The following is a 115343-nucleotide window of genomic DNA, read 5'->3' on the forward strand; positions in this document are numbered from 1 at the left end:
GGCTCGTCAGCCAGCTCGACACCATCGACGAACCGCTGGTGCGCGACCTGATCGAGGAGCGTCTGCGGACCATCGCACAGGATATTGCCACATTGGATGCGGCAATCGACGATGTGCTGACGCAGACGCCGAGGCTGCGCAAAAGCCATGCCCGCCTTCGCCAGGTCACCGGCGTCGGGCCGGTCCTGGCAACGGCGTTGCTTGCCGACATGCCGGAGCTGGGAAAAGTCTCTGCAAAAGTCGCCGCCGCCCTTGTCGGGGTGGCGCCTTATGCTCGCCAGTCGGGCGCAACCGAACGAAACGGGCGATGTGCAGGGGGCAGAAAACATCTGCGCGACATCGCCTATATGGCCGTACTCAGCGCCATCAAGGTCAGAGACCCTGTTCTTGGCGGCTTCTATCAACGGCTCAGAATGCGCGGCAAGCCTTTCAAACTCGCCATCATCGCAACCGTGCGAAAGCTCATCACAATCCTCAACGCAATCGCTCGATCAGACCCGGCATTCGCACAGTAGATCCACGGTTGCTTGTCCCGAGCATCTGCGACGTATCTTTTAAACGAGGCTTGGTTGGATCCTCGGGACAAGCCCGAGGATGACATCGAGAATGGGTGACTTTCGGCCGTGATCTGGTTGCAGTAGCGATCCGGCCAATATTGTTCTCCCCCTCAAGCGGCCCGCCCATACTCCGCCTGCCGCCGGGTGGCCGTGGCGAGCTGGAACTGTGCGAGCAGCTCGTTGAGCGCCGCCGCTTCCGAGGCGAGCCCGTGGCTTGCGGCCGTCTGTTCCTCGACCATGGCGGCATTCTGCTGCGTGCCCTGATCGATGGTGTTGATGGCGGTGTTGATTTCCTGAAGGCCGGTGGACTGTTCACGCGACGACGTCACGATGGCGTCGATGTGGCGATTGATTTCCTGCACTTCGCGGACGATGGTTTCCAGCGCCTTGCCGGCATTGCCGACGAGATCGACGCCGGACTGCACCTGCGATGTCGAGGCGTTGATCAGCGTCTTGATCTCCTTCGCCGCACTGGCGGAGCGCTGGGCAAGCTCGCGCACCTCCTGTGCGACGACGGCGAACCCCTTGCCGGCCTCACCGGCGCGCGCGGCTTCCACGCCGGCATTCAGCGCCAGAAGGTTGGTCTGGAAGGCGATCTCGTCGATCACGCCGATGATGTTGCTGATCTCGGACGACGATTTTTCGATGCCCTCCATGGCGCGCACCGCATCTTCGACGATGATGCCGGACTGTTCAGCATTGTTGCGGGTGCGGTCGACCAGACGGCCCACTTCTTCCGCACGGCGAGCGGAATCCTTGACGGTGGTGGTGATCTCCTCAAGCGCCGCCGCGGTCTCTTCCACGGAGGCCGCCTGCTGCTCGGTGCGTCGCGCCAGATCGTCGGCGGACTGGCGGATTTCGCCGGCGCCGGCGTCGATGGCGCGAGCGTTCTGGCCGACGGTGCTGAGCGCTGCGTTCAGCTTGGCGACGGAATTGTTGAAATCATCGCGCAGACGGTCGATGCGGGTCACGAAGGGCGTGTCGATGCGGTAATTGAGGTCGCCATCGGAAAGATGCGCCAATCCACGGGCAAGCGAATCGACCGCGAACTGGATGTCGGCGGCGTCCTTTGCCGCCAGTCTTTCGCGCTCGTTGCGCTCCCGTTCGGAAAGCGTGCGGTTTTCTTCGGCATCGCCTTCGAGACGCAGGCGTTCCATGGCGTTCGACCGGAACACGGCGACGGCCGCGGCCATGGAGCCGATCTGGTCGGTGCGCTCCTGACCGGGAATCGCGACCTCGAGATTGCCGGATGCGAGGCCTTCCATGGCCGAGGTCATCTGCGTCACCGGGCGAACGATGAAGCGGGACAGCACGGTGGCCAAGAGACCGATCATGATCGCGGCGGCGAGAATTGTGGCGATGGTCGCCGCCAGGCGGAACTGGCCAATGGCGCCATAGGCAACATCGGAATCGACGACAAAGCCGAGATACCAGTCGACCGAGGGCAGGCCGGCGACTGGAATGAAGCTGGTGATCTTGCCCTTGCCGTCGATTTCGGTCTGCGAAATCGCCGAGGAAATCGCCGGCGTATTGACCTTGAAGAGATCGGCCAGCGGCTTGTCGACGAATTTCGGATCGGGGTGAATAAGGATCTTGCCGTCCTTGCTGACGAGGAACGCATATCCGTCCGTGCCGGCATCCACCGACTTGATCATGTTGACCAGCGAATTGAGCGAGAAGTCGCTGCCCGTAACGCCGGCCAGCTTGCCATCGATGGAAACGGGAATGGCGGCAGTGATGATGAGCCCGCCGGTCGAGGCGTCGCTATAGGGTTCGGTCAAAACCGTCTTGCCGGCCTTGACCGCATCCAGATACCACGGACGCTTGCGCGGGTCATATCCTTCCGGCAGCGGTGTTTTGGGGAAGGTGGTGAAGCTTCCTGTTTCGGCATTGCCGAAATAGGTCGACATGAACTGCGCGGTCAGAACGTCGTTTTCCAGAAACCGCAGCTTCGCCTCTTCATCCGGAAGCTTGGCAAGCGTCTTTGCCACTGTTTCCGTCAGCATGATGCGGCCATTCAGCCAGTTGGCGATGCTTTGCGCGGCCTGCTTGCCGGAAGAATCGATATTTTCCGCCACCGCTTCCGTCGTGACACGGTGCTGAAGGCTGTCGATGTAGAAGGAAAAACCGGCAAAGGCGGCGACGACAAGCGAAGACGCCGCAAAGAGGATGCGTGTCATGAGGTTGGTTTTTTTGGGCAAGCTACACGTCCTTGGAACAGGATGTACCGTTCGGCTCATCTTGTGAAATGGTGGGAAAGACATGCCAGAAAGGCGGGAATATTCTGCATCATGCAGCTTGTGATTTAAAAGAACTACGCGATGTTCTAATGAATAAAGCGGAATGGTAAAATTCAGCTAAATTTGTCTTATGTCATGTCGTTTGCGCCGAGGCCGGAGCGGCGCCGTTTGTTTGCGTAAATTTTGATCACTCATCCGCAAAGGTTGCGTGCAGGAAGGGAATATTTTATTCATCACCATGCTGCCGTTGCGCAATTCGCGGGCAACGGCCAAAGTTCAGGTGAATTACAATGTCTTCGTCGGTTGTTGCAGAAACCGTTCCGTCCGGATCGGGGTCGTGGTTTTCGCATTTTCAGGCTACGCTTGCGCTGGGAATTCCGCTCATCGGTGCGCAGCTCGCACAGCTTGGCATCCATACAACGGATATGGTCATCGTCGGACAGCTTGGCGCTGAAAAGCTGGCGGCCATGGTGCTGGCTGGGCAGTTCTTTTTCGTCGTCTTCATTTTCGGCTCGGGCTTTTCCGTGGCCGTGGTGCCGATGGTGGCGCAGGCCTACGGGCAGGGGGATGCGACGGCGGCCCGTCGTTCGCTGCGCATGGGCATGTGGGTGGCGATCGCCTATTGGCTGCTCGCCCTGCCGATCTTCTTCAACGCCGAGCGCATTCTCATTTCTCTCGGGCAGAACCCCAATGTGGCGGCGTTGACCGGTCATTATCTCGCCATCGCCAAATTCGGCCTTTTGCCGGCGCTGCTGTTTTATGTCCTGCGCGGGCTCGTCAGCGCCATCGGGCGCGCCGGCATCATTCTTTATGTCACCATCATCATGCTGGTGATGAACGGTGTGCTTGCCTATGCGCTGGTGTTCGGCCATTTCGGATTGCCCGCCATGGGCATGAACGGTGCTGCCGTCGTTGCCGTCATCGTCAATGCCTTCAGCTTCATCTTCATCGTCGCCTATGTGCAGACGCGGGAGGAAACCAGGAAATACGAGCTGTTCGTGCGTTTCTGGCGGCCGGACTGGCATGCGCTCTTCGAAGTGCTGCGCCTCGGTCTGCCGATCAGCATCACCATCCTTGCCGAAGTGACGCTGTTCGCCGCCGCTTCGATCCTGATGGGGCAGATCGGCACCGTGCAGCTTGCGGCGCACGGCATCGCCCTGCAGCTCGCCTCCATCGCCTTCATGATTCCGCTCGGCCTGTCGCAGGCGGCGACCGTGCGGGTGGGCATCGCCCGCGGTCAAGGGGACTTCAAGAACCTCATCCGCGCCTCCATCATGGTCTATGCGATTGCCTGCGGCATTGCCATTTGCGGCGGCATCCTGTTTGCGGCCGTGCCGGAATTTCTGGCGAAATGGTTCCTGGATGCGAAGTTGCCCGAGGCGGCGGAAGTGCTTGCCTATGCCAGCAGCCTGGTGGTGATTGCCGGCATCTTCCAGCTTGTCGACGGCATTCAGGCCGTGACGGCGGGCCTGCTGCGCGGATTGAAGGATGCGCGCATTCCGGCGATGCTGGCGCTGATTTCCTATTGGCCGATCGGGCTGGCGCTTGCCTGGACCATGGCTTTTCCGCTCGGCTTTGGCGGGCGCGGCGTCTGGTTCGGCTTCGTGATCGGCCTTTCGACGGCGGCCGTTCTGCTCACCGTCCGCTTCGTCCTTCTGGTGAAGCGTGAAATGCAAACGGCCCGCTGAAAAGCGGGCCGCACAATCTTTCCTGATTTTACGAGGTATCAGCGCTCGGCGAGCGCTGCCTCGCCTTGTCTTTCGCGCAGCAGGTTGACGAAGCGGCGGAAGAGATAGTGGCTGTCCTGCGGGCCGGGCGATGCTTCCGGGTGGTGCTGGACGGAGAAGACCGGCTTGCCGACGATGCGCAGGCCGCAATTGGTGCCATCGAACAGCGAGATATGGGTCTCTTCGACGCCTTCGGGCAGCGACTTGGTGTCGACTGCAAAGCCGTGGTTCATGGAGACGATTTCAACCTTGCCGGTGGTGAAGTCCTTGACCGGATGGTTGGCGCCGTGGTGGCCCTGGTGCATCTTTTCGGTCTTTGCACCGACGGCGAGACCGAGCATCTGGTGGCCGAGGCAGATGCCGAAGATCGGCAGCTCGCTCTTGATGAGGTTCTGGATAACCGGCACGGCATATTCGCCCGTCGCGGCCGGGTCTCCCGGACCGTTGGACAGGAACACGCCATCCGGCTTCAGCGCGAGAATGTCTTCGGCCGACGTCTGGGCCGGAACGACCGTGACCTTGCAATCCAGACCGGCAAAGAGGCGCAGGATGTTGCGCTTGACGCCAAAATCCACGCAGACGACGTGATACTTGGCATCGGCTTCGCCGAGCGTGCCATAACCCTTGTTCCAGACCCACGGCGTTTCCGTCCAGGTGGAGGACTGGCCGGAGGTGGCTTCGATGGCGAGATCGAGACCGACGAGGCCGCTCCAGGCCTTGGCTTCCGCCTTCAGCGCTTCGATGTCGAAGACGCCGTTCGGGTCATGGGCGATCACCGCGTTCGGCGCGCCGTTTTCGCGGATCCATGCGGTGAGCGCGCGGGTGTCGATGCCGCAAAGGCCGATGACGCCGCGGGCCTTCAGCCAGGCATCGAGATGCTTGGCGGCGCGGAAGTTCGACGGATCGGTGATATCGGCCTTGAAGATGACGCCGACGGCGCCGCGGCGGGCGGCGGGCGTCAGGTCTTCGATGTCTTCCTCATTGGTGCCGACATTGCCGATATGCGGGAAGGTGAAGGTAACGATCTGGCCGAGATAGGAAGGATCGGTCAGGATTTCCTCGTAACCCGTCAGCGCCGTGTTGAAGCAGACTTCGGCCTGAACCTTGCCGGTTGCGCCGATGCCCGTTCCTTCAATCACCGTGCCATCGGCAAGAACAAGCATTGCGGTCGGTTTGCGGGTAGTCCAGGGCGCTGTCTCGGTCATCTCGTTCCGTTTCTGCCGCTTCGCACCCCGCCTCTTGAAAGGCAGGGGGTAAGGGGCCATTTTTGTCGCAGGCTTCGTGACATAAAGGGGCGCGCGATAAAGCTCGCGTTCCGACCCTTCGTTAAAATCTCGTGCAGGTGCCGGAAAATAACGAAAGCAGCCCAAGCGGTCAACCGCAGGGCCAAGATTTACGTGGAATTAAACCACCGTATTTTCAAGGTCTTATGCATTTGATTTGCTTGAGCGTGTCTGCTCGTTTATGTCGTTTCGCAAAATGAGGTGGAAAGTTTCCGTATCGAGAAGCTGCGGAAAGCGCTTTCCCAAGGAGAAGAAAAATGATGCGCGACACGTTCGCAAACGCTTTGAAGGACGCATTGAAGGCTCGTGATGCACGCCGCACCTCGACCGTGCGCCTCATCCAGACCGCCATCAAGGATCGCGATATCGCCAATCGCGGCGTGGGCAAAGACCCCGTCAGCGATGAGGACATCATGCAGATCCTGACCAAGATGGTGAAGCAGCGGGAAGAATCCGCCAATATCTATGAAGGCGCCGGCCGCCCCGAGCTTGCCGCTCAGGAGCGCGAGGAAATCGTCATCATCAAGGAATTCATGCCGGAAGAAATCCCGGCCGAGAAGGTGCGCGAACTCTGCCAGGCCGTCATCACTGAGACCGGCGCGTCCGGCCTGCGCGACATGGGCAAGTGCATGAATGCGCTGAAGGAGCGTTATCCCGGCCAGATCGACTTCGCCAAGGCTTCCGGCGTCGTCAAGGATTTGCTGAAGTAAGTTCGGGCATTCTTAAAAAGTAAAGGCAGGGCAGATGTGGGCTGCCCTGCCTTTTTTCTGTCGACGAAAACGCATTCCGGCGGATCAAAATGCGGTCCTTCACAGGCTTTTTCGGGGGACGTGCCTGCGGGCGTCGGCAGATTATACGGAGGTCAATTGCTGCCTTCGTTTATGTTTTTACATCGCCGCCGCGGCCGGCTCAAATTACAAAAACATAATTTTTGGTGATGCTGCGGTGCCATAAATTTGCCCGAAGCGGGCGCAATGGCGATGTGATTTTGCCGTCGTGGCCTGTGAATATCGGGTATTCCTGTTCTTTAAGTTTTGTGCTGGCCTCTTTCCGCGCTTATATGAAAGACTGGCCTCGAATAGGTAACCCATGCGCTTTTCCAACTCTTTCCTCGATGAGATACGCGACCGCGTGCACATCTCCGATGTGATCGGCCGACGTGTGTCCTGGGACAAGAAGAAGACCAACACGTCGCGCGGGGATTATTGGGCCTGCTGCCCGTTTCATGGCGAGAAAAGCCCGAGCTTCCATTGTGAGGACCGCAAGGGGCGGTATCATTGTTTCGGTTGCGGCGTTTCCGGCGATCACTTCCGCTTTCTGACCGAGCTTGAGGGCCTGAGTTTTCCGGAGGCCGTGCAGCAGATTGCCGATATGGCCGGCATCTCCATGCCGCAGCCCGATCCGCAGGCGGAAAAGCGCGAGCGTGAGCGCACCTCGCTTCAGGACGTCATGGAAATGGCGACGCTGTTCTTTCAGGACCAGTTGCAGACGGCGCTCGGAGCGCGGGCGCGGGCTTACCTGCGCGATCGCGGGTTGACCGGGCGCACCATCGAGACTTTCCGGCTGGGTTATGCGCCCGATAGCCGCAATGCGCTGAAAGAGCATCTGGCGAGCAAGGGCGTGACGAAGGAACAGATGGAGGCCTGCGGGCTGGTGGTGCATGAGAATGTGCCGGTCTCCTACGACCGCTTCCGAGACCGCATCATGTTTCCGATCCTGTCTTCGCGGGAAAAGGTGATCGCTTTCGGCGGCCGCGCCATGGCCGCGGATGCGGTGGCGAAATATCTGAACTCCAACGAAACAGAGCTCTTTCACAAGGGCAATGTTCTCTACAATTTCGCTCGCGCCCGGCGCGCCTCGCAGGCGGCAGGCGGTTCGGTCATCGCCGTCGAAGGTTATATGGATGTTATCGCGCTCCATCAGGCGGGTGTGGAAAATGCCGTCGCCCCGCTCGGCACGGCGCTGACCGAAAGCCAGCTCGATCTCCTCTGGAAAATGTCGCCGCAGCCGATCCTCTGCTTCGATGGCGATGGCGCCGGCATTCGCGCCGCCAACCGTGCGGCCGATCTTGCCCTGCCGCATATCAAGCCGGATCGTTCCGTCAGCTTCGCGCTTCTGCCCGATGGCAAGGATCCGGACGATCTCGTGCGGCTTGAGGGGCGTGCGCCTTTCGACCGGGTGCTGTCTGAAGCCAAGCCGCTGGCCGCGATGATCTGGAGCCGCGAGACCTCCGGCGTCATTTTCGATACGCCGGAAAAACGTGCGCAGCTTGAAAGCCGGTTGCGGCAGATCGTGGCCGTTATCGGCGACGAGACGGTGCGCCGGTTTTACCAGCAGGATATGCGCGACAGGCTGAACGGTTTTTTCCAGCCGCGTTTTCAGCAAAGCGGGGCTCAGAACGGCAATTTTCGCCGCAATGGTGCGCAGTCGGCGGGACGCGGCTTCCAGCGCAATGCGCCGGGGCGGGGCGGGGCGATGGCTGCACCAACCAGCAGCATTTCAGACCGGCTGGCGCAGTCTGGCCTTGTCAGGGGCTATCAGACCAAGCCTTCGCTCCGGGAAAGCGTTCTTGCCATCACCATCGTCAACCATCCCGAATTGTTGCTCGAGGAATATGACGAGATCGCCGCCATTGACTACGAGAACCGCGATTTGCAGCGCCTGTGGTCGACGGTGCTGACCTATGCGGCGGAAAGTGCGGCGGAGATTTCGCGGGCGGGGCTGATCGAGCGCCTGTCGCAGCAGGGTTTCGAGGTGCTTTTGAAGGCCATGGATCAGCAGGTTCGCAATGCCCGCCTGTGGACGGCGACGGAGCAGGCGGCGATGGAGGATGCGCGCGAGGGTTATGTGCAGGCGCTTTCCCTGCATAAGAGGACGAAATCCCTGCTCTGGCAGAAAAAGGAACTGGAGCGGGAAATCGCCGAGGCGACGGATGACGAACGCGGTACATTGCTGGTGCGGGCGCTGGCCGAAGTGCAGCTTGAAATCGGCCGTATGGAAAATCAGGAGGCGATCATCGATGGTTTCGGGGTCATGTCCGGCCGGGTGAAGGGGCCGGCCGTCGGCCATGGCTGAGGGCGGTCGGCAGAATTGAAAGGTGTTTGGGGTTGCCTTTTGCGGCAGGCGTCCTAAATAGGGGATAGTCTGGTGATAACCCGCAAAATGCGGCTCTTTTTAAGAATTTCCTTGGCTGTCTCGCCCTCAAAGGCTTGACGGGGCGGGAAATAGCGGGAATCACCATTTCAGGAAAAGTAAGGTGGAATGAGCCTTGGCGGATAGAAATTGCATGAGCAAGCATTTCCGGGTGCACTGTCTTTGCATTCTGCCTGAGGCTGCCGTGGTTAATCGGCAATTAAAGATCACTCCGTTAGGTGTCTGACAGTGATTCGCGGCAATGCGCCGGATGCTCAAGGGGCGGACGGCGATGCGGCGGAACAGGTGTTAGCGTCAGGGAAAGCGACGAGATAGATGGCAACCAAAGTCAAAGAAAACGAAGAAGCAGAAAACGAACGCGACGGTGCGACGGACGGCCCGCTTCTCGACCTTTCGGATGACGCGGTCAAGAAAATGATCAAGGCCGCCAAGAAGCGCGGCTATGTGACGATGGACGAGCTGAATTCCGTCCTGCCGTCTGAAGAGGTGACCTCCGAGCAGATCGAGGACACGATGGCGATGCTGTCCGACATGGGCATCAACGTGATCGAGGACGAGGACGCCGAGGAAGCCGCCAGCAGCGACGACGACAGCGATTCCGATAGCGACGATTCCGAGGGTGGGGAACTTGCCCCTTCCAGCGGCACCGCGCTTGCGACCGCCAAGAAGAAAGAACCGACCGACCGTACCGACGACCCGGTGCGCATGTATCTGCGCGAAATGGGTTCCGTGGAGCTTCTGTCGCGCGAAGGCGAAATCGCCATCGCCAAGCGCATCGAGGCCGGCCGCGAAACGATGATTTCCGGCCTGTGCGAAAGCCCGCTGACGTTCCAGGCGCTGATCATCTGGCGCGACGAACTCAACGAAGGCACGACGCTGCTGCGCGAGATCATCGATCTCGAAACCACCTATTCCGGTCCGGAAGCCAAGGCGGCTCCGCAGTTCCAGAGCCCGGAAAAGATCGAAGCGGACCGCAAGGCCGCCGAGGAGAAGGAAAAGACCCGCAAGCTGCGCGCGCCGACCGGCGACGAGGATGTGACGGATGTTGGCGGCGATGGCCTGCCGCCGGAAGAGGAAGAAGAGGACGACGACGAGTCCAATCTTTCGCTTGCCGCGATGGAAGCCGAACTGCGCCCGCAGGTCATGGAAACGCTCGACACCATTGCTGACACCTACAAGAAGCTGCGCAAGCTTCAGGACCAGCAGGTTGAGGCGCGTCTTGCCTGCACCGGCACCCTGTCTTCCGGTCAGGAGCGTCGTTACAAGGAATTGAAGGATCAGCTGATCACGGCCGTCAAGTCGCTGTCGCTGAACCAGAACCGCATCGACAGCCTTGTCGAGCAGCTCTACGACATTTCCAAGCGTCTGATGCAGAATGAAGGCCGGCTGCTGCGCCTTGCCGAATCCTATGGCGTCAAGCGCGACAGCTTCCTTGAGCAGTATCACGGTGCGGAACTCGATCCGAACTGGATGAAGTCGATTGCCAATCTGGCCGCCCGCGGCTGGAAGGAATTCGCCCGCGAAGAAAGCAACACGATCCGCGAAATCCGTCAGGAAATCCAGAACCTCTCCACGGAAACCGGTATTTCCATCGCCGAATTCCGCCGCATCGTTTCGATGGTGCAGAAGGGCGAGCGCGAAGCGCGTATCGCCAAGAAGGAGATGGTCGAGGCCAACCTGCGTCTGGTGATCTCGATTGCGAAAAAATACACCAACCGTGGCCTGCAGTTCCTCGATCTCATTCAGGAAGGCAATATCGGCCTGATGAAGGCGGTCGACAAATTCGAGTATCGTCGCGGTTACAAGTTCTCGACCTATGCGACCTGGTGGATCAGGCAGGCGATCACCCGTTCGATCGCTGACCAGGCCCGCACGATCCGTATTCCGGTTCACATGATCGAGACGATCAACAAGATCGTTCGCACCTCGCGCCAGATGCTGCACGAGATCGGCCGCGAGCCGACCCCGGAAGAACTGGCCGAAAAGCTGGCCATGCCGCTTGAGAAGGTGCGCAAGGTTCTGAAGATCGCCAAGGAGCCGATTTCGCTCGAAACCCCCGTGGGCGACGAAGAGGATTCGCATCTCGGCGACTTCATCGAGGACAAGAACGCGCTGCTGCCGATCGACGCCGCCATTCAGGCGAACCTGCGCGAGACGACCACCCGCGTTCTGGCTTCGCTGACGCCGCGTGAAGAACGCGTTCTGCGTATGCGTTTCGGCATCGGCATGAACACGGACCATACGCTGGAAGAAGTCGGCCAGCAGTTCTCGGTCACGCGCGAACGTATCCGCCAGATCGAGGCGAAGGCGCTGCGCAAGCTGAAACATCCGAGCCGCTCCAGAAAGCTGCGCAGCTTCCTCGACAGCTAAGCGTTCCGCTTCCTTTAAAATTGAACCCGGTCAGTCAGCGCTGGCCGGGTTTTTTGTTTCCCGCACTGGCGAACTCTGCGACAAGCCTTATGTGGGAAAACAGGCATTCCGCTTTTATTGGAGATGCTCCGGTTCGATTTGGTTCGATGAGATGCAACAGATTTCGGCAAGCAAATGGCGGAGGGGAGGATGGGCTGTGCCCGTCTCCGTGCTGCTGCATCTTGCCGTCGTCGCGCTTTTCTTTTTCGAGCTGCCGGAGCGGATAGCCGAGCCGCAGGAGCCGGAGAGCATCAGCGTCGATCTGGTGTCTCCGCCCGAGGAGAAAAAGGCGGAAGAGGCCCCGCCGCCGGGTGAAGAGAAGGCGAAAAAGGAAAAGCCGCAACCCCCACCGCCACCCGCTCCTCCGGCAGAAGAGGCAAAACCTTTGCCGCCGCCGCAGGCGACGTTGCCGGCCATCGCCATGAGGCCCGAGGAAACGCAGGCGGACCCTGAGGACAAGCCAGGCAAGACGGAGGAAGCGGAAAAGACCGAGCCTTCCGAGGAGCCTGCAAGCCAGCCTGAAAAAACGGCCGAGGAAAAGCCCGCAGCTCCTGCCGCCAACAGCGATCTTCAGGCTTCCGCCGCACAGGGGGAGATTGCGGTTTCACCCGTGAAGGAAGAAGCGCAGCCCGATCAGCCGCCTGTGCCGCAGGCCAAGCCGGCTGAAGAAAAGCCGGCGGAAGTACCGGAAAAGAAGCCCGCGAAACTTCCGGCGGCCAAAAACCTCCTGTCTTCGTCCATGTTGTCACCGGCCCAGAGACGCCAGATGTTTGGCGATCTGCCACCGCGTCGCCGCGTCGTTCAGCTTTGCAGCACCGAAGCCCTGGCCCAGATTCAGGGTGCGGGATTTGCCGCCAGGGGCATGATCCCCTATTCGGACACGGGCGGCAGGATTTCCGGTAATTCGATCGATGCTTCCGGCGGCGCGTTTAACACGGGCAATGGCTGGCATGACGTCTCGTTCCAGTGCGAAGTCGATCTGGAAAATTACACGGTGACGGAATTCCGGTTTAAAATCGGAAATGAGGTCAGCCCGGAAGACGCGAAAAAGCGGGGCTTTACGAGATTTCAGTGAGGGCGGGTTTTCCCAATCAGGAAGCCTCGTTCACATAAGTCTCCTAAACCCGCTCCGCATCCCCCACCAGCAGCCCAATGCCCGCCATCAGCGCATCTTCATCATAGGGCTTCCTGATCACCGGCACGGTGCCGAATTCATCCGGCACCATGCTGCCATCCGCATAACCGGTGGCGAAGAGGAAGGGGACGCCGCGGCGGTGGAGTTCCCGGGCGACGGGGATCGATGTATCGGAGCCGAGATTGATGTCGAGAATGGCGACATCCGGCACATAGGTCTTCAGCTTTTCAATGGCCATTGCCGACGAGGTCGCCGTTTCGATTGCCTTGATGCCGTTGTCTTCCAGCATGTTCTCGACATCCATGGCGATCAGCATCTGGTCTTCGACGAGTAATACTTTCAACGGCTCCTCCCGGTTGTAGCGTCTGGGCTGCGGCGCGGTTTCATCTTCGGTTTGCGTGTCGGCGACTGCCGTAGCAGAGGAAACGTGACGGGAGGGCAGGAGAATTTCCGCCTCCAGTCCGTCAGGCAAATAGCGTATCGTGCTGCGTCCGCCGAGATCGTATGGGATGCTGCGGCTGATGAGCGCGGTGCCGAAGCCCGCGCGCGATGGCGGGGGCAGTTTGGTGGGCAGGATTTCGCGCCACTCAATCTCGCAATCGCGATTCTCGTCGATGGTCCAGCGCACATGCAATTGCCCGCCATTTTGCGAAAGCGCGCCGTATTTGGCGGCGTTCGTCGCCAGCTCATGCAGAACAAGAGCCATGACGGAGAAAGCGCGCGAATCGAGCGTCACCTGCGCGCCGGTCAGTTTCACAACGGTTTCCGGCGAGCGATGCGGTGACAGTTCGGCATCCAGAAGATCGCGAAGCGCGCCGCCGCCTTCACCGCGAATGATCTGGTCATGGGCAAAGGACAATGCCTGAATGCGGCCTTTCAGGGCGGTCACATATTCCTGCAGGGTCTTGCCTTCCTGCGAGGGATTGCCGACCAGCGATTTGATGATGGCCAGAACATTCTTGACGCGGTGGTTGAGTTCCTCGTTCAGCATGCGCTGGCGCACTTCCGCGCGTTCTCTTTCGCCCGCCATCAGCTCGCTGTGATGGAATGCGACCTCGACCAGCGCAATTCTCGCCGCTTCCGCGATCTCCCGGTCGGCTTCCGACCAGGGCTGCGCCTGCAGGCGGACCGTCTCTTTCCAGATCGCAAAGCTCTTGCGCGGGGTAAGGCGGTCGCCCATCGGGCCGGTCTCGTAGGATTTTTCCGGATTGCCGGCCCAGTTCAGGTTTTGCACGATCTCTTTGCGGAAAAACAACAGGTAGTCGTTTTTCACCTGCGACAGCGGAATGGCGAGCATTCCGGCTGCCGTGCCGGCATAGATTTCCGCCTCCGGTATGGCCTGCGACAGCGCATGCGTCGCCCAGACCTTGCCTTCCGACGCCGAGGCGACGAAGCGCGCCAGCCTTGGAATGGCGTCATGCGGCGGCGTTGCGCCATGGCCGTGCCAGTTGTTTCCCACCCACAGGCCGACGCCATCGCAGGGCATCAGATCGGCAAAATCCTGAAAGCTGTCGATCAGCAGTTCTTCGATGTTGGCGTGATGGGCGGCAAGCCGAAGGAAGCGGTCAAGCGCGGCATGGGCATGGTTGACGGTATCGAGCCTGCGCTTCTGTTTCAGAACCTGCAAATGCATGGAGAAAAACTCTCCGAACATTTCAGCGGCGATCCGGACCGGCATCGTCAACACGCGCGGGGAATAATGATGGCAGGCGATCAGGCCCCATAGCGCGCCGTCGACAATCACCGAAATCGACATGGAAGCCGCAACACCCATGTTGCGAAGATATTCGCAATGGATGGGCGAGACGCTGCGCAGATGGGCAAAGGACATATCGAGAGGTTCGCCCGATGCATCGAGCGCCGGCAGCACGGAAACCCGGGCGCCGCTGGCATCGGAGATGATGCGCAATGTGTTCTTGAGATAGAGCGCGCGGGCCTGCTGCGGTATGTCGCTGGCGGGGAAATATTGACCGAGAAAGCTTTCCAGCTCCGGCTGCTTGGCTTCCGACACGACCTTGCCGGCGCCGTCTTCCTCGAAACGGTAGATCATCACCCGGTCGTAACCGAGCGTCGCCTTTATCAGCCGCGTCGTTCTGGAGATCAGGCTTTCGACACTGTCCGCCTCGCGGATGCGGTCCACCATCTTGCGCGCGGTGCCCAGCGGCTGCGTTTCGCTGCGGGAGGGCTCGAATTCGATGATCGTGGTGGATTTGTAGCGGTGCAGGGAAATATCGAAGCTGCGGCCATCGCTCATTTCCATGGCGGGCAGCATGGCGGGGCGCGTGGTTCTGCCGGTGACGGTGAGCGCATTGCGAAGATCGTGGACGAGTTTTTTGCCGAGCACCTCCTCGGCGGTCCTGCCATTGATATCGCCTTCGACGCCCAGCAGTTCGCGGCAGTTTTCAGAATGCCGCAGCACCATGCGCATGGCGTTGTCGCAGGCGATGAGGCAGCCATGCGGTTGAATATAGCCTGGGATGTGGATGGGTTCGCGGTCGCAATTGGTCAGGTCGACATGATAGTCACTGGGGGCCATGAATAAGTCTTTCGCACCCTGTGCCTGTCTTGTACGGGGAATATTGTGTTCGTCGAGGAACGGGTAAGCTTGAATAATTCATTCTAATAGTGCCAACCCTTCCCCGTTTTTTGCAACTGTGACGCCGGTTTTCCGTTCTGCTCTTATAGGCCGTCGTCACGCACTTGTCGTATCCCTTACGTCATCGGATACAATTTGACATGCTGAAACGTTGGCAGCGCCGATTTTGTTCCAACCCGTTGAAGGAAAAAATGTGCCGCAGAGAAAAATGATCGTCGCCACACGGGGGCAGGGTCTTTACGAATTCACATCCGAGGCCAAGGCATTCGTCAGCCACGCCGGCTTGGAAGAAGGCCTGCTGACGATCTTCGTCCGGCACACATCCTGCTCGCTGCTTATCCAGGAAAATGCCGATCCCGATGTGCGACGCGATCTCACGGTGTTTTTCTCCCGTCTCGTGCCGCCCTCCGACGATCCATCCATGCGCTGGATCATCCACACGCTCGAAGGCCCGGATGATATGCCCGCCCATATCAAATCGGCGCTCACCACGGTTTCCATCGGCGTGCCGATCAGCGACGGCAGGCTCGTGCTCGGCACCTGGCAGGGCCTTTATCTTTTCGAACACCGCGATGAGCCGCATCGGCGCGAAATCGTGCTGCATATCTCGCCGTGATATTCGGATCCGGATCGAGGCGTTCCGCGTTAACTTCCCTGAACGCCTGCTGAACATTCGGTTCTGCTGATATTCAGGCGGGCGGGTCTAGGGTCTCGTCAATCGCCGGGGGATGTTCCCCTGTCGGCAAAGCAACAAACGGAGTGAGTTCATGTTCAGCACCTTCGCAAAAGCCGGCCTGGCTGCCCTCATCGCCCTCGGTGGAATTTCTTTTACTGCGCCAGCGGCTTCCGCAGGCTCGGATGTTCAGTTCAGAGTTCAGGTTCAGGATGGCTATGGCCATCGTCCCGGCTGGGGTCGTCCGGATCGCCCGGGCCGTGGCTGCTCGCCGTGGCTTGCGGAAGAAAAAGCGAGCCGCATGGGCCTTCGCCGCGCCCGTGTCGTCGATGTATCGCCGCGCCGTGTCGTGGTTGCAGGCTTCGACCGTCGCGGCCGTGACCGCGTCGTCTTCGCCAATGAGCGCGGCTGCCCCGTCATCCGCCGCTAACAGCAGCGACCTTATCGATCTGCCGATATCCCCGTACGGCAGATGGATCAAAAATGCCCCTCGCTTGTCCGGAAAGGCAGGCGAGGGGCATTTTATTTCGGTTTATGTGAGTGGCTGAACGCAAGACGGCACACGAGCGGCGCCGAGGCGCCGCCCGCCGCCGATCTTATTGCTCGAGAGCGAAGGTGACGTTGACAACCACGCTATAGCTGTTCTCGCCAGAAGCGATCGGAACGCTGTCGGCTTCCTTCGCCATCGAAGCGCGCATCATGCCCGCCGGCATTGGCATCGGGCGCTGCGAGTTTTCGCTGATCTGAATGACCCGGCCAAGCTTTACGCCTGCCGCTTCCGTCAGCGTCTTCGCCTTGGCCAGCGCATCGGCAACGGCCAGCTTGCGGGCCTCGGTCACCGTCGCTTCGGGCTTGTCATTGGTGAAGGTGATGTCGCCGCCCTGGTTGATGCCGAGCTTGACGGAGGTATCGAGGATCGTGCCGAGCTTTTTCAGGTCGCGCACCCGCACGGTCAGGCCGTTGGACACCTGATAACCGGTGATCTCGGGCGCGACATAGACGCCATCCTTGGGTTCATAGTGCTTATAGAGCGGCTGCACCGAGAAATTGCTGGTCTGCAAGTCGCGGTCTTCTATGGCGGCCTCTTTTAGCGCCTTCAGAACATCGGCAAGCGCCTTGGAGTTTTCGGTCAGCGCCGCAGCCGCGGTCTCCGCCTGCTTGACGACGCTGAAGGACAGGATCGCCATATCGGGGGCAATGGCCGACTGGCCTTCACCGGAAACACTGATGGTGGCTTCGCGAGGAGTAGCCTCCTGCGCAGACACCTGGGCGGCGAGCGGCATCATGGCTGCTGCGGTCATTGCGGTGAGTGCGAAAAGGCGGGCCGTTTTTGTCTTCATGGTGTTTCCTCGTTGATTGAGTCCCTTTGAAGGGTATTGCCTTAGATTGTGTAGCTAATACGGCGGCACTGCTTTGCGAAAGCATCATTGGCTTGTCGGGCTCAAAAAATTACGTTAGAGCGTGACCCACCGGATTCGAGCCATTGCGAAACCGGTGTTTCGGACGGGTTTTTCCGAAAAGGGCCTGTAGCTCAATGGTTAGAGCCGGCGGCTCATAACCGCTTGGTTGGGGGTTCGAGTCCCTCCGGGCCCACCATTTTCTTTCAAGATCAATTGCTTGGGATGTTTTGCGACTCTTCGCGAGCGCGCTTCTGTCACGTCTGGCGTGATCTCTGCTATGCCGATGGCAAAGTCCGGCTGCGGAATGAATGCATCGGCGCCGATCCGGCGTGCCGATGGGGCAAGCCGGATCGAGAAAGCTTTAATGTCAGTTGCAGACCCGCATACTTTCCGTATGCCAGCCGCCGTCATAGGAATTGGGAACGCGGCGGTCTTCGAACCAGCAGCGGGGGCGGGGCGGCGGTGGCGGTTCGTAGTAGCGCGGGCCGTTGTTGCTGTTGGCGATGGCGCCGCCGATCAGGCCGCCGATGACGCCTGCGGCGAGGCCGCCGGCAATCGCTGCGCCGTCATTGTGGCGGCGGTGTTCGCGATAGGGCGGCGGGGGTGGGCCGCCGCGGTCGTAGCCACGGTCATAGCGCGGGCGATAGGGATAGTCCTGCGCGGCAGCGGTGCCATAGGATGCAAAAATGCTGCCGGTGGCGACCAGCGCGGCAATAGTGGAAAGAATTATCTTTTTCATCGGGGCTACTCCATAAGCCTGCTTCGGGAGATAGAGGCTCATTATGCCCGGATCATGGCACGGGACGGGTGAACGGCCTGTGAATATTCCATTTCTGCACAGTTCATATTTTTCTGAATTCAGAATGTAAGAATTTGAGCCGGTTCAGCCTTTCAGTAACGGAAAAGCCCGGCGGGTGGCCGGGCTTTTTGTCGAAATCGATTGGTCGCGATCAGAACTTCACGCCGAGACCGACCTTCACAGTGTGCTGGTCGACATCGGTGTTGATGCCGAAGATGTCCTTGTCGCTATAATCGTTGTAGCGATATTCCAGCCTGCCGAACACATTGTCGGTGAAGGCATAGTCCAGACCCGCGCCAACGGTGTAGCCGTTGAAGGTGGTGCTGTCCTTGCCGGCGCCGGGCGTTTCGATAAAGCCGCGTGTCGCGGTCCAGCCGGCGGTGGCATAGAGCAGGGCATGGTCGAAGGCATAACCGACACGGCCGCGAACGGAGCCCTGCCAGTCGGTGCCGATTTCGGTGCCCGCATAGTCATTGTCGTTCCAGTTATAATCGACATCGCCTTCGATGCCGAGGACCAGATTATTGTCGAACTGGTAATTGTAACCCACGAAGGCGCCCAGAATGCCGCCGTCGAAATTATCCGAGGCGACCGGGCCGCCCGCCGAAAAATCGCCATTCGCCCAGCCCGCGCCGCCTTGAATACCAAGATAGGGGCCAGACCAGGTAAAGACTGGCAGGGTTTCCTGCGCGACCGGAGGTGCGGGCGTTTCGTAGACGGCATCCGCGGCCATTGCGGTGCTGGCCGACAGGGCCAGGAGTGACGTTACGATCAGCGTTTTCATCGTTTTTCTCCCTGAGCTGACTGACATCCATAGCATAGATTAGCTGCTTTTAATATGGGTCGGGGTTCGGCGGTTCCAAGAGGCGCTCGTGTCCTCCCGGCTTTGCTGGCCGTCTTGCCCCGGATCGCGGCTTTTTATCGCCCCGCCATGCTGTTCTGATGCGGCGAACGTCTTTGGCCGTGTTTGGTTCCCTTCGCCATTTCGTCAAAAGTCCGGCAGGGCGGCTGGCCGACGTCACGCTTGGTTGTCTTGACAGCGCAGGGCGCGACCATAGAGTTGTGGTAGACTATGGCGGTGCCGATGCTTTTCGCCGCATCGCCGGCGGCATAAGCTGCGGTTGAGACTACACCGTTGCGACCTCCCGGCGAGGAGGGCGTTGCGGGCGGAAAGGGCATGGGAGGATGAGATCGCATGAGGCTTTATTTTAGCGGAGGAGGGGCGACGTGATTGTCGGAGCCGTTCTCAGCGCCGTTCTTCTTCTCACCCTCATTGCATTTCCGCGGCATCTCAAATCCGTCGTCATCTGCCTGTTGCTGATCTGGACGGCCACCGCCGCCTTTGTGATTTATGACTGGTGGCGCGGCAACCAGCGGCTCGACCATATTGTCGCCAGCGCCGGATTCGATGCGGCCTGCCCGGATGCGGCATTGCCGATCCGCGTCAGCTTCCGCAACGACAATAATGTCGCCGTACAGCGGCTGACCTATACGCTCGAAGGGTTCGAACCGGCCTTCCGTGCCTCCGTTTCCTTCGATCCCTATCAGGTGAGCGAAAGACGGATCGAGGCCGGGGAGACTTTCTCGGCCTGCCGGGCGTTCCGGATGCGCAACAATGAAAGGGTGGAGCCGCAACGGCTGGAATGGCGCGTCACCGTCATTTCTGCGGAATTCGACTGAGCGGTTCGTGCGGCTGCCGGTTATCACGGCATTTTGAAAATTTTCGTGCCGGTGAGCGGCGGCCGGAAAATCCCTGCATCACAGCGCTTTCGGGCGGATGGGTGAATTCCTATCGTCCGCACGGGAACCGGCTGGGGCAGTCGCTGACTTGTTTTCGTCCATTTGCGATGCCATCTCCCCCTCCATTCGATGAATGTCGCGGGTTGATGTTTTGCGTATTGTTCTAAAGTTTCTGAAAATAACCGCCATCGGCCTTGTCGCCCTGCCGGTTCTGGCGGGTGCGCATATGGGCATCGGCCAGCTCACCGGAAATTTTCACGAAGTCATTCCCGGAGAGCTTTATCGTTCGGCCCAGCCGAGCGGCAAGGACATCGCGGCCTACGCCAAGGCTTATGGCATCAAGACGATCATCAACCTGCGCGATGAAAAGCGCGAAGGCTGGTACGATGCCGAAAGTCTTGCGGCCAAGAACAACGGTATCCGGCTTGTCGATTATCCGCTGAGTTCAAGCGAAAAGGTCTCGGTGGAAGATTCGGAAACGCTGGCGGCCGTGCTGCGCAATGCGGAAAAACCGATCCTCATCCATTGCGAACATGGCGCCAACCGCACCGGGCTCGCCTCCGCCATCTATGTGGCGGCTGTGGCCGGCAAGAGCGAGGCGGCCGCAGAGTTTCAGCTTTCGCCCTATTACGGGCATGTGCCGATCCCGGGTATCGGGCGTTATGAAATGTACCAGTCTTGGGACGATTTCGAGGAAACCATCGGGTTTTGAGGATTGCTTTATACGCGGCGTCATCCTCGGCCCTGTGCCGAGGATCCAACCACGTTGCGTTCAGCGGATAGGTTGCAGATGCTCGGGACAAGCCCGAGCATGACGGCAGAGGGGCTATTGGCCGCAACGCGCCTCAATAGTCCCCGCCGCTTTCCCTGATCACCTTCGTCAGGCTTCCCGTCGCCGGGAAAAGCGGGATGAGGCACGCCTGCAGCGCGTGGTAGATATCGCCCTTGCCGGGGAACAGCGTGTGGGCGGGAACCAGATCTTCCGTCAATTCCTCGTGCCAGCCGCCATTCTCATGGTCGATGAAATTGTTGGCGATGGTGCTCCAGATGCGGCGATAGCTGTCTTCATAGAAGTTGTCCGCCGGCAGGTTCTCGTTGAGGAAGTGGGCAGCGCCCGCCGCCTCGGACATGGGCCACCAGAGCTTTGCCCGCTTGTCGGGATTGTCGTTCCAGTCGAGCGTATAAAAGAAGCCGCCCTTTTCCCGGTCCCAGCCGAGCGCCATGGATTGCACGAAGAGCGATTTTGCGGCCACCGGCATCCAGTCATGGCGGCGCTCGCCCAGCACCCATAATTGCAGGATGAGGCGCGCCCATTCCAGCCAGTGGCCGGGGGTGGAGCCGGAAGGGCGGAACATTTCGTTGCCGCGATACTCTTTATCGAGCGTCCAGTTCTCGTCGAAATGCTCCGGCACGCGGAAGTCCAGCTCGCCGGCGCGGCGGCGAATGACGAGGTCGGCGATGCGCTCCGCCTTGCTGAGGTAACTATTGTCGCCGGTGACCTCATAGGCCGCCATTAGCGCCTCGGTCAGGTGCATGTTGGAGTTCTGGCCGCGATAATTCTCGATAGGCGACCAGTCGCGATGGAATTCCTCGGCGATGGCGCCGTGTTTTTCTTCCCAGAAGCGGGTTTCCAGAACCTCGGTAATATCGGCCAGCATCTTGTCGGCCAGCGGGTGGCCGACGGTCTTGGCGGAAGAGGCGGCCAGAAGCACAAAGGCATGGCCGTAACCCTGCTTGGTGGCGTCCACTGGGCCGGCATCGTTCACCTGCCAGAAATAACCGCCATGCTCGCCATCGCGGTGCCTGTTCCAGAGATAGGTCACGCCGTGGTCGACGATATCGCCGCAGCCCGGACGCCCGAGCAGGTGGCCGATGGAGAAGCAATGGACCATGCGGGCGGATGCGTGAATGCCGCGCACGGGGTCGTTTGGCTGCAACGGCGCGCCTTTGGCATCGAGATCGAAGAAGCCGCCGGCGGTATTGACGGCACGATACTGGAAGAAATCGAAAAGTCCCTCGGCCTGTTTTACCAGCCATTGGCGATGCCAGGGCAGGGTGTTCCAGTTGCGGCTGTTGTGATCGTCCTCGGGCATTCTCGTCCTCCATGCGGTTTGCTGCTTCGGCTTATATCCTTGCCGTATAAACCTGTCATCTGTCAGCGATATTTCGTAACGTGCTGCAACTGCGCAAAGCCATGCCTGTCCCTTGAAGATATATTGACATAAACATATCTTTATGTGACTTGACGGCTTGCGATCTTGCAAATCGAAATGAGGAGTGTGCCCGTGTTTGACGATCTGTTCGGCCCTGAAGGGGCAAAGCGTGACGGCGCGGAAATTTTCAAGGCGTTGCGCTTTGCCGCCAGCGAACGCATCCTCATTCTCGATGGCGCCATGGGCACGCAGATCCAGGGGCTGGGTTTTGACGAAGACCATTTTCGTGGCGATCGTTTTATCGGCTGTGCCTGTCACCAGAAGGGCAATAACGACCTTCTGATCCTGACCCAGCCGGACGCTATCGAGGATATCCATTACCGCTACGCCATGGCGGGTGCGGATATTCTCGAAACCAACACGTTTTCGTCGACGCGCATCGCACAGGCCGATTACGAGATGGAAAACGCCGTCTACGACCTCAACCGCGAGGGCGCAGCGATTGTCCGCCGCGCTGCCCAGCGCGCCGAGCGGGAAGATGGCCGCCGCCGTTTCGTGGCGGGCGCCATCGGCCCGACCAATCGGACGGCCTCGATTTCGCCTGACGTCAACAACCCCGGTTATCGCGCCGTCAGCTTCGACGACCTGCGTATCGCCTATGGCGAGCAGATCGACGGCCTGATCGACGGTGGGGCCGATATCATCCTGATCGAGACGATCTTCGATACGCTGAACGCCAAGGCGGCGATCTTCGCCTGCGAGGAGCGTTTCGAGGTTAAGGGCATCCGCCTGCCGGTGATGATCTCCGGCACGATTACCGACCTTTCCGGCCGCACGCTTTCCGGCCAGACGCCTTCGGCCTTCTGGAACTCGGTGCGCCACGCCAATCCCTTCACCATCGGCCTGAACTGCGCGCTGGGTGCCGACGCCATGCGTCCGCATCTTCAGGAACTGTCTGACGTGGCCGATACCTTCGTCTGCGCCTATCCGAATGCCGGCCTGCCGAATGAATTCGGGCAATATGACGAAACGCCGGAGATGATGGCGCGTCAGGTTCAGGGCTTCGTTCGCGACGGTCTCGTCAACATCGTCGGCGGCTGCTGCGGTTCCACGCCGGAGCACATCCGGGCGATTGCGGAGGCTGTCAAAGGTTACAAGCCGCGCGAAATTCCCGAGCACAAGCCTTTCATGTCGCTTTCGGGCCTCGAGCCTTTCGTGCTGACCAAGGACATTCCCTTCGTCAATGTCGGCGAACGCACCAACGTCACCGGCTCGGCTCGCTTCCGCAAGCTCATTACCGCCGGTGATTATACGGCGGCGCTGGCTGTCGCCCGCGACCAGGTGGAAAACGGCGCGCAGATCATCGACATCAACATGGATGAGGGTCTCATCGATTCCGAAAAGGCGATGGTGGAGTTCCTGAACCTCATCGCCGCCGAGCCGGATATTGCCCGCGTGCCTGTCATGATCGACTCATCCAAGTTCGAGATCATCGAGGCCGGCCTGAAATGCGTTCAGGGCAAATCGATCGTCAATTCGATTTCACTGAAGGAAGGCGAGGAGAAGTTTCTCCAGCAGGCGCGGCTCGTCCATAATTACGGTGCGGCGGTCGTGGTCATGGCCTTTGACGAGGTCGGGCAGGCCGATACTTACGAGCGCAAGGTCGAGATCTGCTCGCGCGCCTACAAGCTCTTGACCGAGAAGGCGGGCCTGTCGCCGGAAGACATCATCTTCGACCCCAACGTCTTTGCCGTTGCGACGGGTATCGAGGAACACAATAATTACGGTGTGGATTTCATCGAAGCCACTAAGACCATCCGCGAAACCATGCCGCTGACGCATATTTCCGGCGGCGTTTCCAACCTGTCCTTCTCCTTCCGCGGCAATGAGCCGGTGCGTGAGGCGATGCATGCCGTGTTCCTCTACCATGCCATTCAGGTCGGTATGGATATGGGCATCGTCAATGCCGGGCAGCTTGCGGTTTACGACAATATCGATCCGGAACTGCGTGAGGCCTGCGAGGACGTGGTGCTGAACCGCCGCGACGACGCGACCGAGCGTTTGCTGGAGGTCGCGGAGCGCTTCCGTGGCACGGGCGCCAAAGATACCAAGGTTCAGGATCTTTCCTGGCGCGAACTGCCCGTCGAGAAGCGGTTGGAACATGCGCTGGTCAACGGCATTACCGATTATATCGAGGCCGATACGGAAGAGGCGCGCCAGCAGGCTGCCCGTCCGCTGCACGTCATCGAAGGGCCGCTGATGGCGGGCATGAATGTGGTCGGCGACTTGTTCGGTTCCGGCAAGATGTTCCTGCCGCAGGTGGTGAAATCCGCCCGCGTGATGAAGCAGGCGGTTGCCGTGCTGCTTCCTTACATGGAAGAGGAAAAGCGCCTGAATGGCGGGGCAGAGCGCAGTGCCGCCGGCAAGGTGCTGATGGCCACCGTGAAGGGCGATGTGCACGATATCGGCAAGAACATTGTCGGTGTCGTTCTCGCCTGCAACAATTACGAGATCATCGATCTCGGCGTCATGGTGCCGACGACGAAAATCCTCGAAACGGCGATTGCCGAAAAGGTGGATGTGATCGGCCTTTCCGGCCTCATCACCCCGTCGCTGGACGAGATGGTGCATGTGGCGGCCGAAATGGAGCGGCAGGGTTTCGACATTCCGCTGTTGATCGGCGGCGCGACGACGAGCCGTGTGCATACGGCGGTGAAAATCCATCCGCGTTACGAGGCGGGGCAGGCGATTTATGTGACCGACGCTTCGCGTGCGGTAGGCGTCGTGTCGGCGCTTCTCTCTGCCGAGCAGAAGCCCGCTTATATCGATGGCATTCGCAGCGAATATGCCAAGGTGGCGGAGGCGCATGCCCGCAATGAGCGCGAAAAGCAGCGCCTGCCGCTTTCCCGCGCCCGCGAGAATGCGCATAAGATCGACTGGTCGAGCTATAGCGCCGTCAAGCCGCAATTCTTCGGCACCAGGGTGTTCGAGACTTACGATCTTGAAGAGCTTTCCCGTTACATCGACTGGACGCCGTTCTTCCAGACCTGGGAATTGAAGGGTCGTTTCCCGGCCATTCTCGATGACGAAAAGCAGGGCGAGGCGGCGCGGCAGCTTTACAGCGATGCGCAGGCGATGCTGAAGAAGATCATCGAGGAAAACTGGTTCCGGCCGCGGGCGGTGATCGGCTTCTGGCCGGCCAACGCCGTGGGTGACGATATCCGGCTGTTCACGGATGAAAGCCGCGGCGAAGAGCTGGCGACTTTCTTCACGCTGCGCCAGCAGCTTTCCAAGCGCGACGGTCGCCCCAATGTGGCGCTGTCGGATTTCGTCGCGCCTGTCGATAGCGGCGTTGCCGATTATGTCGGCGGTTTCGTGGTGACGGCGGGTATCGAGGAAGTGGCGATTGCCGAGCGCTTCGAGCGGGCGAATGACGATTATTCGTCAATCCTCGTCAAGGCGCTGGCCGACCGTTTCGCGGAAGCCTTCGCCGAGCGCATGCATGAGCGGGTGCGCAAGGAGTTCTGGGGTTATGCACCGGACGAGGCTTTTGCCGGCGAGGAGTTGATTGGCGAGGCCTATGCCGGTATTCGCCCGGCCCCCGGCTATCCCGCCCAGCCCGATCATACCGAAAAGAAGACGCTGTTCGCCCTGCTCGACGCCACCAATGCGGCGGGTGTGGAGCTGACGGAAAGCTATGCCATGTGGCCGGGCTCCTCCGTCTCCGGCATCTATATCGGCCATCCCGAGAGCTATTATTTCGGTGTCGCCAAGGTGGAGCGCGATCAGGTTCTCGATTATGCGCGCCGCAAGGACATGCCGGTGGAAGAGGTGGAGCGCTGGCTAGGGCCTGTCCTCAACTATGTGCCGACGAACGGCGCGGAGGAAATCGACAGCGCTGCCTGATGTTCGGTGTGCTGCCATTCAATAAAAAAGCGCGGGTTTTGCCCGCGCTTTTTGCATTTAGTCGGTGTTTAAGACCGCAACGCCGCCAGTTCCTCGATGCCGACATGGCTCTCCACCTCGCTGCCGCGCAGATAGAGATAGAGGCCGATCGCGAAGGCGAGGACGGCGATGAAGACCAGATACCAGGCATGGGCCATGGGGTTGATGGCAAGTGCGGTCGTCACGCCAATCGGCGTCAGCCCGCCGAAGACGGCATAGGAGACGTTATAGGCGAAGGAGAGGCCGGAGAAGCGCACCGAGGCCGGGAAGGCGCGGACCATGACATAGGGCACCGCACCCGCCATGCCGACCGACAAGCCCATGACGCCGTAAAGCACGAACATGGTTTCGAGCGATGCGCCCGCATAGCTGTAGAAGGTGAAGGTGGCGATGCCGAAGAAGATGCTTGCCCCCATGAAGAAGATGCCGGAGCCGACGCGGTCGATCAGCGCACCGGCGATGATGACGCCGAAGATCAGGAACAGCGTGCCGAAGCTGGTGCCGGCCAGCGCCTGTGTCGGGGTATAACCGTAAAGCTTCTGCAGGAAGGTGGCCGTCATCAGCGTCGTGACGACAATGGCGGCCGAGAGAACCCAGGTCAGCAGGGCGGAAATGACCACGCCGCGCATATGGTGTTTCAGCACCAGCCCGAGCGGCAGCTTGTCCGTCAGCGATTTCGACTTCTTCATCTCGGTGAAGATCGGTGTTTCTTCCAGCCAGCGGCGCAGATAGACAGCGATGAGGCCGAAAATGCCGCCGAGCAGGAAGGGAATGCGCCAGGCGTAACCGGCCACGTCTTCTGGTGTGAAGAGCGAGTTGATGGCGAAAGCGATCAGCGATCCCAGCATGATGCCGAAGGAAAGGCCCGATGTGAGGAACCCGCAGGCGAGCCCGACGCGGCGGAAGGGCACATGTTCGGCAACGAAGGTCCATGCGCCCGGCACTTCACCACCGATGGCCGCGCCCTGCAGCATGCGCAGGACGATGAGCAGGATGGGGGCAGCGACGCCGATGGTGGCATAGGTCGGCATCAGCGCCATGCCCAGCGTGGAAAGCGCCATCAGCAGGATGGAGAAGGCGAAAACCCGTTTGCGGCCGTAACGGTCGCCATAATGCGCCAGCACGATGCCGCCCAGCGGCCGCACCAGATAACCGGCGGCGAAGATGCCGAAGGTCTGGATCATCACCAGCCAGTCCGGCATTTCCGGCGGGAAGAACAGATGGCCGATGACGGTGGCGAAAAATACGAAAATGATGAAATCGTAAAATTCCAGCGCGCCGCCGAGGGCCGAAAGGCCAAGAGTTCTGTAATCCTGACCGTTGAGGGGCCGGGCTGCCGCCGGTGTGGTGGGGGGAGACATGAGGCTGCTTCTTTTCTAAATTACGTATTACTTATGGGCATGCGGCAAGCGCGGCGCGATTTCAAGCCTAATCGACGTTCAATCGCTCAGGTATTTCGAGGGACGATCAAGAAAGCGGCGCAGGAAACTGATGTTTTCCAGCTCGTCATAGAGGCGCTCGGTGATGCCGTCCGCGTCGAAATGATAGATGGTCGCCTCGGGAATGGCCAAAAGCACCGGCGAATGGGTGGCGATAATCAATTGCCCGCCGCTATCGGCGGCGTCACGGATAAGGGCTGCCAGCTCGAGCTGCTTTTGCGGCGAAAGCGGGCTTTCCGGTTCGTCGAGAAAATAGAGGCCGGCGCCATGCAGCCGCTGTTGCATGATATCGAGAAATCCTTCGCCATGCGAACGCCGGTCGATGACATTGTTCCTGACGATCCTGCGAAACGTATCCGGGGTTTCTTCCGGAAAGTCTTCACCCTTCTTGAGCGCCTTTTCCCGCTCCCAGCGAAAAGCGTCCAGCGCATCCTCGTTCTGCCGGCGAATATAACCAAGCACGTCTTCCGCGCGCATGAACATGCGGATTTTCGGATATTTCTTGCGGGCGAAATAGAAGGACTTCGCCACGGTCTCGGCATGCTGAAGGTAAAGATCGCCGGCAACCTGGCCGTGATTGCCGATGGCATAGGCCGTCATTCCCGCCGCCAGCCCCTCCAGCAGCGTCGATTTGCCGGAGCCGTTGTTGCCGGCAAAAAAGGTGATCGGCGTCTTGAATTCGAGGCGTTCCAGATGGCGCAGCGCCGGAACGGAGAAGGGATATCCATTCTCTCCATCCGGGGTTTCCTTCATGGTTACGCTATCGAGAAACAGCATGTCGCGTTCCTTGCATCTAATCCGTCATGTTCGCCGACGTTGCGCTCTGTCGCATCATCGCGGCACTATGCTCAAAGCAATTGCGTGTGATTGCGGCTTAACGTGGGGCGCTGTTCGCGCCAATGGTTTGCAGCGTCGGCGGAGATACGTCATGCCGCATCGTTCGAAGTTCATTTTATTATAAATTAGCACAGTTCATTCTTGTAATAAATCGATAAATATTAGATATATGCAATATTTATCTTAAATTTAAGATGTTATCCTAAGTATAAACTTCAAATTAATTCAGTAATGCCAGTTGTCGTCATTCTCGTTGTTGTTGGAGAGAGTGAATGAAGCATATTGCGCTTTTTTCGGTCGGGTTTCTATTTTCCGCGATATTCGTGAGCGAAGCTGAGGCGCGGAAGTCCCGGTTTTTTGCCATCCCCGGATTCGGCGGCGGCGAGACAATCGATCTCGTTTATGATCTGCCGGATAACGAGCCTTTTCTTCGCGACGGGGAAGCATTCGACATTGGTTATCTCAACAGCGGGGATAGGAGCGGTTATGTGCTGTATCGTGGCGAGCGGTACAGCAGGCTCAGCGATGCGGATATCGCCAGGCTGAAGGTGACGCTTGGTTTTGATCCGACGACAAAAGACCGCATGGAGCGGGCGGCGAGGGGCAGCGACGCGCCCTGGAACCTCGTGATTATTATAGCGGTCGCAATTGCTGGTATCTTTGTGCTTGTTCACAAGGGCATGCAGCTAGTGCGATGGATTTCTCGACTGGCGACGATATCCGCAGTTGCGGGAAGTAAGCGGCAGGAGGAGGACATCCCCGACCCGCTGGAGGTCCGCAAGAAACAGCTGGTAAACCGCCAATGGAGCGATAGCCAGACGGATCACGCGGCGCGTATCCCGGCAGCATCGCCGCCCCATGCGTCTGCCCGAGGAACCACTGCGGTCCGGACATTCGGACGCAGGAGCGCCTGAGCGGTGCGAAATCCCTAAACCTCAGACGGTCTCAGGAGCCTGCATTACTCGAACCGGTCGATGATGCTGATGCCGCTTTCCTTAAAGCTGTCCATGGCGGGCAGGGCGGTTGCTGCCTCGGAAAGCGTGATGTGGCGGCCGATCAGCTTTTCCGGCGCGAGCCTGCCGCTTTCGATCATCGCCAGCATGTCCTCGTAACGCCACGCCTGCATGCCGTGGCTGCCGTAAATCTCCAGTTCATGCGCGATCACCCGCGCCATGGGAATGGCGGGCATGGCGTGATCGGCCAGCATCAGCCCGACCTGCACATGGCGGCCGCGCCGACGCAGGTTGCTGATGGAGTTGCAGCAGGTCTGCGGGTGGCCGAGCGCATCGACAGAGACATGCGCGCCGCCACCCGTCACCTCGCGAACCGCCTCGGCAACATCGGCAACCGCGCGGCTGTTGATGGTGGCGGTTGCTCCGAGTTGCCGCGCAAGTTCGAGTTTGTCTTCGGCAATGTCGATGGCGACGACCTGCGCGCCGAGGCCAGCGCCGATCATGATGGCGGAGAGGCCGACGCCACCGCAGCCATGCACCGCCAGCCATTCGCCGCCCTTCAACCGTCCCTGATCGGTTACGGCCCGGAAGGAGGTGGCGAAACGGCAGCCGAGGCCGGCGGCGGTGGCGTAGCTCATCGTCTCAGGCAGATGCACGAGGTTCTGATCGGCATAGTCGATGGCGACATATTCGGCGAAGGAACCCCAATGGGTGAAGCCGGGCTGGAACTGCGCCTCGCAGACCTGCTGGTTGCCGGAGCGGCATTCATGGCAATGGCCGCAGCCGGAAACGAAGGGCACGGTGACGCGGTCGCCGGTCTTGAAGCGGGTGACGTTTTTGCCGACAGCGGCGATCACGCCTGCGAATTCATGGCCGGGAACATGCGGCAGGCGAATATCCGGGTCATGCCCCATCCAGCCGTGCCAGTCGCTGCGGCAGAGACCTGTCGCCTTGACCTCGATGACCACGCCGCCATCGGTTGGTTCCGGATCTGGCAGGGACGCAACAACCGGGGTTTCGCCGAACAGTTCGTAAAAAAGCGCGCGCATCATGGCCTCACATGGTTGGTATGCAGGTTCGAAGTCATACCTGCTCTACCATGTCCCGCAAATGGGCGAAGCGGTTTTGCGTCTGGAAAAGCGCTTCAGTCCTTGATGACCATCAGGTCGCCGGCTGCGAATTTCAGCGTCACCTGCTCACCGACGGCGGGCGGTGCTGTGCCGGGATCGTTGAACATGTCGAAAGACAGGGTCGAGCCGCCGAGATCGAGACGGGTGCGGATGACGGAGCCGAGGAACTGGCTGGAGGTGACGAGGCCGGAAATGGCGACATCGCCTTTCGCATCGCTGCCGAGCGAGCCCGCTTCCGGTCGCAGGGCAAGGGTGATTTTTTCGCCATTCGCCGCATCGACCGGCTTGTGCAGGGTGATCTGCTGCTCTCCGACACGGATGGTATTGGATGAGGAATCGACCACGGTGGCGTCGATGAGGTTCAGCGTGCCGACGAAGGAGGCGACGAAGCGGGTCGCGGGCTTGTTGTAGATATCGAAGGGGGAGCCGATCTGGTCGGCGCGACCGCCATTCATGACGACGATGCGGTCGGAAATCGACAGGGCCTCTTCCTGATCGTGGGTCACGAAAATGGTGGTGATGCCGAGTTTCTGCTGGATCTGGCGGATTTCCTCGCGCAGCGACACGCGGATTTTGGCGTCGAGCGCGGAGAGCGGCTCGTCCAGCAGAAGCACTTCCGGCTTCGGTGCGAGCGCGCGGGCGAGCGCCACGCGCTGCTGCTGGCCGCCCGACATCTGGTAGGGGTAACGGTCCGCCAGATGTTCCAGATGGATGAGCTGGAGCATTTCCTTCACGCGGGCGTCGATTTCGGCTTTCGGCTTGCCGGCGACTTTGAGCCCGAAGGCGACGTTTTCATAGACATTCATGTTGGGGAACAGCGCATAGGCCTGGAACACCATGCCGATATTGCGCTGGTTCGGCCTGAGCGCCGTCTGGTCCTTGCCATTGATGACGATGGATCCGCCGCTCGGGGTCTCGAAGCCGGCGATCATGCGCAGGACGGTGGTCTTGCCGCAGCCCGATGGCCCGAGGAAGGAGACGAACTCGCCCTTTTCGATGGCCATGTTGAAATCATGCACGACCTGCACGGAGCCGAAGGATTTCTTGATGTTGCTAAGTGTCAAAAAGCTCATGAAATATTGTCCTCAGGCCTTGGGAGGCGCGCCCTTCTGGTAGCGTGAAACGAGTTGGATCAGACCCAGGCAACCCCAGGTGATGCCGAAGGAAATCACGGCAAGTGCGGCCGGTTCATAGGCGCGGTTGGCACCGAGCAGCTGCATGTAGGGGCCGAAGGCCGGGCGGTTCAAAAGGGCCGCCATGGTGAATTCACCGATGACGATGGCGAAGGTCAAGAACGCACCTGACAGCACGGCGACCAGAACATTCGGCAGGATGATGCGCGAGAGGATGGTCGTCCAGCCCGCGCCGAGGCTCTGCGCCGCTTCTGTCAGTGTTGCCACATCGATGGTTCGGAGGCCGGTATCGACGGCGCGGTACATATAGGGCAAGGCCAGTGTGGCATAACCGAACATCAAAAGCAGGTTGGTGCCGAAGCTCGTGCCGGTCAGCGGCAGCCAGCTCGAGGTGTTATAGAGCCGGATATAGCCGAAGACGATGACGATAGCCGGGATGACCAGCGGCAAAAGCGTGATGAATTCGATATAGGGGCGCAGGCCCGGCAGTTTCAGGCGCACCCAATAGGCGGTCGGCACCACCAGCAGAACCCCGAAGACGATGGTGAACAGCGCCATCACCACCGAATAGCTGAAGGTTTCCTGAAAACGCGGGTCGGTGAGCACCTTGCCATAGGCGTCGAAGGAATATTCGCCGCGCCGCATTTTCAGCGAGAAGTTGGTCATGCCGATCAGCGGCAGGGCGAAATAGAGCAGGCCGAAGATCAGCGCGCCCCAGGCGAAGAAACGCTTCATTTCAGCCACCTTTCACTGCGGGCGCGCAGCCAGATGTAAAGTGCATTGGCAATGCCGGTGACGACGATCATGCCGAAGGCAAGGGCGTAACCGAGATGCGGATTACCGAGAACGTCGCCGCGAATCTGCGCGAAAAGCAGGATCGGCACGATGTTGAGCGAGGAGCCGGTGAGCGCGATTGCGGTGGCCACCGCGCCGAAGGCGTTGGCGAAGAGCAGCGACATGGTGCCAAGCAGCGACGGCAACAGGATGGGGAAGGCCACCATGCGCCAATATTGCAGGCCGGTCGCGCCAAGGATTTCCGCCGCTTCGCGCCATTCGCGCTTCAGCCCGTCCAGCGCAGGCGTGATGATGAGAATCATCAGCGGTATCTGGAAGAACAGATAGGTGACGGTCAGGCCCCAGAAGGACAGGATGTTGAAACCGAGCAACCTCAGATCAATGCCGATCTGTGTCTTCAGGAAGACGGTGAGAAGGCCGACCGGGCCGAGCGTCGCGATAAAGGCGAAGGCGAGCGGCACGCCGGCGAATTGCGAGGCGACGCCCGAAAAGGTCAGAAGCGGCCCGCGAATGCGCTGCGGCAATCCGCCCAGCACCACGGCGGCGGCGACGGCAAAGCCGATCAGGCAGCCGAGAGCTGCCGAGGCGAGGCTGATCTTGATCGAAATCCAGTAGGCCGCAAGGATGGAGGAGGTGAAAAGCCCGGCGATATTTTCCAGCGTAAAGCTGCCATCGGCATGCTGGAATGCGCCGATGACGATCTTCATCGTCGGCATAATCAGAAACAGTAAAACAAAAACGGCAAAAGGTACGACACCAATCCAGTGCAGCGGCAGTTTCCTGCCCGCGTCGGATGGTCCGCCGGTGTTGGTTGATGGCATCCTTGTCCCCAAACGCCGTTTTCAAACGGTCTGTATATAAAGGTCTACATCATAAAAGAAGCACCCCGGCTTTTGATCGGCCGGGGTGCATTTTCAACAGTTTACTTCACGTTCGCGCCGACGACGCTGTCCCAGCCACCGGTGACGGCAGCCTTGTTGGCGTCGACTTCCTCGAGTGTCGGGAAGATCGCCTTTTCATAGGCTGCTGCCGGCGGCAGGCTGTCGATCAGTTCCTGCGGAACCTTGCCGGCCTTGACCATGGCGTTGAAGCGGATCGGGTGGCAATAGCCCTTCAGCCAGCCGAGCTGACCGTCGTCGGAGTACAGGTGCTCCATCCACAGCTTGGCAGCGTTCGGATGCGGGGCGTAAGCGGAGATGCCCTGAACGTAGACGCCGGCCAGAACGCCCTTCTCAGGAACGATGACTTCCGTCGGCGGGTTGTCGTTCAGCGTCTTCTTCCAGGAAAGGGCGTTATAGTCCCAGGCGACGATGATCGGGGTCGCGCCCTGCGCCAGCGTGCCAGCCTTGCCGATGACCGGCAGGAAGTTGCCAGCCTTGTTGAGATCGGCAAAATATTTCAGGCCGGCTTCACCGGCTTCCTTGCCGGACTTCGCACCGGTGGCAAGACCGGCGGCGAGAACGCCGAGGATGGCCTGGTTGGAAGCGCGCGGATCGCCGGCGAGCGCCACCTGACCGGAATATTCCGGCTTCAGCAGGTCGGCCCAGTCCTTCGGTGCGTTGTTGACGAGGTCCTTGTTCACGAAGAAGGACATCACGCCGTAATAGTCGCCGTACCAGTAACCTTCCGGATCCTTGACGTTGTCAGGAATTTCGTCCCAGGTGGAGACCTTGTAGGGCTGCAGCAGGCCTTCGGCCTTCATCTGCGGACCGAAGGCGAGACCGACGTCGACAACGTCAGGAGCCTGCGGGCCCTTATTGTCCTTGTTTGCCTTCACCGCTTCCACTTCGTCGGCGGAGCCGGCGTCGGGGTTCAGTTCGTTGACGGTGATTTCCGGATATTTCGCCTTGAAGGCGGCAATCACGTCGCCGTAACCGCACCAGTCGTGCGGCAGCGCGACGGTGGTCAGCATACCTTCCTTCTTGGCGGCGGCGATCAGCTCGGCGCTCGGTTCAGCGGCGGCAATTGCGGTGGAGGCGATGACCAGTGCAGTGGTCGTAGCGAGCAGTCGGCGGCAGTGAGAGATCACTTTTTTCTCCTCTTCGTGTTCTCATATTGCGGACGCTGATACGGATTCTCGATGAAGCTAATGTGACGGCTGGATTGCAATTTATTTATCCGGATTCCGTCACTTTACGCCCGTTTTCCGCCATCACCCGGCTTTTTGCCTGCAATTGCGGGAGATTCCCCTCATGATCCGTGGTGGCCAGATATGTTCCCCAGCTTGGTTTCTTATCCTGTTTTATCGTGCTGGTAGCGATGACAGGTATCCAATCAGCGTGCGGCATCCGCGTCAAGCAAGTTGCCCGGCTATGTAGTTTCATGTTCTGTCCGGCCTGCGGAACAGCCGCGTCTGTTCGAACAGGCCTTCCAGTGCATTCATGCGTTCCCTGGTTTCATCCCAAGTGCCGTTCTGCACCGCTTCGATCAGCGCTTCGACCACGAACAGCGTGACGACCGAGGAATCCCATGCCGAGGGAGCTTCGATCCTGACGCGGAAAGTGTGCAGCGCGTGGCGCGCCACCGGCGATGTCCATTGATCGGTGAAGAGAATGATCTGCACGCCGTTTGCCTTGGCTACTTCGGCCAGCGTCGTCATGTCATGCTCGTAACGGCGGATATCGAAGATAACCAGTATGTCGCCGGCGTTCATGTTCAACATATATTGCGGCCAGGCGCTGGAATTCGACGACATCAGCGTCGTCTTCGGCCGGATCACCTGCATATGTGTGAAGAAATATTCGGCAATCGCGCCGGTGATGCGCCCGCCGACGAAATAGATGCTGCGCTTGCGGTCGGAAAGCAGTGCCGCAGCATTGTCGAAGACGGCGGTGTCGAGATCGCTCAGCGTATCGCGCAGATTGCCGGTGATGGCATCTGCGAAGCGGTTGAGAATATGCAGGCCGGGCGCATTGGTTGCCCAGCGGTCATGTTTGGCGATGGGGCCGGAAATCGTCGCTTCCAGTTCCTGGTGCAGATGCGCCTGAAATTCCGGATAGCCCTTGTAGCCGAGCTTCTGCACCATGCGCGCCACCGTCGGCGTCGAAACGCCGGCATTTTCCGCAATGGTGGTGATGCTGCCGAGGCCGGAGACGGGGTAGTTGCCGAGCAGGCTCTCCGCCAGCCGTTTTTCCGAACGGGTCAGTGCGTCGTAATGGGCATGAATGACATCCGACACGGTCGCCGTCGTGCTGCGCAAATTTTTCCCCTTCCGGTCTTCTGCCGGTGCATGGCTAAAATAAACATCTGTGCCAGCTATCGAGTCAATGGGAAAATGAAGAGAAAATTTCAAAATTCCATTTGACACTCGCAATAATGTGAAGAATTCTTTTCGGCGTTGACGGAGCGACGGGGTTTCCGGGCGGGGTTCGTGCATGACGGTGCGGTCACGGTTTTTCACAGAAGCGGAAGGGCAGGCCGTTGGCATTGAGAATGCTGCGGCGAAGGGCGACGTCCTTCTCGTCTGCGAACATGCCTCCGCCACCATTCCGCAGAAATTCGGCACATTGGGTCTTTCGCCGGAGGTACTTTCGAGCCATGCGGCCTGGGATCCGGGCGCTCTGGCCGTTGCCCGGCTGCTTTCGGAAAAGCTTGACGCCACGCTCGTCTATCAGCGGTTTTCGCGTCTCGTCTATGATTGCAACCGACCGCCCGAATCGCCTTCCGCCATGCCGGTGAAAAGCGAGATTTACGATATTCCCGGCAATTTCGATCTCAGCGAAGCGGAGCGGTTCGCCCGCACCTCAGCACTTTATGTGCCGTTTCATGACCGGGTGAGCGAGATCATCGCCGCGCGGCAGGCGGATGGCCGTAACGTGGTGGTGGTGACCATCCACAGTTTCACGCCGGTCTATCACGGCCGGTTCCGAAAAGTTGAGATCGGCATTCTGCACGATACCGACAGCCGTCTCGCGGATGCGATGCTGGCGGGCGCCGAAGGGGCCTCGCTTACGGTCAATCGCAACGATCCCTATGGCCCGGAAGACGGCGTGACGCATACGCTGCGGCTGCATGCACTGCCGGACGGGCTTTTGAACGTCATGATCGAGATCCGCAACGATCTCATCACCAATGAAGGAGAGCAGGCGGCAATCGCCGGTTTTCTTTACGAGCTTATGGGGAAGGCGCTCTCATCGATCGATGAGTGAGGGAGCTATGGCCGGCCGATGGCGAAAACACCGGGGTCGGCTGCCAGATGAGACTGCCGCCATTTTATAAAAACCGGCCATGCAGCCGGAAAAACACGAAGCGGCAAGGGAACAGCAAGTGCGTGCGGCCAATCGCGGGAAACTCCCGGGTGAAGCCGGAAACTGGGGCACAATCGGCCAATAACGGCTGACTGGCTTGTTTTTTTCTTATTCAGGAGAGAAGGGCATGGACAGTTCATCATCAGGCGTCAGCTACAAGAAGGCTGATGCATCCTATTTCGAAAAACGCGGACTATCCCGTTATGCGGGCGTGTGGTCGCTCTGGTCGCTCGGCGTCGGCGCGGTCATTTCCGGGCATTTTTCCGGATGGAATTTCGGCTTTTCCACCGGCGGCTGGGGCGGCATGCTGGTGGCCGGCATCATCATCGCCATCATGTATCTCGGGCTGACATTTTCGATTGCGGAAATGAGCCCGGCCTTGCCGCATACCGGTGCGGCCTATTCCTTTGCCCGCACGGCCATGGGCCCATGGGGCGGCTTCATCACCGGGCTTTGCGAGAATGTCGAATATGTGCTGACGCCGGCGGTCGTCGTCACCTTCATCACGGCCTATGTGAACTCCATTCTCGGCCTCGACCCGGCCTATTCACCCTTCGTGTGGATAGCATTTTATGCGATATTCCTTGCGCTCAATGTCTTCGGGCTTGAGCTTTCCTTCAAGGTGACGCTGGTCATCACGCTGATTTCGCTTGCCGTTCTGGTGTTCTTCTGGATCAGCGCCATTCCCAACATCGATTTTTCGCGTTTCGCGCTCAATATCGGTGTCGGCCCTGACGGCAAGGCGGTGGAGCTGCCTGAGGGCGGCGGGTCCTTCTTCCCCTTCGGGTTCTCGGGCGTTCTCGCCACGCTGCCTTTCGCGGTCTGGCTGTTCCTCGCCATCGAGCAATTGCCGCTGGCGGCGGAAGAATCGGTCGATCCCAAGCGCGACATGCCGAAGGGCATCATTCTCGGCATGGTGACGCTGATGGTTTCGGCCTTCATGATCGTATTGCTCAACCCATCCCTGCCGGGCGTCGGCGCCTTCCATCTCAGCTCCTCGCTTGAGCCGCTGCTCGATGGCTTCAAGGCGATCTATGGCGATGGCGGAGTGGTGGTGCTGGGTCTCGTTGCCTTGACCGGCCTGATCGCCAGCTTCCACACGATCCTCTATGCACAGGGCCGGCAGATCTATTCGCTGTCGCGTGCGGGTTACTTCCCGACCGTGCTGTCGATCACCCATTCCAAGTACCGCACGCCATATGTTGCCAACATCACCGGCGCGATTGTCGGCTTGGCGGTCATGCTCGTCATCTGGTTCGCGCTGGGTGCGGAACAGGGCGGCAGCATCATCGGCAGCGTGCTTTTGAACATGGCCGTATTCGGTGCGATGTTCTCCTACATCATGCAGGCGATTTCCTTCATCCTGCTCCGGAAGAACCTGCCGCATATCGAGCGGCCGTTCCGTTCGCCCTTCGGCATTCCGGGCGCGGTGCTGACGGTCATCATCGCCATCGTGACATTGCTTTACCAGATCCAGGATCCGAACTTCACCAAGGGCGTGCTCTGGGTCGCCGTCTGGTTCGCCGTGGCGATCGCCTATTTCGCCTTTGTCGGACGCCACCGCCTCATCCTGTCGCCGGAAGAGGAATTCGCGCTGGAGCACAAGCAGGCTGCGGTTGCCGCAGCGGCTGCAAAGGCCTGATTTTCAAACAAACGGGCGGCCGCATTCCGGCCGCCCGGTCACGACAATAAAGGGAACGGACAAAATGACGAGCTACACATTCGACGCGCTTAAAATGGACGTCGCCGAGGGGCGCATCGACACGGTTCTGGCCTGCCTTGTCGACATGCAGGGGCGTCTGATGGGCAAACGGTTCCAGGCGGAGTTCTTCGTTGAAAGCGCCTTTGAGGAAACCCATAGCTGCAACTACGTGCTTGCCACCGACATGGAGATGGAAACCGTTCCCGGTTACAAATCCTCCAGCTGGGAAAAGGGTTATGGCGACTATGTGCTGAAGCCCGATCTTTCGACGCTGCGGCGCGTGCCGTGGCTGGAAGGCACGGCGCTGGTGTTGTGCGATGTGCTCGATCATCACACCCATGAAGAAGTGCCGCATTCGCCGCGCGCGCTCTTGAAAAAGCAGGTGGCGCGGCTGGAGGCCATGGGGCTGAAGGCCTATATGGCGACCGAACTGGAATTCTTCCTGTTCGACCAGACTTTCGATGCGGCGCGCGCCAACGGCTACAAGGGCCTGAACCTCGCCAGCGGTTATAATGAGGATTACCATATCTTCCAGACGACCAAGGAAGAGGATGTCATGCGGGCGCTGCGCAAGGGCCTGCAGGGCGCCGGCATTCCGGTCGAAAACTCCAAGGGCGAAGCATCCGCAGGTCAGGCGGAAATCAACGTGCGTTATGCCGATGCGCTGACCATGGCCGACCGGCACGCCATCATCAAGAACGCCACCAAGGAGATTGCGTGGTCCAAGGGCAAGGCGGTGACCTTCCTCGCCAAGTGGAATTACAACGCCGCCGGCAGCTCCTCGCATATTCACCAGTCTCTCTGGAGCGCCGACGGCAAGACGCCTGCTTTCCTCGACAAGGACGCCAAGCACGGCATGTCGGAGCTGATGCGGCACTATGTTGCCGGGCTTCTCGCCCATGCCAGCGAGATCACCTATTTCCTCGCGCCCTATATCAATTCCTACAAGCGGTTCATGGCGGGCACCTTTGCACCCACCAAGGCGATCTGGAGCCTCGACAACCGCACGGCGGGATATCGCCTCTGCGGCGAAGGCACCAAGGGTATCCGCATCGAATGCCGCGTCGGCGGCTCGGACCTCAATCCCTATCTCGCCATGGCGGCTTTGCTTGCTGCAGGCATTGACGGCATCGAAAATAAACTCGAACTTGAGCCCGCTTTTGTCGGCGATGCCTATGGCGGCAAGGACGTGCGCGAGATACCCAAGACATTACGTGACGCCACTGCCTTTCTGGACGGATCGAAAATGCTGCGCAACGCCTTTGGCGACGATGTGATCGATCATTACGTCCACGCCGGACGATGGGAGCAGGAAGAATACGACCGCCGCGTGACCGACTGGGAAGTGGCGCGCGGTTTCGAACGAGCCTAATCATTACGGGAAAACATCATGACCATGATCCAGAATATCTCGCCCATCGACGGCTCGGTTTATGCCGAGCGGGAGGCGATGTCGCTGGAGGCGGCGCGCGCCGCCGTTTCGAAAGCGCGCAAGGCGCAAAAGGACTGGGCGCGGCGTCCGCTTGAGGACCGCGTTCAGCTGGTTCTGAAGGGCGTCGCCCGCCTCAATGAAATGGTGGCGGAGGTCGTGCCGGAACTGGCGCACATGATGGGCCGGCCGGTGCGCTATGGCGGCGAATTCAAGGGCTTCAACGAACGCTCCAACTATGTCGCCTCCATCGCCGCCGATGCGCTGGCGCCGCTCGTCATCGAGGAAAGCGGTAATTTCGAACGCCGCATCGAGCGCGAAGCGCATGGCGTGGTCTTCGTCATTGCGCCTTGGAATTATCCTTACATGACGGCGATCAACACCGTCGCACCCGCCTTGATGGCCGGCAATACGGTCGTCATCAAACATGCGGCGCAGACGCTTCTCGTCGGTGAGCGCATGGTGCGGGCTTTTGTCGAGGCTGGCGTGCCTGACGATGTCTTCATCAACGTCTTCCTCGACCATGGCACGACGTCGGCGCTGATCTCCGAGGGTCTGTTCAATTTCGTCAATTTCACCGGTTCGGTGGAAGGCGGCCGCGCCATCGAGCGCGCCGCTGCCGGCACCTTCACCGGTCTCGGGCTTGAACTCGGCGGCAAGGACCCGGGCTACGTGATGGAGGATGCCGATCTCGACGCCGCCGTCGATACGCTGATGGATGGCGCCACCTATAATTCCGGGCAATGCTGCTGCGGCATCGAGCGCATCTACGTCAATGAAAACCTCTATGACGAATTCGTCGAGAAGTCCGTGGCGTGGGTTTCGAACTACAAGCTCGGCAATCCGCTCGAGCAGGAAACCACGCTCGGGCCGATGGCCAACAAGCGGTTTGCCAAGGTGGTGCGGGCGCAGATTGCCGACGCCGTTGCCAAGGGCGCCAAGGCGCTGGTCAATCAGAAGCTTTTCCCCGCCGATGACGGTGAGAGCGCTTATGTCGCGCCGCAAGTGCTCGTCAATGTCGATCATTCGATGGAGTTCATGACCGAAGAAACCTTCGGCCCGGCCGTCGGCATCATGAAAGTGAAGAATGACGATGAAGCCATCGCGCTGATGAATGACAGCAAATATGGTCTCACCGCCTCGCTGTGGACGCAGGATGCCGCCCGGGCCGGGCGCATCGGCCGCGAGATCGAAACCGGAACCGTGTTCATGAACCGCGCGGATTATCTCGATCCCGCCCTTTGCTGGACCGGCGTGAAGGAAACCGGTCGTGGCGGCTCGCTCTCCGTCCTCGGTTTCCAGAACCTGACCCGACCGAAATCCTACCATCTGAAGAAAGTCACGAAATGAATATCGTCGCCAACTGGAGCTATCCCACCGCCGTCAAGCTTGGCCGTGGCCGGATCAAGGAACTGGCGGAAGCCTGCAAGACGCTTGGCATCAGGAAGCCGCTTCTCGTGACGGATCGCGGCCTTGCCAATATGGCGATCACCGCGCATGCGCTCGATGTGCTGGAAGAGGCGGGTCTTGGCCGGGCGATCTTCGCCGACGTCGATCCGAACCCCAACGAGATCAACATGGAAGCCGGCGTGAAAGCCTATCGCGATGGCGGCCATGACGGTGTCGTCGCCTTCGGCGGTGGTTCGGGCCTTGATCTCGGCAAGACCATCGCCTTCATGGCCGGGCAGACGCGTCCGGTCTGGGATTTCGAGGATATCGGCGACTGGTGGACACGCGCGGATGCCGCCAAGATTGCGCCCATCGTCGCCGTGCCGACGACGGCGGGCACGGGTTCGGAAGTCGGCCGCGCCAGTGTCATTACCAATTCGCAGACCCATGTGAAGAAGATCATCTTCCATCCGAAGCTCTTGCCCGGCGTCGTCATCTGCGATCCGGAACTGACGGTCGGCATGCCGAAGGTCATCACGGCGGGCACGGGCATGGATGCCTTTGCCCATTGCCTCGAGGCCTATTCGTCGCCCTTCTATCACCCGATGAGCGCTGGCGTGGCGCTGGAGGGCCTGCGGCTCGTCAAGGAATTCCTGCCGCGCGCCTATAAGGATGGCACGGATATCGAGGCACGCACCAATATGATGGCGGCGGCGGCGATGGGGGCGGTTGCCTTCCAGAAGGGTCTCGGCGCCATTCACTCGCTCTCGCACCCGATCGGTGCGGTCTACAACACCCATCACGGCATGACCAATGCCGTCGTCATGCCGGCGGTGCTGCGCTTCAATCGCCCCGCCATCGAAGACAAGATTGCCCGCGCGGCCGCCTATCTCGGCATTTCCGGCGGTTTCGACGGCTTCTACGATTATGTGCTGGAGCTTCGCAGGGAACTCGGCGTGCCGGAAAACCTGACCGCCATGGGCATCAAGCCGGATCGGATCGACGAGCTGACGGCGGAGGCGATCAAGGATCCGAGCTGTGGTGGTAATCCGGTGCCGATGACGCTCGAGAATACGAAGAAGTTGTTCGAGGACTGCTTTTAAGGGGGCGTTGTGGCAACCATGAGATTTTCAGCATTTTCGCCATTGCTGGCAGTGGCGTTCTTAAGTCTGCCTTTTGTGGCGCAGGCCGCTTCTTTTAAGGAGCTTTCCGGTCAGGGTTACAAAGTCGGAGCCCTATCGAGCAACAAGGCGGGAATCCGGGGATGGAACTTGTCCAAGGGCTCTGACCGCTATTTCTGTGAAATGCGCGCGACTATGGCGTATTCCGGTAAGAATGGCATGGTATCCTTCACCAGCGCCGGACGCATGATCACGCTTGATCGTGCAACAGTTGAGAAAAGGCTGGGCAGTTCCCTGAATTTGCCAAAGTACGAAGATCTCAAAGCCGGCCGCCTGCGCGCGGACGATGTCGGGTCCTGCCGAAAGCTGGCGTGATCAATCGGATGACAGAAGCCCGCGATTTATCGCGGGCTTTTTGTTGTCCCCAAAAACGATCTTAGTCTTTTATTAACCCTGTTCGTTAAGGTTATGGAAAGCACCATGAATTGCTTCGGTGCGTGAATGAGCATGAAACGGCTCTGACCAACAGGGGGTGTCATGTCAGTCATCACTTTCGCCAATACCAAGGGCGGTGCCGGAAAAACGACCGCCGTGCTGCTTCTGGCGACCGAACTCGCCCGCAGCGGCCACCGTGTGATGGTTCTGGATGCCGATCCGCAATTGTGGATTTCCCGCTGGCACGACTTGTCCGGCGAGATCGAAAATCTCTCGGTGATTTCGCATGTGACGATGGCTTCGCTTGAAGGCCATATTCGCGAGAATAAAACCAATACCGACTGTTTCATCATCGACCTGCCTGGGTCGAAAAGCCCTCTGCTGACCATGGCACTCGGTATTTCCGATCACGTGCTGATCCCGGTGCAGGGCTCAGCCATGGATGCGCGCGGCGCTGCCGAGGTTCTGGATCACATCGAATTCCTGAACCGCAAGATGGGCAAGGCTATCGCCCATTCCATCGTCCTGACACGGGTCAACGCCATGGTGGCGACGCGCTCCCTGCTGCTCGTCAAAATGCTGTTGGCGGAAAAGAACGTCTCGGTGCTCAATACGCCGATTGTCGAGAGAGCGGCCTATCGCGATATTTTCGACTATGGCGGCACGCTTCTCTGTCTCGATAAGGACAAGGTCAGCAATATCGACAAGGCGGTGGAGAACGCGAAAGCCTTCGCCACCGAAGTCGTCGGCCTGCTGCCGAAACGTCTTTTGCGGCTCGGCACGCAACCCGCGCGCCTTTTCACCCGCAAGGCTGCCTGAAACATTGATTTCGGCGTTCTATCCGTCTGCGGTCTTCATCACCGCAGACGGATGGTAATGCCTTGGACCATTGGCCGCCGTTGAGCTTGTCCGGGCATCAGTCGATGCTTTTCTGGGACGGTTTCATTATTCGCTTGATTTGGAAATGATCGTTTCCTATATTCCGGCCATGAGCGATATCAACCAGACCCATTCACCGGAACAGCGCCATCGCGGCAGGCCGCGCGAGTTTGACGTCGACCGTGCGCTCGATGGGGCGATCCGCGTTTTTTCGCGACGCGGTTATCATGCCACCTCCGTCGGTGATCTCACCGATGCGATGGAACTGGCGCAGGGCAGTCTTTACAAGGCTTTCAAGGACAAAAAGGCCATCTTCATCGCCACGATGGAACGCTACAGGATCGTGCAGACCGAGCGTTTCGAGGCGGCGGTGGCCGGTTTCGATACCGGTTATGAGCGCGTTAGGGCGGGCCTGATGTTCTATGCGGAACGGTCATATGGCGGTGTCGGCTCTGACGGATGTCTGGTGGTTGGTGCTGCTGCCGATCTGGCGGCTCTGGATGACGATATTGCAATCGTGGTCGAGCGGGCCGTGAAGGCGAGGGAGCGAATTGTCGCCCGCCTCGTTGCCGAAGGGCAGAAGGATGGTTCCGTGCGTTCGAAGGCCGATCCCGACGATCTCGCCCGGGCGATGCTGTGCATGATGTACGGCATGCGCGTGGTGGGAAAGACGGGGCGCAGCCTCAAAGACATGGTGGCCGTGGTGGATATCGCCATGAAGCTTGCCGATTGATTTTGTGACTATTTAGGAAGCGATTGTTTCCATATTGGAGAAAATGATGACGACGCGTGTAATTGAAGGGGATGATGTCGAGGCAACATCCATTTCCCCGGCCTTGACGTTCCTCTTGGCGACAGCCTGCGGACTGATTGCCGCCAATCTTTATTATGGCCAGCCGCTGGCCGGCATCATTGGGGCGGAACTCGGTCTTTCTGCCGGTGCGACGGGGCTGATCGTGACCCTGACCCAGATCGGTTACGGTATCGGTCTGCTGTTTGTCGTGCCGCTCGGCGATCTCGTTGAAAACCGCAAGCTGGTGGTCAGCGCTGTCGCTATGGCGGTGCTTTCCCTTGTGGCAGCGGCATTCGCGCCGCATGCGGCCCCGTTTCTGATTGCGGCCTTTCTGGTCGGCGTCAGTTCCGTGGCGGTGCAGGTCATCGTTCCCTATGCCGCCCATATGGCGCCGCACGCCATTCGCGGCCGGGTGGTCGGCAATGTCATGAGCGGGCTGATGGCCGGCATCATGCTGGCGCGGCCGGTTTCCAGCCTGCTGTCGGAAGTGGTCTCCTGGCGGGGTGTGTTTCTGACCTCGGCGGCCGTCATGGCGCTTCTTGCCGTGGTGCTTTTCCGGCTTCTGCCCGCCCGTATGCCCGATGCGCGGCTGAGCTATGGGGCCTTGATGGCTTCGATGGGCCGGCTGGCGCTGCACACGCCGATCCTGCGGCGGCGGGCGATCTATCACGCCTTCCTGTTTGCGGCCTTCAGCCTGTTCTGGACCACGACGCCGCTTTATCTGAGCGGACCGCATTTCAATCTGAGCCAGGGTGAAATCGCGCTTTTCGCACTGGCCGGTGCGGCCGGCACCGTGGCCGCGCCGATTGCCGGGCGCATGGCGGATCGTGGCTGGACGCGTGCGGCCACCTTCTTTGCCCTGGTGGCGGTGGCGCTCTCCTTCGCCGTTACGCATCTTGCACCCGAAGGCTCGCATCTGGCGCTCGCCATTCTGGTCGTCGCAGCCATCGTTCTGGATTTCGGCGTCACCACCAATCTGGTGCTTGGCCAGCGTGCCATCTTCACGCTTGGAGCGGAATTCCGCAGCCGCCTGAACGGCATCTATATGGCGACGTTCTTCATGGGCGGCGCAATCGGTTCTGCCGTCGGAGGCTGGGCCTATGCCGTCGGCGAATGGCAAGCCGCCTCGTGGATCGGCTTCGCCTTGCCGGTGGCAGCCCTGCTTTATTTCCTCACGGAAAAACGCGACTGAAACACCACCAAATGAAAAAAAAAGCCCGGCGGACCAAACCGCCGGGCTTTTTCTTTTTTCTTTCGGTCGATCCTATTCCGCGAATTCGACCACGACACCGGGGCGGACCATTTTTGCCAGTTCGGTCGCATCCCAGTTGGTCAGGCGGATACAGCCGTGGCTGTTGGTCTTGCCGATCTTCGAGGGTTCCGGCGTGCCGTGAATGCCATAGGTCGGTTTCGACAGCGCAATCCAGACCGTGCCGACCGGGCCGTTCGGACCCGGCGGAATCTGCAGGATTTTGTCGTTCTGGCCCTGCTTGAAGTTGATCTTCGGATTATAGGTGTAGCCGGGATTGAGCGCGATACGCTCCACCGTGTGCGTGCCGCTTGGCGAGGGCGTGTCCGTGGAACCGATGGTGGCGGGATAGGCGGCGATCAGATTGCCGTCCTGACCATAGGCGAAGACCTGCTTGATGCCCTTATGCGCGACGATGCGGGCGACCTGTCCCTTTTTCGTCTCGCCCGGATTGACGACCTTGATGATGGTGCCGGGAACGGAAAAATCGATGCCGGGGTTCAGTTCCTTCAGATAGTTCTCATCCATGTGGAAGCGTTCGGCGAGCGCTTCCGAAGTCGAGGTGAAGGACAGGGCAGGCAGCTGCGATTTCTCGGCATAGTCGTCCGGGATGGAGGCGACATAGGGGCCGGCGGCGTCGGCGGCGGTGATGGTATAGTCGACGATCGGCATGCCGCCGGAAGCGCGCAGCCGCTCCAGAATGTCATCGGAATTGTTGGGGTCGAGCTTTTCGCCGGTCATGTCCTGCCAGGCGGCAATCGCCTTGTTGACGTTGTCGCCCATCTTGCCGTCGATCACGCCGGGCGAGATGCCTTCACGGTCGAGGAATGTCTGGAGCGCAACGATTTCCTGGCGCGAGCGATTGACCGGCGTTGTCACCGGAGTATGGCGCTCGATCAGGTGGTCCGGCTGCGGAACGGCGGCCGTGGTGCTTTCGCCCGGCATCGGCTGGCCGAGCGGGCCGCTTTCCACCGCACCGGGTGCGGGAACGGAGCCGGTATAGAAATTCTCGTCGGAACCGTCGCCGCGATATTCGCGGTAATCGCGCACGCTGCCATTGTCCTGATAGCCGTAATCGCGTTGCGGTTCACGATACTGGCCGCCGGGGGCGGGCGGATAATAGGTGGTGTCGCGCTGGCGCGCCTGCTGCCGCTGCTGGTAGCCGGAGGGCATTTCGGTGGCGAGGAGATTGCCGTACTGGTCGTAAAACACCGTGCGTCCCATGGAATCGCGGCTGATGACGATATCGCCGCGCTCCGGCATGAAGTCGAGCACGCGACCGTCCGGGGTCACCAGCATCGTCTGCTGATCGCCATAACGCTGCTGCGCGCCAGCCTGTAGCGGGGCGATAGCTGCCGCCAGCGCGACTGTCAGACCCAGAGCTGCGTTAAGAAACTGTTTCACGATTCTGCTATCCCTTGCTTGTTCACCGATAAACACACCGCAATCTTGACCCTATTGTGAAAAAGGTGAATTCGCGGTTAATGCAATCTTAATTTCCGTCACGGTTAGTAGCGTTTCCGTGAAGCATGCGTTTTTAGGGCCACAGGGAGGTTATCTTGCGTTCGTTTCAGGCTGGCAGATCGCCACGCATTTTCCTCGATGAAACCTCCGTTTTCGATATCGGCGCCTGTGTCGTCAATGGCATTGACATCGCGCCCGGCCGCGCCATTCCCGACGATGGCGATGCACGCATCGACCATTCGCTGGAAGGCTTTCTGTTCACCTGCGGCCCCGACCATATCCGCCATCCCGAGCCGATCCATGGCGACGGCGAAGGGCGTCGATATCCGCTGCATGGGTCCTTTTCCTCGCATCCCGCGACGGTCATCGCGTTCGACGTTCATGAGTCCAATGCACTGGCGCGCGTCGAGGTTCCCGTAAAGCTTGCGGATGGCGGCACTGCACTTCTGGAACGGACATGGCGCATCGACGGGGAAAGCGGCGAAGTCAGCCTCGATGACAAGATCGTCAACACCTCGGCGCGGCCGATCCCGGTGTTTCTGATGTATCACATGAATATCGGCGCACGCCTCTTCGACGATGCCGTGCGGCTTGAAGGCGCGATGTTGGAAGGCGGCGGCCACGGCTGGCGTTTCGGCGAAGAGCCGGGCACCGTTTTCTGCGTTCCCGCCGGTGATGACGAGTGGGCGTCGCTCGCGCTCGGACCGATTGCGGCCATCGGCGGGAAGACGCTGACCGTGCGTTTTCGCACGGAAACGCTGCCCTATCTGCAGATGTGGCGCAACCAGCAGGCGCCGGCCAATGTGCTCGGCATCGAGCCGGTTTCGCATCGCTGGGTGGAGCGCGGCGAGCTTGAGGCGGCCGGCGAGTTCAATATTCTCAAGCCGGGCGAAAGCCGTTCCTTCGGCCTGCGCTTTTCCATCCTCTGAACTGTAGCGAATGACGGTGCGCCATCATTGACGCACGGGGTTTGACCGCTTACATCGGATGCGGATTTCAAGGGTGACAGCCAGCGGCGCGGACGCCGGTTTCAGCGGAGGCATGACATGGATATCAGGCGCATAGACGACGAATATTCGGTAACGGGACAGATCAGCGTCGCCGATCTCGACGAGATCAAGGCGCTCGGCTTCAAGTCGATCGTCTGCCACCGCCCTGACGGCGAAGAAGACGGCCAGCCGCTTTTCGCCGATATTGCCGAGCGTGCCGAGCAGCTTGGCCTCACCATCATGCATGTGCCGGTTGGCCGTTATGGCGTCGATGCCGATGCCGTTACCGGTATGGTGGATGCACTGGACGAATTGCAGCGCCCGATGCTCGGCTATTGCCGTTCCGGCGCGCGCTCGACGGCGATTTACGAAAAGACCCACCACCTGCGCGGCTGATTTTCCGCGCATTATTCTATTTTAAATGCCAATCAACAGGAGTTTTCCATGACCATCAAGCGTATCGAGCCGGGCAAGCGCATGAGCGGCGCCGTCGTTCACGGCAACACCGTTTATCTGGCCGGCCAGGTTGGCGAAGGCACGAGCGTTACGGAACAGAGCAAGTCCGCTCTCGCTGAAGTCGACCGCCTGCTGGCCGCTGCCGGTTCGGACAAGTCGAAGATCCTGCAGACCATCATCTACCTCTCCGACATGTCCACCTTCGGCGAAATGAACGCCGTTTGGGAAGGCTGGATCGACCCGGCAAACCCGCCGGCCCGCGCCACCAGCGGTGCACCATTGGCGACGCCGGACTACAAGGTTGAGTTCATCGTGACCGCTGCTCTTTGAGCATCCGTCTGAGTTTTTAAGAAAAGGCCGGGTCGCGGAAAGCGGCCCGGCCTTTTTTGATGGGAAATTCGAAACGTTCGTCTCGTCATCCTCGGGCTTGTCCCGAGGATCCAATCACCTATCGCAAATTGATAGGTAGCGGATGCTCGGGACAGGCCCGAGCATGACGGAGGAGAGGGGATTGTCCCAGATTTGTGAATCGCTTGGAAACTTCACTTCAAAAGCTAAGCAAGCGCCTTCTCAAATTGCTTCAACGTCGTAACCCGCTCCGCAAACCACAGCCTGGCCAGATCGCTGGCCGAGGCGAGATCGATGCCATCCGGGTCGATGGAGGTGATCGTCCAGCGGCCATTCTTTGCGCCGGCCAGAACAGCGAGCCGGGACGCTTCGCCCTTGATGGTGTTGAGGCGGATCGCTTCGCTTTCCGCCGCCGCCATCAGTTCGTCTGCGCCTGACAGATCGGTGCGCAGATCGGCCGGGGTGATGTTGCTGGCATTGCGGGCCGGGCCGCCATTGATCTGCACACCTTCCGTCCGCAGCCGGTAAAGCCGCGTGTCGGGAAGGGAGAGATAAAGTTTCGCTTTGGGGTAACGGGCAATGTAGCGCGCGATGGCGAGCGGCACTTCATCCGGGCCGATTTGTTCCGCCTTGCCCACCAGTGTCAGGCGCGGCAGCGTCAGCGCGTCTCCCCTGCCGAAGGGGGCGAGCGTCAGCGAGATGCGCGCATCCGCCTCCATGTTGCGGGCATGCAGCGTCAGCCCGGCCGCGAAGAAGAAGGGCGTGCCGTCCGGCTCGATGCCGATATTGGTGGCGGTCGTATAGGGATAGCCGCTGACGGGATCGAGGGTTGCAAGCGCCGCCGTGCGGGAAGTGTGCAGGACATCCCGGGCCACGCGCACGGCCTCGAAAGGCGCGCCGGCCGAGGGTTCGATTTTTGCGCCGCGCGGGGTGATGACGGGAGGGGCTGCATCCGGCATGTCGTTTCCTGATCCAAAGGGCTGCTGAAGAAGTGTGAGACCCATCCTTCGTCATGCTCGGGCCTGTCCCGAGCATCTGCAACCGATGAACTTTACGATACGTGATTGGCTCCTCGGGACAGGCCCGAGGATGACGTCGTGCGAGCGTCAGGATTTACACCATGCCGGAGCCGTGTCCATGCGTAATATCAGCTTCCGGTCCTGATCTGCGTCAGGGTACGCGTCGGCGTGATGGCTTCGGCATCCAGCTTTACCTCGATGATGGCGGGCTTGCCGCTGGCCCGCGCCCGTTCGAAGGCGGCGGCGAAGTCTTCGGTCTTTTCCACCGTTTCGCCGTGGCCGCCATAAGCTTTGGCAAAGGCGTTGAAATCCGGATTGACAAGATCGGTGCCGCTGACACGGCCGGGATATTCCCGTTCCTGATGCATTCGGATCGTGCCGTAGGTGCCGTTATTGACCAGCACGGTGATGATCGGCAGGCCGTACCGCACGGCGGTGATGAATTCCTGCCCATGCATCATGAAACAGCCGTCACCGGCAAAGCAGATCACCTCGCGTTCCGGGAACAGATGCTTGGCCGCGACCGCCGCAGGCAGGCCGTAACCCATCGAGCCCGATGTCGGAGCCGATTGCGTGTTGAAGCGACGGAAGCGGTGGAAGCGATGGACCCAGGTGGCATAGTTGCCCGCGCCATTGGTGAAGATCGCATCCTCGGGCACATTGGCCTCGATCCAGTCCATGATCGGACCCATCTGCACAGCGCCGGGGCCGGTCTTCGGTGGGGTGGACCAGGTGAGATAGGCCGCATGCATGGCGGCGGTGCGATCCGCCCATTCGGCGCTGCCGGAAAGTGCGATGGAGGAGAGGGCGGCGATAAAATCATCCGGTGCGGCGCAGATTGCCAGATCGGGACGGTAAACGCGGCCAAGCTCTTCGGCTTCCGGATAGATATGGATGAGTTTCTGCGACGGGTAGGGGATGTCGAGCAGCGTATAGCCGGAAGACGGCATTTCGGAGAGGCGGCCGCCGAGCAGCACCACGAGATCGGCCTCCTTGATCTCCTTGGCCAGCGCCGGGTTGATGCCGATGCCGACATCGCCCGCATAGGAGGGGCTCAGATGATCGAACAGCATCTGGCGGCGGAAGGAACAGCCGACAGGCAGCTTGTTGTTTTCCGCAAAAGCCTTGAAGCCTGCGACGCTTTCCTCGGACCAGCGTGTGCCGCCGATGATGAAGACCGGGCGCTTCGCCTCATCAAGCATTTTTGCGAAGGCGGCCATCTGTGACGGACCGGGATGCGCCTCGACAGGGGTATAGGGCTTTGCCTTGGGCGCTTCGACCTCTTCCACCAGCATGTCTTCGGGCAGCGTCAGCACCACCGGGCCGGGGCGGCCGGAGGTGGCGACGGCGAAGGCGCGGGTGACGAATTCGGGAATGCGGCGGGCATCGTCGATCTCACCCACCCATTTGGCGAATTCGGTGAAGGCGCGGCGATATTCCACTTCCTGAAACGCCTCGCGCTCACGCGCTTCGCGCTGAACCTGACCGATGAAGAGGATCATCGGAATGGAATCCTGTCTTGCGATGTGCAGGCCGGCCGAGGCGTTGGTGGCGCCCGGTCCGCGCGTCACCATGCAGATGCCGGGTTCGCCGGTCAGCCGACCCCAGGTGTCGGCCATCATGGCGGCGCCGCCTTCCTGGCGGCAGACCACGGTTTCGATGCCGCTTTCATAAAGCGCATCCAGCACGGCGAGATAGCTTTCGCCCGGAACGCAGGAAACGCGGGAGACGCCATTGGCCTTCAGCGCTTCGACGATCAACTGTCCGCCTGTTCTCTTCATGGCGTCGTGGTCCTTTCGATGTTTTCCAGTTCGGCCAGCACCTGCGCCTGATGTTCGCCGAGCTTGGGGCTCGGGCGTTCATAACGCAGCGGCGTTTGCGACATGATAATGGGTGTGCGGACACCGGGGATGACGGTGCCGTCTTCCGCCTCCAGATCAACGCGGAGGCCGCGCGCCTTCACCTGCGGATCGGCGAACATTTCCTCAATGGAATTGATCGGCCCGGCCGGAACGGCGTTCTTTTCGCAGGCGGTCAGAAGATCGCGCTTCTGCCATTTCAGCGTTTCGGTGGAAACGATCCGCCGGACTTCCGCTTTGTGGGCCACGCGGGCCTTGTTCGTCGCGTAACGTTCGTCATCGGCAATCGCGCCGATGCCGAGGATGGTGCAGAGGCGGCGGAACTGACCGTCATTGCCGACCGCGAGGATCAGGAAGCCGTCGGCCGTCGGCACCACCTCATAGGGGGAAATATTCGGGTGGGCGTTGCCGAGCCGAACGGGCGGCTTGCCGGAAATCAGGTAATTCATGTTCTGGTTGGCGAGCACGGCCGATTGCACATCGAGAAGCGCCATGTCGATATGCTGGCCTTCGCCGGTGCGGATGGCGTGGATCAGCGCCGCCTGAATGGCCGATACGGAATAGATGCCGGTGAAAATATCGGCCACCGCCACGCCCGCCTTCATCGGCTGGCCGTCGGCTTCGCCCGTGATCGACATGAAGCCGGACATGCCCTGCACGATGTAGTCGTATCCGGCGAGATCGGCATAAGGCCCGGTCTGGCCGAAGCCGGTGATGGAGCAATAGATCAGCTTCGGATTGAGCGCCTTCAGGCTCTCGTAGTCGAGGCCATATTTGGCAAGCCCGCCGCGCTTGAAATTCTCGATGACGACATCGGCGGTGCGCACCAGCCGGCGCACCAGCTCGCAGCCCTCGGGCGTCTTCAGATCGGCGACGATGGAGCGTTTGCCGCGATTGGTGGCGTGATAATAGGCGGCGGAGAGGTTTTCCCCATCGTCGCTTTCGACGAAAGGCGGTCCCCATGCGCGGGTATCGTCGCCGCCCTCGGGGTTTTCCACCTTGATGACGTCGGCACCCATGTCGGCCAGCATCTGCCCCGCCCAGGGACCGGCCAGAACACGCGCCAGCTCGATGACGCGAATGCCTGATAGCGGCGGTTTCCTGTTCGGCATGTCGGTCATCGGTCCCCCGGTATCTTGTGTCTGCCGGTTTATAGACCGCTGCTTGCCGCGTCGCATGTGATTTTATCTCATGGACTTATTCCGTTTCGGCAAAGGCCGCCTCAATCGCCGACGACGCGGCCGCACCAGGCGGCGAAATCCGCCGCGACGGGCTGCCAGCCGATTTCGTTGAGCGTCTCGTGCCGCATGCCCTTGTAGATCGTGTGCTCGACATGGCTGAAACCCGCTGCGCGGAAACGTTCGGCAAGCCAGACGATCTCTTTGCCGTCATTGGTGGCTTTGTCCTGATCGCCGCTGACAAGCAGAAGCGGCAAAGTCTTCGGCAGACGCTCGATGAGCTTCGGGGCGCGATAGGAGAGTTCGAAGACATCCTGCCACAGGGAAACGCTGGCCTCGAACTGGCAGAGCGGGTCTTGCACATAAGCATCCACCGCCAACCTGTCATGGCTCAGCCAGTCGGCGTGGGTGCGCCTTTCCGGCATTTTTGCATTCCAGGCGCGGAAGGTCGCTTTCGGCAGGATGGCGCTCGGCACGTCCGAGCCCTTCAGCATCTTTTCAAGCCGCAGCACCACCTGCGCGATGCGGCCCATGAAACCGGGATTGAGATTGGAATTCCAGATCGACAGGCCATCGAAGGCATCCGGATGGCTGACGGCGGTGTTGAGCGCCACGAGGCCGCCCATGGAATGGCCGAACAGGATTACCGGCAGGCCGGGATGCCTTTCGCCGACCATCCGGCGCATCGCCATGACATCGGCAACGACCTTGCTGGCTCCGTCTTTCCAGGCGAAGCGACCGAGAGGTGCATCCGCCGCTCTCGTGCGGCCATGGCCGCGATGGTCGTGGGCATAGACTTCGAAACCCTGCTTCGACATCACATCCGCGAGCCGGCGATAACGGCCCGCATGGTCAACCAGCCCGTGGCAGATCATCAGCACGCCGCGCGCCGTGGCAAGAGCGGAGGGCTGGTGGCGAAAGGCGATGGATGCGCCGGAGGGGGCTTTCAGCCTCTCAATACGGCTGAAGGCCAAGTCGTCGGTCGTTTCATTCATGATCGCGCCTGTCCCTGCCATCACATCCCTTGTCATAATCATGGGGTCATAATCGTGCCAGAGGTTGCCCCAAGGTCCTATTTACCCTACATAGCGGCAAATTTCCCGATACGTACTCTTAAAAATCCGATGTGGAGCATTCGCTACAATGGCACGTCAATTCATCTATCACATGGCCGGGCTGAACAAGGCCTATGGCGCGAAGAAGGTTCTGGAGAATGTTCATCTCTCCTTCTACCCCGACGCCAAGATCGGTATCCTCGGCCCCAACGGCGCCGGTAAGTCGACTGTTCTGAAAATCATGGCCGGTCTCGACAAGGAATATACCGGCGAGGCCTGGCTGGCCGAAGGCGCGACCCTCGGTTATCTCGAGCAGGAGCCGAAGCTCGACGAAAACAAGACCGTGATGGAAAACGTCATGGAAGGTGTGGCGAGCAAGACGGCCATCGTCGACCGCTACAACGAATTGATGATGAACTATTCCGACGAAACGGCGGATGAGGGCGCGAAGCTTCAGGACATCATCGACAGCCAGAATCTCTGGGACCTCGAAAACCAGGTTGAGATGGCCATGGACGCGCTGCGTTGCCCACCCGGCGACTCGGCCGTAACAGGTCTCTCAGGTGGTGAACGCCGCCGTGTTGCGCTCTGCCGTCTGCTGCTGTCGCAGCCGGACCTGCTGCTGCTCGACGAACCGACCAACCACCTCGACGCGGAAACCATTGCGTGGCTTGAAAAGCACCTGCGCGACTATCCCGGCGCCGTGATGATGATCACCCACGACCGCTACTTCCTCGACAACGTCACGGGCTGGATTCTCGAGCTCGACCGTGGCCGCGGCATTCCTTACGAAGGCAACTACTCCGCTTACCTGCAGGCGAAAGCCAAGCGCATGCAGCAGGAAGCCCGTGAAGACGCCTCGCGCCAGAAGGCTATCAGCCGCGAAAGCGAGTGGATCGCCTCCAGTCCGAAGGCACGCCAGACGAAATCCAAGGCGCGTATCAAGGCCTATGACGAGCTGGTGGAAGCAGCGGAAAACCGCCGTCCCGGCGATGCGCAGATCGTCATTCCGGTTGCCGAGCGCCTTGGCCGCGTCGTCATCGAAGCCGACAATCTGACGAAGTCCTATGGCGACCGTGTGCTGATCGAAAACCTGTCCTTCAAGCTGCCGCCCGGCGGCATTGTCGGCGTCATCGGTCCGAACGGTGCGGGTAAGTCCACGCTGTTCAAGATGATCACGGGTCAGGAAAAGCCAGATAGCGGTTCGGTGACTGTCGGTGAGACGGTTCAGCTCGGTTATGTCGACCAGAGCCGCGATACGCTGGCGGGTGACAAGACCGTCTGGGAGGAAATCTCCGGCGGCAACGACATCATCAAGCTCGGCAAGTTCGAAGTGAACTCGCGCGCCTATTGCGGCGCCTTCAACTTCAAGGGCGGCGATCAGCAGCAGAAGGTCGGCAATCTCTCCGGCGGTCAGCGTAACCGCGTTCACCTCGCCAAGATGCTGAAGGCCGGCGGCAACGTTCTACTGCTCGACGAACCGACCAACGACCTTGATACGGAAACGCTCGCCGCGCTCGAAGAAGCGCTGGAAGCCTTCGCCGGTTGCGCCGTTATCATCAGCCACGACCGCATGTTCCTCGACCGCCTGGCCACCCACATCCTCGCTTTCGAGGGTGACAGCCATGTGGAATGGTTCGAAGGCAACTTCGAAGACTACGAAAAGGACAAGGTCCGCCGCCTCGGCCCGGAAAGCATCAAGCCCGGCCGGGTGAGCTACAAGCGCCTGACGCGCTGATCCCTTTCCAATCTCTCAAAAAGGCCCGCCGCAAAGCGGGCCTTTTTCCGTGTAATAAATTGACATGATCGTCTCACCGAACACTTTGCGCTTGCATCGAATGTCACATCGACATAAAGATATCTTTATATCTTGATTAGCTTGCGAGGCGCGGCAGAGTGGCGTTCGGTCTGGACAAATTGGTGGATCTTCTGAAGGCGGCGGGTGAGCCCACGCGCTTTCGCTTGCTGGCGCTTCTTTCGGCCGGCGATCTGACGGTTACCGATCTTACCGAAATTCTCGGCCAGTCGCAGCCGCGCATTTCCCGTCACCTCAAGCTTTTGACGGAAGAGGGGCTGATCGAGCGTTATCAGGAAGGCGCATGGGCCTATTTCCGCTTGCGGCAGGATGGTGAGCCCGCCATTGTTGTCCGGCAGCTGCTTGGCGCCGCATCGCCCTCCGACGCCGTTCTCCAGCGCGACAGCGAGCGGCTTGCCACCGTCAAGCGGGTTCGGGCGGAGCGGGCGCAGGATTATTTCAGCCGCAACGCCTCTGCCTGGGACGAGTTGCGCCGCCTGCATGTCAGCGACGAGGCCGTGGAAGGCGCGCTCCTGAAGCTGGTGGGCACCACGCCGGTCGATTCGCTGCTCGACCTCGGCACGGGTACCGGCCGCATCCTGCAGCTGCTGAGCGGTATCTATCGCCGCGCGATCGGTGTGGATGCCAGCCGTGACATGCTCTCGGTGGCGCGCGCCAATCTCGACAAGGCGGGCGTGGTCAACGCGTCCGTGCGCCATGGCGATATTCTCAACCTGCCGCTTGAAGGGCAGGATTTCGATCTGATCGTCATCCATCAGGTTCTGCATTTCCTCGACCAGCCGGAGATTGCGCTTTCCGAAGCCGCGCGCATGCTGCGTCCCGGCGGGCGGCTGATCGTTATCGATCTTGCGCCGCATTCCTTCGAATATCTGCGCGACGAGCATGCGCATGTGCGGCTCGGTTTCTCGCATCCGCTGATGGAAGAATGGCTGAAGAAGGCCGGGCTTTCTCTGGAGCGCGCCGTCGATCTTCATTCTGAAAAAGCGTCCGACGAAGCTCTGGATGTTACGATTTGGGTTGCCCGAGACCAGCGGCTGCTGATGGCAGACGATGTGGTGCAAGAGGCCGTTTTACTTGCTGCCGGGAGGGCATGATATGTTGAGGTCGGAAACCGCGCGCCAAAATGGCGATATCCGGTTGTCTTTCGAGTTTTTCCCGCCCAAGAATCCCGAGATGGAAACCCAGCTCTGGGAAACGGTTGCCGAACTGAAGAAATGGAACCCGGATTTCGTGTCCGTCACCTATGGCGCCGGCGGTTCCACCAAGGCGCCGACGCTGGATGCGGTGCGCCGCATGATCGGCGACAGCCATCTGGCAACCGCCGCGCATCTGACCTGCGTGGATGCCAGCCGTGAGGACGTGCATCAGGTTATCGAAGAGTTTCGCAATGCCGGCGTTCGTCATTTCGTGGCGCTGCGTGGCGATCCCTCCACTGGCATCGGCACGGCCTATAAGCCGCATCCCGAAGGGTATGAGAACGCCGCCGCTCTGGTGAAGGGACTGCGTGAAATTGCCGATTTCGAGATTTCCGTGTCGGCCTATCCGGAAAAGCACCCGGAAAGCGCAAGCGAAGCGGTCGATATCGATATGCTGAAGCGCAAGGCGGATAATGGCGCGACGCGGGCGCTGACGCAGTTCTTCTTCGATAATGACGTGTTCGAGCGCTATATGGAGCGGGTGACGGCGGCAGGCATCACCATTCCGGTGGTTCCGGGCATTATGCCGATCCAGAACCTCACCCAGCTCAAGCGTTTCGCCGGCCGTTGCGGCACCAGCATTCCCGGTTTTCTGGATGAGCGTTTCGAAGGTTATGACGACGATCTGGAAGGTCGCGCCCGCGTGGCCGCGGAGGTTGCCGCCGAGCAGATCGCCGATCTGCAGCGGCGTGGCGTCAATGAGTTCCATCTCTACACTATGAACCGCGCGCCGCTGGTTGATGCGGTGCTTGAAAATCTCGGGCTGGAGCGTCTGCGCCGCAGCGCCGCCTGATTTTACCAGAGCGGATTACCGACATGAAAAAAGCGCAGGTCCCTTAGGGCCTGCGCTTTTTAAACTCGTGTCATCTACGGTTCTTATCTGCGTTTGGTCTTCACGTCTCGTCAGATGAAAAGCATCATCGCTACGAACAAAAACGCCAAACCGACTGCCAAGGCATTGAGAGATTTTGTAAGTCCCATGGGTGCCTCCTCTTGTTGACAGGTTCGATAATATGACCGTTTTGTGGCGGTTGAAAAGCGGTTTTTGTGATGCAGTGCAGCACGTCTCCAGACGACATAAAAAAGAAATTTCTGTAATTATTTGAAAATAAAAGATTATTTTCTTATCACGCAGTGCTTCATATGTTTAAAAAAAGTAAATGACCGGGGTGTTATCCCCAGTCATCAGGTCGAGATTAACACTTTATGCCTTGATTCCGTCCGACAGATTAAGGGCCGGAAGGCGCCGTTAAGATTGCTTAAAGCGCCTGCAGAAGTGCGGTCGAAGGCCAGCCATCGGCGGGCAGCCCGAGACGCTGCTGCTCCTTCTGGATGGCGACGCGGGTGCCGGAACCGAGAATGCCATCCACCTTGCCGACATTGTGTCCGCGCGCTTCGAGCTTGGTCTGAAGCTCCTTCATGGTCGCATCATCGAAACCGGGCTCCGGGTTGCCCTTGTTGTAGACCGGAGAGCCCATGAGGCGGGTGGCGAAATAGGCGGCCGAGGTCGTGTAGATGAACGACTGGTTCCATTCCAGATAGATGTTGAAGTTCGGATAGGTGATGAAGGTCGGTCCCTTGCGTCCCTGCGGCATGATGAGGGCTGCGGGCAGGGTGGCGAAGTTTCTGTTGCCGTCGCGCGGGGTGACGCCCAGCGCGAACCAGTCACCCGCGGTCAGCGGGCCGCCGAGGCCGGATTTTTCCCAGGGCAGGTTTTCCGGCAGCGAGACTTCCTGAATCCAGGGTTCGCCCTTCTTGAAACCGAGATGCTGGATGAACTTCGCAGCCGTCAGGATCGCATCCGGTGCGCTGCTCTTGACGTTGATGTGGCCGTCGCCATCGCCGTCGACGCCGAAGGCGATGATGTCCTTGGGCAGCATCTGCACCTGACCGATTTCACCGGCCCATGCGCCGGTATTGGCGGCGGGATCGAGATCGCCGTGCTGGACCATTTCGATCAGCGCCAGCAGCTGCGGGCGGAAGAGTTCCGGGCGGCGGCAATCATGCGAGAGGGTCACCAGCGCGTTGCGGGTGTTGAAATCGCCCTGAACGGCGCCGAAATCCGTCTCCATGGCCCAGAAGGCGGCGATGACGCCGGCCGGTACACCGAATTCGTTTTCGGCGCGGGCGAAGGTGGAGGACAGTTCCTGAAGTTTCTTGCGGCCGATATCCAGACGGGCCTGGCTGACGGTGCGCTGGGAGAATTCCAGGAAGGTCTGGCGGAAGACGCCCTGGGCGCGGTCACGCGAAAGCACCTTCGGGTCGATCTGCGCGCCGGCAAGCGCCTTCTGGATCGCATCGGCCGGAATGCCCTTGGCAAGCGCATCGGCTTTCACGCCTTCGAGAAATGCACCGAGATCGCCGCCGCAGGCAACCTGCTTGGGATCATCGGGCGCGGCCACTGGCGGTGTGGCGAGGGCGGAGCCGGTGGAAAGAAGCGACAAAGCGGCGGCAAAAACGATGCTGCGCGACCGGAACGTGGGCATGGGAATTTCCTCGATAGGTTGTTAGCCCGCTTTACCCATATGTTTGCGACAAAAAAACGGACCGAATGATCTGACGCTGCAGAACAACGCCGATTTTTCAAAAGTGTTGCTTCTTGGCCGTGTTATTTGGCGGAAGCAATCCATTTCCGCCAGTTTTTCTCCGTGCCGGCAAAGACATTGATGTCGGTCGGACCGTTCACGCCGGGCACGACGCCGGTTGCAGTATATTGCCAGAAGGCCCATTTGCGATCTTCGTAGATCTTGGCCGGATGGGCGGCGACGGAGCGGACCCAGAAATGGTAATCCTTGAACTGACCGACGAGATTGTCGCGGTGGAAGTCGACCGAGGTATAGATGATCGGACGCTTGCCATAGTGGGCTTCGATGCGGTCGAGGAAACGCTGCATCTCGGCGCGAACGATGCCGGGCGCCGGGCGCGTCTTGCAGGTGGGTGAGGCCGGGTTCCACTCCACGTCGAGAACCGGGGGCAGGGTGACGGCTTCCTTCGGCACGTTGCGAATGAACCAGTCGGCCTGGGCGTCTGCTGTCGAACAGAAATAATAGAAGTGGTAGGGCGCGTGCAGAACATCTGCCGCCGCCGCGCTGCGCCAATGGTCGCCGAATTTCGGATCGATGCGGTCCGATCCCTCCGTCGCCTTGATGAAGACGAAGGACACGCCTGATTTGCGAACGGTCGGCCAGTCGACATCGCCATTCCATTTGGACACGTCGATGCCGTGCACCTCATGGCGGTGCGGGTTGTTCGTACCGAAATCCTGCGGATCGGTATCGGAAAATTTCGGCCTGGAAACGGATGCGGTTTCCAGCAGGTCATAGCTGGTGGAGGTGCAGCCGCCGATCAACAGCAAAGCCGACAAAAGTGCCGATAAACGCAGCCGCATTGAAACCCTGATGAAAGTGTTGCCCATCCCGCGGCCGCAAAACGGCGCGCCGTATCTCCCGATTTACGCATAACATGGTAAACAAGCAGTTATGGCAAGGGGTAAGGTGCTTTTTTGCATCTCGCAAGCCGCTGGATTTGAAGCGATTTGCGATTTTTACTGCTGAAACCTCGCCGGGCGGAGCCTTGAAGGCTACGCCACAGGCGTGCAGACGGGTTTCGCAATCCGCCGGGAATCAGGCGTCGGCCAGGATGCGGTGGATTTTCGGCTGCTGTGCTTCGGCAACCGGAAGCGTGATGACAGCCCGCCAGGCATAACCCCGGGCGATTTCCTCGAATTCGAGATTACCGTCAAAACGGCCGGCCATATTGGCCAGAACATAGCGGAGATTGGCGCGGGGCGTGACGTGGAAACGGGCGAGCCAGGCTTGCAGAAGGGTGCGGAACCACTTCGGCAATTGCTCCTGCTGGCCGAAATCGACGATATGCAGCGAGCCGCCGGGTTTCAGCGCCGTGAGCGCCTGTTCGATCGCCTTTTCCCAGTCCGGTATCATCGACAGGGCATAGGGGATCATGACGCGGTCGAAGCCGTCGGGCTGGCCGAATTCGGAGGCGCGAAAAGCAGTGGCGTCGGCCACGCGCAGAATGGGGCGTTCCGCCTTGCCGGCGAAATTTTCGGCTGCGGTCAGCAGCATTTCGGCGGAAATGTCGAGGCCGAACAGTCTTGCCTGCGGAAATTTGCGGCTGGCCAGCAGCAGGTTGCGGCCGGTGCCGCAGCCGACTTCCAACAGCGTGCCGCCCTTCGGCACATCGAGGCCGGAAATGGTCCGGTCACGGCCGAGAAGGTAATATTTGCGGGTGATATCGTAGATATGCCGCTGGTGGCGATACATGCGGTCCATCAGGCTCGCATGCGCGCTGTCTGCAAGGCCCACATTCTCGCCGATGGTTTTCATGCCATAGCCCTCTGGTAGATATGGAAACCGCCGTAGATGGCCGAGCGGTCCATGGCGTTGAGCTCATTGGAGCGCTCTTCGAGGTAGACCCACTGGTTGCGGATATCGGGCGAAAGGCGGCCTTCGATGACGCTCTTTTCGGCCGCGGTGCGGAAGATGACGCGCGCGCCGGATGCGGCGGTGCGGCTGATCTGCGACCACAATTCGTTGAGCTGCGTGTCCGTCATCCAGTCCTGCGCATCGAGGAGGATATAACGGTCGACGGCGCTTGCCGGCTTTCTGGAGAGAAGCTCGGTATAGGTGGCGTGGTGCACGGCGACGCGGGCGGTGTTGTTGCGGATCGTCTCGTAATATTCCGGCTTGAGATAGGCGGGCAACGCGCCCTCATGCGGCTCGGGATAACGGCGCGCAAAGGCCTGCCAGGCGAAATAATTGTCGCTGAGCGGGAAGTTGCAGGCGAGCTTTTCCAGCCGCTCCTTCAGCACGGATGCAACCGTGCCATTGGCGGAAAGGCTGGCCAGCTCGTCATATTGCCGAGGCGGAATGCCGAGGCCGAACAGCGAGCTTTTGCGCTTCGTCAGCCAGCGCACCACCGGCTTGTCGAACAGCGGCGCCACCTTGCTGTCGAAAAACTGGCGCTGTTCGTCCAGCGTGCGGGTCTTGGCCATTTCGGTGAGCTTCACGCCGTGCAGCCGGGCCATGAGATGGCCGGCGCCGATGAAGCGGCCGAGCAGGCCGGTGCGATAGATGTTCCTGTCGAAGACAGAGATGCGGCGGCGGCCGGAAAGGGTGCGCTTCGACCAGTAAGCCTTGGTCGTGGCGTCGAGATGCTCGGCGATGAAGAGGTCGTAACCGTGGCTGTTGCTGCGCGTATTGGCGCGGCCGAAGTGGCGCACCACGTCCTGATGGGCGGGCAGATGGCGGAAGGCGGCGAGCTTGAGCTTGTTCAGCGCGATGTGGTGCGGGTTGAGGTCCACGACATCGATGCTGGCCGGATTGCGGGAGAGATAGGCCAGCATGTTGCAGCCGCCCGAGCCGATGGTGACGATGCGATGACCTTCGCCAAGCTCCATCGCTTCCATGTCGATTTCCGGGTCTTCCCATATCTGCGGATAGACGAGGCCGGAAAAGAGGACGCCGAAGAAGCGCTCGGACAGACCGCTTTTGGAGAGTGCCTTGTGCTGGAGCAATGCGGACTTCAGTTTTGTGTTCTTGCTGAAGCCGGTCTTGGGTGCCGCACTCGTCATATGTTCACCTCTCAGTCGATTGAGAGGCGTCTACAGCCGTGACACTACAATTTGATGACAGGGGCTGTGGGCAAAGGCGGGGAATAGGGGTGTCGGTGGAAAACCAGCCCGCGCCGCCCAATCAGGATGACGAAATGAAAACACCCGGCGGCTTAAGAAAAACCACGCGGTTGCATTCGCATAACAGAGCCGGAGGCCATCACTTGCGCAGAACGTGCAGCATGCCCTTGCGCTTGGCGTCGTAATAATAACCGCGCGCGTAAAGCCTGACCGCGTTGTCGCGGTCGTTGCCCGCCACAACCCATGCGCCGCGCAGATATTTGACGGCGTATTTGAGGTTGGTTTCGGCATCGAACAGGCCGGAGGCGGGGCCATCGAAGCCCATGGAGCGGGCCGTGGCGTGCCTGATCTGCATCAGGCCGAAATTGCCGCTGCTATAGGCGCCGGGATTATACATGCTTTCGCGCCGCACCACGCGGTGAACCAGATCTTCCGGCACATCATACATGGTGGCGTATTTGGTAATAAGGCCGCTCAGCTTTTCGCGTCCGGCCGGGGCCGAATTGAGCGGCGTCGTCATCGATTCGTTCTGACGAATGGCGGCCAGCGCGGCGTTGGTCGGGCCGGCGGCATAGGCCAGAACCGTGCTGTCCGGCTTCGGCAGCGGAATGACTTTGCGTTCGGCCGTCAGCTCGGTGCCGATGGAGGGCGAGCCGGGCGGCGGCGGTGCGGGCGGGAAGCTGCCCTTGACGGCAACAACCTGCGGCAGATCGGCGGCGGCATTGTGGGCAGCCGGCTTGGCCGCCACGTCAGCCGTTTCGATGGCTGCGGCCGCCGGAGTGGCGCTTGTCGGTGCGAGCGCCGTGGCCGTCGTCGGCGCAGATGTCGTCACACTCGCTTGGGCGACTTCGTTCTGCTGCGGCTGCATCTGGGCGGCGATGGCTGCGGCTGCAGCAATTTCAGAAGCCGGCGGCAGCGCCACGCGTCCGCCCTTGACGGCGACGGCGGCGGGAAGTGCTGCAGGCTGGGAAGAGGTTGCGGTTTCGGCGGTCTGCACCGTTGCTGCTGCCGGCGTCGCGCCCGCTGCTGCTTCGGCCGTTGCCGGCTGCGCCGATGTCTGCGCAGGAGTGGTCGCGGGATTGACTGTTGCGATATTCGGGCCGTTCGGCCCTTCCTTGGCGGTATATTCGACGCTGGTGCATGCGCTCAATGCCAGTGCCAGACCCACGGTGGAAGACAGAAGAAGTGCACTTCTTCCGCGGAATTTTCCCGAATTTCGCATGTTGCCGCCTTCGTTATGCCTGTCTTTCGATACCCCCGCGTCGAGCGAAGCAGGCAGTGTCCCGTCGAGCCTTCATTAACCTATTGTAAGGATAGCGGCAAGCCGGGACGTTTCTCCCCGGCTTTCGGGCGGTTTTTCAGGCGGCGATGCGCCTGTATCCGGCGCTGACGGCGCGGCCGGAAATGAAGTGGGTGCGGTATTTCGGCCGGATTTTTTTATCGCCCGACATGCGGCGCACCATCGCCAGAGTTGGGCCGGCAAACAGCGCCTGCGCGGTCAGAATCACCAGCGCCAGAAGCAGGATGGCGGCCTGCGCCATGGCAAGCGTTTCAATTGCATTGCCGGAGGTGGACACGAATTGCGGCAGCAACGCCAGAAAGAAAGCGAAGTAGCGCGGGCGCAGGGCGGCAATGGCGTAACAATCGCGGAAAATACCGCTCCAGGATTTGCCCGGCAGGTTGTCATTATCGGCATTGGCGGCCTGGGCGGCAGGCGTGGCGAAGGTCCACAGGAGGAACAGCATCAGCCAGCCGATGCCGGCCCATTGCACGATTTCCACGAAGGATTGCGGCAGCCAAGCGAGACCGGCCACCGGAATGGCGGAAATCGTCATGGCCGTGACAATGCCGAGCGCGCCGCCGATGACGGAGGCGAAGACCGTCTTTTTGCCGCGAATGGCGGCATAGGAGGCGACAGAGAATACAAGGGGAGAGGGGAGTGCGAACACAACGGCACATGCTGCACAAAAAATCAGCCAGGCCTGTCCAGACATTCTCTTCCTCCTTGCCCTCCCTGTCGCCGTATTATTTTAGCCTATCGTAAAATCAGGCCGCTGTGAACGGCTGACCGACGTGTTCCATCACTTCGGTAAACCATTTTGCAGAGAGGTCGAAATGCTTTCCGCCCTTGATACGCGGAAACTCGATGGTCCGCAATTTGCCATTCTGGTCTTCGTCATGGCCGGTGACGCCGGAGACCTTGTTGAGCGCGCTTTCGACGGCGAGATCGACCATGCCCTGAATGAGGCGCAGGTCGTCGCCATTGGCGGCGGCGGAGCGGGCGAAATAGCCAGATTTCTGCACCATCGAGCGTTCCGCACCGATGAGGCTGGCGAACTGCTTCTGGAACCAGCCGCCGACATTGATGGTGTCGATCTTCACATGGCCGAAAGCGTCGCGCTTGACGGCCTCGCCGGAGGCTTCGCGTTCGGCGACGATGGAATCGAGGCCCGCACCTTCGGAAACGAACAGCGTGACATAACCGTTCCTGTCCATGATTTCCTTCAGGCGCTCGGCTTCCGCCTCGATGTCGAAGGCCATTTCCGGCAGGTAGATGCCGTCGATGTTCTTCATCTGCGTGTTCATCATCAGGCCTTCGACATAGTCGTTGCCGCTGGTCTTCTGGATATAGGCGCGGGCGGTGGCGGCGGTCAGCCAGCCGCAATGGCGGCCCATGACTTCGTGGATGACGAAGGTCTTGGGTGCTGCGCTCTGCTCGTTGCTGACATTGTCGAAGAAGGACGCGCCGACTTCGGCGGCCGTCCAGGCGCCGAGCGACTGCTTGATCGGCACAACGTCGTTATCCACCGTCTTCGGCAGGCCGACAACGGTGAGATTGTAGCCGTTGGCGCCGAGATAGGCGGCAAGGTCCGCAGCGGTCGTGTTGGTGTCGTCGCCGCCGATGGTGTGGAGAATGGTGATGCCGTCAGCCGCCAGCCGGTCAGCCGCGACGCGAAGCGGATTGTCGCCTTCCTTGACCAGACCGCGCTTGGCGCAATCGGCTGCGTTGGTCAGCTTGACGCGGCTGTTGCCGATTGGCGAGCCGCCGTAACGGTGCAGCAGATGCGCCTTTTCCCGCATATCCCTGGTGATCTCGATACGGTCACCCAGAAGCACGCCCTGATAACCGGAGCGATAGGCCACGATGTCGATATCAGGCGCAATGTCGCTATAACGCTCGATCAGGCCGCCCACGGCCGAAGAGAGACAGGGCGCAAGGCCACCCGCGGTCAGCATTGCGACTTTCTGTTTGGCCATCATGGCTCTCCTTTTCACATATACCCAAAGACATGTCTGGCAAATGGATGCGACAGCCGCGTGTAGGTGTAAAGTGAATTTATGAAGAAAAACGCCGATTTCTCGCGGTTTTTCAGCGGCTTGAGCAAAGTGGTGGAATATAATCGTTTCAATCGGCATAGCCGGTGGCCGGCTCCCCGTCGTCTGTGGAAAACCATGGCCCCATCGTCTGCGGCTCTCTTGTTCCTGAAGCAAAACTGTCGCAAAGATGAATAAAAGTTAATGCCGCTGGTCCGCTGGACATATTGCATTCGCGGCAATATCCCGTCATGCTTGTCGCATGATGTTCGATTTCGCCTGTCTGCAAATTTCATCCCTGTGGGAACGTCTGCTCGGCGCAATCGGCGACGCGGCAGGCGGTGCGCTCGGGCGCGTGGTGGAAGCCATCCGCACCCTTTTCGAGGGTGATCCGGAGACGCGCCGCAAGGTTTCCTTTTCCGTGGCCATCATCGCGCTCTCCGCCAAGATGGCGAAGGCAGACGGTGTCGTCAACGATGCCGAAGTGCGCGCCTTCCGGCAAATCTTCGATTTTCCGGAAGAAGAAGCCAAGAACGTCGCCCGTCTTTATAATCTCGCCCGTCAGGACGTTGCCGGTTACGAGGCCTATGCCGAGCGGCTTGCCGGTTTGTGCGGTTCCGGACATGCCAATTGCGAGATGCTGGAAAGCGTCATCGACGGCCTGTTCCACATCGCCAAGGCCGATGGGCTGATCCATGAGCGGGAACTGGCCTTCCTCGGCCGGATCGCGGAAATCTTCCGTATCACCGAAGATCACTTCGAAACGATCATGGCGCGGCATGTCCATATGGACGGGCGCGACCCCTATCGCGTGCTCGGCGTTTCGCCTTCCGACGATTTTTCCGATATTCGCCGGCGTTATCGTTCGCTGGTTGCCGAACACCATCCTGACAAGCTCATTGCACGCGGCGTTCCCATGGAATTGCATGCGGCCGCGAATGAGCGTATGGCGGCTCTCAACGCCGCCTATGCGGCCATCGAGAAAGAACGCCGCGTCGCATGAGTGAATGTCTGCCGGATTTTACCCCGGATTTCGGGGGCGCAGCCGTTGCGCCTTCGCCTAACCATGGCGAAAGGCTGGGTGTGGCCGGCCCCGATATTATCCTGCTGCATTATACCGGCATGACGACGGCCGACGGCGCGCTGTCGTGGCTCTGCAATCCGGAAAGTCAGGTTTCCAGCCATTATTTCGTCTTCGAGGACGGGCGCGTCATTCAGATGGTTCCTGAAACCCGCCGTGCCTGGCACGCGGGCAAAAGCATCTGGGCGGGGGATGAGGACATCAATTCCCGCTCCATCGGCATCGAGATCGCCAATCAGGGCCATCCCGGCGGCCTGCCGGAATTTCCGAAGAAACAGGTGGAAGCCGTCATCGAATTGTGTCGCGATTGCGGCCAGCGCTGGTCTATCGCCCCTGAAAGGGTGCTGGCGCACTCGGATGTCGCGCCAATCCGCAAGGTCGATCCGGGTGAAAAATTCCCGTGGGACATCCTGTCGCAGCACGGTGTCGGCCATTGGGTGGAGCCTGCGCCGATCCGTGGCGGCCGCTTTTTTCAGCGCGGCGATCATGGCCAGCCGGTCGAAGCGCTGCAGTCGATGCTGTCCATCTATGGTTATGGCGTTGAAATTACAGGCGCTTATTGCGAGAAAACCGAAGGCGCCGTGGCTGCCTTCCAGCGGCATTTCCGTCCCGCTCTGGTGGATGGCATCGCGGATTTCTCCACCATCGACACGTTGCATCGGCTGATCGCCAGCCTGCCGAGATTTTCGGCCGGCTGAACGCGAATCCTGGAAAATCGTTCCCGGTTTTCTTGCCGTTCAAGTCGCTTTTTTTACCGTGCCACAGTTAATCCGCATTGAGGAAGTTTAAGAACGTCACTGCATGCGGTGTCGTTCTTCAGGGGAACCTGCCGTCAATATCAATCAAGGAGACCGGACAGCGGAAGGTCGTGATCGACTTTCCGGGCGCAGATTATTTGTGTCGCTTCATTGTTTCTGTCATCCGATCTGGAGACTTTTTCTACATATGAACAGGGTTGTTGTTGCTGTCGTCGCGGGCGTTGTTATGCTCGCTTCGCAGGCGGGGATTGCTTTTGCCAAAGACGAGGACGTCAAGACCAAAACCGTGACGCTGGAGACCTTCTTCCGCAAGCCCGGTTATCCCATTCCCGAAAAGAGCCTGCCTTCCTCGCTCAGGAACGACTATTCCGATCTGATCGTCAAATATGCCAAGCGTTACGGCGTTCCCACCAATCTGGCGCATGCCGTGGTTTCGGTGGAAAGCAAGTTCAATCCGAAAGCCCGCGGCAGCGCAGGCGAGGTTGGGCTGATGCAGATCAAGCCGGCGACGGCGCGGATGATGGGCTATCGCGGTACGACCAAGGCGCTCTACGATCCCGAGACCAATATTCGCTGGGGCATGCAATATCTGGCGACGGCGCATCAGCTTGGCGGCGGCCAGGTGTGCAGCACGATCCTGCGTTACAATGCAGGCCATGGCGCCACCCGGATGAACCCGGTGTCCAAGCGCTATTGCGGCAAGGTGCAGGCGCTGCTGGCCGGTTGAGGCCGCCATCGATCGTCTGCGGAATTGTGAAAAGCGATTCCGGTTCGGCCCGGCATGCTGTAGTCAGAAGCAAATCTGATACGGAGCATGGCATGCCGGATTTCAAATATATCGTCGTCGGGGCCGGAATGATGGGAGCGGCTGCGGCGCGGCATCTCTCAGTGCAAACGGATGGCGTGGCGCTGATCGGCCCGGACGAACCCGCCGATCGCAAGACCCATCATGGTGTGTTTTCGAGCCATTACGACGAAGCGCGTATTACCCGCGGTTTTGATGGCGATCCGGTCTGGGCGGAACTGGCGCAGCGCTCCATCCGCCGTTATGCGGAGATCGAGGCCAAAAGCGGCATCCGCTTTTTTACGGAAGCGGGCTGCCTGTTCACCGGAAACGGCAAGGGGCTTGCGGGTGACTATGTCTCGCGCGCGCTTGCCTCGGCCGACCGTCTCGGTCTCGGTCTCGGTCTCGGTGTCGAGACACTCGGCACTGATGCGCTGGCTGATCGGTTTCCGATGTTCTCCCTGCCGGCCGATCACAGCGGTTATTTCGAGGCGCAATATGCCGGCCACGTCAATCCGCGCGCCTTGGTGAAGGCGCAATGCACGATTGCCGTTGCGCAGGGCGCGCGGCTTGTGCGCCAGACGGCGGCGCATATTCGCGATACTTCCCATGGCGTCGAGGTTTCCACTCGAGAAGGGGCGGTTCATACGGCTGAAAAGGTCGTCGTAGCGGCCGGCGGTTTCACCAACATGGCCGAGCTTCTGCCTTCTCCGGTCGATATGGCGGCCACGGGCCGCACCATCGTCTTTTTTGAGCTGGATGAGGCGCGGCAGGCGCTGTTCGGTGCGATGCCTTCCACCATCGTACTGGCGGAGACCGAGGACGACATCGTCTATATCCTGCCGCCGGTGCCTTATCCCGATGGCAAGGTCTATCTGAAGATCGGCGGTGAGAGCGAAAAGGGCAGGCTTGAAACGCTCACTGACGCGGTTGACTGGTTCCATTCAGATGGCACGCCGGGTGAGGTGGAGTTTCTGAAAAAGCGGGCGCTCTCCTTGATGCCGGAGCTTGCCGGCTGCCCGGTCACTTCCGGTTCCTGTGTCGCTTCCATCACCCGCAGCGGCTATCCCTATATCGGCTATACGCAATCCTCCAATATCGCGGTTCTCACCGGCGGCAATTTCGTCTCTGCCAAGTCTTCGGACGAAATCGGCCGGCTGGGCGCCATGCTGCTTTTGAACGGCCAGTTGACCGAGGATGAATTCGCCGCCGAAATGTCGCCGGTTTTCGTCTGACATTCAGGGGCGAAGCAGCTACAAGGTTGCGATGGAAGTGAGCGGGTGAAGAGGGCGGCATGTCGGGACATTTCAGCTACATCGTTGTGGGTCGCGGCATGATGGGTGCCGCCGCCGCCCGCCATCTGGCCGAAACGGTGGGTGGCGTCGCGCTGATCGGCCCCGGCGAACCGGCCGACATCAAATCGCATCGGGGCGTCTTCGCCAGTCACTATGACGAGGCGCGGATTACCCGCACCATCGATGGCGATGCCGACTGGGCGCTGCTCGCCAACCGCTCCATCGCGCGTTACGCCGATATTGCCGCACGAAGCGGCGTTGAATTCTATGCGCCGGTCGGCTGCCTGATGGTGGGGCCCGAACGGGGCGGCGATAATCCTTTTGTCGACGATGTCCGCAAGGCGGCGGCGCGGCTCGGGGTTTCGACGGAACTGCTGGACGGGGAAAACCTCGAAAGCCGCTTTCCCTATTTCTCCTTCGAGCCGGGTTGCGAGGGGGTATTCGAGAGAAACAATGCCGGATACGTCAATCCGCGTGCGCTGGTGAAGGCGCAGGCTGTTCTCGCTGAAAAGGCGGGTGTCACGCTTGTCGACGATATCGTCGTCTCGACTCGGGAAGAGGATGGTCGCGCACGGGTGGAGACGGCCTCGGGTGCGGTTTATACCGCAGACCGGGTGCTGGTGGCGGCCGGCGGTTTCTCGATCACGAAAGATCTGCTGCCGCAGCCGGTGGCCCTCGATGTCTATGCGCGCACCGTCGCGTTCTTCGAAGTAGATGAGGGCGATCTGGATCAATATGCGGACATGCCGTCGCTGATCTATGAGCCGCGCGACACGACGAAACATATCTATCTTCTGCCGCCGGTGCGTTATCCCGATGGCAAATTCTATCTGAAGATCGGCGGCGATCCCGACGACAAGAGGCTCGGCAGCGACCCGGAAATCCGGGAATGGTTCCGCTCCGGCGGACGCGAAAGCGTGCGCGATCATCTCTCGGAGATCGTCGGATCGCTGGTGCCTTCCATCGATCTCTCGCGTGTCTCAATGGCCGCCTGCGTCGTCTCCAAAACGCAAAGCGGTTATCCGGCCATCGGCTTCACCGCCTCGCCGAAGATTGCGGTTCTGACCGGCGGCAACGGTACCGCGGCCAAGAGTTCCGATGAGATCGGACGGCTCGGCGCTGTGCTGCTGCGGGACGGAAAAATCGCCGACGGCGCCTTTGCGACCGATTTCAAGCCGGCATTTCTTTGATCCTTGCCTGCGCTTTTCGGTGGCTTTCGCCTCGGAACATGGTTATGCAGCCCATGCCAGTTGGCCGGGCAGCCGCGCTTTACCAATGTCGAAAGACGGTAAGGTGAGGAAAGTCCGGGCTCCACGGAAATACGGTGCCGGATAACGTCCGGCGGGGGCGACCCCAGGGAAAGTGCCACAGAGAGCAAACCGCCATGCATCGCATGGTAAGGGTGAAAGGGTGGGGTAAGAGCCCACCGCGCTTCTGGTAACAGCGGCGGCAAGGTAAACCCCACCGGGAGCAAGACCGAATAGGGATGACACGGGATGGGCGAAAGCCCGTTCACAGCCGGTTTCCAGGCCCGTCATCCGGGTGGGTTGCGCGAGGCGGCATGCAAATGCCGTCCCAGATGAATGGCTGCCACGTTCCGGGTCAAACCGGGGCCATACAGAACCCGGCTTACAGGCCAACTGGCGAATTTTCCTGCCTGTGTGCGATGCCTCGCTGTTAATCCGGCGCACTTGCGGTGAAGGTGCTCATTCGGGTTTAGCGATACGAATGGGACGGGTTCCGATTGGAGCGCCGGTCACGCGGTCTATGGTGACGGGATCGATTTCCGTTCCGGTCTCAGCGTCGAAAAAACGGGTTACCTCACCGCCGCCGCGATGCTTGTTTCCCCATGCGCCTATTGCAAATAGGACCGGTAGAAAATCGCGGCTGGCTTCCGTCAACATATATTCGTAGCGTGGCGGACGATCGGAATAACGGCGTTTCACCAGTAATCCCTCTTCGGTCAGCGATGACAGCCGCGCCGTCAGCATCGTCGGTGCGATGCCGAGGCTCTTGCGAAAATCATCGAAGCGGGTGAGGCCCGCATGGGCATCGCGCATGATCAGCATGCTCCAGGCGTCGCCGACAAGGGCGAGGCTGCGGGCGATGAGGCAGGGCTGGTCCGAGAGATTTTTCATGTTGATATCTTTTTAGTAGTGACTTTGTATCGATTTGATAGTAACTCAATGCTCATTGTTGTTCCATAGCAAAATGAAAGTGGACGCAGATGAGCAAGACAGAACGCGGCATTGCCCTGGTGACGGGTGCATCCTCCGGCATCGGGCTGGTGACGGCGCAGGCGCTCCGGCGCGACGGTTACCGTGTGTTCGGCACCAGCCGAAAGCCGATGCCCGACATCGAGGATGGGATCACGATGCTGATCTGCGACGTTACCGACGATGCGTCCGTGCGGCGCGTGGTGGACGAGGTTTTGAGCCGCGCAGGAAGGATCGATCTTCTCGTCAACAATGCCGGGATCGGTTTGCTGGGCGGGGCGGAAGAATCGACGGCGGAGCAGGCGAAGGCCGTATTCGACGTCAACGTGTTCGGCGTGATGCGCGTGACAAATGCGGTTCTGCCCGTCATGAGACGGCAGCGTCGCGGCCGTATCGTCAACCTCAGTTCCATACTCGGGCTGATCCCAGCCCCCTATAATGCGCTTTACGCATCGACCAAGCACGCCATTGAAGGCTATTCGGAATCTCTTGATCATGAAGTGCGAACGCAGGGCATCCGCATCGTGCTTGTCGAGCCGGGTGTGACCCGCACCTCCTTCGAAGAAAACATCACACGGCCAGACCGGCCGCTTGCCCTCTACGATACGGTTCGGGCGGACGCCGAGAAACTGATGCGTGACGTCATCGAAAAGGGCGATGCCCCGGAGGTGGTCGCAAAAGTTGTCGTAGAGGCCGCCAATACGGCATCGCCCAAACGACGCTATACTGCCGGAAAAGCTGCGGGGCAGGCCCGCTTCATCCGCCGCTTCCTGCCAGAGTCCTTCGTCGACAGGAGCTTTCGGAAATTCAGCAGGCTTCCCGATTGAGCTTTTATTGCCGGTGCCGTGTGCCAGCCACAGAAACGAAAGTTAGTCCGATGAAATCATTTCTGATCGATCGCTACAAGAAAGGCGGCGCATTGCGGCTCGGCGAGATCCCCGACCCGGGGTTGCGCGCAAACGACGTTCTGGTCGAAATCCGCGCCGCCAGCGTCAACCTTCTTGACAACAAGATCAGGGACGGAGAGTTCAAGCTCATCCTGCCGTACCGCCTTCCGCTGGTGCTGGGCAACGATGTGGCGGGTGTCGTGGTCCGCGTCGGTGCCAATGTCCGCAAATTCAAGCCCGGTGACGAGGTCTATGCCCGACCGGACCAGGCACGTATCGGGACATTTGCCGAGTACATCGCCATCGATGAGGCCGATGTGGCGATGAAGCCGGACAATCTGACCATGGAAGAGGCCGCATCCATACCGCTTGTCGCCCTGACGGCATGGCAGGTGCTTGTCGAGCGGGCCAATGTGCAGAAGGGACAGAAGGTGCTGATCCATGCCGGTTCGGGCGGCGTAGGCACTATCGCGATCCAGCTTGCCAAACATCTCGGGGCATATGTGGCCACGACCACGAGTACAGGCAACATGGATCTGGTAAGAAGTCTCGGTGCGGACGTCGTGGTCGACTACAAAAAGGAAGACTTCGCTGAAGTGTTGCAGGGCTATGACGTCGTGCTGAACAGCCTCGGAAAAGACACGCTGGAAAAATCCATCGCAGTGCTGAAACCGGGCGGGAAGCTGATTTCGATTTCCGGGCCGCCCGATCCGGATTTCGCCCGGCAGAATGGCTTCGGCTGGCTGCTTCGCCAGGTCATGCGCCTGCTCAGTTTCGACATCAGGAGGAAATCGAAACGCCGGGGGATCGGTTATTCTTTCCTATTCATGACCGCGAATGGCGGGCAACTCGAAAAGATTACCGCTCTGATCGAGGCGGACCACATACGTCCGGTGATGGATCGGATATTCCCGTTCGAAAAGACCAATGAGGCATTGGACTATATCCAGACCGGTCGTGCGAAGGGCAAGGTCGTCATCGCGGTGAAATAATGTTTGCGGTCCATAGGGCCGAAAGCAATTTACAGTTCAATTGCCGGGCGAATATGGGGCCGATCCTCGACGTGTCGGGCGGCCCCGTACGCCGTCACGCTTTTAGCTGGAATGCTCCCGATGAAAAACGACATCGTACTGCCGTCACCTGTGGCGCGGAGCGCCATCGTGCGCCGCCTTCCGTGCATTGTGGCTGAGACCATGGGCTGGATGAAGAGGCGCATTCGCCCCAACCGCGATCAAAAGCGGTGCGGCTGAAATCATTTCCTTGTTTCAAAACAGAAAAACGGCGGTTTCACCGCGCCTTTGTGTGCCGTGAAAAAGCGTCTTTGCGGCTGAAGTAAACCATTCGTTAAACTTAACGGCTTATGAATTTCCGATGCGAAGTCGGTATCGTGCCGGCTTCTCCCATTGACGCCCATAGTGTCCCATGATATCCCAAATGCACACCACATTGGGTCGTGTTTTTGACCCGCAATCGCTGAAACGAGTGAGGAGCCTGCGAGGGGCTGCTGCAGGGCACGTCGCCCTGGCGCTTGGCGATGTGTCGTGCGTACCGGTGTCGTCTGCAAAGTGGATGGTTCTCTTTGCGGAATGCGGTTTTGGCGAGTTGAGTAATGGACCGCTTTTTATCGAACGTGACGAACAGGATCGACGCCAAGGGGCGCGTTTCGGTTCCGTCTCCGTTTCGTTCGGTGCTGGTCAGGCGCGGCATTCAGGAGCTTTATTGTCTTCAGGATTTCGCCTTTCCGGCAATCAGTGTCGGCGGTCCGGATTTGCTGGAGCGCTACGAGCGGCAGATCGCGTCGATGGATGCCTTCTCGCCCGAGGCGAACGCGATGTCGCTGCTGGTTCACGGCGGCGGCGTTTTCATGAAGCTCGACCAGGAAGGTCGATTGATGGTGACGGATTTCGTGCGGGAATTCACCGGCATATCCACCGAGGTCACCTTCGTCGGACGGGCGGATCATTTTCAGCTTTGGCAACCGAATGCGTTTTTGGCGGCGCAGGCGGAAGCAAGAGCGGGGCGCGGTTTTTCGGCTGCTCGCCCCGCCTAGGACGGGGACACGGAATGGCGGCGAATTCTGGCGGACGATCTTCTGATGCCGATGGCGGACCTCAGCGTCACATACCGGTCCTGCTTCGCGAAGTCATTGCCGCGCTTGAGCCATCATCCGGCAAGATCATTCTCGACGGCACGTTCGGCGCCGGCGGCTACACCCAGGCCATTCTCGATCAGGGCGCTGATGTCATCGCGCTCGACCGCGATCCGACCGCGATCGCCGGCGGTCAGGCAATGGTTGCCGCCAATGGCGGCCGGTTGAGCCTCATCCAGTCGCAATTCTCCGATCTCGCGAAGCATGCCCCGCAAGGCGGGCTCGATGGCGTCGTTCTGGATATCGGCGTTTCCTCCATGCAGATCGACGAGGCCGAGCGCGGTTTTTCCTTCCAGAAAAACGGTCCCCTCGACATGCGCATGTCGGGTTCCGGCGTTTCGGCGGCCGATGTCGTCAATCGTGCGAAGGTCAGCGATCTGATCCGCATCTTCGGTTTTCTCGGTGAAGAAAAGCAGCCGGGCCGCATCGCCCGCGCCATCGAGAAGAAGAGGGCGGAAGAGCCGTTCCGCACCACCCGCGATCTGGCGGGCCTCATCGAAATCGTCACGCCGCGTAAAGCCAAAGACAAGATTCATCCCGCAACGCGGGTGTTTCAGGCGCTGCGCGTTTTCGTCAATGACGAGTTGGGCGAGCTGGCGCAGGCGCTTTTTGCCGCCGAGCAGGTTTTGAAACCCGGCGGCCGGCTGGTCGTCGTCACCTTCCATTCGCTGGAAGACCGTATCGTCAAGAAATTCTTCTCCGACCGCTCGGGCAAGGCCGCCGGTTCCCGGCACCTGCCGATGGTGGAGGACAAGCCTGCCATTTTCGATAATATCGGCAAGCCGATGATCGCCGCCAGCGATGAGGAGGCGGAGCTCAATCCGCGTGCCCGATCCGCCAAACTGCGGGCCGGTCTGCGCACGACCGCACCGGCGCGCGCGGCGGACTATTCGATCTTCGAGCTTCCCGATCTCGCCAGCCTTGAAAAGATGGGAGGCTGATATGCTGCGCACTTTCGATGTCATATTGATGGGTGTGATGGTCGCCGCGGCCGTCGTCACCTATTCGATCAAGCACAAGGCCGATCTGAAGCTTGAGGAGGTCCGCAAGCTGGAGGCCGAGATCAAGCTTGAGAAGGATACGATTGATCTTTTGAGGGCCGACTGGGCGCTCTTGACGCAGCCGAACCGTCTGCACCGGCTCGTGAATGCCTATCAGGATGAGCTTGGCCTTTCGCCGACGCTGCCGACGCAACTGGCGCAGCCGCGCGAGCTGCCCATGCTGCGCTCGCAACTGCCGCAGCCGCCCGAGCCGGAAGGCATGAGCGTCGAGGATGTCATTGCCGCCGCCGTCAACGGTTCCAAGCCGGGTGCGACGCTTGGTGCGGCCACCAAAAAGAAATCACCGCCGGCGGGCCAGATTGCCGTCAACGGCACTCCGGTTCCGACACCTCGGGCGCGTGTTTCCCGTCCCACAGCGGCTCCGGCCGTCTCCGCCGTCGCGGGCGATGAAACCGACGACATGGATGACACGATAACAGGATCGGTGAACCGCTGATGTCTTTTCTCTCCCGCGTCATGGTTTTGAAGAGCAAGGCTCATTTTTCCGCCAGCACCACCGGCGTCTATACCGATCATGCGGCCTTTGAAGGCGCGCGCAAGAAGCGCGCCGCCCAGGCGAAAAGCCGCGTCGGCCTGATCATTTTCGGTTTCGTGGCCTTTTACGCCGTCGTTGGCGGGCGTCTCGTGCAATATGGCATGGCGGAGCAGGAAACGGTGTCGAGCATCGCACCCGCCGACCGCTTGATGGCGTCGCGCCCCGATCTTCTCGACCGCAATGGCGAGGTTCTGGCCACCGATATTCGCACTGTCTCGCTGTTTGCCGAACCGCATCGCATCGTCGATATCGATGAGGCTATCGAGAAGCTGCGGACGGTTCTGCCGGATCTCGACCAGCGCAGCACCTATCAGAAACTCTCCTCCAATTCGCGCTTCCAGTGGCTGCGCCGCCAGCTGACGCCGAAGCAGCAGAGCCAGATTCTGGCGCTCGGCATTCCAGGCGTCGGCTTCCGCCCGGAAAAGCGCCGCTTTTATCCCGGCGGGCCGACCGCCGCGCATGTCGTCGGTCACGTCAACATCGACAATCGCGGCGTTGCCGGCATGGAACGTTACGTCGACAGCCAGGGCCTTGCCGATCTGACCGCGCTTGGCATGACCAGCGACCAGCCGCTGGAGCCCGTGAAGCTTTCCATCGATTTGCGCGTGCAGTCCATTGTCCGCGAAGTCGTGACCTCGGCCATCACCAAGTTCCAGGCGATCGGCGCCGGCGCGGTGGTTCTGGATGTGCATACCGGCGAAGTCCTCGCCATGGCCTCCGTGCCGGATTACGATCCGAACAACCCGGCAGAAGGCGCCAAGGAAGGCTGGCTCAACCGCATGTCGAACGGCACGTTCGAAATGGGGTCCACCTTCAAGTCCTTCACCATCGCCATGGGCCTCGATTCGGGCCGCGTCCGTCTCGGCGATACCTTCGATGCGCGTTATCCGATCCGCATCGGCGGTTTCACCATCAAGGACTTCCACGGCAAGGGCCGGATGCTTTCGGTGCCGGAAATCTTCCAGTATTCCTCCAACATCGGTACGGCCAAGATCGCCGACACGGTGGGAACGGAAGGCCACAAGGAATTCCTCACCCGGCTTGGCCTTTTGACCCGCATGCAGACCGAACTGCCGGAAGTGGCTCTGCCGTCGCAGCCGCGCGAATGGAAGAAGATCAACTCGATTACCATTTCCTTCGGCCACGGCGTTTCCACGACACCGCTGCAGACGGCGGTTGCCGGTGCTGCACTGGTCAATGGCGGCAAACTGATCGAGCCGACTTTCCTGCCGCGCACCCGCGAACAGGCGGATCAGGTGGCGAAGCAGGTTCTGAAACCGGGCGCCAGCAAGGACATGCGTTTCCTGTTCGAATGGAACGGGGTCAACGGTTCGGGCCGCAACGCGCGCGTCGATGGTTTCAACGTCGGCGGCAAGACCGGCACGGCCGACAAGGTCGTCAACGGACGTTACGTGCACGACAAGAACTTCAACGCCTTCCTCTCGGCCTTCCCAATGGACGATCCGCAATATGTCGTGCTGTCCTTCATCGACGAGCCGAAGACGGACAAGGGCAATGGCGCGGCACTCGCCGGCACATCCGCAGCGCCGATGGTGCGCGATATCATCACCCGCACGGCGGCGGTGCTGGGCGTGAAGCCGAAGTTCGGCAAGGATGGCTCGGCCTTGCTCGTGTCTTATTGATTGTTAGCTTATGATGTTCCGGCGATTCGCGCCGGGGGGACAAGACGGACACAGTCGATGAATTTGCGAGATATATCCGGAAATGCGTTTCCGGAATTGAAAGAATTGCTCCTGTCTGAGATCGGGGCGATCGAAATCGGGGGGATCACCGCAGACAGCCGCAAGGCTGCGCCCGGCAGCCTGTTCGTGGCGGTTGCGGGCACCAGGGCGGATGGCGCCGCCTATGTGAAGGACGCGGTTGCCAAGGGCGCGGTCGCTGTCGTTTCCGGACACGCGCTGGATGCCGATGTGCCGGTGCTTTCGGTCACCGATCCACGCCTTTATCTCTCCCTTGCCGCTTCCCGTTTTTACGGAAAACAGCCGGAAACCATGGTCGCCGTCACCGGCACTGCGGGAAAGACGTCCGTTGCATCCTTCGTGCGGCAGATCTGGGCTTTCGCCGGCCATGCCGCAGCGCAGATCGGCACGACAGGTGTGATTGCACCCGGCCGCGAGGATTACGGCGCGCTCACCACGCCCGATCCGGTGACGCTGCATGCGCTTCTGGCCGAACTTGCCGCCGAAGGCGTGACGCATGCGGCGATGGAGGCGTCCAGCCATGGTCTCGACCAGCGCCGTCTCGATGGAGTGAGGCTGGCAGCCGCCGGTTTCACCAATCTCGGCCGCGACCACATGGATTATCACCCCACCGTCGAGGACTATATGGCCGCGAAGATGCGGCTCTTCGATACGCTGATGGAAAAGGGCGCTCCCGCCGTGATCTTCGCCGACGATCCATGGTCGCAACAGGCGATCCGCGCGGCGCGCGAAGCCGGTCTCGATGTGCGCACGGTCGGTCGCAAGGGCGAATATCTGGCCCTGAAGCGTGTCGAGCACTTCCGTCACAAGCAGATGATCGAAGTGCATCATGCCGGTGAGATTTATGAAGTCGACATCCCATTGGCGGGTGATTTTCAGGTTGCGAACGCTCTCGTCGCAGCCGGTCTTGCCATGTCCACCGGCGTTCCCGCGATAACCGCGCTGAAGGCGCTCGAAAAGCTGATCGGCGCCGCCGGCCGTCTGGAACTGGTAGGCCAGACGAAGAACGGTGCGCTTGCCTATGTGGATTATGCCCACAAGCCGGATGCGCTGGAAAATGTGCTCACCTCGGTCCGGCCCTTCACCTCGGGCCGCATCATCACCGTCTTCGGCTGCGGTGGCGACCGCGACAAGGGCAAGCGCCCGATCATGGGCGAGGTTGCGACGCGGCTTTCCGACATCGTCATCGTCACCGACGACAATCCGCGTTCGGAAGATGCTGCAACGATCCGTTCCGAAGTCATGGCGGCGGCACCCGGCGCATTGGAAATCGGCGACAGGGCGGACGCTATCCGCCATGCGGTGTCGCTGCTTTCGCATGGTGATACGCTGATCGTCGCAGGCAAGGGGCATGAAGAGGGGCAGATCGTCGGTTCGGTAACGCTGCCGTTTTCCGATCATGAACAGGTACGCGCTGCACTGGCAGGGCTGGAAGGATCGAAGATTTGAGCTGGTTATGGACAGTCGCCGACATGATCGCCATCACGGCAGGACGCCCCGTGGGCAACCTGCCGACCGGAATCACCGGCATTTCCATCGACAGCCGAACGGTCAAGCCGGGCGAAGCCTTCTTCGCCATCAAGGGCGACCGGGTGGACGGTCATGATTACACCAGCTTCGCCGTTGCGAACGGGGCGGGACTTCTGGTCGTTGCCGAGGCCAAGCTGCCGGCGCTCGGCCGCCTGACCGTGCCGATGATCGTGGTGGAAGACGTGCTTGCCGCACTCGGCAAGCTCGCCATCGCGGCGCGTGAAAGAACGTCGGCGCGCATCATTGCGGTGACCGGTTCGGTCGGCAAGACCACGACCAAGGAAATGCTGCGGCAGGCGCTCGCCCCTTCAGGCCGGGTGCATGCGGCGGTGGCCTCCTTCAACAACCATTGGGGCGTGCCGCTGACGCTGGCGCGCATGCCGGCGGACACGGAATTCGGTGTGTTCGAAATCGGCATGAACCATTCCGGCGAAATCCGGCCGCTGGTGAAGCTGGTGCGCCCGCATGTGGCGATCATCACGACCATCGCGCCGGCCCATCTCGGCAATTTCAAGAACATCGAAGAGATCGCCGCCGCCAAGGCGGAGATTTTCGAGGGTCTGGAGGAGGGCGGTTCCGTCATTCTCAACCGCGATAACGCCCAGTTCGAACAGCTTGAAGAAGCGGCGCAGGAACAGGGTATCGAGCATATCCTCACCTTCGGGCAGCACGCCAAGGCGGATTTCCGCCTCGCGGATTTCGAGAGCACGACGACGGGCTCGACGATCTGGGCGATCCTGAACGGCGAAACCAGCGAATTGCACATCAATATTCCCGGCCGGCACATTGCCGATAACGCCATGGCCGTGCTGGGCGCCGTTGCCGTCACCGGCGCCAATCTCGACCGCGCCTTCGAGGCGCTGGGAACGCTCGAGGCGGTAAAGGGGCGCGGCCGGCGCCATCAGCTGGCAATCAACGGCGGCACCTTCCTGCTGATCGATGAAAGCTACAATGCCAATCCTGCTTCCATGCGCGCGGCGATTGCCGTGCTGGCGGAAACGGAAACGCAGGGTCACGGTCGGCGCGTCGCCGTTCTCGGCGACATGCTGGAGATGGGCGAGTTTTCCGCGCAATTGCATGAAGAGTTGGCCGGGCCGCTGCTTGCGGCCGGTATCGAACATGTCTGGCTGGCGGGTGAGGCGATGGCGGCGCTGCGCGACGCGTTGCCGGACAGTGTCACCGTCATCTGGTTCCCGACGACGGCGGAACTGACCGATTTCGCCCTGCAATGGGTGCAACCGGGAGACGCGCTGATGGTAAAATCGTCACTTGGCCTCGGTTTCGGCAAGATTGTCGCCGCCCTGCTTGACAAGTATCCGGCATTCCCCGAGACGGAACGCCAAGTCTGAAATAGCCTTTTGAAAGGGCAATTATGCTGATCTGGCTCGTCGAACTGTCGGATAAAATTCAAATCTTCAACCTGTTCCGGTACATCACCTTCCGGGCGGGTGCTGCGATGTTCACCTCTGCGTTGATCGTCTTCCTGTTCGGACCGGCGATCATCAATTCGCTGCGCGTGCGCCAGGGCAAGGGCCAGCCCATCCGCGCCGATGGGCCGCAGACGCATTTCAAGAAGGCCGGCACGCCGACCATGGGCGGGCTGATGATCCTTGCCGGCATTCTCGGCGGTTCGCTGCTGTGGGGCGATCTGTCGAACGTCTATGTCGTCGCCGTTTTGATGGTGACGCTCGGTTTCGGAGCCATCGGCTTCTACGACGATTATCTGAAAGTGACGAAGCAGAGCGACAAGGGCTTTTCCGGCAAGGCCCGTCTCGGCATCGAATTCCTGATTGCGGCGATTGCCGTGTTCTTCATGATGAAGATGGCGCTCGCTTCCGCCCCGCATGGCGGCACGCTCGGCAGCTCCATCGCCTTTCCCTTCTTCAAGGAATTCGTGATCAATCTCGGCTACTTCTTCGTGCTGTTCGGTGCTTTTGTCATCGTCGGTGCGGGCAATGCCGTGAACCTGACGGATGGCCTCGATGGTCTCGCCATCGTGCCGGTCATGATCGCGGCCGCCACCTTCGGCGTGATCGCCTATCTCGCCGGCAACGCGGTTTTCGCCAATTACCTGCAGATCAACTTCGTGCCCGGCACGGGTGAACTCGCCGTCATTGTCGGCGCGGTCATCGGCGCGGGCCTCGGCTTCCTCTGGTTCAACGCGCCGCCCGCCGCCATCTTCATGGGCGATACGGGTTCGCTGGCGCTTGGCGGCCTCATCGGCTCCATAGCGGTTGCCACCAAGCACGAGATCGTCATGGTCATCGTCGGCGGTCTCTTCGTCATGGAAACCCTGTCGGTCATCATCCAGGTCTTCTGGTTCAAGCGCACCGGCAGGCGCGTCTTCCTGATGGCGCCGATCCATCACCATTTCGAGAAAAAGGGCTGGACGGAAAGCCAGGTGGTGATCCGTTTCTGGATCATCTCCGTTGGCCTCGCGCTGCTTGGCCTCGCCACCCTGAAGCTGAGGTGAGCGATGATCCCGGTCACGTCGTTCAAAGGTAAGAAGGTCGCGCTTTTCGGGCTTGGCGGTTCGGGTCTCGTCACGGCCCGCGCGCTGGTCGCGGGTGGGGCGGATGTCGTTGCTTTCGACGACAATCCCGACAGTGTCGCGAAGGCCGAGGCCGAAGGCATCAAGACGGCGGATCTTCGGACGATTGACTGGCCGAGCTTCTCTTCCTTCGTGCTCGCGCCCGGCGTGCCGTTGACGCATCCGAAACCGCACTGGTCGGTGGATCTTGCGAAGGCAGCGGGTGTCGAGATCATCGGCGATATCGAGCTTTTCATCCGTGAGCGCCGTGCGCACGCGCCGGATTGCCCTTTCATCGCGATTACCGGCACCAACGGCAAGTCCACGACGACGGCGCTGATCGCGCATATTCTCAAGGCTTCGGGCCGCGATACGCAGCTCGGCGGCAATATCGGAACGGCGGTGCTGAGCCTCGATCCGCCGAAGGCGCAGCGTTTCTACGTTGTCGAATGCTCGTCCTACCAGATCGATCTCGCACCGACGATCAATCCGACCGCCGGTATTCTGCTCAATCTGACGCCTGACCATCTCGACCGGCATGGGACGATGCAGCATTATGCCGATGTCAAGGAGCGGCTCGTGGCAGGCAGCGGCACGGCTATCGTCGGCGTCGATGACAGCCATTCTACGCTGATCGCCGACCGTATCGAACGCGCCGGTGTCAAGGTGGAGCGCATTTCCAAGCGCAATGTCGTTTCCGAAGGTCTCTATGCCGAAGGCAGCCGCATTTTCCGGGCGCATGGCGGCACTTCTTCGCTGCTCACCGATCTCGACGGTATCCAGACCCTGCGCGGCAGCCACAATGCGCAGAATGCTGCGGCGGCAATCGCCGCCTGCCTTGCCGTCGGCGTTTCCGAAGAGGAAGTTCGCGCAGGCCTGAAGTCTTTTCCCGGCCTCAAGCACCGTATGCAGCCGGTCGGCCGACGTGGCAATGTCACCTTCGTCAACGACAGCAAGGCCACCAATGCCGATGCTGCGGCACCCGCGCTTTCAAGTTTCGACCGTATCTACTGGATCGCCGGCGGTCTGCCCAAGGCAGGCGGCATCACCAGCCTTTCGCCGCTGTTTCCGCGCATCGCCAAGGCCTATCTGATCGGCGAGGCGGCAGCGGAATTTGCGGCGACACTGGGCGAAGCCGTGCCTTACGAAATATCCGGCACGCTGGACAAGGCCGTGCAACATGCGGCGGCGGATGCGGAAAAAGATGCGACGGCCGGCAATATCGTGATGTTATCCCCGGCTTGCGCAAGCTTCGATCAATATAAGAACTTTGAGATCAGAGGTGATTCGTTCGTCGCGCAGGTCGCGGCGCTCGATGGCATGACGATGCTGGTTGACTCTGGAAAAGGGGGCTGAAGGCCATGGTAAGCCGAGTTGATCGCGGTCCGGTCGCGGAATGGTTCTGGACCATCGACCGTTTCTTTCTGGCGGCGTTCATCGCGCTGATGGGCATCGGTCTGATGCTGTCCTTTGCGGCCTCGCCTGCGGTTGCCGAGCGCATCGGCCTCAACAGTTTCTTCTTCGTCGAGCGTCAGGCGATGTTCATGGTGCCCTCGCTGGCGATCATGGTCGGCCTGTCCTTCCTGTCGCCGCGTCAGGTGCGCCGCGTCGCGGTCATCATGCTCATCGCTTCGCTGCTGATGATGATCTTCGCGCTATTCTTCGGCATCGAGGTCAAGGGTGCACGGCGCTGGATTTCCATCGGCACCTTCTCGATCCAGCCGTCGGAATTCATGAAGCCGGCCTTCGTCATCGTCTGCGCCTGGCTGTTTGCCGAACGGGCGCGCCATCCTGAAATTCCCGGCAATCTCTTCGCCATCATCACCTTCGGCATCGTGGCGGCGCTCCTGATCGCCCAGCCGGACTTCGGCCAGACGATCCTGACGTCGGTGGTCTGGGGCGGCATGTTCTTCATGGCCGGCGTGCCGTGGTTCTGGATCATCATGCTCGGCGGCGTCGGCGTCGGAGGCATCATCTCCGCTTATCTGATGCTGCCGCACGTGGCCGGTCGTATCGACCGTTTCTGGACGGGCGAAGGCGATACGTTCCAGGTGGACACGGCGCGTGAGGCTATCATTCGCGGTGACTGGTTCGGACGCGGACCGGGCGAGGGCATCGTCAAGCGCATCATTCCCGACAGCCATACCGACTTCATCTTCTCGGTGGCTGCGGAAGAATTCGGCATCGTTTTCTGTATGTTCCTGGTGGCGATCTTCGCCTTCATCGTGCTGCGCGGCCTGTCGCACGCCTTCAAGGAAAAGGACGATTTCTGCCGCTTCGCCGTGGCCGGCCTCGTGCTGCAGATCGGCATGCAGTCTATGATCAATATCGGCGTCAATCTGGAACTGATGCCCGCCAAGGGCATGACGCTGCCGCTGATTTCCTATGGCGGTTCGTCGATGATGGCGATCTGCGTGACCGCCGGCTTCCTTCTGGCGCTGACACGCCACAGACCCGAAAAGCGGGCGCAGGAGCGGAGTTTCTTCCGCGTCGGTTCCGGCGTTCCCGCGGAGTAAACGATCATGAGCAAGGGTATTGTTCTTCTTGCCGCCGGGGGAACCGGCGGCCATGTCTTTCCAGCCGAGGCGCTCGCGCACACGCTGAAAGCGCGCGGTTATCAGGTGCACCTTGTCACCGACAGCCGCGCCGAGCGGTATGCGGGCAAGTTCCCGGCGGATGAAATCCATGTTGTGCCGTCCGCCACCATCGGCTCAAAAAACCCGATTTCCGTGGCGCGTTCGCTCTGGAAGCTGTGGGTTGGTCTGCGCGCCGCGCGCCGGCTGGTGGCAAAACTGAAGCCTGTCGCAGTTGTCGGTTTCGGCGGTTATCCCACCGTGCCGCCGCTTCTGGCATCGACCGGACTTGGCGTTCCCTCCATCATTCACGAGCAGAATGCGGTGATGGGCCGCGCCAACAAGGCGCTGGCAGGCCGGGTGAAAGCGATTGCCGGCGGTTTCCTGCCGCCCGCCAACGGTCAATATTCCGACAAGACGGTGGCGACCGGAAATCCCGTACGCCCGGCGGTGCTGGCGGCGTCGGAGATACCCTATACGCCCTCGCAGACGGGTGAGACATTCCAGCTTGTCGTTTTCGGCGGCAGCCAGGGTGCGCAGTTCTTCTCGAGCGCGGTGCCTGCGGCGATCTGCCTGCTGAAGGATGAGCAGCGCAAGCGCATCGTCGTCACCCAGCAGGCGCGGCCGGAAGACAAGGACAGCGTGATCGCCTCCTATCAGAAGCTCGGCGTGAAAGCGGATGTTTCGCCCTTCTTCGGCGATATGGCGTCGCGTATCGGCGAGGCCGATCTGGTTATCAGCCGCTCGGGCGCCTCGACGGTATCGGAGCTTTCGGTGATCGGCCGCCCGTCGATCCTCGTTCCCTATCCGCATGCGCTCGATCACGATCAGGCCGCCAATGCGGCAGCGCTTTCGGCGGCGGGCGGGGCAAGCGTCATCAAGCAGGCTGAACTGTCGCCGCAGAAGCTCTCCGGCCTGCTGTCCTCAGCGCTTTCGGAGCCGGATCGTCTTTCGGCAACGGCGGCGGCGGCAAAGGCGACGGGCAAACCGCATGCGGCGGATGTGCTGGCCGATCTGGTGGAGGCGATTGCTTCCGGCCGGTCCGTGCAGGAATTCAAGAAGAAGAATGAAGGAGTTGGGGCATGAAGATGCCGAAAGCCATAGGCCTTGTGCATTTCATCGGCATAGGCGGGATCGGCATGAGCGGCATTGCCGAAGTGCTTCACAATCTCGGCCATCGCGTTCAGGGGTCGGATCAGGCCGACAGCGCCAATGTGCAGCGCCTGCGCGACAAGGGCATCGAGGTTTTCGTCGGTCATACGGCGGATAATATCGGCGATGCCGAGGTCGTGGTCGTTTCCACCGCCATCAAGAAGAACAATCCGGAACTCATCGCGGCGCGTGAAAAGCACCTGCCGATCGTTCGCCGGGCCGAAATGCTGGCCGAGTTGATGCGTTTCCGTAACGCCATCGCAATCGGCGGCACCCATGGCAAGACCACGACCACCTCCATGGTCGCGACCTTGCTGGAAGCCGGCAATCTCGACCCGACCGTCATCAATGGCGGCATCATCAATGCTTACGGCACCAATGCCCGCATGGGCGCGGGCGAATGGATGGTGGTGGAGGCCGATGAATCCGACGGCACCTTCCTTAAGCTGCCGGCCGATGTGGCCGTCATCACCAATATCGATCCGGAACATCTCGACCATTACGGCAATTTCGATGCCGTGCGTGCTGCCTTCCGTCAGTTCGTCGAGAACGTGCCTTTCTACGGTTTCGGCGTCATGTGCCTCGACCACCCGGAAGTGCAGGCGCTGGTCGGCCGCATCGAGGATCGCAAGGTCATCACCTATGGCGAGAACCCGCAGGCCGATGTGCGGTTTTCGAATGTGCGCATCGACGGCACGCGCTCGGTATTCGACGTGGAAATCCGCCGTCGCCGTACCGGCAAGATATTTTCCTTCAAGGACCTCGTCCTGCCGATGCCCGGCCGCCATAATGTGTCGAATGCGACGGCGGCGATTGCGGTTGCCAATCGTCTCGGCATTTCTGAAGCCGACATCAAGAAGGGCCTTGCCTCCTTCGGCGGCGTCAAGCGGCGCTTCACGCTGACGGGCGAAGCCAACGGCGTACAGGTCTTTGATGATTACGGTCACCATCCAGTGGAGATCAAGGCCGTGCTGAAGGCGGCGCGGGAGGCCTGCAAGGGCCGCATCATCGCCGTACACCAGCCGCACCGCTATAGCCGCCTTTCCAGCCTGTTCGACGATTTCGCGCATTGTTTTAACGATGCCGACACGATTATCCTTGCTCCGGTCTATGCCGCGGGCGAAGATCCGATCGAAGGCGCGAGCTCGGAAGCGCTGGTTTCGGCCATCAAGGCCGCCGGCCACCGTGACGCCCGTTTTCTCGAGAAACGTGAAGATCTCGCCTCAGTGGTTGCAGGCATTGCGAATCCGGGTGATTTCGTGGTTCTCTTGGGGGCTGGAAATATCACGCAATGGGCAGCAGTACTGCCTTCGGAATTGAAGAGCATATCAGGAAAGTCTGAATGAGACAGGTCGATGGGGTTAAATTGCTGGGGAGGCTCGGCGACGGGGTAAATGAATTGCGGGGACGTCTGACACCGGATGCGCCCATGGACCGCGTGACGTGGTTCAGAGCCGGCGGTCTCGCGGAAGTCATGTTCCAGCCGCACGATACCGACGATCTGATTGCCTTCCTGAAAATTCTGCCGGAAGACGTGCCGTTGACCGTGGTTGGCGTCGGCTCGAACCTTCTGGTGCGCGATGGCGGCATTCCGGGCGTTGTCGTCCGTCTGTCGGCCAAGGGCTTCGGCCAGGTGGAGCTTGCCGGTGAAAACCGCATCAAGGCGGGCGCGATCTGCCCGGACAAGCATATTGCTGCGATGGCCATGGATAATGGCATCGGCGGTTTCCATTTCTATTACGGCATTCCCGGCTCCATCGGCGGTGCGCTACGTATGAATGCGGGCGCCAATGGCGGCGAGACGCGCGAGCGTGTCGTGGAGGTCTATGCGGTCGACCGTCAGGGCAACCAGCATGTGCTTTCGAACGCCGATATGGGCTACAGCTATCGCCATTCCGGCGCCGATGCGGGCCTGATCTTCACGGGCGCGCTGTTTGAGGGTTATCCCGAAGACAAGGCGAAAATCCGTGCCGATATGGATGCCGTGCGCCACCACCGCGAAACCGTGCAGCCGATCCGCGAGCAGACGGGCGGTTCCACCTTCAAGAATCCCGAAGGTCATTCCGCCTGGGAGCTGATCGATGAGGCGGGCGGTCGCGGTCTGGTCATCGGCGGCGCGCAGATGTCGTCGCTGCATTGCAATTTCATGATCAATACCGGCCATGCGACCGGTTACGATCTGGAATATCTGGGCGAGACCATCCGTAAGCGCGTGTTCGAAAAGTCGGGCATCCGGCTGGAATGGGAAATCAAGCGGCTTGGCCTTTTCATGCCGGGCCGTGAGGTGGAGCCTTTCCTCGGAAGCTGAAATCCGGTGTTGTCCGGTATAGTTGGCGACAAAACCTTGCGTTGATGCGGCCGTTGGCGCTTATCGTAACGGTCGATCAATGGTTATGGTCTATAGCAAGATGAAAGTGGAGAGGGTGTCGGCCCTCTCCCATATTTTAGACGATTTATATTAGAGTTTTCGACGACGTTAGATGATTGGGCGCTGCTGGGGATGGTATTGGGTCTCTGGAAAAAACTGATCGAGATGATGAGTTTTTCGATTGCGACGTCGGAGCGCCGCCGGCGGCTTGAACCGCTGGAATTTGCAATCCGGGTCGCCTGTGTCGTCACGGTCATAGCTGTTCTTATCTGTTTTTTCGGTCTGCTTCTGCTGGCGGAGTTCGGGCTGGTAACGGATCTCGTCAACGGGCTTATCCTTGGCATCACCCTGTCCGCCGCTATCTCGTTTACGATAACGCTGCTGGTTTGCTGGCTGAATGCCAGGGAAGTGAAGCTTCTGGCGCAATCGCATGAGCGATTTCTGTATCTGAGCCATACGGACGCCTTGACGGGCCTCAGCAATCGCCTTGGGCTTTATGCCGGATGTATCGATCTCGGCCCGCATTATTGCGTCGCCTTCCTCGATATCGATCATTTCAAGTCCGTGAACGACAGGTTCAGCCATCTGGCAGGCGATGCGGTGATTTCCAGTGTCGCACAGCGGATACGCGCTGCCTTCGCTGCCTCCGCCAGCGTTGCCAGAATGGGTGGCGAGGAGTTCGTTGTCGTACAGGAAACCGGGCTGCAATCGTTCCTGGACGTTTGCGAAAGGCTGCGTGCGAGTATCGAGGCCGTGCCGGTCGATTATCAGGAGATGCGGATCGGTGTCACCATATCGATTGGCGTTGCTGTCCGGAAGGATGCCGAAGTCTTCGAAAAAGTCCTGCACAATGCCGATCTGGCGCTCTATCAGGCAAAGGGAACGGGGCGTAACCGCATCTGCGTGTCAGGCCAGCGCGACATCCGCCAATCCGTCGCCTAGCGTATTTCCAACAAGGCCGGGAAGAGATGCGCTGTTGCGCTGTCGGGCGCAGATATGAAAAGGCCCGCGAAACCTCAAGTTCCGCGGGCCTTCTTGTATTTGGAACCCTGCGTGGCTCAGACTTCGTCCTTGCGGGACAGAAGGATGCAGGCGAGCGTGATGAGCGCCGATACGCAGAGATAATAACCGACATAACCCATGCCGTAATTCACCTGCAGCCATGTGGCGATGTAAGGCGCGAGCGATGCGCCGAAGATGCCGGCCATGTTGAAGGTGATGGACGAACCGGTGTAGCGCACGCGGGTCGGGAAGGGGGCGGCGAGTGCCGTTCCGATCAGGCCGTAGGTCATGCCCATCAGCATCATGGCAAGAGCCGCGAAGACGAAGATCGAGCCTTCGCTACCGGACATCAGGCCGGGCAGCAGGAAGGAGAACAGGCCGATCAGCACCGTCGTCAGGATCAGGATTTCACGGCGACCGAATTTTTCGGCAAGCTTGCCGGCGATCGGAATGAAGATGCCGAAAACGATGGAGCCGAGGATCTGCACTTCCAGAGCGTCGAGGAACGGGATTTTCAGGACCTTGACGTTGTAGGACAGAAGATAGGCGGTGCCGATGTAGAAGAGCACGAAGGTGGCCAGCGCCACGAAGGTGCCGAGCACGAGGCTGCGCTTGTGGTTGCGGAACAGTTCCGCGACCGGCACGGCCACACGTTCTTCCTTTTCGATTGCCTTCTGGAAGTCGGGCGTTTCGGTGATCGACAGGCGAACCCACATGCCGACCGCGATCAGGATGATCGAAGCGACGAAGGGAATGCGCCAGCCCCAGCTCAAAAGCGCTTCCTGAGACATGAAGTGCAGCAGGATCCAGAACACGCCAGACGAAAGGAACAGGCCAACGGGTGCACCGAGCTGCGGGAACATGCCGTACCAGCTGCGCTTGCCCGGAGGTGCGTTTTCCGTGGCGAGCAGGACGGCGCCGCCCCATTCTCCGCCGAGGCCGAAACCCTGACCGAAGCGGCAAAGCGCGAGCAGCAGCGGGGCCAGAACGCCGGCGGTCTCATAGGAGGGCAGGAGGCCGATCACGACCGTCGAGACGCCCATCGTGAGCAGGGCGGCGACAAGGGTGGTCTTGCGGCCGACGCGGTCGCCATAGTGGCCGAAGACCACAGCGCCCAGCGGGCGGGCGAAAAAGGCGATGGAGAAGGTGGCGAAGGACGCCAGAAGCGCCGTCATCGGGTCATTGTTCGGGAAGAACAAAGTGGGGAACACGAGCACTGCGGCCGTGGCGTAAACGTAGAAATCGAAAAACTCGATGGTCGTGCCGACCAGGCTGGCAGTGAGAACTCGTGCAGGCGAATTTGTCTTTACAACGTTCGAAGTGTCAGCGGTCGGCGATACCGGAGATATCGCGTCGGTCATGGTATTGGTTCCATTTTGGATGATTGCAATGTCATGCCTTGGGAGGCGACGACTGCGTTAACGCAATTTTTGTTCTTATGGAATGCTAAAAAAGAAATAATGCAGATAATGTGATCCATCAGTGTGACACGTGTGGTTATGCCTCTCGGGGATGCTTTGGCGATTGAGAGACTGATTCAGGCCGCGGTTTTAAAACGCTGAAACGCCAGATAATTTTCCCTGGGGAATAATCCCGTCTGTTAACGTTTCGGCCTTGCCTTTATCGCGGAGCGGCAGACGCACGAGCGCCGTTTTATTTCCGATCATTGAAAACCTGCATGTTGCAATCCATGCAACTCTCTGATTCCAAGGAGGGAATCCGGATCGGTGCTGATTCTTTAACGAAACTCGGCACGTTGGACGCGGCGGTTAACGAAAGTAAACGATTCATTAACCTTAATGGCGTTTAACTGATCTCAAGGGTCATGTGCCAGAATCACCGTTCGTCAAATTCGGTCGGTTCGGAGCGTGGTTCGTAACGGAGAGTTGGTGTCAGAGGTATCGATGAGCGGCAAGCACGTAGCTGTTCTTTTGGGTGGATTTTCGTCGGAGCGGCCGGTCAGCCTGTCGTCGGGCAACGCTTGCGCGCAGGCTCTGGAAGACGAGGGCTACAAGGTCACCCGGGTCGATGTGGGGCGCGATGTCGCCGCCGTCCTTGCCGAGCTGCGCCCGGATGTGGCTTTCAATGCGCTGCACGGTCCCTTTGGCGAAGACGGCACCATTCAGGGCATCCTCGAATATCTCGCCATTCCCTATACGCATTCCGGCGTGCTCGCTTCCGCACTCGCCATGGACAAGGCGCAGGCCAAGAAGGTTGCCGCTGCTGCCGGCATCCCGGTGGCTGCCGAGCGCGTCATGAACCGCTTCGATTTCACCAGCGAACATCCGCTTGCACCCCCTTATGTGGTGAAGCCGGTGCGTGAAGGTTCGAGCTTCGGTGTCGTGATCGTCAAAGAAGACCAGTCGCATCCGCCGCAGATTCTCACCTCGTCGGAATGGCGCTACGGCGATCAGGTCATGGTCGAGCGCTATATTCACGGCCGCGAACTGACCTGCGGTGTGCTCGACGGCGAGGCGCTGGGCGTCACCGAAGTGGTGCCGCTCGGTCACAATTTTTATGATTATGATGCGAAATATGCGGCTGGTGGCTCGAAACATGTCATTCCCGCAGAAATTTCACCGAAAATTTACCAAAAAATTCAAACACTGGCGGTTATGGCGCATCGGGCGATCGGATGCCGTGGCGTAAGCCGTTCAGACTTTCGTTACGACGACCGTTTCTCAGAAGATGGCGAAGTTATCTGGCTTGAAGTGAATACGCAGCCGGGCATGACGCCGACCTCCCTGGTGCCGGAAATGGCGGCTCATGCTGGCCGCTCCTTTGGTAACCTTGTCAGCTGGATGGTGGAGGACGCTTCGTGTTTGCGGTGATCGGCAAAAAGTCGACGGCAAAAAAGCGTGAACAATTCGCGGCGGCGGCCAGCGCCGACGACCGCATGGTGTTGCCGCGTCCTCTGCGTCGCTTCGTGCGTTTCGGTGTCAGCCTTGCGACCGGACGCATTCACATTCCTGCCCATACCGGTACGATCTCGGCCGTCGCCTTTTACGCGGTGACCGGGCTTTACGGCATGTCGCTCGGCGGGCACACCAATATCGTTACCCAGACCACGACATCGGCCGCAGGCTTTGCGGTCGAGGACGTGAAGGTTTCCGGCAATCTGCAGACCTCCGAAATCGAAGTGTTCCAGCTTCTTGGCCTCGATGGCAGCACCTCGCTGATCGCGCTCGATATCGATGCGGCACGCCGCAAGCTGGTGCAGCTTCCCTGGGTGGAAGATGTCGATATCCGCAAGGTGTACCCCAAGACCGTGGAAGTCCGGCTGAAGGAGCGTCAGGCCTTCGGCATCTGGCAGCATGGAACGGAACTGTCACTGATCGAAAAAAGCGGCAGCGTGATTGCGCCGCTGCGGGACAATAAATTCGCCTCCCTGCCGCTCTTCGTCGGCCGCGACGCGGAAACGGGTGCTGCCGGTTTCGTCGAGCAGCTGGCCGACTGGCCGGAAATCCGCAACCGTGTCCGCGCTTATGTCCGCATTGCCGGCCGCCGCTGGGATCTGCATCTCGATAACGGCATCGTCGTCAAGCTGCCGGAAGAAAATCTGCCGCAGGCGCTGCAATTGCTGGCGCGGCTCGATCTCGAGGAAAAGGTGCTGTCGCGCGATGTCGCCGCCGTCGATCTCCGGCTTGCGGACCGCACCACGATCCAGTTGACCGAGGGCGCCACGGAACGCCGTCAGGCCGCTGTCGATGCGCGCACCAAGGCTCTCAAGAAGGCGGAGAAGAACACATGAGCTTTTTCGGTTCTTCCCATTTCGGCCTGCCTCGCCTGAAGCCGCTTTCTTCCAAGCGCAGCCACATCGTTTCGGTGCTGGACATCGGCTCGACCAAGGTCGTGTGCATGATCGGCAGGCTGACGCCGCGCCAGGAAAGCGAAATCCTGCCCGGTCGTACGCATAAGGTCGAAATCATCGGCATTGGCCATCAGCGTTCGCGCGGCGTGAAATCCGGCGTGATCGCCGATCTCGATGCGCTGGAAGGCGTCATCCGTCTTTCGGTCGATGCGGCCGAGCGCATGGCGGGGCTTACCGTCGACAGCCTGATCGTCAATGTTTCGGCAGGAAGACTGGCGAGCGATATCTATACCGCGAGCATCGATCTTGGCGGCCAGGAAGTGGAAGCAAGCGATCTGCGCAAGGTTCTGGTGGCGGCAAGCCAGCAGTCCATGCGTCAGGACCGGGCGATCCTGCATTCTTTGCCGACGGGTTATTCGCTGGACGGCGAGCGCGGCATTCGCGATCCGTTGTCGATGTATGGCGACCTTCTCGGTGTCGATATGCATGTCGTGACGGTCGAGCGCACGGCGCTGAAGAACCTCGAGCTTTGCGTCAATCGCGCGCATCTTTCCGTCGAGGGCATGGTGGCGACGCCCTATGCCAGCGGTCTTGCGGCGCTGGTCGACGATGAAGTCGAACTCGGCTGTGCGGCCATCGACATGGGCGGCGGCACCACGACGATCTCGGTTTTCGCCGAAGGCCGGCTCATTCACACCGATGCGATCGGCCTTGGCGGCCATCACGTTACGACAGATCTTGCACGTGGCCTCTCGACACGAATCGAAGATGCGGAGAGACTGAAGGTGGTGCATGGTTCGGCTTTGCTGAATGGCGCGGATGAGCGCGACATGATTTCGATCCCGCCGATTGGCGAAGACGATCGCGATCAACCATCGCAAGTTTCAAGAGCACTTGTAACCCGCATCGTGCGGGCGCGTATCGAAGAGACGCTGGAATTGATCCGTGATCGTATCCAGAAGTCCGGCTTCAGCCCCATCGTCGGCAAGCGCGTTGTCTTGACCGGCGGCGCAAGCCAGCTGACGGGGCTGCCGGAAACGGCACGGCGCATTCTCGCCCGCAACGTTCGCATCGGCCGCCCCATGGGTGTGGCCGGTCTTCCGGTCGCGGCGAAGGGACCGGCATTTTCAACCGCCTGCGGACTGATGATCTATCCGCAGGTGGCGGACATCGAAATTCATGCGGCGCAAGGCGGAATGTTCTCGCCGTTTGGTACGGGTAGCGGCCGGATAGCCCGGGTGGGGCAATGGCTGAAAGAGAGTTTTTAAGTGGCCTCGTGGCGTAAGCCGGAGGTTTCAGAGTTGAGTTTTCAAGAATCGGCCAGCGGGGCGATGCGGCCAGAGAAAGAAGGAATGCTAAAATGACGATACAGCTGCAAAAGCCTGATATCACCGAGCTGAAGCCACGCATCACTGTTTTCGGTGTCGGCGGTGGTGGTGGTAACGCTGTCAACAACATGATCACGGCTGGCCTCCAGGGCGTCGACTTCGTCGTCGCCAATACGGATGCGCAGGCGCTGACCATGACGAAGGCAGACCGGGTCATCCAGCTCGGCGTCAACGTCACCGAAGGCCTCGGCGCCGGTTCCCAGCCGGAAGTCGGCCGAGCCGCCGCTGAAGAATGCATCGACGAGATCATCGATCACCTGAACGGCACCCACATGTGCTTCGTCACCGCCGGCATGGGCGGCGGCACCGGCACGGGTGCTGCTCCGGTTGTCGCTCAGGCAGCCCGCAACAAGGGCATCCTGACGGTTGGCGTCGTCACCAAGCCCTTCCACTTCGAAGGCGGCCGCCGCATGCGTCTTGCCGAACAGGGCATCGAGGAACTGCAAAAGTCCGTCGATACGCTGATCGTCATTCCGAACCAGAATCTCTTCCGTATTGCCAATGACAAGACGACCTTCGCCGACGCCTTCGCCATGGCCGACCAGGTTCTCTATTCGGGCGTTGCCTGCATCACCGACCTGATGGTGAAGGAAGGTCTCATCAACCTCGACTTCGCCGACGTTCGCTCGGTCATGCGTGAAATGGGCCGCGCGATGATGGGCACCGGGGAGGCTTCCGGTCCGGGCCGTGCGATGCAAGCTGCGGAAGCGGCAATCGCCAACCCGCTGCTCGACGAAACCTCGATGAAGGGCGCACAGGGCCTGCTGATCTCCATCACCGGCGGTCGCGATCTTACCCTGTTCGAAGTCGACGAGGCTGCGACCCGTATCCGCGAAGAAGTCGATCCGGACGCCAACATCATCCTCGGCGCAACCTTCGACGAAGCTCTGGAAGGTCTCATCCGCGTCTCCGTAGTGGCGACCGGCATCGACCGCGTTGCTGGCGTCGGCGAGCAGAACGTTGCCGATATGCGTGCCGCAGCAGCCGTTGCCAAGCCGCTTATCCGTCCTTCCGCGGCCGTTGCTTCCGCTCCGGCCGCAGTTCAGCCTGCTCCAGTAGTATCGCAGGCACAGAAGGCCGTAGACCCGATCGCCCAGACCATCCGTTCGGCGGAAGCCGAAATGGAACGCGAACTCGGTTTCGCCGCACACCAGCAGCCGGCTCAGGATTTCCGTCCGCAGAGCAAGCTGTTCGCATCTTCTCCGGCTGAAGCGCCGGCGGCTCTCCGTCCGGCCCAGCCGGTTCAGCAGGCTGCTCCGGCACCGGTCGCTCCGGCGCCCGTCTACCATGCTCCGGAACAGGTTGCCGCTCCGGCGCCGCGCATGCAGCAGCCGCAGGCTCCTGTCTACCAGGAACCCGCACCGGTTGCCCGCCAGCCCGAGCCGGTACGCATGCCGAAGGTCGAAGACTTCCCGCCGGTCGTGAAGGCCGAGCTGGACCACCGCACCCACGCCGCTCCTGCCGCTCAGGAAGAGCGTGGCCCGATGGGTCTTCTGAAGCGCATCACCAACTCGCTTGGTCGCCGCGAAGAAGAAGAAGTTCCGTCCGACATGATGGATGCGCCGAGCATGGCGCCGCAGCAGCGCCGCGCCCCGCTTTCGCCGGAAGCCAGCCTCTACGCACCGCGTCGTGGCCAGCTTGACGATCACGGCCGCGCAACGCCTGCATCGTCCAGCCATCACGACGACGACCAGCTGGAAATCCCGGCCTTCCTGCGCCGCCAGTCCAACTAAGGGCGATTCCATCCGCCTCTTCGAACGCCCGGGTTTCACGATCCGGGCGTTTTGTTTATTTTGCGTTATTAACACTAAATTAATTCGCTTTTTCAAAGGTTTACGCGTGTAACAATCCGAAACGAACAGTGATTTGTCGTGGCACCTACATGTGCGTATGTATGAGGCTGGGTAAAGGAAAACACGGACTTGGCCGGTTGCCAAACCGGCTCGAAAACTTGAACGGCGCTCAAACGGCGCGGTTTGCAAAACAAGGCATATTCGCATGACTATCGGACTGCTCGGATTTCAGACAACTATCGCAAATGCTGTTCAGCTCAAAGGCATTGGCGTGCATTCCGGCAATCCGGTCTCGATGACCTTCCAGCCCGCAGAAGCCGGAACGGGCATCGTCTTCCACCGCCTTCATGACAATGGCAGCGTTACCGAGTTGAAGGCGGTTTCGGCCAATGTCGGCAATACCGACCTGTGCACCGTGCTCGGCCGTTCGCTTTCCCAGTCGGTGGCGACGATCGAGCACGTCATGGCTGCCATCTACGCCATGGGCCTCGATAACCTCATCGTTGAAGTCGACGGTCCTGAAGCGCCGATCATGGACGGCAGCTCCGCACCTTTCATCGAAGCGATCGAATCGGTCGGCATCAAGAGCCTCGGCGTGAAGCGCCGCTATATTCGCGTCATCAAGCCGGTGCGTATCGATTCGGGCGCGTCCTGGGCGGAGTTCCGTCCCTATGACGGTACTCGCTTTGAGGTTGACATCGATTTCGACACGCCGCTGATCGGCAAGCAGTCCTGGAAGGGCGACCTGACGGCGGATACGTTCAAGAACGAGCTGTCGCGCGCCCGCACCTTCGGCTTCATGCGTGATGTGGAGCGCCTGTGGGCCGCCGGTTATGCGCTCGGCTCCTCGCTTGAGAACTCGGTCGTCATCTCCGACGACAACAGCGTCATCAACATGGAAGGCCTGCGTTACGCCAAAGACGAATTCGTTCGTCACAAGACGCTGGACGCCGTGGGCGACCTGGCGCTTGCCGGCGCACAGTTCATCGGCTGCTACCGCTCCTATCGCGGCGGCCACAAGGTCAATGCGAATGCGCTAAAGGCGCTTTTGAGCGACCGCACCGCCTATGAGATCGTTGAAGCGCCGGCCGCCCGCAACCAGATGGTGCGCGCCCGCGAATTCGTTGCGGTCAACATGCCGGAATTCGCACCCTGGTCTGCGTGAATTCCTTCGCAGGCTATCAATTGACAGAAAAAGCCGCTCCCTTTGGGGCGGCTTTTTCGCGATGCGAACAGGAAGTTGCGTAATATCGCCTGATATTCATGCGATTGCACGGGTCGATGCCATAAAAATGCGTTAATGCGTCATCATTGCGTTGCCCTGCGGATGCTTTTATGGCTAGAACGCCAGTGCAAAGCCGATGCTTATGTATTTGCGCGGGAAGTGGGAACTGTCGAATGAAGCATGTAGGGTCTGGTGCAATGAAGGGTACGATTCGGGGGATCGCCGTCTCGTTGATGTTGGTCGGCGCGAGTGTCGCCGTCACGGCCTGCCAGTCCGATCCGGATATCGACATCACCAAGCTCGGCGTCGAGACCGATCCGCCGGATGTTCTGTACAAGCAGGGGCTTGCCAACATGAACGCCGGTAACATGACGGAAGCCTCACGCAAGTTCGAGGCTATCGACAAGCAGTACCCCTTCACCGAATGGGGCCAGAAGGCGCTGGTGATGCAGACCTTCATTGCCACGCGCACCAACAAGAACGATGTGGCCATTACCAACGGCAGCCGGTTCCTGCGCCAATATCCGCGCTCCAAGGATGCCGCTTACGTTCAGTACATGATCGGTCTTGCCTATTCCAAGCAGATTTCCGACGTGACGCAGGACCAGCGCGCTGCACAGCGCACCGTCGAGGCGATGAACAAGGTCGTCAACGACTATCCCGATTCGGAATATGTCGCCGATGCGCAGGCCAAGATTCGTTTCGCCCGCGACCAGCTCGCCGGCCGCGAAATGCAGGTCGGACGTTATTATCTTGAGCGCAAGGAATACCTCGCCGCCGTTTCGCGTTTCCGCATCGTCGTCGAGCAGTACCAGAACACCAACCAGATCGAGGAAGCGCTGGCGCGTCTGACGGAAGCCTATTATGCGATGGGCCTGGTGGACGAAGCGCAAACCGCGGCCGCCGTTCTCGGCAACAACTATCCTGACAGCCAATGGTATTCGGATTCCTACAAGCTGCTGAAGGGCAGCGGGCTGGAGCCGCGGGAAAACAAGGGGTCCTGGATTTCGCGCGCCGGCAAGAAGCTCATCGGCGCCTGAGACGGGGCATAGGCCATGCTGGTCCAGCTCTCGATTCGCGATATCGTTCTCATCGAAAGGCTCGACCTCGGTTTCGAGGCGGGCCTTTCCGTGTTGACGGGCGAGACGGGTGCGGGCAAATCCATTCTTCTCGATAGTCTCTCGCTCGCGCTTGGCGGCCGTGGCGATGGCGGCCTTGTGCGGCACGGGGAAGAGAAGGGGCAGGTCACCGCCACCTTCGAAGTCCCCAACAATCACCCGACACGGCTTCTCCTGCGTGAAAACGGTCTCGACGACGATGGCGACCTGATTTTCCGCCGGGTGCAATCCTCTGACGGTCGCACCAAGGCCTATATCAACGATCAGGCCATCAGCGTGCAGATGATGCGCCAGCTCGGGCAATTGCTGGTCGAGATTCATGGTCAGCATGATGATCGCGCGCTTGTCGATACCGATGCACACCGCACGCTGCTGGATGCCTTTGCCGGGCTGAGCGATGAGGCTCGCGGCGTTCAAGGCCTATACCGCACTTGGAAGGACGCCGAGCGTGCCCTGAAGACGCATCGCGCCAAGGTGGAGGCGGCAGCGCGCGAGGCGGATTACCTTCGCTCCTCCGTCGAGGAACTGGAAACGCTCTCGCCGCGCGACGGTGAAGAGGACGAGCTGGCCGAACGCCGGGCGGTGATGCAGAAATCCGAACGCATTGCCGGCGATATCGCCGAGGCAAGCGAGTTTCTGAACGGCAATGCCTCGCCCGTGCCTGTCATCGCGTCGATGATGCGGCGTCTGGAGCGCAAGAGCCACGAAGCGCCGGGATTGCTGGAAGACACGGTGCAATTGCTGGACGCCGCGCTCGACAGCCTTTCCAATGCGCAGATGGAAGTGGAGGCGGCGCTGCGCCGCACCGAATTCGATCCGCGTGAGCTGGAGCGGGTGGAGGAGCGACTGTTTGCGCTACGTGCTGCCGGGCGCAAATACAATGTCGCCGTACCCGATCTGCCGGCTCTCGCCGAAAAAATGGTGGCCGATCTCGCCGATCTCGATGCCGGCGAAGAAAAGCTCGGCAAGCTCGAGGCCAATCTCGGCGTGGTGAAGGCCGATTTCGACCGTGCCGCGCAATCGCTTTCCGACAAACGCCGCCATGCGGCGGATGCGCTTTCTAACGCGGTGATGGCAGAACTGCCGGCGCTGAAGCTGGAGCGGGCGCGGTTTACCGTCGAGGTGACCTCCGATGCCGAACAGGCGACGGCCGACGGCATCGACACGGTGGAATTCCACGTCCAGACCAATCCGGGCACACGGCCGGGACCGATCATGAAGGTGGCCTCGGGCGGTGAATTGTCCCGCTTCCTGCTGGCGCTGAAAGTGGCGCTGGCGGATCGCGGTTCGGCACCGACCTTGGTGTTCGATGAAATCGATACGGGTGTCGGCGGCGCGGTGGCGGATGCTATTGGCCAGCGCCTGCGCCGCCTGTCGAAAACCGTGCAGGTTCTGTCCGTTACCCATGCGCCGCAGGTGGCGGCACGGGCGGCGACTCATCTTCTCATTTCCAAAGGCCCATCCGGCGACGGCAGCGAGCGTATCGCCACGCGCGTGGCCACCATGGAGCCGAAACACCGTACCGAAGAGATTGCCCGCATGCTTGCCGGTGCATCGGTGACGGACGAGGCGAGGGCTGCAGCGGCTCGCCTGCTTGCCGCCAAGGATTAACGGCTGACGGCCACCGCGACGCCGGAGCCGATCATGATCCCGCCTGCCGCCCGGTTCACCCTGCGGATGATTTTCGGCTCCCGCAGCAGTTTTCTCGTTCGTACGGCGAGAAGAACGTGACCGCCAATAACAATCGCCTCCACCGCGATGATGACCGTTGCCAGGGCAGCAAGGTGATCGATCGTCAGTGAAGCGCCGACAACGTTCGGCAGCAGCGCGACGTAAAAGAGCGGCATTTTCGGATTGCCGAGATTGAGCGCGGTTCCAGTTGCGAATAGCGAGATGAGGCTACGCCCGGCACTCACCGGCTGCAGATCGGGAACGATAGGTTCCGCCGTCCAGAGCCTGATGCCTATCCACACCAGATAGGCTGCACCGCCATAGCGCAGTACCGCCATGAGAGTTCCCATTTCGGCGGCGAGTATGGACAGGCCAAAGGCTGCAAGTGTGAGGAAGATCAAAATTCCGGCCACGGTTCCCGCGCCATAGGCGAGGCCGGAGGCGGCGCCATGGGTGATCGTGCGGGCAACGATCGTCATATTGTCCGGTCCGGGGCTGGCTGCGAACACAAAGAAGGCTGCCGCAAAGGCAATGAGGGTCGTGACGTCCATGGGAGGCTCCGGCATCTGTTTCATCCGGATGTTCAGAATAGCGGATTCCTGCCTGTTGAAAAGCGAGGATGGTTTTGCGTTTGGCAATAATTCGCTAAAAGCATTGCAGATTCATCCGTGAGGCTTCTCCCATGTCGAAAGACCAGATTCCCGTCGAAAACCTGACCGAGCTTGAAGCCTCTTCCGAGCTTGCGTTTCTGGCGGCCGAACTTGCGCGCCATGATGCGCTTTACCATGGCAAGGATGCGCCGGAGATTTCGGATGCGGACTACGACGCGCTGAAGCGTCGCAACGATGCGATCGAAGCGGCTTTCCCGGCGCTGGTGCGGGCCGACAGCCCGTCGAAAAAAGTCGGCTTCGCGCCGCTTCCGACCTTTGCGCCCATCGTGCATGCGCGGCCGATGCTGTCGCTCGACAACACGTTTTCGGAAGAGGATCTGCGGGATTTCGTCAGTTCCGTCTATCGCTTCCTCGGGCATCTGCCGGACGATTCCATCGCCTTCACCGCCGAGCCGAAGATTGACGGGCTTTCCATGTCGATCCGCTATGAGAACCGCAGGCTGAAGACGGCGGCGACGCGCGGTGATGGCACGACGGGCGAGAATGTCACCGCCAATATCAGGACCATCAAGGAAATTCCGAACGAGCTGCCCGCCGATGCGCCCGATGTGGTGGAAGTACGCGGCGAGGTCTATATGGCCAAGAGCGACTTTCTGGCGCTCAATGCCCAGATGGAGGCCGAAGGCAAGCAGACCTATGTGAACCCGCGCAACACGGCATCCGGTTCGCTGCGCCAGCTCGACGCCAATGTGACGGCGAAACGCAAGCTGCGGTTCTTCGCCTATGCGCTGGGCGAGGTTTCGAATGGCGGCCAGCCGGCGCGGATCGCGGATACGCAATATGGCATCGTCGAGAAATTCCGGGAGTGGGGATTTCCGGTCAACCCGCTGATGAAGCGATTCACCTCCGCCGAGCAATTGCTTGAGCATTATAATGAAATTGGCGTCGCGCGGCCCGATCTCGATTACGATATCGATGGCGTGGTCTATAAGGTCGACCGGCTCGATCTGCAGGAAAGACTTGGCTTCCGCTCGCGCAGCCCGCGCTGGGCCACCGCCCATAAATTTCCGGCCGAGCAGGCCTTTACCACCGTCGAGAATATCGAAATCCAGGTGGGGCGCACCGGTGCTTTGACGCCGGTGGCGCGTCTCACCCCGATCACTGTTGGCGGTGTCGTCGTCACCAATGCGACGCTGCATAATGCCGATTATATCGAAGGCATCGGCAATAGCGGCGAGCGTATCCGCCCGGAGGACCACGATATCCGCATCGGCGATACGGTGATCGTGCAGCGCGCCGGCGATGTCATTCCGCAGGTGCTGGACGTGCTTCTGGAAAAGCGCCCGGCTGATGCGGTGAAATATGCGTTCCCGGAAAAATGTCCGGTCTGCGGCAGCCATGCGGTGCGGGAGCGTAATGAAAAGACCGGCAAGCTCGATTCGGTCACGCGTTGCACGGGCGGGTTCGTTTGCCGCGCGCAGGCGGTGGAGCACCTGAAACATTTCGTCTCGCGCAATGCCTTCGATATCGAAGGGCTGGGCACCAAGCAGATAGACTTCTTCTTCGAAAGCGACGATCCGGCGCTCTCGATCAAGACCGCGCCCGAGATTTTCACCCTGAAGGCGCGGCAGGAAGCCTCGCATCTGACCAAGCTTGAGAATATCGACGGCTTCGGCAAGGTCAGCGTCAGAAAGCTGTTCGACGCCATCGATGCCCGCCGCGAGATCGATCTCCACCGGCTGATCTTCGCGCTCGGCATCCGCCATGTGGGTGAGACCACGGCGAAGCTTCTGGCGCGCTCCTATGGCACTTATGAACATTTCGAAGAGAGCATGAAGGCGGCGGCCGATCCGGCGAGCGATGCCTGGGCCGAACTCAATAGCATCGACGGTATCGGCGAGGTGGTGGCCCGCGCCATCATCGAATTCTACAAGGAGCCGCGCAATCTCGATGTCATCGACCGGCTGATACGGCAGCTTCGCCCGAAGGAAGCCGAAAAGCCCTCGACCGATGGCAGTCCGGTGGCGGGCAAGACGGTGGTGTTTACCGGCTCGCTGGAAAAATTCACCCGTGACGAGGCGAAGGCGCGCGCCGAAAGCCTCGGCGCGAAAGTGGCCGGCTCGGTTTCCAAAAAGACCGATATTCTGGTGGCAGGGCCGGGGGCGGGTTCCAAGCTTGCCAAGGCGACGGAACTGGGTGTGCAGACTATGGACGAGGACGAGTGGCTGGCCCTGATCGGCGGCTGATACACCGTCATGGCAATGTTGTTCTCTGCCGCTAGAGCTTTGCGCCTGACACGGAGAGCACAGCATGGATGACCGCATTGTCGTCAGTACAGAGCAGGTCCGGGCGCTGGTTGACAGCCAGTTTCCGCAATGGGCGGGGTTAAATATCCGACCGGTGGAACTGAGCGGCTGGGACAATCGCAGCTTCCGTCTTGGCGACGACATGCTGATCCGCATGCCAAGTGCCGCCCGGTATGTTGCGCAGGTCGAGAAGGAGCATCGGTGGTTGCCGGCGCTTGCGCCGCTCCTGCCTTTTCCGATCCCTGCGCCATTGGCGCTCGGGCAGCCGGGACAGGGTTATCCGTTCCGCTGGTCCGTCTATCGCTGGCTTGAGGGCGAACCGCTCGCCCGGGATCTGGATCGCGTTGATCTTTCAACCATCGCCATCGATGTTGCCGCGTTTTTAAGGGCATTGCACGGGGTGGATGCTTCGGATGGCCCACCCGCAGGTGCGCATAATTTCCATCGCGGCGGCTCGCTTTCGGTCTATGACGGGGAGGCGAAGGCTTCGGCGGTGCGGCTTGCCGATGAGGTGGATCAGGTGTTGGCCATGGAGATATGGCAGCTTGCGCTTTCGAGCCATTGGCGGAAGCAGGGTGTGTGGGTGCATGGAGACATCGCCGAGGGCAATCTGCTGGTGAAGGACGGCCGGCTTTCGGCCGTCATCGATTTCGGTAGTTCCGGCGTCGGCGATCCGTCTTCCGATCTCATCCTCGCCTGGAATGTGCTCGATGCGGAAAGCCGCGCCGTTTTTCGCCGGGCGCTGGAGCTGGATGAGGCGACATGGCAGCGCGGGCGTGGCTGGGCGCTGTGGAAGGCTTTGATCGTGCTGGATGCGGAGCGCGGACGTAACGACAAAATGGCCGAATGGTCGCGGCGGACCATTCGGGAAGTGTTTGCGGATCACCTGGACAACTGACCGGAACTATCGAAGACGCGCCATCACGTGGGCATCGACGTATTTCCCGTCACGATAGGCGTCGTTGCGCAGGGTGCCTTCACGTTCGAAACCGAATTTCTCGTAGAGCCGGATTGCCGGGAGATTGTCGGTGAATACGTTGAGCTCGATGCGGCGTATATCGTGCCAATTGTCGGCCGTGTCGATCAACGCCGTGAGGATATATGATCCGACGCCCTTGCCCGCAAAATCGTCGTGAACACTGATCACCAGATCGGCGATGTGGGACTGCCTTCCCGCCCTGCGAAACAGTCCTGCATTGGCAACGATCTTTCCACGCCATTCGCCAACGATGGCGATATCGTTCGGGCCGCGGTTTTCCATCGATTTTCGCGTTTTTTCAACGGACTGAAACGGCTGTCGGAGCGTGCCGTGACGGACGCCGGGCAGGTTGAACATTTCGGTCAGGGCTTCGGCATCGTCCAGACGCGCCGCACGCAGGACGACTTCGTTCAAGCTGAATTGCGAATCTTCACTATCGGCAAATTTCATGTTCTGCATGCCTGTCTCCTTGGGCGTATGGGAGCAGGTTTGCGGACCCTGCTCTAGTGGCAGGGTGGAAATGGATCGCTTAACGCGACGACATACCTCTGCCTGCCGGGTGGCCGGTGATGGTATGGCGACGGGTGATGTTCTGTTTCGTTGCGATCATGCGCGCAGAATGCTTTTGCCGCATGACCCTGTCAAGCGGGTGCGTTGCGCAGCAGGCTTCTTAGTTTTGCCGGCAGCCTGCCGTCGATCGCCGCAAGACCGGCGGCGATCATTGCCATGCCGGCGAAGTGCTTCATCTCCAGTTGCTCGCCGAGAAGCAGCGAACCGAGCAGGATGGCGCTGACGGGAATGAGGAAGGTGACGAGGGCGAGGTTGGTGGCGCCGGCGCTGGCGAGGATGCGGAAGAAGATCAGATAGGCGAGCGCTGTCGACAAGAGGGCGATGCCGACAAGCGCGCCCCAGGTGCCGACGCCCGGCATGGCGAGCGTCCATGGCTTATCGATGAGAAGGGCGGCCGGGATGAGCATCAGTGTCGAAGACGAAATCTGGCCGGTGGCGGTCATCAGCGGCGGCACGCCCATGGCCTTGAAACGGCGGCCGAATATGCCCGCGAAAGAATAGGAGATGGCCGCGCCGAGAATGGCGATCTGGCCCCAGAGGCCGGATGAGCCGGTGAAGGCGGCCGGGCCGATCATGGTCGCCACGCCGGCAAAGCCGATCAGCACGCCGGTGAGCTTGTTGCCGGTCATCTTCTCGTCGGCGGTGAGAAAATGCGCGACAATGACGGTGAAGAGGGGCGTGGTGGCATTGAGGATCGAGGCTAGTCCGCTGGCAATGTGGGTCTGACCCCAGACGATCAGGCAGAAGGGGATGATGTTGTTGAGCAGACCCATGCCGAAAAAGGCGCGCCACACCGCCCATTCACGCGGCAGGCGAAGGCCCATGATGCGGCAGACGATGAGAAGCGCGATTGCCGCCAGGCTGACGCGCAGGGTGACGATGGTGACGGGGGGAAGTTCCTTGACGGCGATGCCGATGAAAAAGAACGATCCGCCCCAGAGAAGCGAAAGCGCGACAAGCATCGCCCATTCACTGGCATCCATCTGTTTCTGTATCGCCATCGTCATCTCCCAAAAGCATGAGTATCGACATGATCGCAGGCGGGTTCGCCGCCATCCACCCGATATCGGTTGAGTTTAGCTCAAACTGGAAATGGGTGGTTTTCACTGCGTTTCAGGTCTTGTTGTGTCTATTTACTCCCTGTTTTATGATGTTTTCAAACGATTGTTTCTCGTTCGATAATTGAGGTGAGCTAAACTATGGCAGCCGAACTTCCTTCTTTGAAAGGGTTGCAGGCCTTCGAGGCCGCGGCACGGTATCGCAGCGTCACGCTTGCTTCCAATGAGTTGAATGTCACGCCCGGTGCGGTCAGCCTGCAAATCCGGGAATTGGAGGCGCGCCTTGGTGTGCAATTGTTTTTCCGCAAGCCGCGCAGCATCCAGCTGACGCGCGAGGGGGAGCGTTATTACGGGGCGCTTCGCACCGCCTTCCGGATGATGCGCGAGGCGACGGCCGAACTGACGGCGCGTTCCGAGATCACGGTTCTGACGCTGAGTTGCACGCCGACCTTCGCCGTACAATGGCTGATGCCGCGATTGCCTGCCTTCCAGCAGCAACATCCGCATGTGGATGTCCGCATCAGCGTGACGAACCGGCTGGTGGATTTTTCGAGGGATGATGTCGATCTGGCGGTACGGCACGGGTTCGGTCGGTATGAAGGGCTGGAGAGCATCCGCTTCATCGATGACGGCACCCTGCCGGTCTGTTCGTCGCAGCTTCTGGAAAAATATGGGCCGCTTCAGGAGGCGGGGGAGCTCAAATCCATTCCGCTTCTGCACGATGAAAACCGCAATGAATGGCGGCGCTGGCTGGAGGCCGCGGGGGCTTCGGATGTCGATGCCTCCGGCGGCACCGTCTTCATCGACAGCAATGGTGCGCTGGATGCGGCCAAGGCCGGGCACGGTATTGCGCTGACCCGGCGTTCGCTGGTTTCCCGCGAGCTTGCGGAAGGTGCATTGATTGCGCCCTTCGGCAAGGACATGGCCAGCACGCTCGCCTATTTCCTCGTTTATCCGCGGCGGATGCTTGATAATCCCGATCTGGTGACGCTCATCGACTGGATGCTTTCGGAGGCGGGTTCTGCCGAGGCCGGTTCTCTTTGACGTCAATCCGGTCTATGCCGGAATGAAACAACGGGAATCACTCTTGAAAACCATCGCCATCGATTTCGAGACCGCCAATGAGGAACGGGGCAGCGCCTGCTCCGTCGGGCTTGCGTGGATAGAGGGCGGCGAGATCGTTCGCGTCGAGGAACGGCTGATCCGGCCGAAGGACATGCGGTTTTCGCCCTTCAACATCGCCGTGCATGGCATCCGCCCGGCCGACGTCGAAGATGCGCCGGAATTTCCCGAGGTGATGGAGGAGTTCATCGACGACTTCCACGGCGCCACCATGATCGCCCATAATGCCGCCTTCGATTTCAGCGTCATGCGGGCGTCCTTCGATAAATACCGGCAGTCCTATCCCGATCTTTCCTATCTGTGCAGCGTCAAGATCGCCCGGCATGTCTGGCCCAATCTGGCCTCGCACAAGCTGAATGTCATCGCCCATCATCTCCAGCTGCGTTTCGTGCATCACAATGCCGCCGAGGATGCCGTCGTCTGCGCGGCCGCTTCGATTGCGGCGGCCAAGGCCTTGCGCGTCGCCCATATTCGCGATCTGCCGGAAAAGATCGGCATGGTCGCGGGGCGTCTCACCTCCACCGGTTACCAGCCCTGCAGCATGAAAAAACGCGCCGTCTCCCGGGTTGCGTAACCGTTCCGCGCACTTATGTTTGAAATAGCGTAACGGAGAAGATGCGATGACGATGAAAACTCTGTCGGGTTTGTTTGCGGGCTTTCTGGCATTGCTTCCGGTGACAGCGGCGCATTCGCAGGTGGTCGGTGAGGTCGGTGTCGACTGGATCGGCAACGACATCGTCATCGAGGCGATCGCCGATCCGAAGATCAAGGGCGTGACCTGCCATGTGACCTATTTCGAGCGCGGCGTCATCGACCGCCTGAAGAACGGCAACTGGTTCGAAGACCCTTCCAACAACGCTATTTCCTGCAGCCAGACGGGACCGGTGGAGATCGGCGATATCGATCTCTCCAAGGGCGGAGAGGAAGTGTTCCGGCAGGGCATGTCGCTGGTCTGGAAGAAGCTCGTCGTCAGCCGCGTCTATGACAGGGCGAACGATACGCTGATCTATCTGGTGCATGCGCGGGAGCTGACCGACGGTTCTGCCAAGATGGCGATTTCCACGGTGCCGCTCTATAACCAGCAGGTCACATGGCAAAAGGGCAAGCCGTAAGGCTCGCCCCTCGCAATTGCGTATAGATGCCTGATCAGGCCGCTTCGCGTGCCAGCTCGTCCGCAATCACGGTGTCGAGGTTGAGGAAGCAGACCATGCTCTTTTCCAGCGCCACGATGCCGCGGCAGAAGCTGCGCTGCTCTTCCGGAATGATATCGGGCGCGGGCTGCAGGTCTTCGGAGCGGATGGTCATCATGTCGGAGACCTGTTCCACCAGGAGGCCGACCAGCTTGCCGCCGATATCGGTGACGATGATGGCGGAGCGTTCGGACGGTTCGGTCATCTTCATGCCGAGGCGGCCGGCCATGTCGATGACGGGAATGACGGCGCCGCGCAGGTTGATGAGGCCGAGAACATAAGGCGGGGTGTGCGGCATCGGGGTAACCGGCGCCCAGCCGCGGATTTCGCGGATCGCCATGATGTCGATGCAGAATTCCTGATCGCCCAGATGGAAGGAAACGATTTCGAGATATGCGCCGGATTGCTTGATGGCGTTGGACATGACGGCAGGTTTCCTCTGATGGCTCTCTAACAGGCCCGCGCAGGATTGAGCTTTATGCGGTGGCCGGAGAATGGACCGGGAGACATCATGTCGAGGCTTAAAAACCGCTATGGTCATAATGCACAGCAAGATTTTAAACTTTCCCTAACAATTGCTGCTGCCCCGCCGGCAAAACCCAGTATTTTGGCGGTTTTCGCGCTCACGCAAACAGGTTATGATGGGCATATGAACGCACTCGTTTCCCATCCACTGAAGTTTATTCTGGCTAGTCTTGCCGCTGTGGCCTCGCTTGCCATCGTGCTTCTTGCCTTTGACGGCTGGGTGCGGCACGGCACGGATATTTTCCTGTCCACGGTACAGAGCGGCATCGCCTGGTGCCTGTGACGCGTTTTCCGGCTGCGGATTTGTGACAAATCAGCGCGGTTCCCGCAAATACGCCCAGTTGATTTGCCGTCCCCGTCGCCTTTCGTTATCTGTCTGCCAGGGCCTGCGATATGCCGCCGGCTTTCGGGGTAGGATTGGACAATGAGAAATATTCGCATCGTATTGTGGGCTGTCGTGCTCGTTCTCGCCGGTGTCGTCAGCTGGTTGACGATCGAAATGACGAAGACGCGTAATGAAATGGTGGAGACGGCCTATGGCGTGCCCTTCCAACTCACGGCGCAAAACGGCCAGCCGATCACCGAAAAGGCGTTTCAGGGCAAGCCGACAGCGCTGTTCTTCGGTTTCACCCATTGCCCGGAAGTTTGCCCGACAACCCTTTTCGAGCTGAACGGCTGGATGGAGAAGGTGGACCCGGCCGGCGACAAGCTGCAGGCCTATTTCGTCTCCGTCGATCCCGAGCGCGATACGCCTGAGATCATGCAGCAATATGTCTCCAACGTCTCGAAGCGCATCACCGGCATCACCGGACCGGCCGACAAGATCGCCGAAACGCTCAAGGGCTATCGCATCTATGCCAAGAAGGTGCCGGTGGACGAGAAGGATCCGAATGGCGATTACACCATGGATCATACGGCGTCCGTCATCCTGCTCGATGCCAATGGCCGGTTTTCCGGCACCATTGCCTATGGTGAAAACCCTGAAGTCGCCGAGCAGAAGCTTCAGAATCTTCTGAAGGGCTGATAGAGGCGGCATAATTGCGCCTGGCTTATTGGACTGGCCGAGGTTTTGTGGCAAAGGCAAGAACAATAACCTCATCCAGAGAAAGCAGCCCGCCGTGAGCGAAATCCGACTTTACGTCACCACGACCGAAATCCAGGCGGGTGAAATCCTCGATCTCATGTCGGACTATTTCGGCGAGGAGGATGTCGCGATTGCCACGACCGAGGTGGATGAGAAGCGCGATATCTGGGAAGCCTCGGTCTATCTGATGGCCGAGCAGGAGGAAGAGTTCCGCGAGCGTGTCAGCGCCCTGCTTGCTCCCGCCTTTCCCGATCTCGTGATCGAGAAGGAGACCGTTCCGGATGTCGACTGGATCGCCAAGTCGCTCGAGGGGCTGAAGCCTGTCAGGGCAGGGCGTTTCATCGTCCATGGCGCCCATGATCGCGACAAGGTGCGGGCGAACGATCTGGCAATCGAAATCGAGGCGGGACAGGCTTTCGGCACCGGCCATCACGGCACGACGGCCGGCTGCCTTGAGATGATCGAGGAGGTTCTGCGGGCGCGGACCGTGCGCAATGCGCTTGATCTCGGCACCGGCAGCGGCGTTCTGGCGATTGCGGTGCGCAAGATGCGCCCCATTCCCGTGCTGGCGACGGATATCGACCCCATCGCCGTCAAAGTGGCGAAGGAGAATGTGCGGCTGAACGGCATCGTCTCCGGGATGGCGCTGGAGACCGCGCCGGGCTTCCACTCGGACGCCTTCCGCAAGCATGGCCCGTTCGATCTCATCATCGCCAATATTCTGGCACGGCCGCTCATCAAGATGGCGCCGCAGCTCGTCACGCATCTGGCGCCCGGCGGCACCGTCATCCTGTCGGGCATTCTGGCGTCGCAGCGCTGGAAGGTGCTTTCCGCCTATAATGGCGCCCGGCTTTCCCATGTCCGCACCATCTGGCGCAACGGCTGGGTCACGCTGCATCTGCGCAGGGACTGAATCAGCGGCAACATCCCTTTCGGGCAAAAGAAAAGGCGGCGCTTTCGCGCCGCCTGGAAACCCGCGAGCATGGGAGGAGCTTGCTCAAGCGGGTCGACGTATTCCTGTTCGGCGCGGTGGAGGGAGGATCGCCGCGCCGGACGTCATCAGAATACGTAGCTGGACTTTGCCTTGCGACGCAGATCGGCGCGGTTCATGCCGAGCGCTTCCAGCGACTTGTCGTCGAGGTTCAGAAGGGCGGCGTTGACATGGTGGCTGACCTGACGCTCGCGTGCTTCAACGACGCGATCGAAGGCGGTGCGGAGGAAAGATTTTGCCATTGCTTCAAATCCTTGTTTGCCAGGAGAGTGTCTCTCTCGCTGTGTTGATGTGAAGATAAGCGATGTGTTTTTGTTTAGTTAGAGGGGATATCTCAGGGTAGATATGCATTTAATGCATGTCACTTTGCCTTGAGTATTACTTATTTCGCAAAATATGCACAATTTATCGCCGCAATCCGCTCTGTCATATATGGCTTGAAACCGGCTTTGTCCGCGTGGCATTGTCGTTGCGCGCCAATGATTTGACGGCGCGGACGAACAGCTTTTCTCATGACAGTTCCCGAAAGACGCCCATGTTCCAGACCTTCGAAAACAAATCCGCGCCGCAATTTGGCAAGGCCCGCGTCGAGGCGCTGCGCGCCGGTTTCGATGCCCTTGGTATCGACGGTTTTCTGGTGCCGCGCGCCGATGAATATCAGGGGGAATATGTGCCGGAGTGCGCCGAGCGCCTGTCCTGGCTGACCGGCTTTACCGGTTCCGCCGGCATTGCGCTGGTGACGCGCACGGAGGCGGTGGTTTTTGTCGATGGCCGTTATACGACGCAGCTCAAGTCGCAGGTCGATCAATCGATCTTCAGCGGCGGCGATCTGGTTGGCGCGCCGCCCTCCGTCTGGCTGGCCGAACATGCTCCACAGGGTTTCCGGCTCGGTATCGATCCGTGGCTGCACACCGGCGCGGAGTTGAAGCGGCTGGAAAAGGTGCTTGCCGGCAAGGGCGGTTCGGTCGTTCTCCTGGAAAAGAACCCGCTCGATGCCCTGTGGCAGGACCGTCCCTCCGAGCCGCTGGAGCCCGTCGTTATCCAGCCCGAGGCCTTTACCGGCAAGCTGGCGAAGGAAAAGATCGCCTCGCTGGCGGAGACGGTCTCGGCAAAGGGCGCGGATGCCCTGCTGGTCACCGATCCGTCGTCCATCGCCTGGATTTTCAATGTTCGCGGCAATGACGTGCCGCATACGCCGCATCCGCTCGCCCGCGCCATCATCTATGCCGACGGCAGGGCGGATATTTTTCTCGACAAGCGCAAGACCGGCATCGAGACTGAGGCCTATCTGGCGCAGCTCTCGACACAATTGCCGCCGTCGAAGATCGCTGACCGTCTGCATGCAATCGCCAGCGCCAAGGGCCGCGTCATGGTGGATGCCGATCTGACCCCGGTGGCGCTGACCGGCGCAATCACGGCGGCGGGCGGCTCGCTTATCGAGGAGGCCGATCCCGTTCGCCTGCCGCGCGCGCGCAAGAACAAGGCGGAGCTTGCCGGCTCGGCAGCCGCCCATGTGCAGGATGGCGCGGCCATGGTCGAATATCTCTGCTGGCTGGACCGCCAGCAGCCGGGCAGCGTCACCGAAATCGCCGCCGTCAAGGCGCTGGAGGCCGCTCGGGTCAAGGTGGGGCAGGGGTTGCAAAACCCGCTCAAGGACGTGTCTTTCGATACGATTTCAGGTGCCGGCGAACATGCCGCCATCATCCATTACCGCGTCACCACCGATACCGACCGCACGCTTGCGGACGGCGAGATGTTCCTCGTCGATTCTGGCGCGCAATATGTCAACGGCACCACGGATATCACCCGTACCGTCGCAATCGGTGCCGTTCCGGAAGAGCAGAAGCGTTTCTTTACACTGGTGCTGAAGGGCATGATCGGCATCAGCACCGCACGGTTTCCGAAGGGAACACGCGGTTGCGATCTCGATCCGCTGGCGCGCATCGCGCTCTGGAAGGCAGGAGCGGATTACGCCCATGGCACCGGCCACGGCGTCGGCTCCTATCTTTCGGTGCATGAGGGGCCGCAGCGCATTTCGCGGCTTTCGACGCAGGAGCTTCTGCCTGGCATGATCCTGTCCAACGAGCCGGGTTATTACCGGCCCGGCGCTTTCGGCATCCGCATCGAGAACCTCATCTATGTACGCGAGGCGGAAGAGGTCGCCGGCGGCGACCAGCCGATGTTCTCCTTCGAGACGCTGACCTGGTGCCCCATCGACCGCAGGCTGGTCGTCGCCGCTCTCCTGACCGATGAAGAACTGGGCTGGCTGAACGCCTATCACGCCGGGGTTCTGGAGAAGCTTTCTCCCTTGATCACCGACGAGGAGGTTAAGGCGTGGCTCGTTGCCGCGACGAAGCCATTGGAGCGGGTCGCTTAGAGCAGCCCGAAATGCCTGATGGCGATGACGATGGCCCAGCCGACGGCGAGCATCGTCAGGCCGGGAAAGCGCAGGCAGACCAGAAGCGCTGCCACCATGCCGATCTTCACCTCGTATCCGCCTTCGAAAAAGGCGGGTGCGACGAGCGTGGTCAAAACCGCGACGGGAACGGCGTTCAGTCCCGCCTCCATGCGCGGCGGGATGGATTTCATCCGCGTCATCAGTACATAACCGCCGATGCGGGTGAGATAGGTGGCGATGGCGGCGAGCGCGATCAGGATCAGCGTATCGGTGTGCAGCATGTCGCTCATGGCGTTTCCACCCCGCTTTCAGAATTCGCCGGGTCGTTCGGCTTCGGTGGATAGAGGACCGCGACGAGAATTCCGGCGACGGCGCCGAGGCTGACATGCCACGGCGAACCGACGATGTGATAGGCAACCGTTGCACCAACCGCGCTTGCCAGCATGACAGGGTAGAAGTTCTCCCGCTGGCGGAAGCTCAAGACCATGCCCATGAAATAGATCGGCAGCAGCACATCGAGACCGATGGCTTTGGGATCGCCGACCATATTGCCGAGCGACGCGCCGAGAATGGTCATGGCCAGCCACAGCACATAGACCGGCGCTGCAAAGCCCATGTACCAGGAAAAGCCGACTGTGCCGGTATTTTCGTATTTCCTGACCGATTCGGCGAATTGCGGATCGACCAGCACGAAGAAGCCCGCAGCCTTTTGCAGGAAAGACCAGTTCGAGATCATCCGGGCAATGGCGGCCGAATAGAGGATATGGCGGAAATTGACGGCGAAGACGGAAAGAACGATCAGCCAGGGGGCAACCTTCTGGCCGAACAATTCGATACCCACGAGCTGGCTCGCGCCCGCATAGACGGTGCCGCTCATGATCGTGGCTTCGGTGACGCTCAGCCCGTTATCGACTGCGACCGCGCCGAACAGCGCACCGAAGGGGGCGGCGGAGAGGGCGATCGGGAAACCGCTCTTCAATCCCTCGCGAAAATCTGCATTGAACATTTCTGGAAACTCCTTGCCCGCCGCTCTATCGCCGTCCCGTCCGGCTGACAAACGAATTGCATGAATGGATCGATTGATTCCCTTGAAGCTTCCGTTACGGTAACGCCCCATATGGCCGGTGCCGGACGGATGGTTTCACCGCCTTCCTCCCGTACCCCTCAACAGTCAGACGATGGAAGATCGATGCTGGAAAAGCAGGAAAGGGCCGCCCTGGCCGCACGTATCCGGGACTATCTTGCCCGGGAGACCGAAGCCGAGATCGGCCATCTGCAGGCGGAAATCTTCGTGGATTTTCTGGCCGAGGAGCTGGGGCATGTTTTTTATAATGAGGGGCTCAGGGATGCGCATGCCGCGATCCTGAGACGCCTTGAGGATGCAGCAGGCGATATCGACGTGCTGGAGAAGCCGAAGCCGCGCTAAACTAGTCCCGCAATATGTCGCGGCTTTTGAGAATGGCCGCGCCTTTTTCCCGCATCGTCGAAATCGCGGCCTTGATACCCTGCGGATCGATGCCGCGGCTGGCATCTTCGATGAAACGGACATTCACACCGGGCAGCATGTCGAGGGCATCGATCACCGAAAAACTGACGCAATAATCGGTGGCAAGGCCGCAAACGTCGAGTTGCGTGACACCCTGACGGCTCAGATAATCGGCCAGTCCCGTCGTTGCCCCCTGATCATTGTCGCGAAAGGCGGAATAGCTGTCGACGGCGGGGTTTTCGCCCTTCTGCTGAATATAATCGAAGGCATCCGTCTTGAGGTCGGGATGGAATTCCGCATCCGGCGTGCCCTGCACACAATGGTCAGGCCACATCATCTGCGGTTTACCGGAGAGTTCGCCCATGTCGAAGGGCTTCTTGCCGGGATGCTGCGAGGCGAAGCTGCCGTGATTTTCCGGGTGCCAGTCCTGCGAGGCGACGATGAGATCGTAGCCGCCATTGTCGATCAGGGCATTGGCGATGGGCACGACCCTGTCGCCATCGGCAACGGCCAGATTGCCGCCCGGGCAAAAACCGTTCTGGATATCGATGAGCAGCAGCGCCTTCATGATGTGCCTCCCTTTTTAGGGCAGGATGCCAAGCCGGCTTTAACGGATCAAGCCCCTTTCGACCTATCCGGCAGGCACGGGTGTTTCGGGCAGGGGCTTGCCCTGTCGCAGTCCTGCCGCA

101 protein-coding genes, 1 tRNA gene and 1 other RNA gene are annotated in these 115343 nt (G+C 60.2%); 66 read left to right on the forward strand and 37 right to left on the reverse strand.

Annotated features, from left to right (window positions below; genetic code table 11):
- A partial coding sequence (locus tag ACQZ5N_RS09085) for a transposase (RefSeq protein WP_448732733.1) occupies positions 1-515 on the forward strand: 515 nt, incomplete at its 5' end.
- Positions 516-667: 152 nt separating this feature from the next.
- On the opposite strand, the gene mcpU is transcribed toward ACQZ5N_RS09085, so the two are convergent.
- Positions 668-2758: a methyl-accepting chemotaxis protein McpU gene (mcpU, locus tag ACQZ5N_RS09090; RefSeq protein WP_448732734.1), complete on the reverse strand. Its 2091-nt coding sequence runs from the start codon at positions 2756-2758 to the stop codon at positions 668-670.
- 329 nt (positions 2759-3087) lie between these two features.
- Here mcpU and ACQZ5N_RS09095 point away from each other — a divergent pair, with 329 nt between their 5' ends.
- Entirely contained in the window at positions 3088-4485 is a 1398-nt protein-coding gene (locus tag ACQZ5N_RS09095) for an MATE family efflux transporter (RefSeq protein WP_020809198.1), read from the forward strand.
- A gap of 38 nt (positions 4486-4523) precedes the next feature.
- On the opposite strand, the gene carA is transcribed toward ACQZ5N_RS09095, so the two are convergent.
- A complete protein-coding gene (gene carA / locus ACQZ5N_RS09100) occupies positions 4524-5729 on the reverse strand; it encodes a glutamine-hydrolyzing carbamoyl-phosphate synthase small subunit (RefSeq protein WP_003522834.1) in 1206 nt (401 codons plus the stop codon).
- 335 nt (positions 5730-6064) lie between these two features.
- Between carA and ACQZ5N_RS09105 the strand changes: the two genes are divergently transcribed.
- From ACQZ5N_RS09105 to ACQZ5N_RS09120, 4 genes are all read left to right on the forward strand, one after another.
- The gene (locus ACQZ5N_RS09105; protein ID WP_003522833.1) at positions 6065-6517 is read left to right on the forward strand and encodes a GatB/YqeY domain-containing protein; all 453 of its coding nucleotides are present in this window, start codon (positions 6065-6067) and stop codon (positions 6515-6517) included.
- A gap of 379 nt (positions 6518-6896) precedes the next feature.
- Positions 6897-8882 (forward strand): DNA primase, encoded by a 1986-nt coding sequence (gene dnaG, locus ACQZ5N_RS09110; RefSeq protein ID WP_448732735.1) that lies wholly within the window; start codon positions 6897-6899, stop codon positions 8880-8882.
- A gap of 393 nt (positions 8883-9275) precedes the next feature.
- On the forward strand, positions 9276-11330 hold the full coding sequence (rpoD, locus tag ACQZ5N_RS09115; RefSeq protein ID WP_035260974.1) for an RNA polymerase sigma factor RpoD: 2055 nt from the start codon (positions 9276-9278) through the stop codon (positions 11328-11330).
- A gap of 196 nt (positions 11331-11526) precedes the next feature.
- Positions 11527-12444: a DUF930 domain-containing protein gene (locus ACQZ5N_RS09120; protein ID WP_448732736.1), complete on the forward strand. Its 918-nt coding sequence runs from the start codon at positions 11527-11529 to the stop codon at positions 12442-12444.
- Between the two features lie 43 nt (positions 12445-12487).
- Here the strand turns inward: ACQZ5N_RS09120 and ACQZ5N_RS09125 are convergent, their stop codons facing one another.
- Complete coding sequence (locus ACQZ5N_RS09125; RefSeq protein ID WP_448732737.1) at positions 12488-15040, reverse strand: HWE histidine kinase domain-containing protein; 2553 nt, start codon at positions 15038-15040, stop codon at positions 12488-12490.
- A gap of 253 nt (positions 15041-15293) precedes the next feature.
- Here ACQZ5N_RS09125 and ACQZ5N_RS09130 point away from each other — a divergent pair, with 253 nt between their 5' ends.
- Both ACQZ5N_RS09130 and ACQZ5N_RS09135 read left to right on the forward strand, forming a co-directional pair.
- A complete protein-coding gene (locus tag ACQZ5N_RS09130) occupies positions 15294-15716 on the forward strand; it encodes a secondary thiamine-phosphate synthase enzyme YjbQ (protein ID WP_035260980.1) in 423 nt (140 codons plus the stop codon).
- Positions 15717-15867: 151 nt separating this feature from the next.
- Positions 15868-16203 carry a hypothetical protein gene (locus tag ACQZ5N_RS09135; protein ID WP_080851285.1) on the forward strand — a complete coding sequence of 112 codons (336 nt, stop codon included), beginning with the start codon at positions 15868-15870 and terminating at the stop codon, positions 16201-16203.
- Positions 16204-16369: 166 nt separating this feature from the next.
- On the opposite strand, the gene ACQZ5N_RS09140 is transcribed toward ACQZ5N_RS09135, so the two are convergent.
- The gene (locus tag ACQZ5N_RS09140) at positions 16370-17113 is read right to left on the reverse strand and encodes an SIMPL domain-containing protein (RefSeq protein WP_059756550.1); all 744 of its coding nucleotides are present in this window, start codon (positions 17111-17113) and stop codon (positions 16370-16372) included.
- Between the two features lie 180 nt (positions 17114-17293).
- On the opposite strand from ACQZ5N_RS09140, the gene ACQZ5N_RS09145 reads away from it, so the two are divergent.
- Positions 17294-17369, forward strand: a tRNA-Ile gene (locus tag ACQZ5N_RS09145).
- A 171-nt stretch (positions 17370-17540) separates the two neighbouring features.
- Here ACQZ5N_RS09145 and ACQZ5N_RS09150 read toward each other — a convergent pair.
- Together ACQZ5N_RS09150 and ACQZ5N_RS09155 are read right to left on the reverse strand one after the other, a co-directional pair.
- Positions 17541-17912: a hypothetical protein gene (locus tag ACQZ5N_RS09150; RefSeq protein ID WP_035261012.1), complete on the reverse strand. Its 372-nt coding sequence runs from the start codon at positions 17910-17912 to the stop codon at positions 17541-17543.
- 211 nt (positions 17913-18123) lie between these two features.
- The gene (locus tag ACQZ5N_RS09155; RefSeq protein ID WP_003522825.1) at positions 18124-18756 is read right to left on the reverse strand and encodes an outer membrane protein; all 633 of its coding nucleotides are present in this window, start codon (positions 18754-18756) and stop codon (positions 18124-18126) included.
- A gap of 443 nt (positions 18757-19199) precedes the next feature.
- Between ACQZ5N_RS09155 and ACQZ5N_RS09160 the strand changes: the two genes are divergently transcribed.
- Positions 19200-19652, forward strand: a complete 453-nt coding sequence (locus ACQZ5N_RS09160) for a hypothetical protein (RefSeq protein ID WP_448732738.1) — start codon at positions 19200-19202, stop codon at positions 19650-19652.
- Between the two features lie 211 nt (positions 19653-19863).
- Positions 19864-20424 (forward strand): dual specificity protein phosphatase family protein, encoded by a 561-nt coding sequence (locus ACQZ5N_RS09165; protein WP_003522823.1) that lies wholly within the window; start codon positions 19864-19866, stop codon positions 20422-20424.
- Positions 20425-20557: 133 nt separating this feature from the next.
- Here ACQZ5N_RS09165 and ACQZ5N_RS09170 read toward each other — a convergent pair whose 3' ends face one another.
- Positions 20558-21805: an AGE family epimerase/isomerase gene (locus ACQZ5N_RS09170; protein WP_448732739.1), complete on the reverse strand. Its 1248-nt coding sequence runs from the start codon at positions 21803-21805 to the stop codon at positions 20558-20560.
- 192 nt (positions 21806-21997) lie between these two features.
- Here ACQZ5N_RS09170 and metH point away from each other — a divergent pair, with 192 nt between their 5' ends.
- Positions 21998-25771 (forward strand): methionine synthase, encoded by a 3774-nt coding sequence (gene metH, locus ACQZ5N_RS09175; RefSeq protein WP_448732740.1) that lies wholly within the window; start codon positions 21998-22000, stop codon positions 25769-25771.
- A gap of 68 nt (positions 25772-25839) precedes the next feature.
- Here the strand turns inward: metH and ACQZ5N_RS09180 are convergent, their stop codons facing one another.
- Positions 25840-27171 carry an MFS transporter gene (locus ACQZ5N_RS09180; RefSeq protein ID WP_448732741.1) on the reverse strand — a complete coding sequence of 444 codons (1332 nt, stop codon included), beginning with the start codon at positions 27169-27171 and terminating at the stop codon, positions 25840-25842.
- Positions 27172-27249: 78 nt separating this feature from the next.
- Positions 27250-28026: an AAA family ATPase gene (locus tag ACQZ5N_RS09185; protein ID WP_269829099.1), complete on the reverse strand. Its 777-nt coding sequence runs from the start codon at positions 28024-28026 to the stop codon at positions 27250-27252.
- A 332-nt stretch (positions 28027-28358) separates the two neighbouring features.
- Here ACQZ5N_RS09185 and ACQZ5N_RS09190 point away from each other — a divergent pair, with 332 nt between their 5' ends.
- A complete protein-coding gene (locus ACQZ5N_RS09190) occupies positions 28359-29000 on the forward strand; it encodes a hypothetical protein (protein WP_448732742.1) in 642 nt (213 codons plus the stop codon).
- A gap of 44 nt (positions 29001-29044) precedes the next feature.
- On the opposite strand, the gene ACQZ5N_RS09195 is transcribed toward ACQZ5N_RS09190, so the two are convergent.
- From ACQZ5N_RS09195 to ACQZ5N_RS09220, 6 genes are all read right to left on the reverse strand, one after another.
- Positions 29045-30088, reverse strand: coding sequence for a zinc-dependent alcohol dehydrogenase family protein (locus ACQZ5N_RS09195; RefSeq protein ID WP_425647042.1), 1044 nt, complete (start codon positions 30086-30088; stop codon positions 29045-29047).
- A 95-nt stretch (positions 30089-30183) separates the two neighbouring features.
- Positions 30184-31242: an ABC transporter ATP-binding protein gene (locus ACQZ5N_RS09200; RefSeq protein WP_035261250.1), complete on the reverse strand. Its 1059-nt coding sequence runs from the start codon at positions 31240-31242 to the stop codon at positions 30184-30186.
- 12 nt (positions 31243-31254) lie between these two features.
- On the reverse strand, positions 31255-32037 hold the full coding sequence (locus ACQZ5N_RS09205; protein ID WP_003522814.1) for an ABC transporter permease: 783 nt from the start codon (positions 32035-32037) through the stop codon (positions 31255-31257).
- Positions 32034-32918 carry an ABC transporter permease gene (locus ACQZ5N_RS09210; protein WP_020813650.1) on the reverse strand — a complete coding sequence of 295 codons (885 nt, stop codon included), beginning with the start codon at positions 32916-32918 and terminating at the stop codon, positions 32034-32036. Before ACQZ5N_RS09210 ends, ACQZ5N_RS09205 begins: the two co-directional genes overlap by 4 nt.
- 101 nt (positions 32919-33019) lie before the next feature.
- Positions 33020-34126 (reverse strand): ABC transporter substrate-binding protein, encoded by a 1107-nt coding sequence (locus ACQZ5N_RS09215; protein ID WP_142779501.1) that lies wholly within the window; start codon positions 34124-34126, stop codon positions 33020-33022.
- Positions 34127-34417: 291 nt separating this feature from the next.
- Positions 34418-35296 carry a MurR/RpiR family transcriptional regulator gene (locus tag ACQZ5N_RS09220; protein WP_448732743.1) on the reverse strand — a complete coding sequence of 293 codons (879 nt, stop codon included), beginning with the start codon at positions 35294-35296 and terminating at the stop codon, positions 34418-34420.
- Between the two features lie 175 nt (positions 35297-35471).
- On the opposite strand from ACQZ5N_RS09220, the gene ACQZ5N_RS09225 reads away from it, so the two are divergent.
- The 9 genes from ACQZ5N_RS09225 to ACQZ5N_RS09265 all read left to right on the forward strand — a co-directional run bounded on the left by ACQZ5N_RS09225 (position 35472) and on the right by ACQZ5N_RS09265 (position 45284).
- Positions 35472-36245 (forward strand): N-formylglutamate amidohydrolase, encoded by a 774-nt coding sequence (locus ACQZ5N_RS09225; RefSeq protein ID WP_196379165.1) that lies wholly within the window; start codon positions 35472-35474, stop codon positions 36243-36245.
- Positions 36246-36471: 226 nt separating this feature from the next.
- The gene (locus ACQZ5N_RS09230) at positions 36472-37986 is read left to right on the forward strand and encodes an amino acid permease (protein WP_003522809.1); all 1515 of its coding nucleotides are present in this window, start codon (positions 36472-36474) and stop codon (positions 37984-37986) included.
- A 64-nt stretch (positions 37987-38050) separates the two neighbouring features.
- Positions 38051-39418, forward strand: a complete 1368-nt coding sequence (locus tag ACQZ5N_RS09235) for a glutamine synthetase family protein (RefSeq protein WP_003494807.1) — start codon at positions 38051-38053, stop codon at positions 39416-39418.
- 18 nt (positions 39419-39436) lie between these two features.
- Positions 39437-40825 (forward strand): aldehyde dehydrogenase family protein, encoded by a 1389-nt coding sequence (locus ACQZ5N_RS09240; RefSeq protein WP_448732744.1) that lies wholly within the window; start codon positions 39437-39439, stop codon positions 40823-40825.
- Positions 40822-41967, forward strand: coding sequence for an iron-containing alcohol dehydrogenase (locus ACQZ5N_RS09245; protein ID WP_448732745.1), 1146 nt, complete (start codon positions 40822-40824; stop codon positions 41965-41967). The genes ACQZ5N_RS09240 and ACQZ5N_RS09245 overlap by 4 nt, the downstream gene beginning before the upstream one ends.
- Before the next feature lie 18 nt (positions 41968-41985).
- A complete protein-coding gene (locus ACQZ5N_RS09250; RefSeq protein ID WP_448732867.1) occupies positions 41986-42360 on the forward strand; it encodes a hypothetical protein in 375 nt (124 codons plus the stop codon).
- A 162-nt stretch (positions 42361-42522) separates the two neighbouring features.
- A complete protein-coding gene (locus tag ACQZ5N_RS09255; protein WP_080851348.1) occupies positions 42523-43239 on the forward strand; it encodes a ParA family protein in 717 nt (238 codons plus the stop codon).
- A gap of 145 nt (positions 43240-43384) precedes the next feature.
- Positions 43385-44032: a TetR/AcrR family transcriptional regulator gene (locus ACQZ5N_RS09260; protein ID WP_080853121.1), complete on the forward strand. Its 648-nt coding sequence runs from the start codon at positions 43385-43387 to the stop codon at positions 44030-44032.
- Positions 44033-44078: 46 nt separating this feature from the next.
- Positions 44079-45284: an MFS transporter gene (locus ACQZ5N_RS09265; RefSeq protein WP_020813639.1), complete on the forward strand. Its 1206-nt coding sequence runs from the start codon at positions 44079-44081 to the stop codon at positions 45282-45284.
- Positions 45285-45356: 72 nt separating this feature from the next.
- Here ACQZ5N_RS09265 and ACQZ5N_RS09270 read toward each other — a convergent pair whose 3' ends face one another.
- Positions 45357-46745 (reverse strand): L,D-transpeptidase family protein, encoded by a 1389-nt coding sequence (locus ACQZ5N_RS09270; protein WP_020813638.1) that lies wholly within the window; start codon positions 46743-46745, stop codon positions 45357-45359.
- 155 nt (positions 46746-46900) lie between these two features.
- Between ACQZ5N_RS09270 and ACQZ5N_RS09275 the strand changes: the two genes are divergently transcribed.
- The 3 genes from ACQZ5N_RS09275 to ACQZ5N_RS09285 all read left to right on the forward strand — a co-directional run bounded on the left by ACQZ5N_RS09275 (position 46901) and on the right by ACQZ5N_RS09285 (position 48580).
- Positions 46901-47734: an aldose 1-epimerase family protein gene (locus ACQZ5N_RS09275; protein ID WP_448732746.1), complete on the forward strand. Its 834-nt coding sequence runs from the start codon at positions 46901-46903 to the stop codon at positions 47732-47734.
- A gap of 117 nt (positions 47735-47851) precedes the next feature.
- A complete protein-coding gene (locus ACQZ5N_RS09280; protein WP_003494827.1) occupies positions 47852-48190 on the forward strand; it encodes a protein tyrosine phosphatase family protein in 339 nt (112 codons plus the stop codon).
- Positions 48191-48238: 48 nt separating this feature from the next.
- Positions 48239-48580 carry a RidA family protein gene (locus tag ACQZ5N_RS09285; protein ID WP_003494829.1) on the forward strand — a complete coding sequence of 114 codons (342 nt, stop codon included), beginning with the start codon at positions 48239-48241 and terminating at the stop codon, positions 48578-48580.
- A 224-nt stretch (positions 48581-48804) separates the two neighbouring features.
- Here ACQZ5N_RS09285 and ACQZ5N_RS09290 read toward each other — a convergent pair whose 3' ends face one another.
- The 4 genes from ACQZ5N_RS09290 to ACQZ5N_RS09305 form a co-directional block, all read right to left on the reverse strand.
- Positions 48805-49557, reverse strand: a complete 753-nt coding sequence (locus ACQZ5N_RS09290) for a HugZ family pyridoxamine 5'-phosphate oxidase (RefSeq protein ID WP_448732747.1) — start codon at positions 49555-49557, stop codon at positions 48805-48807.
- A 188-nt stretch (positions 49558-49745) separates the two neighbouring features.
- Entirely contained in the window at positions 49746-51398 is a 1653-nt protein-coding gene (locus ACQZ5N_RS09295; protein WP_448732748.1) for a thiamine pyrophosphate-binding protein, read from the reverse strand.
- Positions 51395-52597 (reverse strand): succinate--glutarate CoA-transferase, encoded by a 1203-nt coding sequence (caiB, locus tag ACQZ5N_RS09300; protein ID WP_448732749.1) that lies wholly within the window; start codon positions 52595-52597, stop codon positions 51395-51397. The genes ACQZ5N_RS09295 and caiB overlap by 4 nt, the downstream gene beginning before the upstream one ends.
- 101 nt (positions 52598-52698) lie before the next feature.
- A complete protein-coding gene (locus ACQZ5N_RS09305) occupies positions 52699-53670 on the reverse strand; it encodes an alpha/beta fold hydrolase (protein ID WP_425647056.1) in 972 nt (323 codons plus the stop codon).
- Positions 53671-53797: 127 nt separating this feature from the next.
- On the opposite strand from ACQZ5N_RS09305, the gene ettA reads away from it, so the two are divergent.
- The 3 genes from ettA (at position 53798) to metF (ending at position 57514) form a co-directional block, all read left to right on the forward strand.
- Entirely contained in the window at positions 53798-55447 is a 1650-nt protein-coding gene (gene ettA, locus ACQZ5N_RS09310) for an energy-dependent translational throttle protein EttA (RefSeq protein ID WP_003522791.1), read from the forward strand.
- Positions 55448-55605: 158 nt separating this feature from the next.
- Positions 55606-56619, forward strand: a complete 1014-nt coding sequence (locus tag ACQZ5N_RS09315; RefSeq protein WP_059756617.1) for an ArsR/SmtB family transcription factor — start codon at positions 55606-55608, stop codon at positions 56617-56619.
- Between the two features lies 1 nt (position 56620).
- Positions 56621-57514, forward strand: coding sequence for a methylenetetrahydrofolate reductase [NAD(P)H] (gene metF, locus ACQZ5N_RS09320; RefSeq protein ID WP_162934101.1), 894 nt, complete (start codon positions 56621-56623; stop codon positions 57512-57514).
- Positions 57515-57980: 466 nt separating this feature from the next.
- Here the strand turns inward: metF and ACQZ5N_RS09325 are convergent, their stop codons facing one another.
- The 7 genes from ACQZ5N_RS09325 to ACQZ5N_RS09355 all read right to left on the reverse strand — a co-directional run bounded on the left by ACQZ5N_RS09325 (position 57981) and on the right by ACQZ5N_RS09355 (position 65629).
- Positions 57981-59207 (reverse strand): lytic murein transglycosylase, encoded by a 1227-nt coding sequence (locus tag ACQZ5N_RS09325; protein WP_003522178.1) that lies wholly within the window; start codon positions 59205-59207, stop codon positions 57981-57983.
- 122 nt (positions 59208-59329) lie between these two features.
- Positions 59330-60109, reverse strand: a complete 780-nt coding sequence (locus ACQZ5N_RS09330) for a glycoside hydrolase family 25 protein (protein ID WP_035239183.1) — start codon at positions 60107-60109, stop codon at positions 59330-59332.
- 235 nt (positions 60110-60344) lie between these two features.
- Positions 60345-61064 carry a class I SAM-dependent methyltransferase gene (locus tag ACQZ5N_RS09335; protein WP_448732750.1) on the reverse strand — a complete coding sequence of 240 codons (720 nt, stop codon included), beginning with the start codon at positions 61062-61064 and terminating at the stop codon, positions 60345-60347.
- Complete coding sequence (locus tag ACQZ5N_RS09340; RefSeq protein WP_448732751.1) at positions 61061-62311, reverse strand: DUF3419 family protein; 1251 nt, start codon at positions 62309-62311, stop codon at positions 61061-61063. The genes ACQZ5N_RS09335 and ACQZ5N_RS09340 overlap by 4 nt, the downstream gene beginning before the upstream one ends.
- 199 nt (positions 62312-62510) lie before the next feature.
- Complete coding sequence (locus tag ACQZ5N_RS09345) at positions 62511-63593, reverse strand: transglycosylase SLT domain-containing protein (RefSeq protein WP_448732752.1); 1083 nt, start codon at positions 63591-63593, stop codon at positions 62511-62513.
- Between the two features lie 136 nt (positions 63594-63729).
- Positions 63730-64365, reverse strand: a complete 636-nt coding sequence (locus tag ACQZ5N_RS09350) for a LysE family translocator (protein WP_003522183.1) — start codon at positions 64363-64365, stop codon at positions 63730-63732.
- 52 nt (positions 64366-64417) lie between these two features.
- Positions 64418-65629 carry a pyrophosphate--fructose-6-phosphate 1-phosphotransferase gene (locus tag ACQZ5N_RS09355; RefSeq protein ID WP_080816458.1) on the reverse strand — a complete coding sequence of 404 codons (1212 nt, stop codon included), beginning with the start codon at positions 65627-65629 and terminating at the stop codon, positions 64418-64420.
- Positions 65630-65948: 319 nt separating this feature from the next.
- Here ACQZ5N_RS09355 and ACQZ5N_RS09360 point away from each other — a divergent pair, with 319 nt between their 5' ends.
- The 6 genes from ACQZ5N_RS09360 (at position 65949) to rnpB (ending at position 71252) form a co-directional block, all read left to right on the forward strand.
- The gene (locus ACQZ5N_RS09360) at positions 65949-66689 is read left to right on the forward strand and encodes a J domain-containing protein (protein ID WP_003522185.1); all 741 of its coding nucleotides are present in this window, start codon (positions 65949-65951) and stop codon (positions 66687-66689) included.
- Positions 66686-67465, forward strand: coding sequence for an N-acetylmuramoyl-L-alanine amidase (locus tag ACQZ5N_RS09365; RefSeq protein WP_448732753.1), 780 nt, complete (start codon positions 66686-66688; stop codon positions 67463-67465). Before ACQZ5N_RS09360 ends, ACQZ5N_RS09365 begins: the two co-directional genes overlap by 4 nt.
- A 247-nt stretch (positions 67466-67712) precedes the next feature.
- Positions 67713-68252 (forward strand): lytic transglycosylase domain-containing protein, encoded by a 540-nt coding sequence (locus ACQZ5N_RS09370; protein WP_003522187.1) that lies wholly within the window; start codon positions 67713-67715, stop codon positions 68250-68252.
- 92 nt (positions 68253-68344) lie between these two features.
- Complete coding sequence (locus tag ACQZ5N_RS09375; protein WP_448732754.1) at positions 68345-69544, forward strand: NAD(P)/FAD-dependent oxidoreductase; 1200 nt, start codon at positions 68345-68347, stop codon at positions 69542-69544.
- 59 nt (positions 69545-69603) lie between these two features.
- Positions 69604-70794, forward strand: coding sequence for an FAD-dependent oxidoreductase (locus ACQZ5N_RS09380; RefSeq protein WP_448732755.1), 1191 nt, complete (start codon positions 69604-69606; stop codon positions 70792-70794).
- 56 nt (positions 70795-70850) lie between these two features.
- Positions 70851-71252: RNase P RNA component class A (rnpB, locus tag ACQZ5N_RS09385), an RNA gene on the forward strand.
- A gap of 58 nt (positions 71253-71310) precedes the next feature.
- Here rnpB and ACQZ5N_RS09390 read toward each other — a convergent pair.
- The gene (locus ACQZ5N_RS09390) at positions 71311-71742 is read right to left on the reverse strand and encodes a winged helix-turn-helix transcriptional regulator (protein ID WP_448732756.1); all 432 of its coding nucleotides are present in this window, start codon (positions 71740-71742) and stop codon (positions 71311-71313) included.
- Between the two features lie 89 nt (positions 71743-71831).
- On the opposite strand from ACQZ5N_RS09390, the gene ACQZ5N_RS09395 reads away from it, so the two are divergent.
- The 15 genes from ACQZ5N_RS09395 to ACQZ5N_RS09465 all read left to right on the forward strand — a co-directional run bounded on the left by ACQZ5N_RS09395 (position 71832) and on the right by ACQZ5N_RS09465 (position 89268).
- Positions 71832-72647, forward strand: a complete 816-nt coding sequence (locus ACQZ5N_RS09395) for an oxidoreductase (protein WP_080851382.1) — start codon at positions 71832-71834, stop codon at positions 72645-72647.
- 50 nt (positions 72648-72697) lie between these two features.
- On the forward strand, positions 72698-73699 hold the full coding sequence (locus tag ACQZ5N_RS09400; protein ID WP_448732757.1) for an NADP-dependent oxidoreductase: 1002 nt from the start codon (positions 72698-72700) through the stop codon (positions 73697-73699).
- Between the two features lie 617 nt (positions 73700-74316).
- Positions 74317-74757, forward strand: a complete 441-nt coding sequence (gene mraZ, locus ACQZ5N_RS09405) for a division/cell wall cluster transcriptional repressor MraZ (RefSeq protein ID WP_003522190.1) — start codon at positions 74317-74319, stop codon at positions 74755-74757.
- A 14-nt stretch (positions 74758-74771) separates the two neighbouring features.
- The gene (gene rsmH, locus ACQZ5N_RS09410) at positions 74772-75797 is read left to right on the forward strand and encodes a 16S rRNA (cytosine(1402)-N(4))-methyltransferase RsmH (protein WP_003522191.1); all 1026 of its coding nucleotides are present in this window, start codon (positions 74772-74774) and stop codon (positions 75795-75797) included.
- A 1-nt stretch (position 75798) separates the two neighbouring features.
- A complete protein-coding gene (gene ftsL, locus ACQZ5N_RS09415) occupies positions 75799-76353 on the forward strand; it encodes a cell division protein FtsL (protein ID WP_020811527.1) in 555 nt (184 codons plus the stop codon).
- The gene (locus ACQZ5N_RS09420; protein ID WP_003522193.1) at positions 76353-78095 is read left to right on the forward strand and encodes a peptidoglycan D,D-transpeptidase FtsI family protein; all 1743 of its coding nucleotides are present in this window, start codon (positions 76353-76355) and stop codon (positions 78093-78095) included. Before ftsL ends, ACQZ5N_RS09420 begins: the two co-directional genes overlap by 1 nt.
- A 57-nt stretch (positions 78096-78152) precedes the next feature.
- Positions 78153-79622 carry a UDP-N-acetylmuramoyl-L-alanyl-D-glutamate--2,6-diaminopimelate ligase gene (locus ACQZ5N_RS09425; RefSeq protein ID WP_448732758.1) on the forward strand — a complete coding sequence of 490 codons (1470 nt, stop codon included), beginning with the start codon at positions 78153-78155 and terminating at the stop codon, positions 79620-79622.
- Positions 79619-81052, forward strand: a complete 1434-nt coding sequence (locus tag ACQZ5N_RS09430; protein ID WP_448732759.1) for a UDP-N-acetylmuramoylalanyl-D-glutamyl-2,6-diaminopimelate--D-alanyl-D-alanine ligase — start codon at positions 79619-79621, stop codon at positions 81050-81052. The genes ACQZ5N_RS09425 and ACQZ5N_RS09430 overlap by 4 nt, the downstream gene beginning before the upstream one ends.
- Positions 81053-81075: 23 nt before the next feature.
- Positions 81076-82176 (forward strand): phospho-N-acetylmuramoyl-pentapeptide-transferase, encoded by a 1101-nt coding sequence (mraY, locus tag ACQZ5N_RS09435; protein ID WP_003522196.1) that lies wholly within the window; start codon positions 81076-81078, stop codon positions 82174-82176.
- 3 nt (positions 82177-82179) lie between these two features.
- Positions 82180-83589, forward strand: coding sequence for a UDP-N-acetylmuramoyl-L-alanine--D-glutamate ligase (gene murD, locus ACQZ5N_RS09440; RefSeq protein WP_448732760.1), 1410 nt, complete (start codon positions 82180-82182; stop codon positions 83587-83589).
- 5 nt (positions 83590-83594) lie between these two features.
- Positions 83595-84749 carry a putative lipid II flippase FtsW gene (gene ftsW, locus ACQZ5N_RS09445; RefSeq protein WP_003522198.1) on the forward strand — a complete coding sequence of 385 codons (1155 nt, stop codon included), beginning with the start codon at positions 83595-83597 and terminating at the stop codon, positions 84747-84749.
- A gap of 6 nt (positions 84750-84755) precedes the next feature.
- A complete protein-coding gene (gene murG / locus ACQZ5N_RS09450) occupies positions 84756-85892 on the forward strand; it encodes an undecaprenyldiphospho-muramoylpentapeptide beta-N-acetylglucosaminyltransferase (RefSeq protein WP_003522199.1) in 1137 nt (378 codons plus the stop codon).
- The gene (murC, locus tag ACQZ5N_RS09455; RefSeq protein ID WP_448732761.1) at positions 85889-87304 is read left to right on the forward strand and encodes a UDP-N-acetylmuramate--L-alanine ligase; all 1416 of its coding nucleotides are present in this window, start codon (positions 85889-85891) and stop codon (positions 87302-87304) included. The genes murG and murC overlap by 4 nt, the downstream gene beginning before the upstream one ends.
- A complete protein-coding gene (gene murB, locus ACQZ5N_RS09460; RefSeq protein ID WP_020810676.1) occupies positions 87301-88266 on the forward strand; it encodes a UDP-N-acetylmuramate dehydrogenase in 966 nt (321 codons plus the stop codon). The genes murC and murB overlap by 4 nt, the downstream gene beginning before the upstream one ends.
- Positions 88267-88458: 192 nt before the next feature.
- Positions 88459-89268 carry a GGDEF domain-containing protein gene (locus tag ACQZ5N_RS09465; protein ID WP_031233977.1) on the forward strand — a complete coding sequence of 270 codons (810 nt, stop codon included), beginning with the start codon at positions 88459-88461 and terminating at the stop codon, positions 89266-89268.
- A 116-nt stretch (positions 89269-89384) separates the two neighbouring features.
- Here the strand turns inward: ACQZ5N_RS09465 and ACQZ5N_RS09470 are convergent, their stop codons facing one another.
- Positions 89385-90689, reverse strand: coding sequence for an MFS transporter (locus tag ACQZ5N_RS09470; RefSeq protein WP_448732762.1), 1305 nt, complete (start codon positions 90687-90689; stop codon positions 89385-89387).
- Positions 90690-91232: 543 nt separating this feature from the next.
- On the opposite strand from ACQZ5N_RS09470, the gene ACQZ5N_RS09475 reads away from it, so the two are divergent.
- The 7 genes from ACQZ5N_RS09475 (at position 91233) to recN (ending at position 100274) form a co-directional block, all read left to right on the forward strand.
- A complete protein-coding gene (locus ACQZ5N_RS09475; RefSeq protein WP_003522204.1) occupies positions 91233-92159 on the forward strand; it encodes a D-alanine--D-alanine ligase in 927 nt (308 codons plus the stop codon).
- On the forward strand, positions 92147-93079 hold the full coding sequence (locus ACQZ5N_RS09480) for a cell division protein FtsQ/DivIB (RefSeq protein ID WP_035263162.1): 933 nt from the start codon (positions 92147-92149) through the stop codon (positions 93077-93079). Before ACQZ5N_RS09475 ends, ACQZ5N_RS09480 begins: the two co-directional genes overlap by 13 nt.
- Complete coding sequence (gene ftsA, locus ACQZ5N_RS09485; protein WP_003513208.1) at positions 93076-94407, forward strand: cell division protein FtsA; 1332 nt, start codon at positions 93076-93078, stop codon at positions 94405-94407. The genes ACQZ5N_RS09480 and ftsA overlap by 4 nt, the downstream gene beginning before the upstream one ends.
- Before the next feature lie 92 nt (positions 94408-94499).
- On the forward strand, positions 94500-96260 hold the full coding sequence (gene ftsZ, locus ACQZ5N_RS09490; protein ID WP_448732763.1) for a cell division protein FtsZ: 1761 nt from the start codon (positions 94500-94502) through the stop codon (positions 96258-96260).
- 265 nt (positions 96261-96525) lie between these two features.
- Positions 96526-97485, forward strand: coding sequence for a UDP-3-O-acyl-N-acetylglucosamine deacetylase (lpxC, locus tag ACQZ5N_RS09495; protein WP_448732764.1), 960 nt, complete (start codon positions 96526-96528; stop codon positions 97483-97485).
- A gap of 233 nt (positions 97486-97718) precedes the next feature.
- Positions 97719-98585: an outer membrane protein assembly factor BamD gene (locus ACQZ5N_RS09500; RefSeq protein ID WP_448732765.1), complete on the forward strand. Its 867-nt coding sequence runs from the start codon at positions 97719-97721 to the stop codon at positions 98583-98585.
- A gap of 15 nt (positions 98586-98600) precedes the next feature.
- The gene (gene recN, locus ACQZ5N_RS09505; protein ID WP_448732766.1) at positions 98601-100274 is read left to right on the forward strand and encodes a DNA repair protein RecN; all 1674 of its coding nucleotides are present in this window, start codon (positions 98601-98603) and stop codon (positions 100272-100274) included.
- On the opposite strand, the gene ACQZ5N_RS09510 is transcribed toward recN, so the two are convergent.
- A complete protein-coding gene (locus ACQZ5N_RS09510) occupies positions 100271-100885 on the reverse strand; it encodes a LysE family translocator (RefSeq protein ID WP_448732767.1) in 615 nt (204 codons plus the stop codon). The two genes, recN and ACQZ5N_RS09510, sit on opposite strands and share 4 nt — an antisense overlap.
- Positions 100886-101016: 131 nt before the next feature.
- On the opposite strand from ACQZ5N_RS09510, the gene ligA reads away from it, so the two are divergent.
- Both ligA and ACQZ5N_RS09520 read left to right on the forward strand, forming a co-directional pair.
- Positions 101017-103191, forward strand: coding sequence for an NAD-dependent DNA ligase LigA (ligA, locus tag ACQZ5N_RS09515; protein ID WP_448732768.1), 2175 nt, complete (start codon positions 101017-101019; stop codon positions 103189-103191).
- A gap of 64 nt (positions 103192-103255) precedes the next feature.
- Positions 103256-104149 (forward strand): aminoglycoside phosphotransferase family protein, encoded by an 894-nt coding sequence (locus ACQZ5N_RS09520; protein WP_448732769.1) that lies wholly within the window; start codon positions 103256-103258, stop codon positions 104147-104149.
- Between the two features lie 6 nt (positions 104150-104155).
- Here ACQZ5N_RS09520 and ACQZ5N_RS09525 read toward each other — a convergent pair whose 3' ends face one another.
- Both ACQZ5N_RS09525 and ACQZ5N_RS09530 read right to left on the reverse strand, forming a co-directional pair.
- On the reverse strand, positions 104156-104689 hold the full coding sequence (locus ACQZ5N_RS09525; RefSeq protein WP_020810271.1) for a GNAT family N-acetyltransferase: 534 nt from the start codon (positions 104687-104689) through the stop codon (positions 104156-104158).
- 182 nt (positions 104690-104871) lie between these two features.
- Positions 104872-105801: a DMT family transporter gene (locus ACQZ5N_RS09530; RefSeq protein WP_448732770.1), complete on the reverse strand. Its 930-nt coding sequence runs from the start codon at positions 105799-105801 to the stop codon at positions 104872-104874.
- A gap of 198 nt (positions 105802-105999) precedes the next feature.
- Here ACQZ5N_RS09530 and gcvA point away from each other — a divergent pair, with 198 nt between their 5' ends.
- Genes gcvA through ACQZ5N_RS09545 form a run of 3 tightly spaced genes read left to right on the forward strand, consistent with a single transcriptional unit; the run spans position 106000 to position 108092 of the window.
- Positions 106000-106902 carry a transcriptional regulator GcvA gene (gcvA, locus tag ACQZ5N_RS09535; protein WP_448732771.1) on the forward strand — a complete coding sequence of 301 codons (903 nt, stop codon included), beginning with the start codon at positions 106000-106002 and terminating at the stop codon, positions 106900-106902.
- Between the two features lie 43 nt (positions 106903-106945).
- Positions 106946-107554, forward strand: coding sequence for a 3'-5' exonuclease (locus ACQZ5N_RS09540; protein WP_003522337.1), 609 nt, complete (start codon positions 106946-106948; stop codon positions 107552-107554).
- A gap of 46 nt (positions 107555-107600) precedes the next feature.
- Positions 107601-108092 (forward strand): CreA family protein, encoded by a 492-nt coding sequence (locus ACQZ5N_RS09545; RefSeq protein ID WP_020810267.1) that lies wholly within the window; start codon positions 107601-107603, stop codon positions 108090-108092.
- Positions 108093-108126: 34 nt separating this feature from the next.
- On the opposite strand, the gene ACQZ5N_RS09550 is transcribed toward ACQZ5N_RS09545, so the two are convergent.
- Complete coding sequence (locus tag ACQZ5N_RS09550) at positions 108127-108594, reverse strand: chemotaxis protein CheW (protein WP_003522339.1); 468 nt, start codon at positions 108592-108594, stop codon at positions 108127-108129.
- 87 nt (positions 108595-108681) lie between these two features.
- Between ACQZ5N_RS09550 and ACQZ5N_RS09555 the strand changes: the two genes are divergently transcribed.
- The 3 genes from ACQZ5N_RS09555 (at position 108682) to ACQZ5N_RS09565 (ending at position 110692) form a co-directional block, all read left to right on the forward strand.
- Positions 108682-108978 (forward strand): hypothetical protein, encoded by a 297-nt coding sequence (locus tag ACQZ5N_RS09555; protein ID WP_246666937.1) that lies wholly within the window; start codon positions 108682-108684, stop codon positions 108976-108978.
- Between the two features lie 141 nt (positions 108979-109119).
- Positions 109120-109719: a cytochrome oxidase assembly protein Sco gene (gene sco, locus ACQZ5N_RS09560; RefSeq protein WP_003522341.1), complete on the forward strand. Its 600-nt coding sequence runs from the start codon at positions 109120-109122 to the stop codon at positions 109717-109719.
- Between the two features lie 94 nt (positions 109720-109813).
- On the forward strand, positions 109814-110692 hold the full coding sequence (locus ACQZ5N_RS09565) for a 50S ribosomal protein L11 methyltransferase (RefSeq protein WP_080853126.1): 879 nt from the start codon (positions 109814-109816) through the stop codon (positions 110690-110692).
- 146 nt (positions 110693-110838) lie between these two features.
- Here the strand turns inward: ACQZ5N_RS09565 and ACQZ5N_RS09570 are convergent, their stop codons facing one another.
- Entirely contained in the window at positions 110839-111012 is a 174-nt protein-coding gene (locus tag ACQZ5N_RS09570) for a hypothetical protein (RefSeq protein WP_448732772.1), read from the reverse strand.
- 293 nt (positions 111013-111305) lie between these two features.
- Here ACQZ5N_RS09570 and ACQZ5N_RS09575 point away from each other — a divergent pair, with 293 nt between their 5' ends.
- Complete coding sequence (locus ACQZ5N_RS09575; protein WP_448732773.1) at positions 111306-113147, forward strand: aminopeptidase P family protein; 1842 nt, start codon at positions 111306-111308, stop codon at positions 113145-113147.
- On the opposite strand, the gene ACQZ5N_RS09580 is transcribed toward ACQZ5N_RS09575, so the two are convergent.
- Positions 113144-113458 carry an AzlD family protein gene (locus tag ACQZ5N_RS09580; protein ID WP_065655824.1) on the reverse strand — a complete coding sequence of 105 codons (315 nt, stop codon included), beginning with the start codon at positions 113456-113458 and terminating at the stop codon, positions 113144-113146. The genes ACQZ5N_RS09575 and ACQZ5N_RS09580 overlap by 4 nt on opposite strands.
- Positions 113455-114174: an AzlC family ABC transporter permease gene (locus tag ACQZ5N_RS09585; RefSeq protein ID WP_448732774.1), complete on the reverse strand. Its 720-nt coding sequence runs from the start codon at positions 114172-114174 to the stop codon at positions 113455-113457. Before ACQZ5N_RS09585 ends, ACQZ5N_RS09580 begins: the two co-directional genes overlap by 4 nt.
- A 183-nt stretch (positions 114175-114357) precedes the next feature.
- Here ACQZ5N_RS09585 and ACQZ5N_RS09590 point away from each other — a divergent pair, with 183 nt between their 5' ends.
- On the forward strand, positions 114358-114594 hold the full coding sequence (locus ACQZ5N_RS09590; RefSeq protein ID WP_448732775.1) for a DUF2164 domain-containing protein: 237 nt from the start codon (positions 114358-114360) through the stop codon (positions 114592-114594).
- A gap of 1 nt (position 114595) precedes the next feature.
- Here ACQZ5N_RS09590 and pncA read toward each other — a convergent pair whose 3' ends face one another.
- Entirely contained in the window at positions 114596-115222 is a 627-nt protein-coding gene (pncA, locus tag ACQZ5N_RS09595) for a bifunctional nicotinamidase/pyrazinamidase (protein WP_448732776.1), read from the reverse strand.
- Positions 115223-115343: the final 121 nt, after the last annotated feature.

This window comes from Agrobacterium sp. 22-221-1 (assembly GCF_053522445.1).

Excerpts from the sequence above, each read along its gene's own strand:
- ACQZ5N_RS09095 (WP_020809198.1), top strand. The coding sequence starts at position 3,088 with ATGTCTTCGTCGGTTGTTGCAGAAACCGTTCCGTCCGGATCGGGGTCG.
- carA (WP_003522834.1), bottom strand. The coding sequence starts at position 5,729 with ATGACCGAGACAGCGCCCTGGACTACCCGCAAACCGACCGCAATGCTT.
- ACQZ5N_RS09105 (WP_003522833.1), top strand. The coding sequence starts at position 6,065 with ATGATGCGCGACACGTTCGCAAACGCTTTGAAGGACGCATTGAAGGCT.
- dnaG (WP_448732735.1), top strand. The coding sequence starts at position 6,897 with ATGCGCTTTTCCAACTCTTTCCTCGATGAGATACGCGACCGCGTGCAC.
- rpoD (WP_035260974.1), top strand. The coding sequence starts at position 9,276 with ATGGCAACCAAAGTCAAAGAAAACGAAGAAGCAGAAAACGAACGCGAC.
- ACQZ5N_RS09125 (WP_448732737.1), bottom strand. The coding sequence starts at position 15,040 with ATGGCCCCCAGTGACTATCATGTCGACCTGACCAATTGCGACCGCGAA.
- ACQZ5N_RS09135 (WP_080851285.1), top strand. The coding sequence starts at position 15,868 with ATGTTCAGCACCTTCGCAAAAGCCGGCCTGGCTGCCCTCATCGCCCTC.
- ACQZ5N_RS09140 (WP_059756550.1), bottom strand. The coding sequence starts at position 17,113 with ATGAAGACAAAAACGGCCCGCCTTTTCGCACTCACCGCAATGACCGCA.
- ACQZ5N_RS09150 (WP_035261012.1), bottom strand. The coding sequence starts at position 17,912 with ATGAAAAAGATAATTCTTTCCACTATTGCCGCGCTGGTCGCCACCGGC.
- ACQZ5N_RS09155 (WP_003522825.1), bottom strand. The coding sequence starts at position 18,756 with ATGAAAACGCTGATCGTAACGTCACTCCTGGCCCTGTCGGCCAGCACC.
- ACQZ5N_RS09170 (WP_448732739.1), bottom strand. The coding sequence starts at position 21,805 with ATGCCCGAGGACGATCACAACAGCCGCAACTGGAACACCCTGCCCTGG.
- ACQZ5N_RS09180 (WP_448732741.1), bottom strand. The coding sequence starts at position 27,171 with ATGTCTCCCCCCACCACACCGGCGGCAGCCCGGCCCCTCAACGGTCAG.
- ACQZ5N_RS09185 (WP_269829099.1), bottom strand. The coding sequence starts at position 28,026 with ATGCTGTTTCTCGATAGCGTAACCATGAAGGAAACCCCGGATGGAGAG.
- ACQZ5N_RS09190 (WP_448732742.1), top strand. The coding sequence starts at position 28,359 with ATGAAGCATATTGCGCTTTTTTCGGTCGGGTTTCTATTTTCCGCGATA.
- ACQZ5N_RS09195 (WP_425647042.1), bottom strand. The coding sequence starts at position 30,088 with ATGCGCGCGCTTTTTTACGAACTGTTCGGCGAAACCCCGGTTGTTGCG.
- ACQZ5N_RS09200 (WP_035261250.1), bottom strand. The coding sequence starts at position 31,242 with ATGAGCTTTTTGACACTTAGCAACATCAAGAAATCCTTCGGCTCCGTG.
- ACQZ5N_RS09205 (WP_003522814.1), bottom strand. The coding sequence starts at position 32,037 with ATGAAGCGTTTCTTCGCCTGGGGCGCGCTGATCTTCGGCCTGCTCTAT.
- ACQZ5N_RS09210 (WP_020813650.1), bottom strand. The coding sequence starts at position 32,918 with ATGCCATCAACCAACACCGGCGGACCATCCGACGCGGGCAGGAAACTG.
- ACQZ5N_RS09225 (WP_196379165.1), top strand. The coding sequence starts at position 35,472 with ATGACGGTGCGGTCACGGTTTTTCACAGAAGCGGAAGGGCAGGCCGTT.
- ACQZ5N_RS09230 (WP_003522809.1), top strand. The coding sequence starts at position 36,472 with ATGGACAGTTCATCATCAGGCGTCAGCTACAAGAAGGCTGATGCATCC.
- ACQZ5N_RS09235 (WP_003494807.1), top strand. The coding sequence starts at position 38,051 with ATGACGAGCTACACATTCGACGCGCTTAAAATGGACGTCGCCGAGGGG.
- ACQZ5N_RS09240 (WP_448732744.1), top strand. The coding sequence starts at position 39,437 with ATGACCATGATCCAGAATATCTCGCCCATCGACGGCTCGGTTTATGCC.
- ACQZ5N_RS09245 (WP_448732745.1), top strand. The coding sequence starts at position 40,822 with ATGAATATCGTCGCCAACTGGAGCTATCCCACCGCCGTCAAGCTTGGC.
- ACQZ5N_RS09250 (WP_448732867.1), top strand. The coding sequence starts at position 41,986 with ATGAGATTTTCAGCATTTTCGCCATTGCTGGCAGTGGCGTTCTTAAGT.
- ACQZ5N_RS09255 (WP_080851348.1), top strand. The coding sequence starts at position 42,523 with ATGTCAGTCATCACTTTCGCCAATACCAAGGGCGGTGCCGGAAAAACG.
- ACQZ5N_RS09260 (WP_080853121.1), top strand. The coding sequence starts at position 43,385 with ATGATCGTTTCCTATATTCCGGCCATGAGCGATATCAACCAGACCCAT.
- ACQZ5N_RS09265 (WP_020813639.1), top strand. The coding sequence starts at position 44,079 with ATGACGACGCGTGTAATTGAAGGGGATGATGTCGAGGCAACATCCATT.
- ACQZ5N_RS09280 (WP_003494827.1), top strand. The coding sequence starts at position 47,852 with ATGGATATCAGGCGCATAGACGACGAATATTCGGTAACGGGACAGATC.
- ACQZ5N_RS09285 (WP_003494829.1), top strand. The coding sequence starts at position 48,239 with ATGACCATCAAGCGTATCGAGCCGGGCAAGCGCATGAGCGGCGCCGTC.
- ACQZ5N_RS09290 (WP_448732747.1), bottom strand. The coding sequence starts at position 49,557 with ATGCCGGATGCAGCCCCTCCCGTCATCACCCCGCGCGGCGCAAAAATC.
- ACQZ5N_RS09295 (WP_448732748.1), bottom strand. The coding sequence starts at position 51,398 with ATGAAGAGAACAGGCGGACAGTTGATCGTCGAAGCGCTGAAGGCCAAT.
- caiB (WP_448732749.1), bottom strand. The coding sequence starts at position 52,597 with ATGACCGACATGCCGAACAGGAAACCGCCGCTATCAGGCATTCGCGTC.
- ACQZ5N_RS09305 (WP_425647056.1), bottom strand. The coding sequence starts at position 53,670 with ATGGCAGGGACAGGCGCGATCATGAATGAAACGACCGACGACTTGGCC.
- ettA (WP_003522791.1), top strand. The coding sequence starts at position 53,798 with ATGGCACGTCAATTCATCTATCACATGGCCGGGCTGAACAAGGCCTAT.
- metF (WP_162934101.1), top strand. The coding sequence starts at position 56,621 with ATGTTGAGGTCGGAAACCGCGCGCCAAAATGGCGATATCCGGTTGTCT.
- ACQZ5N_RS09325 (WP_003522178.1), bottom strand. The coding sequence starts at position 59,207 with ATGCCCACGTTCCGGTCGCGCAGCATCGTTTTTGCCGCCGCTTTGTCG.
- ACQZ5N_RS09330 (WP_035239183.1), bottom strand. The coding sequence starts at position 60,109 with ATGCGGCTGCGTTTATCGGCACTTTTGTCGGCTTTGCTGTTGATCGGC.
- ACQZ5N_RS09335 (WP_448732750.1), bottom strand. The coding sequence starts at position 61,064 with ATGAAAACCATCGGCGAGAATGTGGGCCTTGCAGACAGCGCGCATGCG.
- ACQZ5N_RS09340 (WP_448732751.1), bottom strand. The coding sequence starts at position 62,311 with ATGACGAGTGCGGCACCCAAGACCGGCTTCAGCAAGAACACAAAACTG.
- ACQZ5N_RS09345 (WP_448732752.1), bottom strand. The coding sequence starts at position 63,593 with ATGCGAAATTCGGGAAAATTCCGCGGAAGAAGTGCACTTCTTCTGTCT.
- ACQZ5N_RS09350 (WP_003522183.1), bottom strand. The coding sequence starts at position 64,365 with ATGTCTGGACAGGCCTGGCTGATTTTTTGTGCAGCATGTGCCGTTGTG.
- ACQZ5N_RS09355 (WP_080816458.1), bottom strand. The coding sequence starts at position 65,629 with ATGGCCAAACAGAAAGTCGCAATGCTGACCGCGGGTGGCCTTGCGCCC.
- ACQZ5N_RS09360 (WP_003522185.1), top strand. The coding sequence starts at position 65,949 with ATGATGTTCGATTTCGCCTGTCTGCAAATTTCATCCCTGTGGGAACGT.
- ACQZ5N_RS09365 (WP_448732753.1), top strand. The coding sequence starts at position 66,686 with ATGAGTGAATGTCTGCCGGATTTTACCCCGGATTTCGGGGGCGCAGCC.
- ACQZ5N_RS09370 (WP_003522187.1), top strand. The coding sequence starts at position 67,713 with ATGAACAGGGTTGTTGTTGCTGTCGTCGCGGGCGTTGTTATGCTCGCT.
- ACQZ5N_RS09375 (WP_448732754.1), top strand. The coding sequence starts at position 68,345 with ATGCCGGATTTCAAATATATCGTCGTCGGGGCCGGAATGATGGGAGCG.
- ACQZ5N_RS09380 (WP_448732755.1), top strand. The coding sequence starts at position 69,604 with ATGTCGGGACATTTCAGCTACATCGTTGTGGGTCGCGGCATGATGGGT.
- ACQZ5N_RS09390 (WP_448732756.1), bottom strand. The coding sequence starts at position 71,742 with ATGAAAAATCTCTCGGACCAGCCCTGCCTCATCGCCCGCAGCCTCGCC.
- ACQZ5N_RS09395 (WP_080851382.1), top strand. The coding sequence starts at position 71,832 with ATGAGCAAGACAGAACGCGGCATTGCCCTGGTGACGGGTGCATCCTCC.
- ACQZ5N_RS09400 (WP_448732757.1), top strand. The coding sequence starts at position 72,698 with ATGAAATCATTTCTGATCGATCGCTACAAGAAAGGCGGCGCATTGCGG.
- mraZ (WP_003522190.1), top strand. The coding sequence starts at position 74,317 with ATGGACCGCTTTTTATCGAACGTGACGAACAGGATCGACGCCAAGGGG.
- rsmH (WP_003522191.1), top strand. The coding sequence starts at position 74,772 with ATGGCGGCGAATTCTGGCGGACGATCTTCTGATGCCGATGGCGGACCT.
- ftsL (WP_020811527.1), top strand. The coding sequence starts at position 75,799 with ATGCTGCGCACTTTCGATGTCATATTGATGGGTGTGATGGTCGCCGCG.
- ACQZ5N_RS09420 (WP_003522193.1), top strand. The coding sequence starts at position 76,353 with ATGTCTTTTCTCTCCCGCGTCATGGTTTTGAAGAGCAAGGCTCATTTT.
- ACQZ5N_RS09425 (WP_448732758.1), top strand. The coding sequence starts at position 78,153 with ATGAATTTGCGAGATATATCCGGAAATGCGTTTCCGGAATTGAAAGAA.
- mraY (WP_003522196.1), top strand. The coding sequence starts at position 81,076 with ATGCTGATCTGGCTCGTCGAACTGTCGGATAAAATTCAAATCTTCAAC.
- murD (WP_448732760.1), top strand. The coding sequence starts at position 82,180 with ATGATCCCGGTCACGTCGTTCAAAGGTAAGAAGGTCGCGCTTTTCGGG.
- ftsW (WP_003522198.1), top strand. The coding sequence starts at position 83,595 with ATGGTAAGCCGAGTTGATCGCGGTCCGGTCGCGGAATGGTTCTGGACC.
- murG (WP_003522199.1), top strand. The coding sequence starts at position 84,756 with ATGAGCAAGGGTATTGTTCTTCTTGCCGCCGGGGGAACCGGCGGCCAT.
- murC (WP_448732761.1), top strand. The coding sequence starts at position 85,889 with ATGAAGATGCCGAAAGCCATAGGCCTTGTGCATTTCATCGGCATAGGC.
- murB (WP_020810676.1), top strand. The coding sequence starts at position 87,301 with ATGAGACAGGTCGATGGGGTTAAATTGCTGGGGAGGCTCGGCGACGGG.
- ACQZ5N_RS09465 (WP_031233977.1), top strand. The coding sequence starts at position 88,459 with ATGGTATTGGGTCTCTGGAAAAAACTGATCGAGATGATGAGTTTTTCG.
- ACQZ5N_RS09470 (WP_448732762.1), bottom strand. The coding sequence starts at position 90,689 with ATGACCGACGCGATATCTCCGGTATCGCCGACCGCTGACACTTCGAAC.
- ACQZ5N_RS09475 (WP_003522204.1), top strand. The coding sequence starts at position 91,233 with ATGAGCGGCAAGCACGTAGCTGTTCTTTTGGGTGGATTTTCGTCGGAG.
- ftsA (WP_003513208.1), top strand. The coding sequence starts at position 93,076 with ATGAGCTTTTTCGGTTCTTCCCATTTCGGCCTGCCTCGCCTGAAGCCG.
- ftsZ (WP_448732763.1), top strand. The coding sequence starts at position 94,500 with ATGACGATACAGCTGCAAAAGCCTGATATCACCGAGCTGAAGCCACGC.
- lpxC (WP_448732764.1), top strand. The coding sequence starts at position 96,526 with ATGACTATCGGACTGCTCGGATTTCAGACAACTATCGCAAATGCTGTT.
- ACQZ5N_RS09500 (WP_448732765.1), top strand. The coding sequence starts at position 97,719 with ATGAAGCATGTAGGGTCTGGTGCAATGAAGGGTACGATTCGGGGGATC.
- recN (WP_448732766.1), top strand. The coding sequence starts at position 98,601 with ATGCTGGTCCAGCTCTCGATTCGCGATATCGTTCTCATCGAAAGGCTC.
- ACQZ5N_RS09510 (WP_448732767.1), bottom strand. The coding sequence starts at position 100,885 with ATGGACGTCACGACCCTCATTGCCTTTGCGGCAGCCTTCTTTGTGTTC.
- ligA (WP_448732768.1), top strand. The coding sequence starts at position 101,017 with ATGTCGAAAGACCAGATTCCCGTCGAAAACCTGACCGAGCTTGAAGCC.
- ACQZ5N_RS09520 (WP_448732769.1), top strand. The coding sequence starts at position 103,256 with ATGGATGACCGCATTGTCGTCAGTACAGAGCAGGTCCGGGCGCTGGTT.
- ACQZ5N_RS09525 (WP_020810271.1), bottom strand. The coding sequence starts at position 104,689 with ATGCAGAACATGAAATTTGCCGATAGTGAAGATTCGCAATTCAGCTTG.
- ACQZ5N_RS09530 (WP_448732770.1), bottom strand. The coding sequence starts at position 105,801 with ATGGCGATACAGAAACAGATGGATGCCAGTGAATGGGCGATGCTTGTC.
- gcvA (WP_448732771.1), top strand. The coding sequence starts at position 106,000 with ATGGCAGCCGAACTTCCTTCTTTGAAAGGGTTGCAGGCCTTCGAGGCC.
- ACQZ5N_RS09545 (WP_020810267.1), top strand. The coding sequence starts at position 107,601 with ATGACGATGAAAACTCTGTCGGGTTTGTTTGCGGGCTTTCTGGCATTG.
- ACQZ5N_RS09550 (WP_003522339.1), bottom strand. The coding sequence starts at position 108,594 with ATGTCCAACGCCATCAAGCAATCCGGCGCATATCTCGAAATCGTTTCC.
- ACQZ5N_RS09555 (WP_246666937.1), top strand. The coding sequence starts at position 108,682 with ATGTCGAGGCTTAAAAACCGCTATGGTCATAATGCACAGCAAGATTTT.
- sco (WP_003522341.1), top strand. The coding sequence starts at position 109,120 with ATGAGAAATATTCGCATCGTATTGTGGGCTGTCGTGCTCGTTCTCGCC.
- ACQZ5N_RS09570 (WP_448732772.1), bottom strand. The coding sequence starts at position 111,012 with ATGGCAAAATCTTTCCTCCGCACCGCCTTCGATCGCGTCGTTGAAGCA.
- ACQZ5N_RS09575 (WP_448732773.1), top strand. The coding sequence starts at position 111,306 with ATGTTCCAGACCTTCGAAAACAAATCCGCGCCGCAATTTGGCAAGGCC.
- ACQZ5N_RS09580 (WP_065655824.1), bottom strand. The coding sequence starts at position 113,458 with ATGAGCGACATGCTGCACACCGATACGCTGATCCTGATCGCGCTCGCC.
- ACQZ5N_RS09585 (WP_448732774.1), bottom strand. The coding sequence starts at position 114,174 with ATGTTCAATGCAGATTTTCGCGAGGGATTGAAGAGCGGTTTCCCGATC.
- ACQZ5N_RS09590 (WP_448732775.1), top strand. The coding sequence starts at position 114,358 with ATGCTGGAAAAGCAGGAAAGGGCCGCCCTGGCCGCACGTATCCGGGAC.
- pncA (WP_448732776.1), bottom strand. The coding sequence starts at position 115,222 with ATGAAGGCGCTGCTGCTCATCGATATCCAGAACGGTTTTTGCCCGGGC.